Annotated in this window: 131 protein-coding genes and 1 riboswitch (2 of these 132 only partly in view); of the genes, 18 read left to right on the top strand and 113 right to left on the bottom strand. The window is 37.3% G+C overall.

The features are described 5' to 3' along the window. A protein-coding gene (locus AC106S_RS17850; RefSeq protein WP_482441048.1) for an NAD(P)H-binding protein crosses the window boundary here: on the bottom strand, positions 1–205 show its beginning. 674 nt of this gene lie to the left of the window's left edge; only the first 205 of its 879 coding nucleotides appear in the window; the start codon lies at positions 203–205; the stop codon falls past the left edge of the window. 171 nt (positions 206–376) lie between these two features. On the opposite strand from AC106S_RS17850, the gene AC106S_RS17845 reads away from it, so the two are divergent. Beyond that, positions 377–739, top strand: coding sequence for a winged helix-turn-helix transcriptional regulator (locus AC106S_RS17845; RefSeq protein WP_482441047.1), 363 nt, complete (start codon positions 377–379; stop codon positions 737–739). 244 nt (positions 740–983) lie between these two features. On the opposite strand, the gene AC106S_RS17840 is transcribed toward AC106S_RS17845, so the two are convergent. Next, the gene (locus AC106S_RS17840) at positions 984–2,039 is read right to left on the bottom strand and encodes an NAD(P)-dependent alcohol dehydrogenase (protein WP_482441046.1); all 1,056 of its coding nucleotides are present in this window, start codon (positions 2,037–2,039) and stop codon (positions 984–986) included. A gap of 32 nt (positions 2,040–2,071) precedes the next feature. After that, complete coding sequence (locus tag AC106S_RS17835) at positions 2,072–2,476, bottom strand: cupin domain-containing protein (protein ID WP_482441045.1); 405 nt, start codon at positions 2,474–2,476, stop codon at positions 2,072–2,074. 131 nt (positions 2,477–2,607) lie between these two features. Here AC106S_RS17835 and AC106S_RS17830 point away from each other — a divergent pair, with 131 nt between their 5' ends. The 3 genes from AC106S_RS17830 to AC106S_RS17820 all read left to right on the top strand — a co-directional run bounded on the left by AC106S_RS17830 (position 2,608) and on the right by AC106S_RS17820 (position 5,331). Continuing rightward, positions 2,608–3,510, top strand: coding sequence for a helix-turn-helix domain-containing protein (locus AC106S_RS17830; protein ID WP_482441044.1), 903 nt, complete (start codon positions 2,608–2,610; stop codon positions 3,508–3,510). 203 nt (positions 3,511–3,713) lie between these two features. Beyond that, complete coding sequence (locus AC106S_RS17825) at positions 3,714–5,054, top strand: carboxylesterase family protein (RefSeq protein ID WP_482441043.1); 1,341 nt, start codon at positions 3,714–3,716, stop codon at positions 5,052–5,054. 109 nt (positions 5,055–5,163) lie between these two features. Further along, positions 5,164–5,331, top strand: a complete 168-nt coding sequence (locus AC106S_RS17820) for a hypothetical protein (protein WP_482441042.1) — start codon at positions 5,164–5,166, stop codon at positions 5,329–5,331. A gap of 93 nt (positions 5,332–5,424) precedes the next feature. Here AC106S_RS17820 and AC106S_RS17815 read toward each other — a convergent pair whose 3' ends face one another. The 6 genes from AC106S_RS17815 to lpxK form a co-directional block, all read right to left on the bottom strand. Continuing rightward, complete coding sequence (locus AC106S_RS17815; RefSeq protein WP_482441041.1) at positions 5,425–6,897, bottom strand: alpha-amylase; 1,473 nt, start codon at positions 6,895–6,897, stop codon at positions 5,425–5,427. Positions 6,898–6,940: 43 nt separating this feature from the next. Then, entirely contained in the window at positions 6,941–8,032 is a 1,092-nt protein-coding gene (gene dinB / locus AC106S_RS17810) for a DNA polymerase IV (RefSeq protein ID WP_482441040.1), read from the bottom strand. 202 nt (positions 8,033–8,234) lie between these two features. After that, the gene (locus AC106S_RS17805) at positions 8,235–8,693 is read right to left on the bottom strand and encodes a GNAT family N-acetyltransferase (RefSeq protein ID WP_482441039.1); all 459 of its coding nucleotides are present in this window, start codon (positions 8,691–8,693) and stop codon (positions 8,235–8,237) included. 17 nt (positions 8,694–8,710) lie between these two features. After that, positions 8,711–9,226, bottom strand: a complete 516-nt coding sequence (locus AC106S_RS17800; RefSeq protein WP_482441038.1) for a TlpA family protein disulfide reductase — start codon at positions 9,224–9,226, stop codon at positions 8,711–8,713. A gap of 298 nt (positions 9,227–9,524) precedes the next feature. Next, complete coding sequence (locus AC106S_RS17795) at positions 9,525–10,340, bottom strand: purine-nucleoside phosphorylase (RefSeq protein WP_482441037.1); 816 nt, start codon at positions 10,338–10,340, stop codon at positions 9,525–9,527. Then, complete coding sequence (gene lpxK / locus AC106S_RS17790; RefSeq protein WP_482441036.1) at positions 10,324–11,349, bottom strand: tetraacyldisaccharide 4'-kinase; 1,026 nt, start codon at positions 11,347–11,349, stop codon at positions 10,324–10,326. The genes AC106S_RS17795 and lpxK overlap by 17 nt, the downstream gene beginning before the upstream one ends. Positions 11,350–11,458: 109 nt before the next feature. Between lpxK and truA the strand changes: the two genes are divergently transcribed. The 3 genes from truA (at position 11,459) to AC106S_RS17775 (ending at position 14,476) form a co-directional block, all read left to right on the top strand. Beyond that, positions 11,459–12,190 carry a tRNA pseudouridine(38-40) synthase TruA gene (gene truA / locus AC106S_RS17785; protein WP_482441035.1) on the top strand — a complete coding sequence of 244 codons (732 nt, stop codon included), beginning with the start codon at positions 11,459–11,461 and terminating at the stop codon, positions 12,188–12,190. Between the two features lie 11 nt (positions 12,191–12,201). After that, positions 12,202–12,495 carry a hypothetical protein gene (locus AC106S_RS17780; protein WP_482441034.1) on the top strand — a complete coding sequence of 98 codons (294 nt, stop codon included), beginning with the start codon at positions 12,202–12,204 and terminating at the stop codon, positions 12,493–12,495. A gap of 223 nt (positions 12,496–12,718) precedes the next feature. Beyond that, positions 12,719–14,476, top strand: a complete 1,758-nt coding sequence (locus AC106S_RS17775) for an ABC transporter ATP-binding protein (RefSeq protein WP_482441033.1) — start codon at positions 12,719–12,721, stop codon at positions 14,474–14,476. Between the two features lie 82 nt (positions 14,477–14,558). On the opposite strand, the gene AC106S_RS17770 is transcribed toward AC106S_RS17775, so the two are convergent. The 5 genes from AC106S_RS17770 to AC106S_RS17750 form a co-directional block, all read right to left on the bottom strand. Continuing rightward, a complete protein-coding gene (locus tag AC106S_RS17770) occupies positions 14,559–16,343 on the bottom strand; it encodes a M43 family zinc metalloprotease (protein WP_482441032.1) in 1,785 nt (594 codons plus the stop codon). A gap of 68 nt (positions 16,344–16,411) precedes the next feature. Then, on the bottom strand, positions 16,412–17,005 hold the full coding sequence (locus AC106S_RS17765; protein WP_482441031.1) for a hypothetical protein: 594 nt from the start codon (positions 17,003–17,005) through the stop codon (positions 16,412–16,414). Next, complete coding sequence (locus AC106S_RS17760; RefSeq protein ID WP_482441030.1) at positions 16,995–17,465, bottom strand: RNA polymerase sigma factor; 471 nt, start codon at positions 17,463–17,465, stop codon at positions 16,995–16,997. Before AC106S_RS17760 ends, AC106S_RS17765 begins: the two co-directional genes overlap by 11 nt. Next, positions 17,465–18,316 (bottom strand): alpha/beta fold hydrolase, encoded by an 852-nt coding sequence (locus tag AC106S_RS17755; RefSeq protein ID WP_482441029.1) that lies wholly within the window; start codon positions 18,314–18,316, stop codon positions 17,465–17,467. Before AC106S_RS17755 ends, AC106S_RS17760 begins: the two co-directional genes overlap by 1 nt. Positions 18,317–18,500: 184 nt before the next feature. Next, a complete protein-coding gene (locus AC106S_RS17750; RefSeq protein WP_482441028.1) occupies positions 18,501–19,205 on the bottom strand; it encodes a DUF4919 domain-containing protein in 705 nt (234 codons plus the stop codon). A gap of 195 nt (positions 19,206–19,400) precedes the next feature. On the opposite strand from AC106S_RS17750, the gene AC106S_RS17745 reads away from it, so the two are divergent. Then, on the top strand, positions 19,401–19,616 hold the full coding sequence (locus AC106S_RS17745) for a hypothetical protein (protein ID WP_482441027.1): 216 nt from the start codon (positions 19,401–19,403) through the stop codon (positions 19,614–19,616). A 263-nt stretch (positions 19,617–19,879) separates the two neighbouring features. Here the strand turns inward: AC106S_RS17745 and AC106S_RS17740 are convergent, their stop codons facing one another. From AC106S_RS17740 to AC106S_RS17725, 4 genes are all read right to left on the bottom strand, one after another. After that, a complete protein-coding gene (locus AC106S_RS17740; RefSeq protein ID WP_482441026.1) occupies positions 19,880–20,776 on the bottom strand; it encodes a hypothetical protein in 897 nt (298 codons plus the stop codon). A 79-nt stretch (positions 20,777–20,855) separates the two neighbouring features. Continuing rightward, complete coding sequence (locus AC106S_RS17735; protein ID WP_482441025.1) at positions 20,856–21,608, bottom strand: DUF3575 domain-containing protein; 753 nt, start codon at positions 21,606–21,608, stop codon at positions 20,856–20,858. Between the two features lie 120 nt (positions 21,609–21,728). Beyond that, the gene (locus AC106S_RS17730) at positions 21,729–22,040 is read right to left on the bottom strand and encodes a hypothetical protein (protein ID WP_482441024.1); all 312 of its coding nucleotides are present in this window, start codon (positions 22,038–22,040) and stop codon (positions 21,729–21,731) included. Then, positions 22,037–22,432 carry a hypothetical protein gene (locus AC106S_RS17725; RefSeq protein ID WP_482441023.1) on the bottom strand — a complete coding sequence of 132 codons (396 nt, stop codon included), beginning with the start codon at positions 22,430–22,432 and terminating at the stop codon, positions 22,037–22,039. Before AC106S_RS17725 ends, AC106S_RS17730 begins: the two co-directional genes overlap by 4 nt. 167 nt (positions 22,433–22,599) lie before the next feature. Between AC106S_RS17725 and AC106S_RS17720 the strand changes: the two genes are divergently transcribed. Then, the gene (locus tag AC106S_RS17720; RefSeq protein WP_482441022.1) at positions 22,600–24,684 is read left to right on the top strand and encodes a TonB-dependent receptor plug domain-containing protein; all 2,085 of its coding nucleotides are present in this window, start codon (positions 22,600–22,602) and stop codon (positions 24,682–24,684) included. A gap of 79 nt (positions 24,685–24,763) precedes the next feature. Here AC106S_RS17720 and AC106S_RS17715 read toward each other — a convergent pair whose 3' ends face one another. The 37 genes from AC106S_RS17715 to AC106S_RS17535 form a co-directional block, all read right to left on the bottom strand. After that, positions 24,764–25,747: a T9SS type A sorting domain-containing protein gene (locus AC106S_RS17715; protein ID WP_482441021.1), complete on the bottom strand. Its 984-nt coding sequence runs from the start codon at positions 25,745–25,747 to the stop codon at positions 24,764–24,766. A gap of 145 nt (positions 25,748–25,892) precedes the next feature. Beyond that, positions 25,893–26,537 carry a 3,4-dihydroxy-2-butanone-4-phosphate synthase gene (gene ribB, locus AC106S_RS17710; RefSeq protein WP_482441020.1) on the bottom strand — a complete coding sequence of 215 codons (645 nt, stop codon included), beginning with the start codon at positions 26,535–26,537 and terminating at the stop codon, positions 25,893–25,895. A gap of 91 nt (positions 26,538–26,628) precedes the next feature. Then, a riboswitch (FMN riboswitch) is annotated at positions 26,629–26,754 on the bottom strand. Between the two features lie 108 nt (positions 26,755–26,862). Then, on the bottom strand, positions 26,863–27,405 hold the full coding sequence (locus AC106S_RS17705) for a hypothetical protein (protein WP_482441019.1): 543 nt from the start codon (positions 27,403–27,405) through the stop codon (positions 26,863–26,865). Continuing rightward, positions 27,406–27,891 (bottom strand): GDYXXLXY domain-containing protein, encoded by a 486-nt coding sequence (locus tag AC106S_RS17700; RefSeq protein WP_482441018.1) that lies wholly within the window; start codon positions 27,889–27,891, stop codon positions 27,406–27,408. Continuing rightward, positions 27,878–28,948 carry a DUF4401 domain-containing protein gene (locus AC106S_RS17695; RefSeq protein ID WP_482441017.1) on the bottom strand — a complete coding sequence of 357 codons (1,071 nt, stop codon included), beginning with the start codon at positions 28,946–28,948 and terminating at the stop codon, positions 27,878–27,880. Before AC106S_RS17695 ends, AC106S_RS17700 begins: the two co-directional genes overlap by 14 nt. Further along, positions 28,938–29,894, bottom strand: a complete 957-nt coding sequence (locus tag AC106S_RS17690) for a DUF2157 domain-containing protein (protein ID WP_482441016.1) — start codon at positions 29,892–29,894, stop codon at positions 28,938–28,940. The genes AC106S_RS17695 and AC106S_RS17690 overlap by 11 nt, the downstream gene beginning before the upstream one ends. Before the next feature lie 114 nt (positions 29,895–30,008). Next, positions 30,009–30,746 carry a phytanoyl-CoA dioxygenase family protein gene (locus AC106S_RS17685; protein ID WP_482441251.1) on the bottom strand — a complete coding sequence of 246 codons (738 nt, stop codon included), beginning with the start codon at positions 30,744–30,746 and terminating at the stop codon, positions 30,009–30,011. Next, positions 30,746–31,519, bottom strand: a complete 774-nt coding sequence (locus AC106S_RS17680; protein WP_482441015.1) for an ATP-grasp domain-containing protein — start codon at positions 31,517–31,519, stop codon at positions 30,746–30,748. The genes AC106S_RS17685 and AC106S_RS17680 overlap by 1 nt, the downstream gene beginning before the upstream one ends. Positions 31,520–31,537: 18 nt before the next feature. Then, a complete protein-coding gene (locus AC106S_RS17675; RefSeq protein ID WP_482441014.1) occupies positions 31,538–31,891 on the bottom strand; it encodes a DUF2200 domain-containing protein in 354 nt (117 codons plus the stop codon). An 8-nt stretch (positions 31,892–31,899) separates the two neighbouring features. Further along, a complete protein-coding gene (locus tag AC106S_RS17670) occupies positions 31,900–32,679 on the bottom strand; it encodes an alpha/beta fold hydrolase (protein WP_482441013.1) in 780 nt (259 codons plus the stop codon). 438 nt (positions 32,680–33,117) lie between these two features. Continuing rightward, a complete protein-coding gene (locus tag AC106S_RS17665; protein WP_482441012.1) occupies positions 33,118–34,362 on the bottom strand; it encodes a YncE family protein in 1,245 nt (414 codons plus the stop codon). A gap of 49 nt (positions 34,363–34,411) precedes the next feature. Beyond that, positions 34,412–35,149 (bottom strand): hypothetical protein, encoded by a 738-nt coding sequence (locus AC106S_RS17660; protein ID WP_482441011.1) that lies wholly within the window; start codon positions 35,147–35,149, stop codon positions 34,412–34,414. An 18-nt stretch (positions 35,150–35,167) separates the two neighbouring features. Next, on the bottom strand, positions 35,168–35,911 hold the full coding sequence (locus AC106S_RS17655; RefSeq protein ID WP_482441010.1) for a hypothetical protein: 744 nt from the start codon (positions 35,909–35,911) through the stop codon (positions 35,168–35,170). Between the two features lie 241 nt (positions 35,912–36,152). Continuing rightward, entirely contained in the window at positions 36,153–37,157 is a 1,005-nt protein-coding gene (locus AC106S_RS17650; protein ID WP_482441009.1) for a gliding motility protein GldB-related protein, read from the bottom strand. 83 nt (positions 37,158–37,240) lie between these two features. Beyond that, a complete protein-coding gene (locus tag AC106S_RS17645; protein ID WP_482441008.1) occupies positions 37,241–37,810 on the bottom strand; it encodes a hypothetical protein in 570 nt (189 codons plus the stop codon). Between the two features lie 24 nt (positions 37,811–37,834). After that, positions 37,835–38,251 carry an NAD(+)--rifampin ADP-ribosyltransferase gene (gene arr / locus AC106S_RS17640; protein ID WP_482441007.1) on the bottom strand — a complete coding sequence of 139 codons (417 nt, stop codon included), beginning with the start codon at positions 38,249–38,251 and terminating at the stop codon, positions 37,835–37,837. A 7-nt stretch (positions 38,252–38,258) separates the two neighbouring features. Next, complete coding sequence (locus AC106S_RS17635) at positions 38,259–38,768, bottom strand: DinB family protein (RefSeq protein ID WP_482441006.1); 510 nt, start codon at positions 38,766–38,768, stop codon at positions 38,259–38,261. Positions 38,769–38,810: 42 nt separating this feature from the next. After that, positions 38,811–39,194, bottom strand: coding sequence for a 5-carboxymethyl-2-hydroxymuconate Delta-isomerase (locus AC106S_RS17630; RefSeq protein WP_482441005.1), 384 nt, complete (start codon positions 39,192–39,194; stop codon positions 38,811–38,813). Between the two features lie 112 nt (positions 39,195–39,306). Further along, positions 39,307–40,029, bottom strand: coding sequence for a phosphodiester glycosidase family protein (locus tag AC106S_RS17625; protein WP_482441004.1), 723 nt, complete (start codon positions 40,027–40,029; stop codon positions 39,307–39,309). Positions 40,030–40,450: 421 nt separating this feature from the next. Then, a complete protein-coding gene (locus tag AC106S_RS17620; RefSeq protein ID WP_482441003.1) occupies positions 40,451–41,224 on the bottom strand; it encodes a hypothetical protein in 774 nt (257 codons plus the stop codon). Between the two features lie 44 nt (positions 41,225–41,268). After that, positions 41,269–41,910: a DUF4272 domain-containing protein gene (locus tag AC106S_RS17615; RefSeq protein ID WP_482441002.1), complete on the bottom strand. Its 642-nt coding sequence runs from the start codon at positions 41,908–41,910 to the stop codon at positions 41,269–41,271. Between the two features lie 93 nt (positions 41,911–42,003). After that, on the bottom strand, positions 42,004–42,381 hold the full coding sequence (locus AC106S_RS17610; RefSeq protein ID WP_482441001.1) for a VOC family protein: 378 nt from the start codon (positions 42,379–42,381) through the stop codon (positions 42,004–42,006). Positions 42,382–42,400: 19 nt separating this feature from the next. After that, a complete protein-coding gene (locus AC106S_RS17605; protein ID WP_482441000.1) occupies positions 42,401–42,949 on the bottom strand; it encodes an XAC2610-related protein in 549 nt (182 codons plus the stop codon). 139 nt (positions 42,950–43,088) lie between these two features. Beyond that, positions 43,089–43,769 (bottom strand): hypothetical protein, encoded by a 681-nt coding sequence (locus AC106S_RS17600; RefSeq protein WP_482440999.1) that lies wholly within the window; start codon positions 43,767–43,769, stop codon positions 43,089–43,091. A 6-nt stretch (positions 43,770–43,775) separates the two neighbouring features. Next, positions 43,776–44,879, bottom strand: a complete 1,104-nt coding sequence (locus AC106S_RS17595; RefSeq protein WP_482440998.1) for a ParA family protein — start codon at positions 44,877–44,879, stop codon at positions 43,776–43,778. Between the two features lie 75 nt (positions 44,880–44,954). Beyond that, positions 44,955–45,518 (bottom strand): hypothetical protein, encoded by a 564-nt coding sequence (locus AC106S_RS17590; RefSeq protein WP_482440997.1) that lies wholly within the window; start codon positions 45,516–45,518, stop codon positions 44,955–44,957. Further along, positions 45,515–46,402, bottom strand: a complete 888-nt coding sequence (locus AC106S_RS17585) for a hypothetical protein (RefSeq protein ID WP_482440996.1) — start codon at positions 46,400–46,402, stop codon at positions 45,515–45,517. The genes AC106S_RS17590 and AC106S_RS17585 overlap by 4 nt, the downstream gene beginning before the upstream one ends. A 384-nt stretch (positions 46,403–46,786) precedes the next feature. Next, complete coding sequence (locus AC106S_RS17580) at positions 46,787–47,245, bottom strand: hypothetical protein (protein WP_482440995.1); 459 nt, start codon at positions 47,243–47,245, stop codon at positions 46,787–46,789. 9 nt (positions 47,246–47,254) lie between these two features. Then, positions 47,255–47,764: a hypothetical protein gene (locus AC106S_RS17575; RefSeq protein WP_482440994.1), complete on the bottom strand. Its 510-nt coding sequence runs from the start codon at positions 47,762–47,764 to the stop codon at positions 47,255–47,257. Between the two features lie 86 nt (positions 47,765–47,850). Then, positions 47,851–48,261, bottom strand: coding sequence for a hypothetical protein (locus AC106S_RS17570; RefSeq protein ID WP_482440993.1), 411 nt, complete (start codon positions 48,259–48,261; stop codon positions 47,851–47,853). 84 nt (positions 48,262–48,345) lie between these two features. Further along, a complete protein-coding gene (blaCHM, locus tag AC106S_RS17565; protein ID WP_482440992.1) occupies positions 48,346–49,104 on the bottom strand; it encodes a CHM family subclass B1 metallo-beta-lactamase in 759 nt (252 codons plus the stop codon). A 91-nt stretch (positions 49,105–49,195) separates the two neighbouring features. Continuing rightward, entirely contained in the window at positions 49,196–49,783 is a 588-nt protein-coding gene (locus tag AC106S_RS17560; RefSeq protein ID WP_482440991.1) for a hypothetical protein, read from the bottom strand. Positions 49,784–49,842: 59 nt separating this feature from the next. Then, the gene (locus AC106S_RS17555) at positions 49,843–50,364 is read right to left on the bottom strand and encodes a L,D-transpeptidase family protein (RefSeq protein WP_482440990.1); all 522 of its coding nucleotides are present in this window, start codon (positions 50,362–50,364) and stop codon (positions 49,843–49,845) included. An 18-nt stretch (positions 50,365–50,382) separates the two neighbouring features. Beyond that, a complete protein-coding gene (locus AC106S_RS17550; protein WP_482440989.1) occupies positions 50,383–50,652 on the bottom strand; it encodes a hypothetical protein in 270 nt (89 codons plus the stop codon). A gap of 28 nt (positions 50,653–50,680) precedes the next feature. Then, positions 50,681–51,241 carry a hypothetical protein gene (locus AC106S_RS17545; protein ID WP_482440988.1) on the bottom strand — a complete coding sequence of 187 codons (561 nt, stop codon included), beginning with the start codon at positions 51,239–51,241 and terminating at the stop codon, positions 50,681–50,683. 74 nt (positions 51,242–51,315) lie between these two features. Next, positions 51,316–52,020 (bottom strand): hypothetical protein, encoded by a 705-nt coding sequence (locus AC106S_RS17540; RefSeq protein WP_482440987.1) that lies wholly within the window; start codon positions 52,018–52,020, stop codon positions 51,316–51,318. A 63-nt stretch (positions 52,021–52,083) separates the two neighbouring features. Continuing rightward, positions 52,084–53,424: a TPR end-of-group domain-containing protein gene (locus tag AC106S_RS17535; protein ID WP_482440986.1), complete on the bottom strand. Its 1,341-nt coding sequence runs from the start codon at positions 53,422–53,424 to the stop codon at positions 52,084–52,086. A gap of 189 nt (positions 53,425–53,613) precedes the next feature. On the opposite strand from AC106S_RS17535, the gene AC106S_RS17530 reads away from it, so the two are divergent. Both AC106S_RS17530 and AC106S_RS17525 read left to right on the top strand, forming a co-directional pair. After that, on the top strand, positions 53,614–54,117 hold the full coding sequence (locus tag AC106S_RS17530; RefSeq protein ID WP_482440985.1) for a DUF6932 family protein: 504 nt from the start codon (positions 53,614–53,616) through the stop codon (positions 54,115–54,117). 4 nt (positions 54,118–54,121) lie between these two features. Then, the gene (locus tag AC106S_RS17525) at positions 54,122–54,424 is read left to right on the top strand and encodes a hypothetical protein (protein WP_482440984.1); all 303 of its coding nucleotides are present in this window, start codon (positions 54,122–54,124) and stop codon (positions 54,422–54,424) included. A 94-nt stretch (positions 54,425–54,518) separates the two neighbouring features. On the opposite strand, the gene AC106S_RS17520 is transcribed toward AC106S_RS17525, so the two are convergent. The 34 genes from AC106S_RS17520 to AC106S_RS17355 all read right to left on the bottom strand — a co-directional run bounded on the left by AC106S_RS17520 (position 54,519) and on the right by AC106S_RS17355 (position 81,824). After that, entirely contained in the window at positions 54,519–55,367 is an 849-nt protein-coding gene (locus tag AC106S_RS17520; RefSeq protein WP_482440983.1) for a hypothetical protein, read from the bottom strand. 678 nt (positions 55,368–56,045) lie between these two features. Further along, entirely contained in the window at positions 56,046–57,080 is a 1,035-nt protein-coding gene (locus tag AC106S_RS17515) for an RNA ligase family protein (protein WP_482440982.1), read from the bottom strand. Positions 57,081–57,136: 56 nt separating this feature from the next. Beyond that, on the bottom strand, positions 57,137–57,799 hold the full coding sequence (locus tag AC106S_RS17510) for an immunity protein Imm33 domain-containing protein (protein ID WP_482440981.1): 663 nt from the start codon (positions 57,797–57,799) through the stop codon (positions 57,137–57,139). Positions 57,800–57,810: 11 nt separating this feature from the next. After that, complete coding sequence (locus tag AC106S_RS17505; protein WP_482440980.1) at positions 57,811–58,512, bottom strand: hypothetical protein; 702 nt, start codon at positions 58,510–58,512, stop codon at positions 57,811–57,813. A gap of 15 nt (positions 58,513–58,527) precedes the next feature. Beyond that, positions 58,528–59,079, bottom strand: coding sequence for a bifunctional (p)ppGpp synthetase/guanosine-3',5'-bis(diphosphate) 3'-pyrophosphohydrolase (locus tag AC106S_RS17500; protein ID WP_482440979.1), 552 nt, complete (start codon positions 59,077–59,079; stop codon positions 58,528–58,530). Positions 59,080–59,109: 30 nt separating this feature from the next. Then, positions 59,110–59,796, bottom strand: a complete 687-nt coding sequence (locus AC106S_RS17495) for a hypothetical protein (RefSeq protein WP_482440978.1) — start codon at positions 59,794–59,796, stop codon at positions 59,110–59,112. A 65-nt stretch (positions 59,797–59,861) separates the two neighbouring features. Continuing rightward, the gene (locus AC106S_RS17490; RefSeq protein WP_482440977.1) at positions 59,862–60,374 is read right to left on the bottom strand and encodes a transposase; all 513 of its coding nucleotides are present in this window, start codon (positions 60,372–60,374) and stop codon (positions 59,862–59,864) included. 15 nt (positions 60,375–60,389) lie between these two features. Continuing rightward, entirely contained in the window at positions 60,390–60,974 is a 585-nt protein-coding gene (locus AC106S_RS17485; RefSeq protein WP_482440976.1) for a hypothetical protein, read from the bottom strand. A 54-nt stretch (positions 60,975–61,028) separates the two neighbouring features. Then, the gene (locus AC106S_RS17480; RefSeq protein WP_482440975.1) at positions 61,029–61,538 is read right to left on the bottom strand and encodes a hypothetical protein; all 510 of its coding nucleotides are present in this window, start codon (positions 61,536–61,538) and stop codon (positions 61,029–61,031) included. 69 nt (positions 61,539–61,607) lie between these two features. Then, positions 61,608–62,504, bottom strand: a complete 897-nt coding sequence (locus AC106S_RS17475; RefSeq protein WP_482440974.1) for a DUF4274 domain-containing protein — start codon at positions 62,502–62,504, stop codon at positions 61,608–61,610. Between the two features lie 10 nt (positions 62,505–62,514). Next, positions 62,515–63,282, bottom strand: coding sequence for a hypothetical protein (locus tag AC106S_RS17470; RefSeq protein ID WP_482440973.1), 768 nt, complete (start codon positions 63,280–63,282; stop codon positions 62,515–62,517). A gap of 35 nt (positions 63,283–63,317) precedes the next feature. Further along, positions 63,318–63,833: a hypothetical protein gene (locus AC106S_RS17465; protein WP_482440972.1), complete on the bottom strand. Its 516-nt coding sequence runs from the start codon at positions 63,831–63,833 to the stop codon at positions 63,318–63,320. Positions 63,834–63,890: 57 nt separating this feature from the next. Further along, positions 63,891–64,739, bottom strand: coding sequence for a metallophosphoesterase family protein (locus tag AC106S_RS17460; RefSeq protein WP_482440971.1), 849 nt, complete (start codon positions 64,737–64,739; stop codon positions 63,891–63,893). Positions 64,740–64,808: 69 nt separating this feature from the next. Next, positions 64,809–65,039 carry a hypothetical protein gene (locus AC106S_RS17455; protein WP_482440970.1) on the bottom strand — a complete coding sequence of 77 codons (231 nt, stop codon included), beginning with the start codon at positions 65,037–65,039 and terminating at the stop codon, positions 64,809–64,811. Positions 65,040–65,043: 4 nt separating this feature from the next. Further along, positions 65,044–65,610 (bottom strand): hypothetical protein, encoded by a 567-nt coding sequence (locus tag AC106S_RS17450; RefSeq protein ID WP_482440969.1) that lies wholly within the window; start codon positions 65,608–65,610, stop codon positions 65,044–65,046. A 490-nt stretch (positions 65,611–66,100) separates the two neighbouring features. Further along, complete coding sequence (locus AC106S_RS17445) at positions 66,101–66,595, bottom strand: hypothetical protein (RefSeq protein ID WP_482440968.1); 495 nt, start codon at positions 66,593–66,595, stop codon at positions 66,101–66,103. 63 nt (positions 66,596–66,658) lie between these two features. Continuing rightward, positions 66,659–67,447, bottom strand: a complete 789-nt coding sequence (locus AC106S_RS17440; protein ID WP_482440967.1) for a hypothetical protein — start codon at positions 67,445–67,447, stop codon at positions 66,659–66,661. A 15-nt stretch (positions 67,448–67,462) separates the two neighbouring features. Further along, positions 67,463–68,077: a hypothetical protein gene (locus AC106S_RS17435; protein WP_482440966.1), complete on the bottom strand. Its 615-nt coding sequence runs from the start codon at positions 68,075–68,077 to the stop codon at positions 67,463–67,465. Positions 68,078–68,093: 16 nt separating this feature from the next. Then, complete coding sequence (locus AC106S_RS17430; RefSeq protein WP_482440965.1) at positions 68,094–69,425, bottom strand: WG repeat-containing protein; 1,332 nt, start codon at positions 69,423–69,425, stop codon at positions 68,094–68,096. Continuing rightward, positions 69,422–70,438: a hypothetical protein gene (locus AC106S_RS17425; RefSeq protein WP_482440964.1), complete on the bottom strand. Its 1,017-nt coding sequence runs from the start codon at positions 70,436–70,438 to the stop codon at positions 69,422–69,424. The genes AC106S_RS17430 and AC106S_RS17425 overlap by 4 nt, the downstream gene beginning before the upstream one ends. 19 nt (positions 70,439–70,457) lie before the next feature. Continuing rightward, positions 70,458–71,255 (bottom strand): hypothetical protein, encoded by a 798-nt coding sequence (locus AC106S_RS17420; RefSeq protein WP_482440963.1) that lies wholly within the window; start codon positions 71,253–71,255, stop codon positions 70,458–70,460. A 117-nt stretch (positions 71,256–71,372) separates the two neighbouring features. Continuing rightward, a complete protein-coding gene (locus AC106S_RS17415; RefSeq protein ID WP_482440962.1) occupies positions 71,373–72,161 on the bottom strand; it encodes a hypothetical protein in 789 nt (262 codons plus the stop codon). Positions 72,162–72,286: 125 nt separating this feature from the next. After that, positions 72,287–72,856 (bottom strand): hypothetical protein, encoded by a 570-nt coding sequence (locus AC106S_RS17410; protein WP_482440961.1) that lies wholly within the window; start codon positions 72,854–72,856, stop codon positions 72,287–72,289. Positions 72,857–72,932: 76 nt separating this feature from the next. Further along, on the bottom strand, positions 72,933–73,904 hold the full coding sequence (locus AC106S_RS17405) for an ankyrin repeat domain-containing protein (RefSeq protein ID WP_482440960.1): 972 nt from the start codon (positions 73,902–73,904) through the stop codon (positions 72,933–72,935). A gap of 196 nt (positions 73,905–74,100) precedes the next feature. Beyond that, a complete protein-coding gene (locus AC106S_RS17400; protein ID WP_482440959.1) occupies positions 74,101–74,490 on the bottom strand; it encodes a hypothetical protein in 390 nt (129 codons plus the stop codon). A 487-nt stretch (positions 74,491–74,977) separates the two neighbouring features. After that, positions 74,978–75,538, bottom strand: coding sequence for a DUF7822 domain-containing protein (locus tag AC106S_RS17395; protein WP_482440958.1), 561 nt, complete (start codon positions 75,536–75,538; stop codon positions 74,978–74,980). Between the two features lie 185 nt (positions 75,539–75,723). Beyond that, the gene (locus AC106S_RS17390; RefSeq protein WP_482440957.1) at positions 75,724–76,221 is read right to left on the bottom strand and encodes a hypothetical protein; all 498 of its coding nucleotides are present in this window, start codon (positions 76,219–76,221) and stop codon (positions 75,724–75,726) included. A 228-nt stretch (positions 76,222–76,449) separates the two neighbouring features. Then, the gene (locus AC106S_RS17385; RefSeq protein ID WP_482440956.1) at positions 76,450–77,184 is read right to left on the bottom strand and encodes a hypothetical protein; all 735 of its coding nucleotides are present in this window, start codon (positions 77,182–77,184) and stop codon (positions 76,450–76,452) included. A gap of 22 nt (positions 77,185–77,206) precedes the next feature. After that, positions 77,207–77,656 (bottom strand): hypothetical protein, encoded by a 450-nt coding sequence (locus tag AC106S_RS17380; protein WP_482440955.1) that lies wholly within the window; start codon positions 77,654–77,656, stop codon positions 77,207–77,209. 28 nt (positions 77,657–77,684) lie between these two features. Then, entirely contained in the window at positions 77,685–78,092 is a 408-nt protein-coding gene (locus AC106S_RS17375; RefSeq protein ID WP_482440954.1) for an XRE family transcriptional regulator, read from the bottom strand. A 204-nt stretch (positions 78,093–78,296) separates the two neighbouring features. Further along, entirely contained in the window at positions 78,297–79,382 is a 1,086-nt protein-coding gene (locus tag AC106S_RS17370) for a TlpA family protein disulfide reductase (protein ID WP_482440953.1), read from the bottom strand. Between the two features lie 103 nt (positions 79,383–79,485). Then, positions 79,486–80,235, bottom strand: a complete 750-nt coding sequence (locus tag AC106S_RS17365) for an ankyrin repeat domain-containing protein (RefSeq protein ID WP_482440952.1) — start codon at positions 80,233–80,235, stop codon at positions 79,486–79,488. A gap of 231 nt (positions 80,236–80,466) precedes the next feature. After that, the gene (locus AC106S_RS17360) at positions 80,467–80,913 is read right to left on the bottom strand and encodes a DUF695 domain-containing protein (RefSeq protein ID WP_482440951.1); all 447 of its coding nucleotides are present in this window, start codon (positions 80,911–80,913) and stop codon (positions 80,467–80,469) included. 254 nt (positions 80,914–81,167) lie between these two features. Beyond that, positions 81,168–81,824, bottom strand: a complete 657-nt coding sequence (locus AC106S_RS17355) for a lipoprotein (RefSeq protein ID WP_482440950.1) — start codon at positions 81,822–81,824, stop codon at positions 81,168–81,170. A gap of 358 nt (positions 81,825–82,182) precedes the next feature. On the opposite strand from AC106S_RS17355, the gene AC106S_RS17350 reads away from it, so the two are divergent. Continuing rightward, complete coding sequence (locus tag AC106S_RS17350; RefSeq protein WP_482440949.1) at positions 82,183–82,434, top strand: hypothetical protein; 252 nt, start codon at positions 82,183–82,185, stop codon at positions 82,432–82,434. 22 nt (positions 82,435–82,456) lie between these two features. After that, positions 82,457–83,098, top strand: a complete 642-nt coding sequence (locus tag AC106S_RS17345; RefSeq protein WP_482440948.1) for a hypothetical protein — start codon at positions 82,457–82,459, stop codon at positions 83,096–83,098. Between the two features lie 102 nt (positions 83,099–83,200). Here the strand turns inward: AC106S_RS17345 and AC106S_RS17340 are convergent, their stop codons facing one another. The 7 genes from AC106S_RS17340 to AC106S_RS17310 form a co-directional block, all read right to left on the bottom strand. Continuing rightward, entirely contained in the window at positions 83,201–84,721 is a 1,521-nt protein-coding gene (locus AC106S_RS17340; RefSeq protein WP_482440947.1) for a T9SS type A sorting domain-containing protein, read from the bottom strand. Between the two features lie 392 nt (positions 84,722–85,113). After that, a complete protein-coding gene (locus tag AC106S_RS17335) occupies positions 85,114–85,488 on the bottom strand; it encodes a hypothetical protein (RefSeq protein WP_482440946.1) in 375 nt (124 codons plus the stop codon). A 62-nt stretch (positions 85,489–85,550) separates the two neighbouring features. Beyond that, positions 85,551–86,165 carry a hypothetical protein gene (locus AC106S_RS17330; RefSeq protein WP_482440945.1) on the bottom strand — a complete coding sequence of 205 codons (615 nt, stop codon included), beginning with the start codon at positions 86,163–86,165 and terminating at the stop codon, positions 85,551–85,553. Positions 86,166–86,473: 308 nt separating this feature from the next. Continuing rightward, a complete protein-coding gene (locus AC106S_RS17325) occupies positions 86,474–88,465 on the bottom strand; it encodes an ATP-binding protein (RefSeq protein ID WP_482440944.1) in 1,992 nt (663 codons plus the stop codon). A gap of 529 nt (positions 88,466–88,994) precedes the next feature. Further along, positions 88,995–89,846, bottom strand: a complete 852-nt coding sequence (locus tag AC106S_RS17320; RefSeq protein ID WP_482440943.1) for a Kelch repeat-containing protein — start codon at positions 89,844–89,846, stop codon at positions 88,995–88,997. 90 nt (positions 89,847–89,936) lie between these two features. Further along, positions 89,937–90,494 (bottom strand): hypothetical protein, encoded by a 558-nt coding sequence (locus tag AC106S_RS17315; protein WP_482440942.1) that lies wholly within the window; start codon positions 90,492–90,494, stop codon positions 89,937–89,939. Positions 90,495–91,375: 881 nt separating this feature from the next. Then, on the bottom strand, positions 91,376–91,900 hold the full coding sequence (locus AC106S_RS17310; RefSeq protein WP_482440941.1) for a hypothetical protein: 525 nt from the start codon (positions 91,898–91,900) through the stop codon (positions 91,376–91,378). Between the two features lie 464 nt (positions 91,901–92,364). Between AC106S_RS17310 and AC106S_RS17305 the strand changes: the two genes are divergently transcribed. Both AC106S_RS17305 and AC106S_RS17300 read left to right on the top strand, forming a co-directional pair. Beyond that, positions 92,365–92,673 (top strand): helix-turn-helix domain-containing protein, encoded by a 309-nt coding sequence (locus AC106S_RS17305; protein ID WP_482440940.1) that lies wholly within the window; start codon positions 92,365–92,367, stop codon positions 92,671–92,673. Positions 92,674–93,159: 486 nt separating this feature from the next. After that, entirely contained in the window at positions 93,160–93,687 is a 528-nt protein-coding gene (locus AC106S_RS17300; RefSeq protein WP_482440939.1) for a hypothetical protein, read from the top strand. Between the two features lie 643 nt (positions 93,688–94,330). Here AC106S_RS17300 and AC106S_RS17295 read toward each other — a convergent pair. The 10 genes from AC106S_RS17295 to AC106S_RS17250 form a co-directional block, all read right to left on the bottom strand. Continuing rightward, complete coding sequence (locus AC106S_RS17295) at positions 94,331–94,939, bottom strand: HEPN domain-containing protein (RefSeq protein WP_482440938.1); 609 nt, start codon at positions 94,937–94,939, stop codon at positions 94,331–94,333. Continuing rightward, positions 94,923–95,966: a ParA family protein gene (locus AC106S_RS17290; protein WP_482440937.1), complete on the bottom strand. Its 1,044-nt coding sequence runs from the start codon at positions 95,964–95,966 to the stop codon at positions 94,923–94,925. The genes AC106S_RS17295 and AC106S_RS17290 overlap by 17 nt, the downstream gene beginning before the upstream one ends. 311 nt (positions 95,967–96,277) lie before the next feature. Further along, entirely contained in the window at positions 96,278–96,898 is a 621-nt protein-coding gene (locus tag AC106S_RS17285) for a hypothetical protein (RefSeq protein ID WP_482440936.1), read from the bottom strand. 511 nt (positions 96,899–97,409) lie between these two features. Then, entirely contained in the window at positions 97,410–98,240 is an 831-nt protein-coding gene (locus AC106S_RS17280; RefSeq protein ID WP_482440935.1) for a GLPGLI family protein, read from the bottom strand. A gap of 278 nt (positions 98,241–98,518) precedes the next feature. Then, a complete protein-coding gene (locus tag AC106S_RS17275; RefSeq protein WP_482440934.1) occupies positions 98,519–98,944 on the bottom strand; it encodes a hypothetical protein in 426 nt (141 codons plus the stop codon). Positions 98,945–99,110: 166 nt separating this feature from the next. Continuing rightward, positions 99,111–100,736, bottom strand: coding sequence for a chaperonin GroEL (groL, locus tag AC106S_RS17270; protein WP_482440933.1), 1,626 nt, complete (start codon positions 100,734–100,736; stop codon positions 99,111–99,113). A 68-nt stretch (positions 100,737–100,804) separates the two neighbouring features. After that, complete coding sequence (locus AC106S_RS17265; RefSeq protein WP_482441250.1) at positions 100,805–100,978, bottom strand: four helix bundle protein; 174 nt, start codon at positions 100,976–100,978, stop codon at positions 100,805–100,807. A 98-nt stretch (positions 100,979–101,076) separates the two neighbouring features. Continuing rightward, complete coding sequence (locus AC106S_RS17260) at positions 101,077–101,355, bottom strand: co-chaperone GroES (protein WP_482440932.1); 279 nt, start codon at positions 101,353–101,355, stop codon at positions 101,077–101,079. Between the two features lie 272 nt (positions 101,356–101,627). Beyond that, positions 101,628–104,012, bottom strand: coding sequence for a M1 family metallopeptidase (locus AC106S_RS17255; protein ID WP_482440931.1), 2,385 nt, complete (start codon positions 104,010–104,012; stop codon positions 101,628–101,630). 58 nt (positions 104,013–104,070) lie between these two features. Continuing rightward, entirely contained in the window at positions 104,071–104,649 is a 579-nt protein-coding gene (locus AC106S_RS17250) for a HupE/UreJ family protein (protein ID WP_482441249.1), read from the bottom strand. A gap of 70 nt (positions 104,650–104,719) precedes the next feature. On the opposite strand from AC106S_RS17250, the gene AC106S_RS17245 reads away from it, so the two are divergent. Then, positions 104,720–105,220, top strand: coding sequence for a DUF6702 family protein (locus AC106S_RS17245; RefSeq protein WP_482440930.1), 501 nt, complete (start codon positions 104,720–104,722; stop codon positions 105,218–105,220). Positions 105,221–105,818: 598 nt separating this feature from the next. On the opposite strand, the gene AC106S_RS17240 is transcribed toward AC106S_RS17245, so the two are convergent. The 5 genes from AC106S_RS17240 to radA form a co-directional block, all read right to left on the bottom strand. Beyond that, a complete protein-coding gene (locus tag AC106S_RS17240; protein ID WP_482440929.1) occupies positions 105,819–106,415 on the bottom strand; it encodes an acyl carrier protein phosphodiesterase in 597 nt (198 codons plus the stop codon). Further along, entirely contained in the window at positions 106,412–107,119 is a 708-nt protein-coding gene (locus tag AC106S_RS17235) for a VanW family protein (protein ID WP_482440928.1), read from the bottom strand. Before AC106S_RS17235 ends, AC106S_RS17240 begins: the two co-directional genes overlap by 4 nt. Continuing rightward, a complete protein-coding gene (locus AC106S_RS17230) occupies positions 107,116–107,784 on the bottom strand; it encodes a class I SAM-dependent methyltransferase (RefSeq protein WP_482440927.1) in 669 nt (222 codons plus the stop codon). Before AC106S_RS17230 ends, AC106S_RS17235 begins: the two co-directional genes overlap by 4 nt. A gap of 72 nt (positions 107,785–107,856) precedes the next feature. Further along, positions 107,857–108,978, bottom strand: coding sequence for an AraC family transcriptional regulator (locus AC106S_RS17225; protein WP_482440926.1), 1,122 nt, complete (start codon positions 108,976–108,978; stop codon positions 107,857–107,859). Positions 108,979–108,990: 12 nt separating this feature from the next. Further along, entirely contained in the window at positions 108,991–110,340 is a 1,350-nt protein-coding gene (gene radA / locus AC106S_RS17220) for a DNA repair protein RadA (RefSeq protein WP_482440925.1), read from the bottom strand. A gap of 56 nt (positions 110,341–110,396) precedes the next feature. Here radA and AC106S_RS17215 point away from each other — a divergent pair, with 56 nt between their 5' ends. After that, the gene (locus tag AC106S_RS17215; protein WP_482440924.1) at positions 110,397–110,807 is read left to right on the top strand and encodes a hypothetical protein; all 411 of its coding nucleotides are present in this window, start codon (positions 110,397–110,399) and stop codon (positions 110,805–110,807) included. A 72-nt stretch (positions 110,808–110,879) separates the two neighbouring features. Next, entirely contained in the window at positions 110,880–111,446 is a 567-nt protein-coding gene (locus AC106S_RS17210) for a YceI family protein (RefSeq protein WP_482440923.1), read from the top strand. 203 nt (positions 111,447–111,649) lie between these two features. Here AC106S_RS17210 and AC106S_RS17205 read toward each other — a convergent pair whose 3' ends face one another. Further along, the gene (locus AC106S_RS17205; RefSeq protein ID WP_482440922.1) at positions 111,650–113,344 is read right to left on the bottom strand and encodes a bifunctional alpha/beta hydrolase/class I SAM-dependent methyltransferase; all 1,695 of its coding nucleotides are present in this window, start codon (positions 113,342–113,344) and stop codon (positions 111,650–111,652) included. Positions 113,345–113,347: 3 nt separating this feature from the next. Then, positions 113,348–113,459 carry the final stretch of a phosphatase PAP2 family protein gene (locus AC106S_RS17200; protein ID WP_482440921.1) on the bottom strand. Its footprint extends 1,175 nt past the window's final position, so the window shows 112 of its 1,287 coding nt (coding positions 1,176–1,287); its start codon lies beyond the right edge, outside the window — the gene reads right to left on this strand; the stop codon is at positions 113,348–113,350.

Below are 113,459 nucleotides of genomic sequence, written 5' to 3'. Positions count from 1 at the left end.
AAACAGAATCAGCACCTGCAAACGTCTCAGCCAGAAAATCAGGATCTTCTATTGATCCGATTGCCGGAACTGCACCAAGAGTTTCAATCTCTGTCTTTCTGCTTTCGCTGCTGCTGATTACCGTAATATCATGTCCTTCCGACACTAACTGTTGTGCCAAAGGTTTGCCTGTATTTCCCAATGATCCTGTGATAACAATTTTCATATGTAAATTTTTTATTGTTTTTAATGTCATATATAATCGCTGAATATGGGCCGCTCTTGATGAATCGACCGGATGCCTGCGATTTCATAACAAATATTTTTTTATTTCCGGTGACAAAGTTATATTTGTACTTACTTTTTTACAAGTACTTACCCTAAAGTATGTATTGTTATGACAGCCATTAAAGAAAACTCAACCATTCAGGAAAACAGAAAAGTATTGCAGGACTGCCCTGTAATGTACGTCATGGAAAGAATCGGAGGATTCTGGAAACCGATTATCCTTTTCAATCTCTCCACCGGGGAGAAAAGATACAGTGAACTGAAAAAAGCAATCCCGGCCGTCACAGAAAAAATGCTGATTCAGCATCTTAAACAACTGGAAGCAGACGGACTGATCATCAGGACCGCAAGGCCGGTAGTTCCGCCTCATGTAACCTATAAATTAAGTGATGCAGGAAATGGCCTGGGAACCGTTATTGATGCTATGGCAGAATGGGCATTTCAGGATATGCAGGGGAAATACAAAAAATAAATTGATAGCTTTAGATCAAAAGTACCCTATTCAATACAAATACCATTCATCATTATTGAATTTAAAAATCTGAATAGAGACTAAAATACATAAGCGAGCCTTATTCAATAGAAATAGGGTGAAGCCCATTTAAAAAAAATACATTCCAACAAAAACCGGAATATTCCAACAGTCTCGGACAAAAACCAAAAATAAAAGACCCTTCCGGTTGTGAAAGGGTCTTTTATAATACTAATAACAGATTCTATAAAGACTTCATATCAATAACAAAACGGTATTTCACGTCACTCTTCAGCATTCTTTCATAAGCATGATTGATATCCTGCATTTTGATCAGTTCAATTTCTGAAACAATATTGTGCTTTCCGCAGAAATCCAGTAATTCCTGAGTTTCAGCAATGCCGCCGATCAGTGATCCTGCTACGGAACGGCGCTGGAAGATCATGGGTCTGGTACTTACCGCTTCATTTTCAAATTCCCCGACAAAACCTACCAGTACTATGGTTCCGTTCAGTCTGAGCGTCTGCATATAAGGATTGATATCATGCTCATAAGGAACAGTGTCAATAATCAGGTCGAATTTCCCTTTTACAGCATCCATCTGAGTATCATCTGTTGAAATAACAACATGATCAGCACCGAGCTGTCTGGCATCTTCAGTTTTTCCCGGTGTTCTTGAAAATAAGGTTACTTCAGCACCCAGTCCTTTTGCTAGTTTGATAGCCATATGTCCTAATCCTCCAAGTCCTACAACAGCTACTTTAGAACCCGGGCCTGCATTCCAGTGTCTTAGAGGCGACCAGGTAGTAATTCCTGCACACAGAAGCGGAGCTACGGCAGCCAGGTCCAGATTTTCAGGAACACTTAATACAAAATGTTCATCAACCACCACTTTCTGCGAATATCCACCAAAAGTATGACCTCCCAGGTGTTGGTCTTTACCGTTATAAGTGCCTGTAAATCCGTTCAGGCAGTACTGTTCCAGATCGTGCTGACAGCTGTCACAGTGTCCGCAGGAATCCACCATACAGCCCACAGCAGCAAGGTCTCCGACTTTAAATTTAGAAACTCCGCTTCCAACCTGGGTAATCCTTCCTACAATTTCATGCCCCGGAACCACCGGATACAGAGATCCTCCCCAGTCGTTTCTGGCCGTGTGAAGGTCAGAGTGACATACCCCGCAATATAGAATTTCAATTTCTACATCTTTGGCGGTAACTTCCCTTCTTTCAATATTCATTTCTTTCAGATCTGCCGTTTTAGATTCGGCACCGTAAGCTTTTACTGTAATTGTACTCATTGTATATTTTGCTTAAATTAATTAATAACGATTTATAAATGCGGGTATTCCTCATCGCTTACAGGTTCCAGCCATTCCACAATGCCGTTCCGGGTATTGGGATTAACAGCGATGTGGGTAAATTCACCTTCCGGACCTGCGCCATGCCAGTGTATAACTTCCGGAAGAATATTTACCGTGTCGCCCGGGCAGAGAATCTGTACAGGTTTACCTTTTTCCCGGTAAAAACCGGTTCCTGAAGTTACAATTAAAATCTGTCCGCCGCCATGAGAGTGCCGGTTATTTCTGCAGCCGGGCTCAAAAGTGACATGAGCAATCTGGCAGTTCAGTTCATCCGCGTTAGGCTTTAAAATATGTATCCATGCTGTACCGCCGGAAAAATAATAAGCGGAAGCCTTTTCTCCTTTCGGAAAAATAGAGGTATTGAGTATTTCCATCACTATGCAAAAATCGAAACTTTTAGAAAAACAGAACTTATACAGATTACCGGATTACTTACCAATTTTACAGTCTGCATGACAGGATATGCAGGAAAGTAGTAATTTTGAATCAGATTAAAACATATGCTATGGACAATCAGGCCGTTGAAAAGATCAGCAGTATTTCAGAATATAATAAAATGACCAATCATGAAACGCTTCACCCGCTGGTAAGCGTGGTTGATTTTTCAAAATCGGATCCTATATGCCAGTACAGGAGAACCTATTCCTTTTATACCGTTTTTCTGAAAGATGTGATCTGCGGTGACATGCATTATGGCAAGCACAGTTATGATTACCAGGAAGGAACACTGGTCTTTATTGCTCCGGGGCAGGTGAGTGGGGTTACCAATGACGGGAGATCTGTTCAGCCGGGAGGTTATGCCCTGCTTTTTCATCCGGATCTGATCAAGGGAACTAACCTGGGGAAAAATATCAACGACTATACTTTCTTTTCCTACGATGTACATGAAGCACTTCACCTTTCCGAAAAAGAAAGAGAAATTGTTCTCGAATGTTTTAAAAATATTAAACTGGAGCTGGAACAGTCTATTGATAAACACAGCAAATCACTGATTGTTAATAATATTGAATTATTCCTGAACTACTGTATGCGTTTCTACGATCGGCAGTTTATTACCAGAGATCATATCAATCAGGGGGTAATCGGGAAATTTGAAAAACTTGTTGACGATTACTTTAAATCTGATAATCCTAAAACAATAGGTTTTCCGATGGTGCATTATTTTGCAGATCAGCTTCATCTTTCGGCCAATTATTTCGGGGACCTGATTAAAAAAGAATTAGGCATTTCCGCACAGGAATTTATTCATAACAAACTCATCGAAACAGCCAAAGAACAGATCTTGGATCCTTCAAAATCAATCAGTGAGATCTCCTACGATCTGGGATTTAAATATCCGCAGCATTTTACAAGATTATTCAAAACCAAAGTAGGGGTTTCCCCAAGTGAGTATAAAAATCTGAACTGATTGGGATTAAAAGATCTAAAAATCTATACCGGTTTTTAATGCTATAAAAGAATAATAAGATATCAATGCGATAAGTACTGATGCCTCTCCTCATTTCCTTCTTTCAGATCCGGCTTCATAAAAGCAATATAAAAAAACAGGTTAAATTTTTTATTCTCAAAAAACAGGATTATCTTTAATAGTAAAAGTTTTGAACATTTAAAATGAGATCACAGCAGAAAGAAATCCATGTTTTCAATACCGGATTCGGGAAAGTTACAGCATTGAAGGAAGATGGGGTGATTAGGGCGAAAAGCATTCGTTATGCCCGTTCAGAAAGATTCGGGAAACCTGTTCCTGAACAGCCTGTTCCGGAAATAGCACTCCCCGTTAAAACTCCTGTCTGCCCTCAGAAGATCAGCCCGCTGGTAGAAAAGATGATCGGGCCGACCCGGATTGATGATTTTAATCCTGATGAATCTACACAGTATCTTTCGGTGATCCGTCCGGAACACTTTTCAGAAAATGAGAATCTTCCGGTTATCGTCTGGATTCATGGCGGCTCGCACGAGATCGGCTGCGGAGACCTTACCACTGCCGATGCCGCAGAATGGGTGAAAGAGCAGAATATTATTGTGGTGAATGTTTCTTACAGGCTCGGACTTTTCGGCTTTTTAGGAGGTGACAGATCAAGACCTCCCAATCTTGGGCTTTTTGATATGATAGAAGCTTTAAAATGGATTAAAAAATACATTTCCGGTTTTGGAGGCAATGCTGAAAATATTACCCTTCTGGGACAGTCTTCAGGAGGTGATGCCATTGCCCACCTGATGATCTCTGAAGGAGTGGAACATCTGTTTCAGAGAGTTATTATCCAGAGTGCACCTTTAGGTCTGCGTCATAAAAGACAGAAAATGTCTGCTGAATTTCTGAAAAAAACAGAAGGGCTGAAGGATGAAACTGATATTTTCAAAATGATGGATGAGTACGGAAAATATGTACCGTCTGTAATGAAATACGGTCTGAAGGCAGCCATGCCTTTCGGAACACAGTATGGCTTTCCTCCTTTATGTCATGAAATTGAAGCCGAAGAAAAGTGGAAAGAAAGCGCACGGAAATATGATGTTCTGATTGGCCTGAATAATGATGAAACGGCCTTTTATCTTAAAACTTCCGAAGCTTTAAACAAATATTTCGGGAAAGGTTTTGGGCTGAAAGTTATGGATAAGACAGTCAGAAAGACAACCGAATTTATTTATGGCAAGCCCGCTGAAGATTTTGCTGAAGATCTTGCCGGAGCCGGAGGAAATGTTTACCTGTTCAGGATTCATTCAAAACTGCGGAATAATTTGATAGGGGCGGCCCATTGTGTTGATCTTCCTCTTATTTTTGGAAATGAGGAGGCCTGGAAGCCTGCGGAACTGCTGAAGAATGTTTCCTGGGAATATATTCATGAAAACGGTAAAAAACTCCGTGCACTCTGGGCAGAATTTGCCGGAACGGGGCATATCTCCGCAGAATCTGAAAGACCTGAAATTCTGAGTCTCCGTAAACTTACCCGCTGAGAATGGTTCCCTGTGATATTGGTAGACCAAATAATGCAGTTGATTGTATTTATTCAACAATGAGTGATTTTTTTGTATATTTAATCAATCAAACATAAAACAGATCATTATGAAAACCAAAACTCTTTTACAGGTAAGAAAAATCAGCAGGGAAGAACTGAAGAACGTGAAAGCAGGAGACCGTTGGGGCAACAGGGTATGCTGCACCTACAACGAAGAAAATTTCTGCTGCGAGTGGGCCGGCGACTTTATGAACTGCCGGGGCATTCAATGTTAAAAACAATAAAATACAGTGTTTAAAAAAAATCGGCTAAGCATACCTGATCTCTGCCTTTTGATCAGGTATGCTTTTTATATAGCCTGTTTTGTCTTATTCCGGAACCCAGACACTTACATTCCCGGCAGGAACAGGAAAGTTTCCCCACCCGTTTTCATCAATAACCACCTTATCTTTAAATCTCTTCAGCAGATCTTTATATTTTTTTCCGGCATGGATTTTTCCTATTTCCATAGGTTTGCTGTAAGCATCTTTATTGCTCAGAACCACTGCACATCCTGAATGTTCTTCATCTCCTTCCCGTACCCATCCAAGACAGTTGGCATCTTCAAAATAATCCCGCTGTTCACCGTAAGCATGATCTTTTCTGGCTTTCAGCAGCTCTTCAATTCCGTCTGTTTTAGGTAAAAATATTTCCTGATCATTGCCGTCTCTGTCCTTATCAATATAATGGGCGCCATACAGATCCGGATAAAAAATACAGGGATATCCGTCCTTACGGAGTAAAATAAGAGCGTAGGCAATAGGTTTGAACCATGCTTCTACCGGAGCTTCAAGATCCTGTAATGGCTGGGTGTCATGATTGTCAACAAGGCTTACCGAGTGCATCGGATCAGCCTCTGTGAGGGAGCCCTCAAAAATTCTCCGGAGATCATAAGAGCCTCCTTCTTTTGATGCATTGTGAAAATTATTCTGAAGGGAGCTGTCAAAAAGACTCATACAGCCTTCCGTTACTTCGATGTACTTCTGGAGAAGATGAAGATGGCCCGGAGCCCAGTATTCGCCCACGGCAAAAATATTTTTTCCGGAATTGGAGCGGAGCATGGTAAGCCACTCTTTATAAAAATCAAAAGAAATATGTTTTAAGGCATCCAGCCTTACCCCGTCAAAATCAGTCTCGTTAAAATACCATTCTGCCCATTTATTCAGTTCTTCGCGTACAAAGGGATTGCGGTGCTCAATATCGTTGTACATCAGGTAGTCGTAATTCCCTTTTTCATCATCAATCATTTCTTCCCAGTCATTTCCGTACTCAGACTGTATTTTGAAAATGTGGGAATCCATGCCTTCCGCATAATCCACACCGCTGAAACAGGTAAAGTTCCACTCAAAATCGGAATATTTTTTACCCCGGCCGGGAAACGTAAAATGAGTATAGGATTCAATGTCAATCACATCGGAAATAACTTTTTCCCTGTTGTTTTCATCTACTTTTACCGCTTTGAACTTTTCCAGTTCATCACCTCCGGCTTTATGCCCCAGTACAATATCTACAATAATTTCAATGTGATGTTTCTTTAAGGCTTTAATGGCTTTGATATAATCTTTTTTCGTTCCATATCGGGTAGAAACGGTTCCCTTCTGGTCGAATTCCCCAAGATCGTAAAGATCATAAGCATCATATCCGATAGAATAACCTCCGTTGGCCCCTTTATAAGCGGGAGGAAACCATACAGACGTGATTCCCAGCCCGGCGAGACGGGCTGCCTGTTTTTCAGCTTCTTTCCACAGTTTACCGCTTCCTTCAGAGTACCAGTGGAAAAACTGGATCATTGTTGGGTTCATATATAATGCATTTGGTCAATACAAGATAGTGAAAATTTTTCATCTACTGATTTTCAAATTCTTCAAACGGGATTTTTAGTTGAATAGAGACCTGTTTTTTTTCTTCCGTATTAAGATGAGACAGAGATAGTCCCAGTAATCTTACAGGTTTATTGTAAGGACGGAGTTCCCACAGCTTTTTCCCGGTATTGAAATACTGTTCCGGTGAAGAAAAAAAATCCTCTTTGGTGATACTCCTCGTGAACATAGAGAAATCTTTATATTTTATTTTTAAAGTAAGGGTCCTCCCCAGAATATTATTTTTCTGTAACCGCTGATGCAGTTCCTGTCCTAGATTTTCAAGCTTTTCATCGATTTGCTGCTCATCAAAAAGATCTTCAAAAAAAGTTCTTTCAACAGCTACACTTTTCTGAATGCGGTGCGGTTTTACTTCCGAAGTGTGGATACCTCTTACCACATTGTAATAATGTCTGCCGGACTTTCCGAAAAGACGTTCCAGCTCTTCCAGAGATCTTTTCTTTAAATCTTTTCCTTTGTAAATCCCTAAACTAAACATTTTGTTAGCTGTAACCTTTCCTACGCCGTAAAATTTTTCAACAGGAAGTTCTTCCAGGAATCCCTCAACTTTATCGGGATGAATGGTTTTCTGGCCGTTGGGCTTATTGATATCTGAAGCTACTTTTGCCAGAAATTTATTGACTGAAATTCCTGCTGAAGCTGTTAAACCGGTTTGATCAAATATTTTCTGCCGGATCTCACGGGCAATGAGATTAGCCGATTCCATCCCTTTTTTGTTCTCTGTAACATCAAGGTAAGCTTCATCCAGGGATAACGGCTCCACAAGATCCGTATATTCATGAAAAATCTCTCTGATCGTTCTTGAAATTTCTTTGTACCGGGCGAAGCGGGGAGGAACAAAAATAAGATGAGGGCATCTCTCACGGGCAGTTTTACTGGGCATGGCAGAACGTACCCCATATTTCCGGGCTTCATAGCTTGCGGCAGCAACCACTCCACGGTGCTGGCCTCCCACCGCAATAGGTTTGCCTTTAAGCTCCGGATTGTCGTGCTGCTCCACGGAAGCATAAAATGCATCCATATCCACATGAATAATCTTACGAAGCGGCAGGTCCATAATACAAAGATAGGGTTTTAGAGGAAAGGATGATGGAAGTTGGAGGTGAGGAGATGGAAAGTGTTTATAAGATCTGTTTAAAGATCGCAGGTTCATTTTATACCTTTAAAGTCCCGTAAAAAGTTTAAACAGGTTTATAATATACAGACAGTTATCAACAAATATTTTTAAATTAAAACGTTATGAAAATTATTCCTGCAGTTTACCTATTTTTTAGTCTCATCGTAAGAAGAAGCGGTTCAAACCCTGCTTTTTCATAAGCTTTTATAGCCGCTTCATTCTGTGCATAAACATCCAGTCTGATCTCTGAAATATTCCTTGATTTCGACCAGCTGATCAGCTCATCGGTAATCAGTTTGTTGATTCCTTTTCCCCGGTATTCCGGTTTTACGTACATAAATCCCAGATAAGCATAGGTCTTAAACTTATAATAATCCTTCTCCGTATCTTTAATAAGTCCGTAACCGGAGGCAACAATCTCATTATTCTCTTCAGCAACAATTAAAACGGCATCCGGGGACTTTATGAAATGGCCCAGATCATAATAATGGATTTCACCTTCAATAAGGGTAGAGTTAAATGGTCTTTCTGCAGAAACAATTCCCTGCTCGAATGTTAAAAGAATTTCCAGGTCCTGTTCCGTTGCTTCTCTTATAATCATGGCGTCAAAGTGTAGAATTATTTTAAAAGATTATCTATGGTCTGCTGAATTTCGGGGTCTTCCGGAGAAATAGCATAATATTTGGCAATACCGGATTTCTGGTCGATAACCATATATCTCGGAATCCAGTTGAGGTCAACATAATTATTGAAATTATTTTTCCATCCGGAAGCAAACCAGTAATTATCCTTATCCTTCATATTGAATCTGGCAAGACTTTTATCAAAGCTCTCTTTTGATTTTTCAAGAGAAAGAAATACAAAATCTACATCAGGATTGTTTTTTTCCAGTTCTTCAGCTTTAGGAAGTGCCTTCAGACAGTCTCTGCACCATCCGGCCCAGAAGTCGATCACTAAAACTTTCCCTTTATGCTGATCCAGAATCTGTTGAATACTGACTGTTTTTCCATCCTCATCTTCCAGTTTCTGCTTCAGAGCTTCTTTAGAAAAGCCTTTCTTAAGAACGGCAGGAGCCTCTTGGGAAAAACCTAATCCGAAAATACCCGTCACAAATATTAATAATAACTTTCTCATTTCTTACAATTTCTCAGTACAAATCTAAACAATGAATCGCAACCGGAAATCGATTTTCAATGAATTAAGAAAAATTTATGAGATCGAAAATTTCTATGAATGCGTATCGGTTCGGATTTATCATGAATAGAAGAACATAATTTATAGATAAAAGATGAAGATGAATTATTTAATGTACGGGTTTCCTTAGAAATAAACTGTACGTTGAAAAGTGCACTTAAATTTTTAAAAATCTGTGTCCTCTGCAAAATCAGCGAGAATAAAAAATTCCAGGTAAACCTTTACAGGTATTTTTAAATTACGGATAATTTCTGATCAGCCCTTTCACAACGGCAATTACATTCGGCATGGCTTTATTGGCAGCATTCAGGACTTCTTCATGGGATACGGAATAGGCAATATCCGGGCCTCCCAGGTCTGTAATAATGGAAATACAGAAAACGTCCATACTCATATGTCTGGCAACGATCACTTCCGGAACGGTGCTCATTCCTACCATATCTCCACCGATAGCTTTGATCATACCGTATTCTGCCGGAGTTTCAAAGGTTGGCCCCTGCAATCCTACATACACGCCCTGATGGATTTTAATATTATTTTCTACGGCAGCTTTTTCAGCCGTCTCAATCATTTTCCTGTTGTAAGGTTCACTCATATCCACAAAACGGGGTCCGAATGAATCAATATTTCTGCCGCGAAGCGGGTGTTCAGGCATCATATTGATGTGGTCCTTTAAAATCACAATATCAGCTACGTTGTAGGCAGGATTCACTCCGCCCGAAGCATTGGAAAGGATCAGGTTTTTAATGCCCAGCATGTGAAAAATGCGTACCGGGAAGGTTACTGTTTCCATAGAATGGCCTTCATAGTAGTGAAAACGGCCGCTCATCATCAGCACTTTTTTGTCCTCTAAGATTCCGTAGATCAGTTTTCCTCCATGTCCGGCAACCGTAGTCTGCGGGAAATTGGGAATTTCAGCATATTCCAGTGTATGGATCGCCTGTACTTCATCCTGCAGTTTTCCTAATCCGGAACCTAATACAATGGCAAAATCCGGAACATCCTGAATAATTCCTCTGATAAAATCTGATGTCTGCTTAATTTTTTCTAACATAATCTAAGATGATTTGATTGAATTCTTCCTTTTTATCAATAATTACATTGATAGGCCAGTAGTAAACAATTTCTCTAAGATAGTCAAAAGTTTTCAGACGGACATAATCTTTCTCGGTAGTCAGGATCAGTTTGTATTCTCCCAATTTCTTGTATTCAGCAGTGATTTTCTTAATATCATCATCCGTGAAACTGTGATGATCCCTGAATTTAAGGTGTTTAACTCTCTGCGAAAATTTTGCCAGATGCTCAAGAAGAGGTTTGGGGTTGGCAATACCGGTGATCAGCAGGATGTCATAATAATTCAGGTTATTATCCGGAAGCATTTTATCTTTTCCGTACACATTTTCGTCATAACCGATGGACGAAAAGAATACTTTCTGGTGATGGGAAGGTCTGATCCTTGAAATATAGTACCGTTTGGTCTCTTCAGTCAGTTCATCCGGGCATTTGCTTACCATAATGATATCTGCCCTTTTGGAGCCGGCCCTTGATTCTCTCAGATCTCCTGCCGGGAGAAGATGGTCTTTAAAAAACGGATCATTAAAGTCGGTCATCAGAATATTGAAGCCGGGTTTAATGGCTCTGTGCTGAAAGGCATCATCCAGAACCAGAACATCCAGATCCATATCCTCAATCACTTTTCTGGCACCGGGAACTCTTTTCTCTGAAACGGCAATCACAAAGCGGTTTTTAAAACGTTCAAAAAGCTGCATCGCTTCATCGCCCACCATTTTATAATTACTGTCGTAATTCGTTACCTCGTAGCCTTTCGTCAGTCTTCCGTAACCACGCGAAAGTACACCGGTCCGGTAATGCTTGGACAGGTATTGGGCAAGATACATCACCATAGGCGATTTTCCACTTCCGCCTACGGAAAGGTTGCCGACATTGATAATCGGTGTTTTGAACTTTGTTGACTTAAAAATTCCCAGATCATACATTGTGTTTCGGATACCCGTTACCAAATGATAACCCAGGGAAAAAGGATAAAGGTACCATCTTTTCATACGATTGCAAAAATAGGAATTTTCGCAGGGATTTGATGCAATATTCTCAAAGACTTTTCAACAATTATTTCGTTAAATTAAAGTATTTTTGTGGAGTTATTGAAATACCTTGAGATACTTTATAGAATTTTCTTACAACGGAAAAAATTATTTCGGCTATCAGATACAGCCGGACGCTGTTTCTGTACAGGAAGAGCTGGAAAAAGCACTTTCCACAATTTTGAGAGAAGAAATCAAAACCACAGGAGCCGGGCGAACAGATACCGGTGTGCATGCAAAAAAAATATTTGCTCATTTTGATACGGAAAAAGTGCCGGATGAAAATCTTCCGCACAAACTGAACAGTTTTCTGCCCCCGGATATTGCTGTGAAAAGAATATTTCCCGTAAAGGATGATTTCCATGCCCGCTTTGATGCTACGTACAGAACCTACGAATACTATATTTCCCTTGCCAAAAATCCTTTCACCCGGGAATCTGCATGGCAGCACTGGAAAAGACCTCTTGATATTGATAAAATGAACGAGGCCTGCAAGATACTCTTTGAATATGAGGATTTTACAAGTTTTGCCAAGCTGAAAACCGATAATAAAACCAATATCTGCAGGATTTACAAGGCCGAATGGGAACAGGACGGAACAGAACTGAAATTTACGGTTTCTGCCAACCGTTTCCTCAGAAATATGGTCCGCGCCATTGTTGGAACTATGGTGGAGATCGGAACCGGGAAAATAAAACCGGAAGACCTGCGTAAGGTGATTGAAGATAAAAACCGGAATGCTGCGGGAACTTCTGCTCCCGGGCACGGCCTGTACCTTGTGGATGTAGGATACGAATTTTAAACCTGAAGCTTATGATTTCCGTACTTATTGCAGCAGCCGTATTTTTATATTATGAAAAACTGGCAGCCCGTTCCGGAAAAAAGAAATGGCTGTACGGTTTTTTAGGAATTGTCCTGTGTTTCGGATTACAGTTTATATTTGGCCTTATGTACGGAATGGCGGGAATCATCCTCGATCCCAATCATTATTCGCAGGATATGGATTTTCATTCATTTACCCTGGTGAATATTCTGGGCTGGATTCTTTCTGCTATTGTTGCTTTACTGGTTGGATGGTATCTTGGAAGACGCCGGAACAAAAAATAACTGAACATACGGGAATTCTGAAAACATACATTTACGGAACAGATTCCGGATCAGGACCGGTTTGTTTCTGAAGTGTGATAGGCAGAAAAAGCACAAACTATTCATTCTGTAAATGATACCTATCTGACATTTTCTATGATGAATTGATGAAGTTGTAAAGGCAGACAAATTATAAAGTCTTATTTTTGTACGGAATTTTTAATTCTTTTCTTCAATTCGTACAATGAAAAAACAAGATACCTGGGGGATTATCAAGAGGCTGTTCTTTATCGGGATGAAATTCCGTTCCTGGTTTATCATTACCCTGATAATTTCCGTTATACTGTCTATGGTTTCTACTTACCGGCCTTACCTTACGATGGAAGTAGTGGATAATGACATCACCAAGCTTAAAGATAAAGCTTTGATGATGAAACATATCTACATATTGGTAGGACTGGTATTTGCAGAAACCGTTCTGAACTTTTTCCTGGTTTATTTTTCCAACTATATTTCTCAGAACGTTATCCGTGATATAAGACAGAGGCTTTACGCAAAGCTCATCTATTTCAGGACCTCTTTTTTTGATAAAACTCCGATCGGGCAGCTGGTAACGCGTGCCGTAGGAGATGTGGAGACTATTGCTACGGTATATACGGACGGGTTCCTGATGGTTTTCGGGGATATCCTGAGAATTATTTTTGTGCTGGTCATGATGTTCAGCACCAATGTGCATCTGAGCTATATTACGCTGGCTATTCTGCCTTTAATGGTAGTGATTACCCGGTTTTTCCAGAAAAGACTTAAAAAAGCTTTCGGAGATGAAAGAAACTGGACGGCAACCCAGAACTCCTTTGTTCAGGAAAGGCTGGCCGGAATGCCTATCATCCAGGTTTTCAACAGGCAGGAATCAGAGTTTAAAAAATTCGATGAGATCAATATTACACTGAAAGGGGCCCTTTTGAGAACGGTATTCATCTTTTCACTGTTCTTTCCCGTTGTAGAACTTATATCATCTCTTTTCATCGGATTTATCCTGTTTTATGGAGGGTATATCACGATCAGTGCCGGGGTGGTGATCGCTTTTATTCAGTATATTTCCATGCTGATCCGTCCTTTAAGGCAGATTGCAGACCGTTTTAATAATATCCAGAGGGGTATTGTAGGAGCAGAAAGAGTGCTGGGACTGATGGATGAAGACAATTCAATGCCGAATACAGGAACCGTGAAAAAAGACCATTTCGACGGTAAAATAGAATTTGAGAATGTGCGCTTTGCCTACGATGAAAAGCAGGAAGTACTGAAAGGAATTGATTTCAAAGTCAATCCGGGAGAAACGGTGGCCATTGTAGGTGCTACCGGAGCAGGAAAATCAACGATTATCAGCCTGATTACAAGGCTTTATGATATTAATTCAGGAAAAATTCTGATCGATAATGTAGACCTGAAAGATTATGAACTGTATAACCTCAGAAGTCATATAGGAGTGGTACTGCAGGATGTTTTCCTGTTTCACGGAAGTATTTTTGAAAATCTTGCTTTCGGAGACGACAGTATTACGCTGGAAAAAATAAAAGCGGGAGCGAGAGAAATAGAAGTAGATCAGTTTATTGAGCAGCTTCCCGGAGGATATGATTATGTGGTGAGCGAAAGGGGATCTTCCATTTCTTTAGGCCAGAGACAGCTGCTGTCTTTCCTCAGAGCCTATCTGTCTGATCCTAAAATCTTAATTCTGGATGAGGCAACATCCTCTATTGACCACGAAAGCGAGAAACTAATCCAGAGAGCCACTGAAAAGATCACAAAAAACAGGACTTCCATTATTATTGCGCACAGGCTTTCAACCATCGAAAAGGCAGATAAGATCATTGTGATGGAACACGGAAAGATCGTAGAAGAAGGAAAACATCTTGAACTGCTGGATAAGAACGGATATTATGCCACACTGTATAAAGCACAGCTCAGACATGAAGTGGAAATGGAGAAAGATGAAGAAGTCTGATTCAGGCTAAAACTGACAATACAAAAAAGAGTTCTGTACAATACGGAACTCTTTTTTATTCTGCAAATTTATCACAAGGCTCTTAGAATTTTAATTTTTTGGAAATCACTCTTCCGTCTTCCAGAACAACCGTTGCTGTTACAATAATGTTCTTTTGACTGACCGGGAATCTGTATTCTGTGGCTTTAATACTGTTTTGGCTGGTAAGAAGCCTTCCCGAAGCGTCATAAATGTGCAGAGAATGTATTTTTAAATTGCTTTTTACATACACATCATTTTCATCTCTGCTGATTTCTGCTGCATTTTTTGTCTCTGTATCCTTTACTGATAATGAATTGTTCTGTCCGATCATTACCGAATAATCCTCTACCTGTCCGTATGTTGGGGTATAACATGCAGTAACTGCTATACCATTGAAGTCACCAATAACTCTCATTCTCAGCGGAGTGTTGAGCACAGCCCCGGCCGGAGGTGTTACAGAGGCAGTAGCAAATGATCCGTTGCTTATTCCGCTCTGACTGAGGACCAGTTCGGTTGTTTCATTGAACTGCCCGTCATTGTTATAATCAATATAAGCCCTGATGGTATGTGGATTATTCAGACCCGGCCCTACGGTAAGTGTTGTAGCTGTTCCGGACGGAATGGTCGTTTTTGATTTCCCCAGGCAATAAGCCCCGGTAAAGTTTTCATAAAAATTATTGGAAGCCTGCTTATAATTGGATGAATAATTATTGATATCTCCGAATTTTACAGAAGTAATCCCGATATTGAAGGTTCCCGGAGTGGTAATGGAAGCGGGAACACAGGCTGCGGTCAATACAGAACTGTTATTAGGAACCGTAGCAGATGTTACCGGAGAATTAACCAGGGACTGTCTGAACCGCAGAAGCTGGGCAACGGCACGGTCTGTCTGTCCCTGTGTGAATAAATTCCGGAAACAGAACGTATAAGCCATAACATTTTTCTCCCCTCCGGCATACACCTGGCTGGTACACGGATTGATCTGTCCGGTCTGGCAGGTACCGGGAACGGAAGAATGATAAAGACTCTTCATTGGTTCGGTATCACATACAAAATCTCCCTGAAGGGTACAGTCTGTATTGGCAGGGCAGGCTCCGGTAGATTCATTATAGCCTTCGTGGGTATGGCGCAGGCCCAGCGCATGTCCGAATTCATGGGCCATCGTCTGAGCATTGACTGCAGAGGCGGAAGCAGACATGAAAGAAAAATCATTGAGCCCTCCCGGATAATAGGCAAAGCCATTCAGTAAGCCTGAATTGGAGGCCAGCCTTTTTACGACATACACATTATAATATTTGCTGGTATCCCACATTCCCAGGGCTGTGATCTCAGAATCGGTTACGGCATTTGCTGTATTGTCATTGTTTACACCGCCGCTTACGTATTTGGGAAGATGGGAAGCATTAATTCTGTTGATTCCGTTGGTCGCGTTACAGTTGGGATCTATCCGGGCAAAAACAAATTTTACAGGCAGTACCGCACTGGTTCCGGCCATTCCGCTGGATGAGCTTCCTGCAAATACGCCGTTGGTGTAATTGATCCATGCAATGATATCTGCATCAGACTTGTTGTTCGGAGTTCCTATTGCACTGCCATCTCCTACAACATGTACTACAAGCGGAATTTCATACACCTGATTTTTATTCAGCCTGGAGGCCAGCTTTCCGCTTTTGATCAGCCGGGAGAGTTCCAGATTGAAAGCATCATCGCGGGCTTTATCCTCAGGGAACTTTGCATAATGCTTTTTCATCAGTTCTTCAGTTCCGCATTCCTGAAATTCCAGCTTCTGTGAATAAAAAGTTGTGCATAATCCCCCTGAAATAAGAAGAAATAGTAATTTTTTCATAGTATTTTTATATGAATGGTTTGAAATTTAAAAATAATCAAAAAATACTATAATAAATTAAGTCTGATCTACAATTCCTTAAACTGATTATTGAGTTCCTCGAATTTACGGATGAGCCCGTTCAGTTTTTCCTGCTGTTTTTTAACGGTTTTGGGTCTTATATAAAACCAGTTGATGACCATCCATACCAAAACAGCTCCATAAGCCAGAACAGCAGAAGAAATCTTCATCATTGAAGCATATTCATACATATACAGAAAGATTCCCAGGATCAGCATGATAAAATACAGATTCAGCATGGTGGTCTGCATCAATTTCTGCTTATTCTTTACCATATAGAGGTTCTGCAGATATTCACTGTTGGATTGCGCAGTGTCGGTTGTATAAAAAAGCATGAACATCCGGTTGTAGGCTAGAAGGAAAATGACCATGGCCAGGATAACGAGTATAATTCCGATTTTTGTAGATATCATTTGAGGCTGGTAACGGAACCAGATAAAACCAATCCCCAGAGAGGTTGCAATCAGGGCTATATTGGTAAGAACCAGCCTGCGCAGGTTTTCGTTTCTGAACTTTTTCAGCCTGCCGAGCAGTTCCTCCCTATTGGGTCTGTCGGAAGACTGCTGTTGCCATATATTTTTAAAGTCGATATCAGTAGCCATTTTCTTTAAACTTTTGCGTTAATTTTTCTTTGATCCTGTGAATTTTTACCCTTACATTGGATTCTGAAAGTCCGGTAATCTGTGCAATTTCTGCCTGTTTTATATCTTCAAGCTCCAGCGAAATAATGATCCTGTCCGTTTCGGGTAACTCTGAAATAAACCGGTAGAGCAGCAGGATCTGAGGTTCCAGGGATTCCTGCTTTTTCTCTTCCAGGTTGATCGGCAGATCTGTTCTGGAGAACCTTTTTTCCTTTTCAATCTGCCGGAGACAGGTATTGGAAGCAATTCTGAAGATCCATGTACCTACACTGGATTCATTCCGGAATTTCGGAAGCTGCTGCCAGACAATGATAAATGTTTCCTGAGCCAGGTCCCGGGCGGATTCCGCGTCATTTACATATCCCATACACAACCGGAATATTTTCTGCCAGTACACTTCGTATATATCCTCGAATATCATTATTTCGCAGATAAGAAATTATCAAGCTGGTTCAGATACCAGTCTCTATCATCATACATAATGAAATGTAGCCCTTTGGATGCGTATTGGAAATCAGCATTTTTCAAATTTTTATACTGTCCTTCAATAGCCGGTTTGAAGTTGATAAAGTAGGATTCCAGTAAAATAAGGGAAGGGCATTGTATGGTTTTGATTTTTTCCCTGAGATCCGTATTGGAAAAATCACAGTACATTTTGGCAAAAGTTTTCCGGTCTGATTTCATGCTCCAGCCGATAACCGTTTCCTGCATGGAAGTATCTGCCAGGAGGCTTGGGATAGCCTGAGCCTGCATACTGCGGAACTGTTCATCCGGCATAGCGGTGAGTGTATTGATCATCACTGAACAGTCGTTGTTTTCTTTAGAGATAAAGTTGGGGTTGGATAAGGCGGCCAGGCAGGGAAGAGCATCCACTACCACAATTTTGCCGGGCAAATCCGGATAATCGGCAGCGATGGCCAGAGCAAGACCTCCTCCCATACTGTGCCCTACAATTACGGGTTTTTCTATCTTATTACTTTTGATGTAGGCTGCAATCCCGTTTTCCCAATCTTTAAAACTTACCTCCGGCTGTGGTTTTGTTCCTGCAAATCCTGACATGGTTAAAGTATAGCAGGTGTAATTTTTTTCAAATTTCGAAGCGGTATCTTTCCATACTTCTCCGGAAGAAGCAAAACCGGGAATAAAAATAAGAGCCTGCTTTCCGGTTCCGGTTTTCTTTACCTCAAACGGATATGATTTTTCCTGCCCAAATATATTGCATGCTGCAGCGAAGAATAACATAACGATCAGAAGGAATGTGAATTTTTTCATGATTTCTAAAGTTGTAAGGTTTATTTGTCTTTTAGAGACGGACCTTTTTAAAATGTTACAAAACTTTTTCAGTTTTTTTGAAAAAATATTTTTTCCTTCCCGGAGTCCCTTTTATAAGGGATTTAATCATAGAAAAGTATTAAAAGATGGCTTTTATTTCAATATACCGGATCATTGAAGTGTGCTAATCAAACATTTTTCCCTGGAACCTGTTGATGTTAAAATACAGTCCGGGAACTTTGTACTGATCTTTTTCAAATTCCATATAATCGCATTCTCCCGTATAGGCCTGTGATTTGAGTTCCATCTGGAATATATTGAGAACTACATACTCATCAGAAACACAGATAACATGAAAGCCTGTCTCACATTTCAGTCCATCCCCGGAACTCAGAATGGCATCTAATAGCCCATGTACGTTTCTTGAGATTTTTTTGGCGGTACTGTCATCATGGGTAAGATGATACATATAGGCCAGGTAATTCATGGCTCGGAGGTTCAGCGGATTTTCTTCCAGGGCTTCATGGAAAAGCCTGATCCCTTTAATCATGTCTTTTTCGGAAATATCTTCTGCACGGTAATATTTTCCCATTTCCTCCATTTTCTTAGAGATTTTGTAGGGTTTATATTCTTTCCGGAAGGTATAACCAAAATAAAGATGCCGGTATTGGCTGTCTGTGAGAAGGGTATCGTTCTGTTTTAATCTTTTCAGCAGGGCAGGATAATAGAATTCTGAGTTTTTATCCTCAATATTCTTCTGAATTAAAGCATAATCCGGTGCTTTGAATTCCGGTGTCTGAGCCTTTACAAGACAGATCAGTACTAAACAGAATGAAGTGAAGAATGCTCTGATAATCATGGTTTCTAATAGTTTTGTTATTATTTTCATCAGGATCAAAAATACGGAATATGTAGCAAAAAAAATAAAAAAGCCTTCTATTGATAAAAAAAACAATAAAATATTGTGAAAGTGCTGTGTTGTATTGATAAATTTGTTAACTTTAATTAAAATTTGAGAAACAGCCCTGACTTTAAAAGGGGTATAAACATAAATAGTTTTTTTAACTTAAATCCAAATATATAAATGAGCACCAGTATCCAGGACGAATTTAAAGTCTTCAAAGATGAATTGAGAAAGTTGAATATCGAAGTACAGAAAGTCGTAAAGGTAGGAAACGGAAGTATGGATTTTCATGAGGTTTTCTACAAATCGCCACGGTATGAAGAGGTAAAAAGTGTGTATGTCCAGCGACATAATCTGGACAGTATGATTGAAAAATTCAAGCAAGCCTATCATTAACAAATATACCGGTCGCCGCAGATTTTCTGCGGCGACCGGTGTTTATATACTTTTCTCACGTATCAGGATGATGTACGTTAAGTAAAAAATCTGCTTAATCTGTGAATGTAAAAACCGCTGACAGATGGTGCAGGTTTATTTTCAATTTTGATAAAAGAAGGCAGATATTTTTTAAATGCAGTTGAATTTATCCGGTGTACAGTATTAAGGTTAAAACAGCCGTAAGTGCTCAGTTTTTATTTGTGCATGAGTGGCAGCTGTAATTAGCTTTTACCAAAGAACTTTTTTATTTTATTCAGCAGTCCGGGTTGGGCAGGAGAGGGGGAGCGATCCGGTTCAGGAGAAGTTGTCTGATCTTGTGACGGAGAGGTTTCAGCGGTTGATGCTGCTGAATTTTCAGCTTCTCTTCTTTCGGTCACATGAATTCTGTTCGGTTCCTCTACTTTTTGTCCGGTTAATCTTTCAAAATGAGCTTTAGCCTTATTGAAAACCTCAATTTCTGCTTCAGGGCGGTCATCTACATGATTCATTTCAGGTATTATTCCGGAACTTAATTTTACGGATTCACATTCAAAATCGTTCATAATTCCCTGGTGAATTCTTATGGCTGTCCCGGTTTCTCCCACCTTTTCAAAATTTTCTGCAAACTGCAGCATATCTTCTCCTATCTCATACTTTTCAAGAGTATTACCGATGGAGTTGCTTATTTTTGCTTTTGCGACGGCAAGATTGGCGATGGATTTTTCTTCCCCGGTCTTTATTTCAAGAAGCTGTATCAGCTCCTGAATACTTCCTCTGATTTCAGGTAAAACTCTGAAATTGTCAATATGCTCGAGATCTGAAAGATAAAAATTCTGATTCATGGCTTCAGTGGCAAGATACTGAATATGGGCACTTGTGATGAATGCAAGATGAACCAAAAGAGCAGTATATTGTTTCAAATGATCTTCATTGATCTCAGATTTTTCAAGGGCTTTGTAAAGCTGAAGACCTTCTAAAAATTCAACCTGATATCGGTCACAGGGAAAACTATCCTCATTGATCTCCACAAAGTTATTATTTAATATTTCGTAAAGATATCTGTGGATCTGAAATTCTTCAGAATTTCTCAAAGCTTCTTTCAATTCTTTAAGCTTATTTTGCTGTATTAATTCTATCATTTTCATGGTATATTGAGCGCCAATATACAAATTTCATCCAGAAATAAAAGAACAGCTGCAATTGTTTCCGGACGGATGATTAAAATCTGTATCCCAGGGAAAGTCCGCTTCTGAAACCTGCCCAGGGTCCGTCAACTTTTATTTTTGCCCCGTTTGGATTTGTTTCTACGGTATAATCCACGAAGGGAAGATCCAGATTTTCGATTTCTTTTTTCAGCTGTGCCTGCATATCGGGGGTAAGGACATAATCGCTGGTCATGGTAAAGTCTCCTGTTCCGCTGCCGTAATGGGCCCCTGCGATCCAGAAGTCAAGAACGAGGTTCTGGCTTTTCGTGAGGAAAAACTGTACACCCACCATCAGTCCTCCGCTGTTTCCTCTGGTGCTTCCCTGACCTTTGAGCGGAATTTGGTAGCTAGTACCACCCGGAGCATTATAATCGTAATAAAAATCAAAAGTGTTGGACGAAACATCAGAGAACCGGTAATAAGGTGCAAAATAAAAGCCTTTGCCGTAGCCTTTTCCTATATAAAATCTGGGTTCTATGGTGAAATTGGTCGCTTTTACCCTTAGATTCTGAAATCGTTTTTCATCTTCATCTTTCAAAAAGGAATTGATAAAAGGAACTTTTCCCTGAAGCATGGTTCCGAATCCTATGTTGAGAGAGAACCACTGAGTAATGGCTCTTTCATAGGAAAGATTGATGTTTCTGAACGCATAGGCAGTCACATTGGTCTTAATGATATTCATTCTGTCTGCGGGAATGATTTCAGATTCCTGAGCACTGGTTTTCAAAAACAGAAAACAAGGGATCAGAATAATAAGCTTTTTCATGACTTTATATTTTGTGGTGTAAAAAAATACCAGCAAAAAACGGGCAGAAAAATAAAAATATTTTAATATGATTTCATTTTTAACTTTAAAATAACAATATGGATGCTAAATTAATGCGTGTTATAACCGGGTCTGGGTAAAAAGATAAAAACTGGAAGCAATGACGGAATAATAAAGGACAAGATTGATGATGAGGTATTTCAACTCGGTTTCCACAATGGTTTTCCGGTTTAAAGTGATAATGCTCTCAACAATGAATGGAATCACGGAAACCAGGATGATGATCACCGAAGCGATGAAAAAAACAGATACTACTGTCTCATAAAAGATATAATTGAAGCTGTAACCGCTGAACAGAAAGTGCTGGATCACAAAAATGATAATCAGCAGGTAAGCAGCGGACTGAAACCGGTAAACTGTCAGAACTTTCATCGCATCGAAGTTTTATAGAGTACAGAATCACCGTAAGATACGATCACGGAATCAAAATATTTCCGGTGAACAAATTCTTTTCTGAAATCATGAACAAATAAACGGACAGCTTCCGGGGAACAGCGTTCTTTATCAAATGAAAAGAGACTGAAGTTTTCCAGCTTCTGAATTTTCTTTGTTTTCAGATCTCTGAAATACCACAATGTATCAGGAACTTCCATAATCTCAAGATCAGTATTGTATTTTTTATTGAGATTTTCCATCAGTATTTCGGTTTTCCGGTTGGGAGAATATTGCTTTTTTCTTCCCATTCCCCAGGAAAAAGGATTCAGGTAAACAAGCATCGGAAGAAGGATCAGAATAATGATAATAAAAGTTGAAAATTTCTTCATTCATAGGTTTTCAGGTTGATCTAAAGATATAAAAAATTGGGACTTCAAAATGATAGTAATGAGAGTTTTACTCCTTAAACCTCCCTCCCAATTTATTTATTTAAAAAAAACTGATGTAGCAAATACCGTACGTCAGTTGTTCTAAAGGTATAAAACTAATTTCTGATATGAAAAAAACGATCTATACTCTTTGTTTTCTCAGCAGTATTTTCATGTTCTCGCAGGAAGCAAAAAAGGATACCGTAGATACCTCAAAAACAAAAGAGATTCAGGAGGTTATTCTGAAATCCCAGCGAAAAAAGCAATTTGCGGATAAGGCGGTCTATACTTTTGATAAGGAAGCACTGGAGAAAGCCCGTTATGCCAAAGATCTGCTTCGTACCCTTCCGGAACTGCAGCTGGACCCGATTTCTAACTCCATCACAAGTATAAAAGGAGGAACAACGCTGTTTCTTATCAACGGAATTGAAGCCACAGACCTGCAGATCCGCAGTATAGCCCCTAATGAGGTGGTAAAAGTGGAATATTACGACATTCCTCCTGCACGCTGGGCATCAAGAGCCGATATCGTAGTGAATATTATAACGAGATCTACGGAAACAGGGTATCTTTTGGGAGCCGATGTTACTTCTGCACTGAACACCGGGTTTGTAGATGCTTCAGCCTATGCCAGCTATACAAAAGGGAAAAATGATTTCGGACTGGAATACTCCCTGAGCCTGAGAGATTATGATAACAGACAGGTGCAGAGTATTTATGATTATAATCTGAACAGTCAGCATTACCGTTCGGAAGAAGAAAGAAAGGACCATTTTGGATATACCACACAGAATATTGCGTTACGTTACACCCGTATGGTTCCGGATAACTATACCTTTCAGGTTAAACTGAATATGGATCTGGTAAGCAGTTTTTCAAAAACAAAAGGCATGAGTTTATTTACTAAAGACAATACGGAAGAAACACATGAGATGTTTAAGAATTACGGTTCAGACTATATCAATCCTAAGCTGGATCTTTATTATTCAAAAAAGATTGGCAGTAAGGATGAGGTGAGCATCAATGCGGTAGGATCCCATTACAATACGGATATTACGGAATTTGCGAAAGAGTGGGTAGTTTCATCAGGAAATTCTGTGTATGATAATGATATGGTTTTAAAAACGGAGCAGACCAATTTTGTAGGAGAGCTGGCTCATACCCATGATTTTAAAGCCGGGAAACTATCATCAGGCTATCGTATTTCCTCTTCGTCCATTTCCAATGACCTGAATAATCTTGCAGGATACTCCCAGTATGACGTTAATTACATGGAACAGTATTTTTATACGGAATTTTCAGGAAAGAAGGGTAAATTTACTTACAGACTTGGTGCCGGTCTTACTAATATCCATAATAAGAGTGCTGAAAATACCTTTAATGAATGGTCTTTTACACCCAGACTTATTTTAGGGTATCAGCTGAAGAATAATCAGAGCCTCAGATTTACGGGAAGCTATACTCCGGTAAGCCCCGGGAGTAATGCACTCAGCAGCAATGTCGTACAGCAGGCTCCTAATATTGTACGGAGAGGAAATCCTTTTTTAAAGTCGCAGCAGGTACTTTCCAATAATTTGATTTATTCCCTGAATAATAAATATTTTGATTTCAATGCTTCCCTGTTTTACACTTATACAGATAGAATAATCAACCAGTATTATGTTCAGGATGATACTTTCGGAGGATATGCACTCACGTATGAAAATGCCAGAAACGGGCAGAAATACGGTCTGCAGCTTACGGGATCTTACAAGCCTTTCGGAAATAGTCTTCTGGTGCTGAAAGCAATGATCGCTCCGGTATCGGAAATGATCAGAACAACATCCGGAGAGCTGATCAAAAATAACTACCTCTCCAATTATTTGGTAGCATCTTCGGAATATAAGTCTTTCAGTGTACAGTATATGTTTAATATTCCGGTGTATACCTTAAGCGGGGCTTTCCTTAATACCAATGAGAATAAAAATCACATTTTTGCCAGTTACAAACTGAAAAGCTGGACCTTTACCACGGGAATGTACTGGATAGGAATGCCTTCTCATTATAGAACAAAAAGTCTTCCTCAAAGCTTAGTCAACTATAATGTTGATACAAAGATCATGAATAATAAATCGATGTTTGTTTTAGGGGTTAGCTTTGACCTCTCCAAAGGAAAGAAAACCGAAGTTCAGAGAAAGCTGAATAATGATACGGCTCCTGCCGCTACGTTCTGATGCCTTTTCAGTAACTGATTCATTAAAAAAAATCCGTTCTGAAAAACTCTGAACGGATTTTTTTAGTTGAAAACAAATTTTATTTTTTGATGAATTTTGTGCTTTCTTTTTTGGCAGAATCCTTTCCTGAAAACTCTATGAAGTAAGAAGAAGCCGGAAGATCAGAAACCTGAACTTTCCCGGACTGTATATCTGAGGTCTTGATCAGTTTTCCGTCTAAACTGTAAATTTTAGCAGTTGAATAATCTCCTGTTTGTCCTGTAAATCCGATAAAGTCCTGTGCCGGATTCGGATAAACTCTGAAACGGTCTTTTTTTACGGTTTCTCCGGTGCCGAGGAAGGCCACGCTCAATGCCTGAGCCGCCGTAGTGGTCTGGTTCATGTTAAGAGCAGGAACGTTGATGTTGGCGCTTGTGTATGACAATAATGGGGCCTTGTAGGTTCCGCTGTAATACAGGTAAGAGGTATTGGTAATGGTTCCGGCAGGAAAAGGACCTACTGTCAGGTTAAAGACCTGAACTGATTTTATTCTTAAAACATTGGTATAGGTATTAGGCCCGATGATCAGGGTTCCGGCAGCATCCGCTGAAATATTGATATTACCGCTGAAATTTCCGGAAGCTGCCGATGAGGAGAAAGTTCCCTGTGCTGTATCGGTCTCTGTATAACCAAAAGCAGCAGGGTAAGATATATAAGTTCCGTTGTTTGCTGCAAAATTCAGGGTAGCATCAGGGGTGATAAGTCCGGTGATTTCCAGTTTTGAGGCCGTCTGTTTAAACAGGATGGTATTGCCGCCTCCTGTCATTTTTATAGTAGAACCGGGATAGGTTGTGATTTCTCCGGCATCAGGAGCGGAGTATACGGTGGGAGATGCCGCACCTTGTGTAAGAGAAGCGTTGTTGAACACCACATTGTTACCGGTTGCAGAATTATCTACTGTTCCGTTGATGATCAGATTATTGACTGTTTCGCCAATAACAGGGTCGTTAAATGCTTTGGTAATGGTAGTTTGAGCAGAGCAAAGCCCGAAAGCTGCAAGTGCCAGAAGTAGAGTTTTTTTCATGTCCCAATTTTTTATTAAAGTTAAATAAAAACAGGGTTTGATTGTTAACATAATTAATTTTTGATGAAAATTTTTCAATAAAAAAGCCACCCGGTAATCCGGATGGCTCTTCTGTACGTTAAATATATGGTATTGTTAATCGATATTAATTACTGATCATTGTACGGTAAGCGTGGATATCCTCAATGGTTACAACGCTCATTTCTCTTTTGATGGCAAAATCCACGATTTCCGGAAGTCTGGCCATAGAACCGTCCTCATTGGTCAGCTCGCAGAGTACGGCATCATCACCCAGGTTAGCCAGTTTTACCAGATCTACACTGCCTTCGGTATGCCCGCGTCTTTCGAAAACACCGTCTTTTTTAGCAATCAGAGGGAAAACATGTCCCGGGCTTGCAATATGAGCGGCCTGTGCATCCGCTGCCACGGCTGTTCTGATGGTTGTTACACGGTCTTTAGCCGAAACCCCGGATTCCACGCCTTCTCTGGCTTCAATAGAAATGGTAAAAGCGGTCTGGTTTTTAGAGTTGTTGTTTTCTACCATCGGACGGAGGTTCAGGTGCCTGCTTTTTTCTTCCGAAATACATAAGCAGACAATACCGCTGCATTCGCGGATCAGAAGCGCCATGTCCTGTTCTGTAATGGTGGATGCGGGAAAGATGATGTCGCCTTCGTTTTCACGGTTTTCATCATCTACTAAAAGAATTCCTTTTCCCTGCTGTAATTTAAGAAGCGCATTTTCTACACGCTCTGTGGAGGTTGCTCCAAACTGTTCTAATAATTTTTCCATGTTATTTTACTTTTAAAAAGGTAAAACAGTCTTCGGTACATGGAAATGAAATACGGCACAATAAGCCCGTAAGGTATCTTACTGACCGTTTCATTTTCTTCTCCCATCCAGACTTTAACTGTCGGTTCCGGAATTTCACCAGATCAGTCCTTTCAGAAGAAAGGAGTCGCGGACTGTAACCGCCGGTAGGGAATTTCACCCCGCCCCGAAGAAAACTTATTCTAAGTTTTGCTGTATGTTTACTTTAAATTTTTTTTATTTCACTATATTGTATTTAACGTACAGGCTGCAAATTTCGGGAAGTTTTTTGAACTGGAGAAGTATTTTAGCGGATAATCTGTTCAACAGGATATTTAAAGTCCGGATATTGACGGTCAAAATCCTCGGCATCATCATTTTTTCTTTCACACCAGCCGGTTGACAGCTCAATATCACCTAATCCGAAAAAGAAATGTTCATTTTCATAAAAACGGATGTTATATTCTTTAAAATGATCCATTGTTTCCTGGATCCCTGTTTTGTATTTTTCCAGCTTTTTCTTATTCATCCAGAAAAATGAATATTCTGAATAAACGGTTCCTGCTCTTATCTGTGCATATTCAAAATCCAGGTGGTTTAAAATATCTTCAAATTCCCGGATGAAGTGATGAAGCTTATATTCATCCTGCAGAAACCATTTGGCTGTTCTTCCGAAAGAAATCAGAGCGTTTTCATAGCAGTAAGGGATTTCCAGGGTAGACTTGGAAAATATGTCGGGATGAAAATAATAATAGTCCTTAGCTTTCATCCTGTTTTGGAGAAAATCGAGAAAACCTTTATAATCGGAATCCAGCATAATGGCTCCGAAAAAATAATTCCACTGAATCATTTAGTTGATCTTTTTGAGATTTTTATCATAAAGCCCTATCAGTAAGCTGTTGCCGTTTTTGTCCGTTTTTATCCCGCCATATACTGCTGCTTCATATTTCCGGGCATGTCCTTCCTGAAAAAAGAAAGATTCTGCACCGATATTGATGCTCCATTCACCTGAAGTATAGCTGATAAGATGTTCCCCGGTTTTCAGCGGGGTTTTGTTTTCCTGAAACCGTACTTTATGAGCTACTCCGTTTTTATCAAGGGTTACCACACAGTAGCCCCGCTTAGGAATACCTTCTTCACCTAAAGTCCCGGCAATAGCATATCTTAAAGTCATATAATCACCCTGCATCAGTGAGCGGGGATCTACCGGGGCGAGCTGCAGTAAAATCAGCTGGCCGTCCTTCAGCAAATTTTCTTTTCTGATGACGGAATAATTGAAATATCCCAATAGCAGAACGAGATTGAAAAGAATAATAAGCCATTTATATTTTTTCATGGGAAATCAGTTTTTTGTGGATGAATGCATAAATGACCAGGAACATGATGCCGGACGAAAATAAAAGAACGGATTTGATGAGCAAGGTCAGCTGAAGGTCGTAATACAGTTTCCCGATGAAAGCAATCAGGGCTGTGCAGGCCAGTGCAAATCCTGTTTTATAATTGACCAGAAAGCTTAATAAAATAACGAGAATAGCACCTGATATGGCCGGAGATAATGCTGTTGGCAGTAAAATTAAAAAAGTCAGTATATAAACGGTGATCTTATATCCGGTATGGGTAACCTGTAATTTTTTTAATAAAACAGAAACCACATAAAGGACGGCCGGAATAATAACGGCCGATGACAGTCCGTTGTAGAATGCAGGAGTGGGGTCGGACATTTCATCTTCAAATCCAATATAAGCCAGCCCGGCAATGAATGATAATGCCATTCCTGTGCAAACGGGATCGTATAACCCTGAAAGGATTCTGCCGGCGGTAATGATCTTTGCTTCTTTGAGGAAGATAAAGGTAACTATGAGGGCCTGAACGGCAATGAAGATATAAGTAAGACCGTATACCTCGTTGGTTATAATAAGTGACAGGATACTGCCATTGAGAATGAGTACGGAAATGAAGGAAAGAATATAATTATGTACCAGAAACAGGATGCATAATGCAATAGCTATAAAGGTAAGCTGCATGGTATTGTCGTGACTGGAAAGGCCAAGCCCGAGCAGTGTAAGACCTGTAATATAAAATGAAACGGAGAGCGTATCGGTTATTACTTTCTTTGAAAATCTGCTGAGAAGGGCTGAACCCACAATGCAGATTCCTCCGAATAAGGTAATGCCTTCTTCTGAACTGAATATCTGGGCCAGGAAAAGAAACCCTATAAATGCCAGACACGCGAGTATTCCTCCGAAAACAGAAAGGATTTTAATCGCTAATGACTGGTCTGTTTCCTTTTTCTGGTAGACTGAAACAATGGCTTCTTCATCAAAATGGATTTCTCTTTCAGCTGAGGTCCGAAGCATATCCATCAGCTCTTTTATGTTTTCTTTATTTCTCATTTTTCCATTTTTTTTGAAGGTTGAGCAGGTTTTTAATAACCAGTGTGATGCTTCCTAAAATAAACAGGGACACGAATAGAAAGGAAGCTATGCCTTCTCCTGTAATCCGGAAAATAAAGGCTGCTATGATCATAACCACACTGAGAGGAATGATAGCAAGATAAAAGAGGCTTTTTACATTCAGCGCATGCAGGATTCCCAATTTATAGACAATGATTACAGGTACAGCCAGAATAGCTGTTGCTGCGGTCTGTTCCCCAAAGATTCCCGTAATGATTCCACAGGTGGCAAAGCTGGCTGCACCTAATGAAAGGATGGTGGTAAACCAACCGGGTATCGCTGTTTTTTTGTATTTGGAAATCAGAATGCCTGCTACCAGTAATACTGCATTGATCAGAAACAGAATGGTGAAAACATAGGTAGAACCCTGATCATTGCCCACCTGCCGGGTATACAGGATGAAAGTGGTGTTGACCAGAATGATATAGATCAGCCACAGTGGGGCAAAATCAGAGATAATGACCCACAGGGTAATAAAAAGAGTCCATGCCAGGAAAAAATCATAAGCATTGGCTCCGGTCTGATAAATCTGCCCGAATACCGCAAATAAAACCCCCACCAAAACCGCTGCTCCGGTGAGAATGATTTTCCGGATACTGGAATTGATTTTGGGAAGGAAAGTAAGTGCAGTTGTAGCGATCACCAAACCTTCTGTCAGCCCTATTTTCGCAAACTTAGGTACGTCTGCCCAGTTATAGGCAAAGAAAAAAATAATCCCGGAGACGGTAAAGCCAATTCCAAGAGTCATTAAAAAAAGCTGAAGGAATTTCTGCCAGGAATTTTTGTCGTTGTAAATATATTTTTCCAGAATCTCTGCGACTTCTCTTTCCGTGAGATCGCTGTGCGTGCTGAGAATCTGAATGTCTTCTCTCTGTATGTCTTTCATTGGAGTCTTGTGTCGTAATGTGTTTTTCGGATCTGTTAAAAAAATAAAATGAATTGAGTTTTCACCATTGAACAATCCCGGTCCGAATATTAAATTTCCGAATAGAAATGCCGGCTAAAATAAATCTGCATTTAACAAATATAATTCTTCTTTTGCAGGATAGTTTTTAAAATCGATAAAATCCCTGAATTCCGGGATATCATCACAGAAGATAATATCGAAGGTAAAACGGTTGTTCCCGTAAAGTCCCCTGTGGATCATATTGGCGGAAAAAATAAGAAGATCTCCTCTGTTTAACGGGATTTTTCTTCCCCGTTCAAGAGGGTCTCCAGGCTTTCTCCCATTCATTGAAAGCCGCGTTTCCAGTTCCTCTTTCAGATCCCATTCACGGTGGGTTCCCGGGATCAGTTCAATACCGGATTCTGCTTTGAGAGGGATTCTGAAATGAAGAACATTCCGGGTCTGAATATTTTTCTTCTGCTCTTCAATGGACATCCCCGTATACTGAATGTCACGGTGCCAGTAATTGGTCTGCTGTACATTGAACGGGTCAAAAAACAGCTGGGTATTGAGAAATATAGCTTTTCCGGGAAAAAGAGTGTGGATAAGTTGTGAAATCTTTTCCTGAGAAATAAACCTGAATAGATCCAGCCTTTCCTGTCTGGTAATTTGTTGAGCTGAGGTAATGCTGTGGCTGTTGATCGCTCCGGCTTTATAATCTGCGTCATTATCTTTCAGCCATGCCTGATGGAAGGTATGGAGAATTTTCTCCAGAGGCTGCAACTCTTCTTCAGAGAAAAACTGCTCTAAGTGCATATACCCTTTATTGTGATAACTCTCCTGTATATTCATCATAATTTTTTATTCTGAATCCCGGATTTCGATAGGCTGTCTGCGATTTCAGACCATCTTTCCAGTAATAAATCGGTGTATATTTCCTTATCAAGGCCGTAAGATCCAAGTGCATAGCCATCGTTCCATTCTACCAAAGCTGTGCGGCCGTCGGATAAAACACCAAAGTCGATGCCGTAACCTCCGGTTTTTTCCTCCGAATTTTCCAGATCCTGTACTGCATTCCGGATGACTTCCATATCCGGCTGATATTGTTCATCACCGTCATATAGCCGTATACCGACAATCTTTGATTGATTGACGAAAACCCTGTATTCTGCTTTCCAGTCTACTGATTGTGAGCAGTAGAGTTCCGTATTTTTTGGGAAATCAGCTAAAAGATAAAGATCAGAAGCGGATTCCATCCTGAATCCGGTGAAAAGCTTTGTATCGGATTTGGGTTTAACAAAAACAGGCTGCAGTTCTCCGTCCATATTTCTCAGGAGATCACGTATGGTAGTGGTCCAGACATTTCGCAGCAGATACGGACGAAGACATTGAGGATAACAGTCAGTTGGCGGATTGATTTTATATTTTCTGAAAATTGAAGAAAAGACAAAGTGATTTCCAGCAACAAACGTTGTTCCGTCAATGTTCAGCTGATTTCTGAAGATCTTTTTATCGGTAAAAAGTTCGTATCCGATATTTCTTTTTTCTAATACATCGATCACGTCCTGATGTTCAGGTTCCAGTTTTTTATTGCCGTATTCATGGATATAAGCTTTTTCAATCATCGTTTTTTTAATATTTTCTCAGGGAGTTCTTAATATCTTTTCCATCTTTTTTCCTTTGGCGAGTTCGTCAATAAGTTTATCCAGATACCGGATATTTCTCATCAGTTCATCTTCAATGTCCTCGATACGGTATCCGCAGATTACTCCTTTTATAAGAGATGCATTGGCATTGATCTGAGGAGCCTGCTCAAAAAAAGTTTTAAAATTGGTTTTATTGTCTAAAATATCCTGTAAACTCTTTTCATCATATCCGGTGAGCCAGAATATGATTTCATGAACTTCAGCTTTTGTACGTCCCTTTTTCTCTGCTTTTTGGATGTAATGAGGATACACTCCGGAAAAAGCCATTTCATAAACCCTTGTATTCTGCATTTTTATATTTATTGTAATTCCTGAATAACCCTGTCCAGTATACGGTTGAATTCTTCCGGTTTCTCCAGCATCGGATAATGACCGGTTTCAGTAATATCTACACAGTCATAGTCTTTTAAATATTTCCTGTTATTTTCTATATGGGTAGGCGAATTATCAGAATTAATAGCTCTTACCGGGACCTGAACCTGTTTCGCGATGTCCCGGAAATCCGTTTTATACAAAGGTATCAGAAGGTTGACCGCCATTTCCGGTTCGTTCTGTAAAAACTCAGACTGTACCCTTTCTTTTACTGCAGCAGGTGTTTTTTCGGCAAACAGGTATTGAGGAAGTATGTTTTCCACAGCATTTTTAAAATCGCTCCTGTAATGGGTAAATAAAAACTGTTCTGCCTGATCTTCTGAAAAATATTCATCAAGGTTCTTTAAAGTATCTACCAGGATCAGGGATTTTACTTCTGGAATTTGTAAGGCCGCTTCAAGAACATAAGCTCCGGACATGGAATGCCCGACAAGGATCATCTCCGAAGAGCCGATGCTGTCGGCCACTGCCTTGATATCGTCAGCATAACGGGTACTGGTCCAGTGCTGTCTTGAAGCGTCTGATTTTCCGTGTCCGGCAAGATCCAGAGTTACCATATGATACTGGTCCCTGAAATATTCCAGCTGATCATTCCACCATTCTCCGCTGCCCAGCCATCCGTGGATAAAGATGACGGTAGGATTTCCTTTTCCTGATTCCCGGTAGTAGATTTTCTGTCCGTCTGATGATACTGCATATTTTTCCATGGAAATTATTTTGTCTGAGGTTTATTTTTTTTCTTAAAAAACTAAATTACAAAAAATCAGTATGTATAGCCCGTTGGACTGTAAAAATCTGTGTGATCAGCGAGATTTGTGGGAAACTGATATGAATGTTGGTAGGCACAATAGTGTAAGGTTTATTCTGCTGTGTGTTTTTAGGACACAAGAAAACCAGAGATTTTCAGTTATTAAAATTGAATTTCCCGTAGATTTCACAGATTTTACAGATGTTTGTGGATATTTTTTTCTCAAGATCCGTAGATGTTTGCGTTAAAAAATAAACGTTATAGGTTTCCAAAACCTATAACGTTTTAAAATGTTTTTTCTAATCAAATAATATGCAGCAGATAAAAGAATCTGCTTTATCTGCGGGCGTATAAAAATTTCCACAGATCCGCAGATGTTTTGTTGTATTTCAGAAGGTTACCATTTCCAGACCTGCGGTTCGTTATTCCAGATCAGCAGCCTGAAATCTTCATAATGCTTCCCGTTGCCAATGGTGTGGGTATCGCGGTGTCCTTTTCCGAGTTTGAGCTTGTGGAGCATTCCGGAGCTGGAACCTACCCATAGGGTTTCTTCGTCATCAGAAAGGGTCATTCCGCTGATGGTGGAGCCTAAAAAGTGTCTCCACAGCTGGTTCCCGTTTTTGTCGAAAGCTTTGATATAGCCATAAGCATCACCAAGTATATAATAATCTTTTGTGGAAGCTCCTGCATATACTCTCATTCCTTCATCAATGTAGATAAGACCTTCATTTTCCGTATAAGCTTCAATAGCTGCGTCCTTATACTGATCTGAATTGATGGCAATCGTAATTCCGTTGTAGAAATGGCAGGAGTTGGTAATCAGCTGGCTGTCGTCTTTAGAAAACAGGCAGAAATGGGGATAGGAAGACTGAGGTCCTACTGATCCTACGCTGTTGCCATCAGCATCCAGTATTCTGTGGTCATAATCCTGATCTCCCACAACAATGTAGGCGTTATCATGGGAAAGGGCGGCATTTTCCATATCGATATCCGGAGACCAGTCTTCTTCGTCATCTTCATTGATAGGATGAATGAGTTTCTCGCTGTCTTTTGATGCCAGATAAATTCCGTTTGAAGAAACGATCAGGACTTTGCTTCCGTCATTGAACGGAACCATTTCTGTAATCCCTGAATTGACAGTTTTGTCAAATGAGAATTCCTGAATCAGCTCTCCGTCCCAGTTTTTGTACACTGAAATAGTCTCTCCGCGGGCTATGGCGAAAATATTTCCCTGTTTGGATTTTCCTATGGCTTGGATGTTCCCGTCAAGCGGGGTAATCTGATCATGATCAAGAAGATAGGCCTGTCTTTTTTCATAATGAGCTCCGGTTACGAAAGCAATTTTTTCATCCTCAATAAAAAGGATCTGTTCAATACTTTGAGATTTTTCTTTCATGAACTGAATCATGGGGGTGTGGGCAGGAGGGAACAGTTCTCTGAAACGTTCTGTATCGTTATTCAGGTTAGCTGTTTTCAGCAGTTCGAAAACTTCGGCTCCCAAACGGTCTCTTTTATCCTGGGGCTCTTCGCCTTTCCAGTTTTCCCAGCCGTTTTTTTCGCCGAATTCCACCATTTCATTGATTGCTGTTGCATAGTGTTCTCCTTCTGAGAACCATTCTTTTTGGATTGTAGTGTCTTGCATTGAGTCGTGTTTTTGCCCTGTTCAGGGATATGTGGGTAAGATAATTATTTTATTTGAAAAATACCGGATTATCGTGGTTGCCTTTGATCTTTATATAACTTCCTTTTAAGAGAAGGGGATTGATGGTTCCGGTTTTCCGGGCGGTGAATTCCAGGCTGATGATGCTCAGTTTTTCGCCGGATTTGAGAAGCTTTTCTCTGGGAATTGAATAGCTGCCGTCTTTCCCAATATTCAGGGTGTCGGTTTTTCCCGGGGTGGCGATGGTTACATTGGGGTTGTCTTTATCTTTTTTATCAAAAGTTTTTGAGATATAGAGTTTATTTACGTCATGAAGATCAGCCCAGTGTACGGTGAAATCCCGGGTGGTGGTGCTTTCTGTGGTGGTGATACGGGAAGGATCGCTTAATTTAAGGGCATTAATGGATCCCAAAGCAAATTTTTTACCGTTGGACAGCTGGATTTCCACCTGATACTGATCATTTTCAGGAGGAATGTTTTCAAGCCTGTACTGATAGCTTTTGGTGTAGTACAACTGTTCGATGACAGTATATTCCGCTTTTTTCCGGTTGACCCATATGGTAATTGAATCACTGCCGATTTTCTTATCTTTTTTATCGTATAAAGCCACCGACATGATATTGTCTGCCTGATCCGTTAAGCTTTGGTAGATATCAATTTCCGCTTTTACATCGGAAATATCTGTGATTTTTGAGGCGGGAACAGGTCCGGAACAGGAGATGAACAGAAGAAGGCCGAGAAACGGGATTAAATATTTGGTGAAATGCATGGCGGATTGGTTATTAAGTTAGTTTTTTAAATAATCTTCATTGATACTTCCTTCAAATTCATTGGAAACTATATTTTTTAATCTGTATCTGAATTTTGTTTTGAAGTTTCCTGTAATTTTAGGTTCAAAAACAGTGGCAATCTGGTTCGGTTTTAACATGATGTATTGAATTCCGTTTCCGCAGCCATATTTTCTTATACCGGAAATCTCCCGCCATTTGTTTTCTTTGTCCAAAGCTTCAAATATTAACGGGATATGATTGCCGAATCCTAAGATAATACTCTGATCTTCAAGGTTGTGGACGGTCACGGGGTAACCGTCATAATAGGTTGTTATTGCAGGAATTTCAACAGCAGGCTTTTGCCCTTCATTTATTCTGTCTATTTCTGCTTCCAAAGCTTCAGAAGATATTTTAGTAGTATCAGCTCTGGTTATTGTTAATGGGGTAGATTGTCGGGTATCTACCCATATCTTTACATTTTTATATTCGTTTTTGAATTGTTGGTTCAGTTCATCATCAGGCCGTTTATAGTTGTTCTTAAGCAGGGGATTCTGTGAATCATTATAGACATAATTCAGTTTGATGTGGGGTTTCAGATCTCCGATATATTGAATGTTTTTATGATAAAATAAATAAATGTCCTCAGTTGTTTCAAGCTTCTGTTCCCGGATGTTTTTATCTGAAATAACGTACTCAGGATATTTTACCTGTGCAGAACAAACTACTGAAAAGAATATAAACAGTAAGGGAAATATCTTCATCGTTTTATTGTTTTGAATTGGCCGGAACATTTATAACGCAAACTTGTATCGGAATATTAAAAAATACTTTTTTTCAGATCAATATGTATGGCAGGTCCGGCAATCGTGGTTTTATCCTGGGTATTCATAATGCCGCATAGCAGCAGGAGAGAAGCGCTTAGTGTTGTTTTCATGGGTATTGTTATATAGTTTTTGAATATTTTGGGATAATTTTTCAACCCTCAATTTATTTTTGTAAACGTTATAAGCTTTCTATGTATTTTTCATAGCCGCTTTTGTTCAACAGGTCTTTGGCTGTTAAATGATAAACATCTTTCCAGGAACCGGGGCCGTTCTTTTCCACATATTTTTCGATAATCCTGAACCCCATCCAGTAATTGATATTTCCCGGCGCATCCGGAAACAGTCTGATTTTATCGTTCTGCAACAATGGATTTTTCCCTGAGGTGTCTGCGAAATACTTTTTTAATTGGGTGAAAAGTTCTTTTTCATGCTGAATGAGCCAATCCCATTCTTTTTTGGACAGGTGTACGGTCTCATGTTTTTCAAGTTTCCCGTCAAAGAATACGTAGGTAAAATAGCAGGCAAATCCCTCATCAATGGTCTGGTTCAGGGCAGAATCATGATCAGGATCGGCATTTCTGAATTTTTCATAGACCATATGGTTCAGCTCATGGGGAAGATCCTGTTGAAGAACAGCAGGGATTTCTATTCCTTTATTATTGAGTTCTAAGGCAAACTGCTCGTTGGTGCAACCTCCGAAAGCAATTCCCGTGATGGGAGTAAAAATCAGGCTGATTCTGGCCTTAGGCTGATATGGAACGAGTTTATTGAATTTGACAAGGCTTTTTTTGAATGTTTTTTTCAGATCAATATCCAAAAGAATGTTGGTTTTCTCTTCAAACATCTGTCTGTTTTTCAGATACAGGCTGTTATTCCATTCTGTCATTCCCCGGGTGGTATTGAATTTCCGGGCGTTTTCATCCCCGAAGATCACTGCGTAGCAGCTGTCCCAAAGTTTTTGATGAGGTTTATAAACCTTGTTGATAATCCTTGTGGAATCGTACTTGCCGTTTTTGTGGGCCAGCATCTGATGCTTAAACGCATTGAGGATCACAATATCTCCCACTTTTACGCTATCTGCAACATGTTCCAGCCTCGCATAATCAAAGGACGGGTTCGTTTTTGTCTGTGTTGTGCAGGAAAAAATGATCAATAAAGATAAGGCCGAAATAATGTTTCTCATTGAGTGTTGTTTCTCTTTTAGTTTTTATGGTTACAGATTAATTAGTTTTTGTTTTTAATCATTCATCGTTCCTGTCGTTTGGCTCAGGTAAACTGAAAGGTAAAATATTTTTCACCACAGTGCCTGCATTTAAAAGAAGCGATTTCACGTAAGCTTTCAGGGCTTCCGTATTTTCTGAAATCATAATATTCACTTTTCTCCTTTAGACCTTCTTCCCAATAGATATTCTTTTCACTGATTTCATATAATTCTTCATCATCCGCCGGGTAGCCTGTAAATTCAGTAATGTCATTACAACATATAGGCTGGTCCGGACGCTGCAAAAATAAGGGAATATCAGGAGTCTGATTGTATTTCCCGATCAATATTTCTTTAAGGTTCAGTTTTTGAGTTTCGTTAAGGGGCTGTGAAGCAAGATATTTTTCAATAGTTTCTGTGTAAAAGAAACCGCCTGTGTGAACTAAAGGTTTAGTTTTCAGACAGTCACTGCATACGGCATAAATGTCATCATCTACGGTTCCGTCATCAAGGGTGGCTTTTCCCTGATATGGATATAAGTCGATTCCTGTTTTTTGACAGACGTGGCATTCTGTGTAATCCTCATCGGATTTTTCAATGGCTTCATCTGATATGAGTTCAAAAAGTTGTCCCATTTTGCTGATTATTTATTAATACTATCAATCTTCGATAGCTTCGATTCCCTGTCTTTTTAATTCTTCAAGATGATCTTTCATGGTTTTAAGCTGTTCTGCGGAGTGCCCATGCCATTCCATAACTTCTCCTGTTATTCTGAACGGATGAAGCGAGCGGTAGGATTGGGTAGGATTGCCCGGAAATTTTTTATCGGTAAGGTTGGGATCATCTTCAATGGAGCCGGTGGGTTCAACGATATAGATCCTTTCTTTACCCTCACCCTGAGCAAGTTCCGCGCCCCATACCGCGGCTTCCAGTGTAGCGGTAAGGTAAATGTATTTCGCTTTTCTTTGGGTTCCGTAGTTGGAACTGAAACCGGGTTCAATAAGATCCCCGGTTTTCAGATCTGCTTTGGTTCCGTGGTAATAAATAACCGGATCCTTAGTAGTACTGGTATTCATTATTCTGCTATTTTTGTTCCTGATCTTTATAAATATTCCAGAAGTTATAATCTGTCATAGGCGCATCTGTGATGCCGATATTTCTGCCCATAGTCACAATCTGTCCTCTGTGATAGGTCCCGTGGATGATGGCGTGCTGAATGTATTCATATTTTGAAAAATCACACTGAAACCATTGGGATTCTATTTTTACATTCCGGGCAAGATCTTCTTCGGAAAGGCCTTCAACATATTCCATCAGCTTCTTGGAATTATCTTTTATTGCCCTGAACACTTCATCTTTGGTAACGGCTGCTGCGGTTGCTTCAAAATCAAAATCGCTGCCTTCGGATATATGGCTCCACCAGTATTCCTGGGTCTGCCAGATATGATGCAGGGTCTTCAGAATGGTGGGAAAGCTTGAGGGAGTTTCCTGATTCAGCTGTTCATCGGATTTTGTAGCCAGCCAGTCGATGTATTTACCGACTACCCAATTGTTGTACTGTACGGTGTGGGTGATTAATGTTTTAAGGTTCATAATATATATTTTGTGGTTGGTTTTTTGTTCCCGGGACATTATTTACAGCTCAAAATGGCGGTTCTGATGATGATTTTCCGGATTAATCAGTGATTTGTTGCAGTAGGTTGCGGTTTCAAAATCGTTAATGCTGATGGATAAAAATGAAATGTCAGGAAATAATTCTGTGAGACGGGTGATGATCTTTCCGGAAAGATCGGCTTTCTGTTCTGTGCTCCGTCCTTCCATGATGTATCCGAAAATGTGGATGAAATTCTTTTTATGTTCTCCAAGCCGGTAATACTGATAGGGCTGTAACCGTACTTTAATGTCATTCAGGGCAAATAGTCCGGTGGATTCCGCAGTCTGGTAAACAGCATCCATGATTTCATCAGGTGTTTTCTGCTGAATAATATCCTGTGAACAGTCTATAATAAAGTGAGGCATGGTGATCTGGTTAACGGGTTGGATTTCGAAGCATTATGGCTGATAAAGCGTATCGAAATTAGTAAAAAAGATGCTACGAAAGTACAATCTTAAAAAATATTTACCGGATGTTTCACCGGGCTGGTTTTGTTACTCCGATCATTACCCCGAAATCTCCGTCTTTCTGGCTCCAGTTTTTTTCCGGGAGATAGGTTCTTGAAACAAATCCGTCAAGATACAGGGCATTCCGGCAGCCCAATTCTTTAAAAAGAGAAGCAAAATCATAAAAATTAACTTCTTTTTTAGACATGGCAAAAATGATTTCCCCGTTTTCCAGAATTCCTGCGCCGTTTCTGATATTCAGATTTTCAGAATGCTGCTGAAAAGCGGGATTGATTTTCCCTTCGATAAGAAGCATCGGCCCGGATTGTGTGGCATATTGAATGTCCGGTGACGGAATGAATTTTCCGGTTGGAATGATTGCCGGTTTTTTGTTTTTTGTGATATAAAATACCCCGTTGGGAGGAAGATAAAAATTTCCGCTGCCTTTTGAGGTATCTATGGGATGAAGGGTTTTGAAATTCTCAATATACAGCCCTTTGGGAAAATGATCAGGTTCAAACATACCTCCGTTCATTGCGAAGATTAACTGTTCATGCTGTGAAGCGGTATAATGTTCCAGATTACCGAGGCTTCTTATCATTTCATTTTTATGATCTTTCCAATACATCCGGATGTTTTGTTGTGGCGGATCCATCTGATAGATCACAAAATTTTCTTCATGTTGGATCTTCTCTTTACAGGAAAACAGAAAGAAGAACAGCAGTGATATATAAAAAGAGGTATTGAGTTTCATAGAAATATCGGAGGATTAAATAAGAGACTGTTTAAATTTTATTTGAAAAAATGTATATGTGATTATCAAATTTTTGTACCTTCTTTGTGGTTGAAAAAAATGCCACGTATGCACGAATTTCTTAATGTTTCCTACGGAATACACACAGATATTTGTGAGTGTTTTTTCTCCCGCAGATTTTGCATGACGCAGATTTTATGAAGGGACTAAACCTGATAGATTTTAAAGTTCATGCATATTAAATCTATAAGGTCTGATCTGACCATTCCACAAAGATCTCAGATTCTTATGGATGAAAAAATCTGCTCAATCTGCGGCATCTGCGAGAACAATTAAAATCTTTTTAAGATCTGAAAAAGATTTGAGTGTTATGCAAAAAAATCAAATTTAGAAATTTAAGCTGGTTCTAAAAGTTGTTGATTTATTCCGTGTCAGTTAAAATCCATTCTCCGTTATCATATTCATAGGTTTTTGAAATGGAATTTGAATTGATTATTATTGTTACCTGTACTTTATAGCCGGGCAGGTTTCTGAATTTGAAATAAAGCGTGTCATATGAATAATTTAAAACGGTATTGTAGATGAAATCTGTTTTTAACTGTAATTCCTTGTCTGTTTTCTTTTCAGTGAGATAATAGAATTTCTGATGCTGTTTATCTACTTCTTTATCATAAACGGTACCGGATTTAAATTCTTTATATGGGCTGAGTTCTTTTTCCAGATCATCGCCAAACAGTCTGTTTGAAATACTGAATCCGAAATTTTTTTCACCGGGGACAATAAATTTTTCATTGAGTACCTTTGAAAGAGAGATAATATCACGATACGTCCAGTCCCAAATGCTGTAAAAGGGATTGGCCGTGTTATATTCTTTTTCGCAGCTGTACCGTTCACTGCCCATATTACCGGATCCGGTATTGCTGTAATTGTAGTGGAATAAAATAACCTCTCCTTTAAAATCTGAGTTTTTTAAATCCTTAATAATTACCGGAGTTAGTTTTTTAAAATCAATGATTTTTGCTTCCTGAGACAGCTGGTCAAATAATTTTCTGTTTTCTTTCCTGGCTTTTTTACATTTTCTCAGTTCAGCTTTTGTAGGCTCATAGCTGTCGTAATAAGAAAGAGTGTCTCTTTTTTTCTGAGAAAAGCTGGCTATTGAGAAGATCAGGCAGAGTAAAATTAAAAAGTTTTTCATGAGCTGTTCTTAATGTTGAATAAATGAATATCAAAGTGTAAGCTTCAGGTACTCATTTCAATATCATCCCAGTCAGAATTTTTATTGATCAGCCATTCCAGCGCTTTTCTCCGCTCGTATACCAGTCCTTCATTTATTTTTGCCTGCTGCCCTTTAAGCCTTTCATCCACGCAGTACCAATGCAGACGGTAGTATAAATCCAGCATTTCGTAGATTTCATCATCTGTTTTCAGGGTAGAGAGCCTGTTTATTTTTTCATTGCTGTCGTTTTGTTCGAGGTTAGGAAGCATGGAAGCCATTTCATCGCTACACCATTGGGTTTCATCAAGATGATCCACCAGTCCGGTTGCCCACATCAGAGCCCAGATCCCTTCCAGGTACCATCTCAGGGAATTGATCTCGTAATCCGTTAATTCATCATTGTCTTTCAGCAGGATTTCATGTTCACGGTTGGAAAGGTGCTGAGTCAGCCCGTGATGATCGATCCATTTTCTGATGACGGTGACGGGAGCTTCAAATGAAATATTAATCAGCGCGTTCATTACGCCCATTCTGCCTTTTACTTCTTCCAGGGTTCTTGTATTCGGATCTTCCAGCACAGGAAGCCAGGAATTGAACCTGTATTGCCTGCTTTCTATCAGCTGATTGTTGAGTTCTCTTGTTTTAATTTTTTGTTCTTCGGTCATTGGTGATTCATTTTTAATTAAAGCTTTTGAGCGATAAAGATAAGCCACAAAAATTTTTCTTACTGAAGTTTAAGGCTCAATTTTAATTTTTTTTCAGTTCTTTTTTGCTTTCAGCTGAAATACATTTCCTTCAGGATCTGTTCCGTCACAGAGCCAGAATCCATAGTGGTCAAACGTTTTGATCTCCCTCATCCGTACATTTCTTGAAAGGAGCTCGTTTCTGGCCGATTCCATATCAATGTCAATTTCAAAAACCAGTTTTGTATTATTATCAAACCGGTGGCCTTCTTCTATTTTTTGCAGATACTGATCTCCTATTCTGTGAAAAGCTATATGGATGGTTCCTGCGTTCAGAAGAGCCCAGACTTCATCTTCTTCCACGACATTCAGATTGAAGTTTTCAACATAGAAATTTTTGATCTGTTCAACGTTTCTTACGTAGAAAAGGATCGTATCGGGTTTTACATTCATATTTATTCTGAAGATAGCCTTATTTTATCAGTTTTTTAACAGCCTTTTTATACTCCTGTTCAAAATTCACCGATTCGGTGTCGTGAATGGTGTAGTTTAAATCTTTAACTTTATTTCCAATAATTTTGTAAAAGCTCAGATAATTGGTTCCTGAAACCACATAGCTTTCAATCCATCTGTATTTCGGATTGTATTCCGGATTTTTAACAGATTCAAAATCCAGGACTTTCTTAAAGGTCTTATTCCTGTTGTCGAATATATAAAGATAATAGGTCCAGTTGCTCCTTACATCGGAGATATTCTGAATGAGAAGGTCTTTTATTCCGTCACCGTTGAAATCTTCAAACCGGATTTCGCCTACTTTGCTGTAAACCTGATCTTTTAAGATTATTTTTGTGTTTTTATACACTGTTAAAAGATAACCGGGGGCTTCATCTTTAAAATCTTTCACTCCGTTTAAAGAGATCAGAATTTTTTCTTTCGGATAAATGCTGTCCGTTTTGATCTGCTGATTATTCTGTGCCCGGAGGAATAGAGGAAAAAACGATATGAAAATGAAAGTTTTCAATTGATAAACTTAAAAATAATATTAGTAGAAATATTGTTTAAACTTCATTTATGCTAAATATGGATTTTGCTATATGATTAAGTAATAATTAATGACATTTATTGAGATAAAATTAATCGCAGTATGATTTATATGTTAATTATTGTGTGGTTTTGCTTTTATGATCATTTAATGTTCTAAATATTGAGTCAGCAAGTCTTGTTCCAGTTGATACAAGTTTTGATAATACTCTGAGTTGTTCCTTACAGGCAATACTATCTGTTTGATGTGGATAATTTATTGTATGATCAATCTCACCCCAAATTTCTTCAAAAAGAGTTCGTACTTGAATTTCACAACAAATAGAGTTTTGATTGTTGGGTTTTACTAAATAATGAATGCTTGTATAAAAAGTTTCTCTAACTTCTGTTTGGATATTAAGAGTTTGGTAAAATTGTACTGATTCAGGGTCCCATGTATATGCTTTAGGTTCTTCAACAAATTTCCAATCGCCATTTGATACTTTTTCAATTATTGCTTTGTGTATAGATTGAAATTGATCTTGATAAAGATGTAAAATACGAACCCCAATAAAATCTGTTACATTTGTGAAAAGATTATCTTTAGTAATTACTATACCTTTATCTAGTTTTCGGTGAAGTTTATCAACTAAGTGGTCAGGATCTTTCAGTCTTGATTTTATAGAATGAATTATTGGTAATGGTTTTTGATTTAAAACTGGATGCTCCTGAAAAAATACTAAAATACCAGCCAAGAATTGTTTATACTCAAATTGCTTTTGTTTATATATTTCTACCGCTTCTTCTATATCTTTGCTCATTGCTAATCAATTTAACGTTTTAATTCTTTCTATAAAGTTATTTGCAAAGACGATATATTTTTGCCTAGTTGCTTCATAAATAGCTCGATTTCCCATTATTGTAGATTTATCTCCAGGATCAAGAGTTTGTAGACTAGGAATTTGCCAAATAGGACGTTTATATTTTTGTACCATATTAGGTAGAGTATTGTGTGAGTGCATAACTGCAGTTAGCCCAATAGGTGTGTTTGCTTGTTCCTTAGTTAAATGATTTCTGACCTCTAAGCTAATAAATTCTTCGATTGTTGCTGGGATTTGTTGTGCATAATTATAATGAGCTTTTGCTAAATCCCAATCATTTAATTTTTTTGCATATTTTTTTGCATTATAAATAGTATAGCCTAAAAATCGGACAAAGTTTTGAGGGAACTTTTTTCTTTTATCTTCAGAAATTAAGCTATAAATAGTATCAAATTCTTTTTTCCATTGTTTTAATGCACTACCAATATTTCGAATACCATACATTGAAAACATATCAGGTAATGCTGGAATAACAAAACCATCAACAGTCGAAATAATAACTTTGTTTAAAGCCCCCAAACTTGGAGATGTATCAATAATAACATATTCATAATTGTGGATTGCAGAATATTCTTCAGCAATAGCCCTAATATTTGTAATTGTTCTGATAGACAAAGATTCTCCTAAATATGCTCCACTCCAGCGTTCAGAGATTTTATTTTCATATTTATGAATTGTAAGCCTTCCAGGAATTAGATCTAAGTTATTTCCAATCGTAACTGGTGGTGGAGTGGTTTGAAGTTCACCTTGACCATCTTCTGTTGGTTTTAATAGAAAATGTATTGTTCTTGGTTTTTTTAAAAGAGAATCATAATCATCTTTTGCCATTTTTTTTACGCGTGAGTCAAAATCATCGATAAACTCATCTTCCTCAGTCCACATTTCATGTAGTTGTTCTTCATCCATTCCGCATATTGTAACATTACATTGTGGATCTAGATCAATAATAAGAGTTTTGTGCCCCATTTCAGCTAATATATTAGATAAATGAAATGCAAGTGTTGATTTGCCAACTCCTCCTTTATTATTGAACAATGATATTATTTTCATTTGTTATTTATTTAATTATTGTTTTGTAATTTCCTATTGTACAAATTACAATAATTATTACATATAAAATATTTTTTATTCGATCTTTCCCCTGAAATATCCTCCGGCCTGATAAACCGACTCATTGATATTGGATTGGATCTTAAGTTCTATTTTTCCAAAAATACTGTCTCCTTTCTTATATTCCGGCTTATCGAGAATGAGTTTTTGTTTTTTAACGGAATACCGGTCCCGTTCCAGAAAATCAAACGGCTTCAGGTTATCCGTATAGGTTTTAACGGAGGCGGAAAACCAGTTTCCTATCTTCATGACATTCACATTCAAGCCGGAATATCCGTCTCCGCTGTTGAAATTCAGGCTGAGTCTGTTTTCTGAATTCTCATGGAGGGAAGGATGAAAACTAAAGCCTACGGTGTCATTTTTTGCTTCCCGGTTAAAACTGAAATCGGTACGGATTGCTGAAGAACCGGTATTTAAAAATCCGGGATCAAATACTTTTCTGTTAAGGTTTTTGATTTCAATGGTATTTGCCACGGAGCTTTGATACTCGGTTTTATCAAATTTTAAAAAGAAGAATCCGCTCAGGATAAGCCCCAGCGCTATGATAAGGATTAAAAATATTTTTAAAATGTTTTTCATTTCACGGCCATTAATTTCCCCAGCAATGCAGGAAGTTTGGTTTCAGGGTTGATCTCATCATTGTTCCAGTAGCTCATTACACAGCTCACATTTTTATTTCTTACCGTTGCAGCTACATAATAAACCGTCAGATTTTTTCCTCCTGACATTCCTGCCAAAGCTCCTGCAACTCCTGTAAAATCATAAAGTATTTTTTTAGCTTTTACAGGAACCCCTTCAAATTCAATATCCACCATTTCTTCGGACACTACTTTGCCCATTTTTTTTGATTTTGTGATATTGAGCTGATTTTCCACAGCTTCTTTTGCATCATCCAGAGTTCTGTGAACGCTCCAGTTCATTTCTCCGGCATAAGGACATTGAACAATATTGACGGAAGTCCAGTAACAGCCGTTTCCCAGTTCAATTTTTCTTCCGGCAAAATTGATGGAACTGATGCTCATCGGGGAAAAGTTTTCTTCAGGAATTTTCTTTTCGATAATAGCATTGACGAGCTTTTCTTCAGTTTCTTTATCTGTTTTTCCGATTTTGATAAACCATACCACCGTGACGGTTTTGTCCGGATTTTCTACAAAATAATAATTATTGGTCTGGGAAAAATCCGCGGAAACCTTTTGCTGTTTTGTTACCAATAAATTATTGAAACTGATGTTGCCGTCCTTCACTTTTGCATCAGAATCTGAGATCTGATGTTTCCGGAATACTTTTTTTAGGCCCTTTTCATCAAATGTATTGGAAAAGACTTCGCTGGTTATGCTGTACCCGTCAATATTGTACCATATTTTTCCATTGTTTTTCAGGGCGCTGAGTCTTTCAAAGATGTTGTTTTCCTGTGAGAAACAGACAGAAAAAACAAGAATGAACAGAAGATTTACTATTTTCATAATATTGAGTCTTGGTTATTAGAAAACTAAGTTAAGTAAAAAATAAATTGAAAAATCAATTGGTGCTTTCCGAGAAAGTTAAATTACTGATTTTGAGCTAAAATTAAGGTTGAATGATGAAGTTACTTTTGATTGGGCAGACACAGCAGATCTTTTTGATTGTTTTTGTTGGAGCTTGCGCAAAGGCGCTATTTTTTTCCAGCTTTATGGGGATAAGGCGCAATGATTTTATCTCCGAAAAAATTTCATGCCGGAAAATTTGTTGAAAATCTTTGATGGTCCCACGCTTTAAAAGTATTATCATATTACAACGGTTTTATGATTGGCTGTTCAGCGGAACGATAAAAATAAAAATATTTTATTATTGGGCGGATGCTGTGTTTGTTATTTTTCATTCAGAATGCGGTTGACTTCTTCCTCAATTTCTTTCTTTTCAATCATTTTTTCTGAGATGGATATTTCAATTTTTGTTTTTTTCCAGAATGGGTAAAACAGAAGGGAAGTTGTGCCGATATTCACATATTGCGAGTTGGGAAATTCTATTTCAACGGTTGTTTTAAAAACGGTATTTCCTTTTATATATTCGGTGGTTCTGATGGGGTTGGTCAATAGATCGAAGGCCTGAGCTATTCCGTCTTCCAGGTTCTGGTATTGGTCACTGAAATGGGTATGGCTCATACCATAACCGACTGTAAATTCGGAGTGATCAGTCATCAGCCAATAGGGTGTACCTGTTAATTCCAGAATTTTATTTCCGTGTTCTTCGGAAATTTTGATTTTGTCTCCCAGTTTAGTCCGCAGGAGTGTGGCAATTTCATTAAATTTTCTGTGGTGGCGTTCCATGAATAGATTTTAGTTTTTTGCTTTTTTTATCTGATAAATTATTCCGGCGACCATTCCCGATATTCCCCCCATATATCCGAAATTATGAATGGAGCCTACACTGATAAAGTTCCGGATGTTTTTAGTTCCTGCCGGGATATACCAGTTGGTGTTTTCTGCTGATAAAAACAGAACGGCATACCCATATCCCAGGATTCCTGCAATAAAGGTGATGCAGATATTGATCAGTACTGATTTTACAGTTACTTTCAGAGTTTTTTCAGGATCAAGAAATAAGGAGACAAAAGCATAGGCTATTCCTAAGAATAATCCGACCCACCAGGTTGCTAAAAATCCGATGATTCCTGCTTTTATCCTGATATTCAGACCGAGGTGTTCAAACCCGAACTGCTGAAACTTCAGTAAGGTATAATATTCAGGAGAAATGGAGTAGGTGATCTGATCATGCAGTATTCCGTAAACTCCTGCGGAAAGAGCTGAAATGATGATAATCAGGATAAAATTAACGAATTGTTTCATTTTGTATCAGAATTCAGGTCATGATTAAATTTCTCTTCCCATTCATATATTCCACCTTTTTCAAAGAGATTTCCCTGTGAGAATGCTTAAAGACCATCAAAGATTCCGCCTATGAAATCTCCGATTCCTTCAAATATATTTCCGAGTATTTCTCCAAAATCCAGCCATGAGGAATCGATATCCGCATTGGGAAGATCCGGAATTTCTGAACTGCCGGAAACCGATAATCCCCGGAGCATTTCTGTTTTCATTTCAGCGTAATCGCATGCTTCACCAGTCTGTTGGTGATAGTCTGTAAAATCGGAATGGGAAGAATATATACTCATGGCCCAGCAGGAAAAATCAAAGCCTTCATTCCATTTGCTTTTTTCATGGGCTTCTTTTATCTGTTCCGGCGGATAGTATTCTTGTTTGCCATACTTCTGTAACAGGATTTTCCCAATATCGGCAATGTATTCTTTTTTATTGGCCGGAGCCGTGGGACATTCTGTGCTCATTGTTTAAATATTTGTGTTTTCTGATGATGTGTTTATAGGTTCACAGTTACTCATTTGAAATAACTGGTAGTGAAGATGTTCTGTTTATTTGGTTTTGAACAGGTTAATTGTGTAATCCAATAATTTTTGATCTCCATATTCTCCATGCCCCGGAATGACAATCTTTACATCAGGGTATTCTTTTTTTACTTTCTCAACGGTATCGGACCAGGCTGAAACATTGGCATCTCCCAGATAGCCTTTACCGGCTTCAAGTTCTTTTAAAAGACAGCCCCCGAACAGGATGTTTTCTTCCGGAAAATAGCCGACTGCATTATCTTTGGTGTGGCCTTCTCCGAAAAATCCGGCAATGACTTTCCGATTGCCTGCTTTTAGCACAACAGAGTCATTAAAACTGTTTTCAGGTAGTGTAAAATGATTTTCTCCGGCCAGTTCAATGGTTTTGGAATAGGCATAAGAAGGAATATGATGGTTGTGAAAAGCCTGTAACCCGCCCATACTGTCATCATGGAAGTGAGTAGGTACAACAGCATTGATTTTAGAATGAAGCGTTCCGCTGATCCACCGGATGAGCTCTTCTGAAGTTTTATCGTTGATGGGAGTATCAAAAACAATGGTTTCATTACTGTCTTTCACTACCAGCCCGTTGCAGGGAACGTTGCCGAAATCATTAGTCTGTTTAAAAGAGGTATGAATAAATGCATTTTCCGAAATTTGGGTAATGATCAGGAGCTCAGACTGATATACCTGCTTTGCTTTAAAGTTATCGGACTTTTTAGGAGCGCAGCTTAGAATGATGAAAAAAAGCAACAGAATGCCTGTTTTTTTACTATTGATTCTCATGGATATTGTTTTGAGAAAACGGTTTTATTCATTAAAGATAGTATTTATTACCCAAGTTCTGAGCTGTGTTAATTGGTTGAAAACGAATTTTTTAATTTTCTTTTTTTAAATGAAATCCATTAGCCTGTAAATATTCATCAATACCCACTTCAAAAGGAAGCTCATAGCCGTTATCCGCATCATAAGTGCCGCCGGAACCGTCCGAAGATTCTAGGAATCCCAAAGTTTTAGATCCTGTTTTTTCTTTTGCGCTTTTCCAGCAGTGCATGAGGAAGTTTTTTTCCAGGCCGGTTTGATTTTCCCAGTAATTGGCAATCTCCAGCTCATCATCTTCATCAAGATAGGCTGAATAATCAATCCTGTTTTCATCCAGAACTTTTCTGCCCAATTCCTCAACATCCGAATGTGTGTAATCTTCAAACGAATGCTCTCCAAGATGAAGCTCTGCAATATGGGTTGTTTTGTCCTGGGAATAATATTCATAATGAGGCATGGCAAATAAAAAGCTTAATGGACTTGAAGCATAATAATATAATCCGATCACTTCAATTTTGGTATCGTCTTCCCTGAACCGGTATTTTGAATTTAAAACGTCCATAAAGAAAAGGGTAACCGCTTTTTCTCTCGGCAGGAGAAATGTATTTCTGAAGGCTTCATCAATTTTAGCTTCTATATTCATGTCTGTTTACTTTTTTGCAGTGGTAAAAATAGGAAAACAAGTATAAAAAAATGGTTTTGTTAGGGTTTAATATCAATAGGAGTTCCCACTTTTACTGAGCTGTACAGTTCATCTATTTCTTCGTTGGTAACTGCGATACAGCCTAATGTCCAGTCGGACCAGCGGTGAAGTTTTCCGATAAAGCCTCTTCCGTTTTTCAGCGCATGTATTTTAACGTCACCACCTGCCGGCTGACCGAGCTGTTTTGCTTTTTTGATATCCTCTTTATTGGGATAAGAAATTCCCAGGTTTTTATGATAGCCGCTGTTGGGATTTTTGGCATTGATGAAGTAATGCCCTTCAGGTGTTTTTTTGTCTCCTTCGGATTCTTTATGTCCCTCAGGCTGTCCTCCCAATGAAACAGTGTAGGTCTTCACCAGCTTTCCGTTTGAGTAAGCCATCAGCTTTCTTTCTGATTTGTCAACCACCAGCTGATCGACCTGTGTGCCGGGAGGAAGTTTGGCTTCAGGATAAAAATAATACAGTATCAATCCTGAAAATGCCAGCAAGGCTGTTAATCCTGTTATTTTTTTCTTTATCATGATAATTTTTCTGTGTTTTTATCCGGTATAAAATTCTGAGTTCAAGTTTTCCGGCAGAAAATCATATCCCACGAGTTTCGGAAATTCTTCAGAATGGATAAGCCTGACTCTTGCATATTGCAGTTCCATGATTTTTTCGGTTGCCCAGTCGAAAAAAGACATCCGTCTGAAATCATTTTCTGTGGTTTTCAGCTGTCCTATTTTCCATTCGACATGGCGGAAATAATTGTTGCAAAGCTGTCTGGAGCATTCCCTGTATTGTAAAATTCTTCGGGTGATATTAATCATCGCGTTCGAGTTTTGGTTTTTAATGGGCTTACCGGGAGGCTTTTATAGTATTGATGGCATTTAACAGTTCGGTCTGGCTTTCCTGTGATAAATTTTTGCCATAAAAATTAAATCTGATTTTTCCCAGTGATCCGCTTCTGATACTGTCGATATAAATCCCGGTCATACCTTTTCCTGTCTGTTTAGGTTCTAATATCTTAGCATTATATCTGTCAATCTTTTTATAGGTTATTGTATTTCTGATAAAATCTTCCGGGCTGGCTGCTTCATCATCATTGATAATAAAAAACTCCGTAGTGTCGGTTTCGGGATGTTCGCTGAGCATTTTTTTCAAATTTTTTCTGGAAATAATCACCGGATTTTCTTCCAGGGAGTTTGAATAGGGGCCATAATCATAAAAAACGGAGTCTTTGTTTTTTGTGATCATTATTCCTGCATTGCTGTCAATGGTTTCGGGTTTCAGCTCTTTCCAGCCCTCCGGAACCTGAATGGTAAAATCACCGAAATCCATTGATCTGTTTTTTTCCGGATTCCCGGAACAGCTTAATATAACGGAGAAAATAACGAATGATAAAATAATTTTTTTCATAAATGATATATTGCTCGGGATCGGGAGATTTTTGCGATGAAGGGATAAGCAGCAGAAACTATATTACGTTGTAATTATTCAAAATCTTTATCAGATATTTTCTTATTATAATACAGATCAACAATTTTCACGACCTGTTCTCCATTTTCGGAAATATAGGTTTGTTTGGTTTCATATACCAGATCACCGAATTTTTTATAATCATCAAATAAAACTGTTGAAAATGTATCTTTTTCCGGGCTGGCAATAACTTCAGACTTTATCATGTAATAAGTACTCTTATCATAATAAAAATAAGATACTTTTCCATTGGCCAGCGTTGCTTTTATTTTATAGCAGTCTTTATTATTTATTTTTTCTTCTCCCATATATTCCAGTTTATATAAGGAAGTATCCAGATAATCCAGTTCATTCATAATGTTTTTTCTGTAATTCTTATCCTTGAACTGCTCAGGATCTGCTGCTTTCTTTTCTCCATTGATGACATCATAGCCGTTTTTCCCGTCATAAAAAGATTTATATACCACCCTTCCCTGATATACAATTTCAAAACTTCCTTTATTGGGAGCCATTTCACGGGTTATCCAGTTGACATTTCTTCCGTCCATTACTGTTTCTGAGTTGGAATATAGGGTTTTTATACTTTTTAAGAGTTCTTTTCCTCCTCTTGCCTGAATTGCTTTTTCGATAATTGTATTGGCTTTATTAATGTCAGAATTCTGGGCCAATAATGAGGTTGAGCATAAAGCTAATGCAAAAACTGTTGCTGTGATTTTCATTGATTATAGATTTTTATGGTTATTATTTCCGGTTATTGATGATTGTACCTTTAGCGGGACATTTTACTTGGTCATTTCTATAAATTCAGGATGCGTCCACAAATTCCGGAGCTGTGGGAAATTTTGGGCATCTTCTTTAAGTCCTGGCTCCAGATGGAACGTTTTTTTCAGCAGTTCCAGAGATTCATCTGTTTTTCCCTGAAGGTTTTTCATGATTCCCATCTGGTAAAAACTCCATGAAAACTCCTGGATTTTATTGAGATTGTCGTACACCCGGATCGCGTCATCATATCTTCCGATTCCCTTCAGGTATAAGCCTTTGTTGTAATGCAGCTGATATCTGGCTTCCTCACTTACCTTGCTTTCAAGAATATCAAATTGCTTTAAAGCCTGTTCAGGAGACAATCTGTTGAAGGTATCAACCATCAGCTGAATGGTAATATCTTCAGAATAATACTTTGGAAATAATTTCTCAACAGATTCTACGGCATGATCAATCTGGTTATTCCTTAAATAGAACTGGATCATATAAATCAAAGCAGGGTTATCCGGATCTTTCTGTAAAACGTCTTTAATATTCGCTATAAATCCTGATTCGCTGATCTTATTTTCCATGAGTAATTCATATGCCACATCAACTTTATTGTCCAGAATCTGAGGATGGGAAGGCTCTGTCTCCAGGGCTTTGTTGATAAATTCCAAAGCCCTGAGATTGTCGTTTTTCAAGGAATATAATTTCCCCAGATTGGCATAGGCTAGGGTTGCGTTTTCATCCAGCTCAATGGCTTTTTCGAAAAGTTCGAGAGCGTTATCCAGATCTCCCCGGTCCATCTGATAGGCCCCATAGGCAATATACCTGTCTACCTGGTCCTGACCTGTGTTTTCTTTGGTATGATCGGGGTTGGGCTTAATTTTAATCTCAGTAATTTCTCCGGAATCAAGTTTCTCCTGAAATTCATTCACCATCTGCGCATTTCTTTCCTGGAGTTTATTTATGATTTCGTCTGCCTGGCTGGTATTCAGTCCGTCTTTCAGAAGGATGTCTTTTACTGTTCCGTACTGATGATGATTTTGGAAATATACATTTTGGGCATAGGTTAATATTTCGTTCTGATACGCATCACTTCGGAATTTAATGTCGTCTATTCCCGGTTCTTCAGGCTTCGGATGATTAGTATTGGTTTCCTGAGCGATAAATCTCTTTACTTTCTCAAGAATAAAGTTGGCCTGTTCATCATTCAAACCTATTTTTTTCAGTTCAGAAATGGCAATGCCCGGCTGCATATTATGATCCTTCAGCTTCCATAATGCCAGCGCACAGGCTTCATTCTGAAACTGATCCGAATTAAATTTTGCATGACCGATTCCCTGCTTCTTACTTTTGAAAAAATCAAATAGTCCCATAGTATTAGTTTTTATTTTCTGAAAATTCAAATCTACGTGTAAAGCCTGTGTTATGCAAATATTTGAAATGCAATACTGTTTTGCTTTTGAGCAAAATGGTAGTTTACTGTACAAAATCAGGAGCTGTGTGTAGAATTTTCAATTTACATTTTAATGCTGTCTTATACCCAATAGGTTGGCTGTCAGTTTTTGTATATTTACTTTCATTTAAACCATGTTAATTTTAATCAAACAGGATTATTAGTTCCTGATAATGGAATAATATCTGATTTATCTGAATTGAGAGAAGAGTTTGTTGTTAATATACCTTCAATAAGACGGAGTGATATTTTTAATAAATTTTTAAAATATAATGAGGACTTGAAAAATGTTTGCGGATTAACTGAATTAAAACAATGGGTTGATGGTTCTTTTGTAACCAAAAAGGTGAATCCAGGTGATATAGACTTAGTCACTTTTATAGATTCAGAAAAATTACAGGAAATTGGCAATATTATTGATCGTTTTAAACTTCCGAATTCTGAATCCAATTATGATGTAGATGCATATATTGTTGAAGTTTATAGGGAAGATGATCGTGCATATAGCAAGACACTCTCTGATACTGCCTATTGGCACGACAGATTCACAAAAACAAGAAGAAACAGATCAGGAAACAGCTTAAAGAAAGGATTTTTGCAGACTAAAAGTTGAAATTATGGAAGATAACAATTTATATGACATTTTAGATTTGATTGAAGAAATTCGGAATGTTGATAAAATGATTGACATTCATTCTGATTCAAAGTCTGATTTAATGCTAAGTCAATATATTAATCAAAAGCTTAAACTTACCAATATATTAATAAAAAACTTGTTGATTAACGGAAGAAATAATCCGGAGGTTATGTATCTGGTAAAACTAATGATTGATAAGTTTTATGGAAATGTTATAAAAAATCATGAAAGTATTGATTCTGATAGTAATCTGAAAAAAATTAAGGAAGCTTTTTCTATATAATCCTGGCTTTCCAAAGTCAAGGGATTTAAGATTCAGTTTCATAAAGAATTTAATTTAGTGTATCAGTCAAAGTCTGAATACTTTTAACAGGGGATTATTTAAATTTCGTTTCAAAACCTTTTTGCAATGCTTTTAGTTCCGGTTCCGTCAGGGTTCTTTCATTAATTTCCTGCCAGAGCAATTGGGCTTTGCTGAGTTCCGTTATACCGGCTTCTTTTACAGCGGCACCCCACATCAGTATGGTGAAATCTTTTTTATTATACAGGATCCCGTCAAAATTGATAAAGGCACCGTCATATTTTTCCACCGTATTTTTGAAATCTAATTTTCCACCTTTAGATTCTGCTTTAATATATTCTTCAATATCAGCATTTTCATTCCTGTGATTATTAATGATTCTTTCTTTAACAATATTTTTCACCTCGTCAATGATATCATTGTACTTTAAAATCCGGAAATCCCTGTTATTGAACTGTAAAACATTGTTGTTGATTGTAGCTTTAGCTTTTAGGACACCCGTCAGCTCTTTTGCCCTGTTTTCGGATATTTTCCCTTTCAGCTTTGAAGGCACCTGAAAATTTTCATTTTTGCCCGGGATTATTACATTATAAAAAAACGAATCATCTTCATTTTTAGGGATAAGAATCATCATTCCTCTCACCATTCCTTTATCAGTAATCATGAAATAATAAGAAGGCAGTTTTGTGGAAAACTTTTCGTAATCATTTAAATCCGGATCTTCATTTATAAAAACAGATGATTGCTTATTATCAATATTGTTTTTGATTGTGTAATAGCCTGAAATGATTTCAACATTTTCAAAACTGAAATTTTCTATTTTTTCACTGTTAAATACAGGATTTCCATTCTTGTCAAATTGTGAGTACAGGTTGGAACCTGCCAGAAAAACAAGGAGGATAAACATGAATAATTGTTTTTTCATCAGTAGTTACCGTTTTTTGCTAATCTCCAAATTTACGATTTTTTATTGTTCTAAGTCTGGAGCAGGATCAGGAGTATTGTGTTCTATTGTGCTGCAAGGTCAGGAGACTTTCTGAAGCAAGGGTATATTATGGGCGGAGGGAATTATTTCGCTGATCTGATTTTTAGTTTTATCCGTAGAATATCTTTTAAAAATGAGTCTTTGTTGGACACGTCTTTTTCCAGCATATTATACCCTTTCTGATAATAGTTAAGGGCCTTCGTAAAATCTTTTTTCTTTTAAAATATCCGAATATACGGTGTCTCTGACATCCGTCTGTGATAACAGTACCTGGTTGAAAAGTAATATTAAAAGTAAAGGGTAAAATCTCCGCATTGTTATATGATTACTGAAACATAAATTAAATAAAAACAATATGAAAGGGAGCCGTGAATATATATATTTGATAAGCTGGCCATAGCCACAAGCTGATCTGAAAGTCCGGTTAAAAATATCTTTCAGCTATTCCATCATTGTCCTTACTTTCAAAAGTAAGGGTTTTTCTTTTAATAATGCGGTTATCTTTCTTCAATATAAAACGTTACAGGTTTCCGAAACCTATAACGTTTATCCGTAGTGTAAAAGATTTATTCAGCGTATTTTTGAAACAGTCGCCTGTATTTTCGTTTGTATATGAAGTCAATTTAAAAAATCTGAAGCCATTATTTTATTAATCTCAGAATTCACTCTTGTGATGATCCATTCTTTGTCATCTGCGGATAAATCGTTTAAAAGATCCGCATTGTTTTCATTAAAATCTGTGATGACATCTTCTAAAAATTCGGTCTTAATTTCAGAAACCCGGATCTGATTGCTCATATCCAGCTTTCCTATTTTGGAGATCGCACTTTTTAATCTGTTTTGAGTTACATAATTTCTCAGTTCCTCCACAATAAAAGACAGATCTTCTGTTTTGGAGGAGATATCGGGAATAAATGACCATTTTTCCGCTTCATGAAATTTATCCTCTTCATCAAATTCAGGATTCTTCAGTTTAACGACAGGCCTTGAAAAAAGGCTGTGATCGGTCTGGTTGAAAGGCTTGATCACAACCCCTTCAATTAAATTATCCTGCAGTTCCGGCAGGTTGAATTCTTTAGGAACCGTGGAGTTCATTCGGATATTGAAATTCATGGCTTCATTGAATTTTCCGATGAATAAAGGCTGCGCATGAAATATCCCGAACTGCTTGAAATAGGCTACCGAAGTTTCATAATCCAGATAATATTTAGAGCCTGGGCCATCCGTTTCAACAGCAATGTCAAAAGCACAGAACTCAATGGAAGGAGTATAGTACACGCCGGTCTGGATGGCATGCAAATCCTTTTCCGGGCTGACTTCCGGATGAGGATATTTCCCCCCGAACAGTTCACCGTAAACCATATATTTCTCAGCAGTGATTTCGCTGCTCAGATGTTCAAAAAGACTCAGGATGTTATCTTCCAGTTTTCTGACAACCAACTGAAAACCAAAAAAATCATCGGTCCAGCTGAGGTACTCTTTTCTTTTGGCAAATCTCAGACTGCCGTTTTCATAGATGAAGCTGAAGTTGGCCCCATGTACTTTTTCTGTTACCACCCATTTCAGTTTTTCCATCTGCGAAAAATCATTTTCATTCAGACCTAATTTTTTTAAGCTGTTAGGCATTTTTTCATACCCTGAAAACTCACTCATAATTTCGTTTCTTTATTGTATTAACATCCGGTATTTTTGTCTTCCGGCACCAGGATTTAATCTTCTATCAGCTGCCTGTCGAATGCAATTTTTGCATTATTTCCTTCCCAGATTACTTTAAAACCCATTGGGAGGGCTGTAAACTGGACGATTTCCGGTCTTAAGGTCATCAGCTGTCCCACCGTCATTTCCTCAAAGGACATGGTTTCCTCATTAAAGCTGCTGCTCATGGCCACCCACCCGGAGTCCGGATGATCTCCCTTCCAGCGGAATAAATTGGCCTGTGCTCCTGTTTTTATCAACGGATCTACGGTAACAATCTGGTCAAACTGAGGAAAATCCGGTTCTGCGTTTAACTGCTGGCAAACGGTAAGCTGCCGGTTCAGTATGTGAAGGGTCCGGCTAAGGCCCTCGCCAAATCCCTGCTGTTCCGGGATTACCTCAAGAATTTCAAAAAAGCCCTGATCTTCATGAAATAAAATACACCATGAAAAGCAGGTTATCTTTTCTCCGTTCTGAATATCCGGTTTCTCATCCTGGATAAATTCTACGAGATATTCCAGAATGGGTTTTAACTGCTCTAATGTAAGGTTGTTTTTTGAGATTTTTAATTCATTTTTAATAGAAGGCTTTAATCCTTTGGAATAATGATCATTACCCTCAGAATAAAATTCTACATCTCTGATCTTAAATGTTTTTTTTCTGCTGAAGAGTCCCATGGATAGTGTTTTTATTTTTTTAATATTTTTTTGAAAAACAGTTCTATTTTAGATGCACCTTTCTGTTCGTTGAAAAAGGGCAGTGGGATATTGATTTCACCTTCGTCCTTTGTCATGCTTCTGATCCCGTTATATAAACCCTCTTCAGCTTTTGAAACCGGAGATACAGGGGTTAAGGGGTAAAACCGGCTGTGAGCATCCATTCCGACAGGGAAGTTGGTTCTTTCCAGCCAGAATGGTTCCAGCAAATCACTGATCGGCTCCAGGTGTATTTTATCATCCAGACTTTTTCTTGCTTTTTCTATGAAATCTTCATCCCAGTTTGAGTTGATGCTCTCAAAATATTTTAAACCTCTTGCAGGGATGTGCAGTAAAAAAATCTGAGTTTTACCTTCACGTTCATAAACATCAAGCACTTTGAAATAGCTGTTTACATTGATGCAGCAATGGCCGAACCTTTCATTATCCGGGTTTATTTTATAGAGTTTTGCGGCTTTTGCAGAAGCGATTAAAAATCTTGTATTGAATTTCATTCCGCCTCCCCGACAGCTTACATCAAGATAATATCCGTTTCTGATGAGTTGGCCTTTGGTGAATTTTCCGGCAAGGCCAGGAGCTAAATCACAGTCTTTATAATATAATGTTGCTCCGGGATAGGTCCAGTTGATGATTTCCTCCGAATTTTCAAAAATACCGTTTTCTATTGCTTCCATATCTTTTACCCTGTTTTATTTATCTTTATACGCCTCTATTTTTTCTGATAGTCTTTTGGCCAGATACTCATTGCCTTCTTTTAAATGCTCATAGATCATTCTGGCTTCCTCCATATATTTTTCTTTTTTCGCCTGTTTCCAGAAGTAGGGTGGGGCATATAGATTACAGATCCTGTCGGCCATTTTCACCGCCCAGACTTCTTTTGGCTGTGCTTTTATCCGGTTTAGGCTGTCTGTCATCTGATGCTCCTTTTCAAGCTGCGTATTTTTCGTTAAAGCAAGAACCCCTTCTTTCACCTGTGTACCATATTCCTTTTCCAGATCTTCTGTGCTGAAGCCGGTGTCTTCTATGGTATCGTGCAGAAATGCACATTTTACAGCAAGCTCTGTGTTAAAATCAGGGGTGTTTTTAGAAGCATTCATGATTTCAAATACAACGCTGCCGATATGGTTGATGTATTCAATTTTTTCGTCTTTATGCTGTCCGCCGTAGGTTTGTCCGTTATGGAGAATGCTTACTTTCTGCCATATATCCTGTAAATCGTCAATCGTAAAAGTATCGTTCATTTTTGTTTTATTTTTAGATTTTGTTAAATGTTACTCATTAATCTGAGTTTTCAGCCAGTCTTCCAAATTTTTGAATTCCTCCGTTGAAATGTGGTTTTTATAATCAGAAATTTTACTGAGTAAATCTTCATAGTCCTCTATTTCGTAATACAATTCTTTGGGATCATCTCCGTTTTCAATCATTTCATTATGCCGTGCTACCATGTCATGGGTTTCTTCAACATAAAAATCAGCTATGAGTTGTGGGGAAGATGCATAATTGTCCAGTACATATTCCTCAAAATTATAATTCCAGCGGGCAAAATCTCTTGTAATTCTGAGTTCCAGTGTTCCGTTTTTAATTTCATACCGGTTGATGATAAAATCCCAGATTACATAAAATATAGAGTCTTCCAGATAGGGCGACATTTCGCTGAGAAATTCATCAAAATCCTTTTCAAAGCCATACTTGGTGCCATCCTTTATGGATACGTATATCCCCGGCTCCTCAAAATCAATTATTCTTTCCGCAGCATACATTGCATAATTTTTGATCTTCCCATCACCGGAATGCGTCACTTTTATGTTGGAAAAAATGATCTGCTCTTTATGATAAAGGCCTGGATCAACAGCATATTTCTCCGAAAAAATATTCTCTCTGTCTGTGCGGACCTTTAAGACGGCCCCACAACTAATGACTTTCGGGATAAGCTGATATACTTCATGGAGTGTTCCCATTCTTTGATTATTAAAGTTTACTTATAAAACTGCCGTTCTATTTTGTCCCAATCGAATTGAAATCTCTATTGACAGTGGTTTTTAATGATTGAAACAGCCAGATCTTCTTTGTTGAAAATATTTGAATACCAAAATCCTTTTCCCCAGGTTCCCTTTCCAAAAAATTCCTCAGGGTATTTTGAGCGTAAAAGTGATGAGGTGATGCTTTTTAATCTTGAAATTTTCTGAGTTATTGATTCTGCGTGGGAAAATGCCAGTATTTCAACTTTTGACTCATTCACATTGAGCATCTTGATTTCAAGCCCGTCAATAATTCTGTCTCCGTTTTCCCGGCAAACCTTTTCAATATCAAGTTTTAATTGGGCCATCGATTTTTCATTGAGCAAAAGCCGTTCCTCCCGGGAGCTTTTGCTGATATATTTGGCCGGAAGCTCATGGGATAAATTATAATTTATATTATGATCCCGCAATACTGTATAAGCGTCTGCCAGCTTTTGCCAGTCTCCATTTTTATCCCATACAGGATATTCCTGACAGGTGGTCCAGATGATATGAAATAATTGTTTTCTGCCCATCATTTTTAGTAAATTTCTTTACCGGTATACTATTTTAGCTGTTTTAAAGACCTTTATCATTTCTTCCTTTTTCTCTTCTGTAAACGAATCGGCTCTGACAGCCATAAAACAGGAATGGAAAAAATTCTTCCCCTGAGTAAGATACCAGACCTGCGATACTTTGGAGTTGTATTCCTCATCTGCGGCGTTTTGTATCAGATACATGATCCACGGTTCTTCAGCATTTAAATCTTTTGCAATTACGCTCAATTCTGCATTTTTTGATTGGTCTTTTGCCCTTTTGTATGAATCGTTCATGGCTTTGGCTAAATCAACATTTTTCACACCTGCCATTGAAGTTAAACTGAGGTATTCGGAAGGTTTTTTTAGGGTGTCATATGTATTAGCGACTAAAACTACATACTGATTGTTTTTATAGTTTTCATAGGTTATTTTCCATTTTTCTGTGTCGGGTATTTTCACAAAGATACGTTCCTCCATCGGTTTTCTGAATCCGGAGGTTTGCAGGTGCTTCTCACTGTCTGCCGCTCCCGGCTTTCCTGTTTTTTGTGCGGAGACAGAAAAACAGCTTAATAATATGATGAATATAATTGCAGATTTCATTTTAATTTCCGGTTTTTAGTTGATATACTTAGTGAAGTGCCCCATTCTCTGAAATTATAAACAGGCAAAACTGTCCCAGTTGGGTCTGTTGATTATTTTACCTTCATGCTCTATCGGAAATAAATGATCCAGATATTTTTGATCCGACATGGTGATTTCAAGAACAGATTCAATGCTGTACTTTTCAATTTCGATTTCGTAAGCATCTTCCCATTCGTCGGAATCTATTACCAGACCTCTGGCTTCTAATGAATCCGAGACTATGGAATCTATGTTTTCTTCGTTCTGTTCACTGATGATTTCAACAGATTCAATATACTGGTGAACTACTTTCTCAAGATAATCATTGTCACAGGACTGAGAGGTGCTGATCTCAGCCAGCAGAGTTCCCTTCGGAAATTCAAAAGTCTGGTGTGAGCCCTGTAAACAGGCATCATGGATAACCTGAATGATAAATACGGGTTCTGTGGGGATGCGTCCGTTGTTACTATGTACATTTTTGATTTTTAACGTACATTTTTTACCTTCCAGTGATAATAGCTGAACCTTCCAAAGTGCTGACATATTTTATTTTTAAATTAATTAGATTATTATTTCCTGAAAAAGACTTCCGCCTGATACAAATCCCGTGTTTTATTTAAGAAATTGTTCTATTACCTTCAAAGCTGCTTCGTTGTTACTTTCTTTTGCCAAATCCACCGGGGTTTTTCCGTCTGCATTTTTTTTGTTGGGGTCGGCTCCCATCATCAGTAATGATTTTGTATATTTTGGACCACTATATTTCTTCCAAAACTCAGGGCTGATTCTGAACTGTTTATGAAGTATAGTGTCTCCTTCATAGTTTACGGCATTGATGTCTGCCCCGTATTGTATAAGCAGTTTAATTAATTCCGCGTTTTTACAGAGCGCACAATTGAAAAGAACAGAAGGATGTACATTTACATCAGCTCCTTTTTCTAATAAAAAAGTAACCAGAGGAATAATGTTTTTGTTGTCCCAATGGCTCACCGCTTTAATCAGCGGATTTTGATCACCGATGTACAGGTTCAGAAGATCGGGATTTCTTTCCAGTCTTTCTTTCACTTCTTCTAAACTTCCTTTGCTGCCACAGGCATTGATCAGATATTCTGCCTCTATATAATTTTTCACAATCAGATTGCTTTCTACTCCTTTGGTAGGTTGTAATAATTCTGCTGGAATTTTTTTTAAAACAGAGCTGTCTTTTGGAATACGGTCTTCGTCCGGTGTATAGCCGATCGTTTCGGGGAAATTATTTTCAAGCAGCCGTTTTTCTGCTTCTTTCATCAGTTTATAACCGTCAAGCTGCCATCCTTCAGGAACTTCAGCTTCAGAACTGTATCTGCTGTAATAAAACGAAGGATCAGCCCTCCAGTAAATCATTAATGCAGTTGCTTTGTCGCAGTGTTCGCTGTCCAGGGTCTGATATAGCCGTTCATGTCCGTTGTCCCAGTTATAAAGTTCGGTCCTTACAAAAAGTTTTTCTGAACGGGTAAAATGATATGAGTCCATTCCAAAGTTTTTATTTGATTAATCTTTTCTGCATAAACGGGAAAGTTTCTTTAAATTCCCAGTTTTCTATTGAAGCAGCATAATCTGTTCCTGCATAAATTGCGACGGTATGATCTTTTTTACCAAAGACGGTCTGATTCCAGAAATCGAAATAATCGAAGTAAAATACATGGATATGATCAGGGTGATGCGGAACTTTATTCCCCTCTGAGAATAATTGCAGAGCCGGCGGAATAAGTGTTTTCATTCCTAAATCATTCATTTCGACAGATTCGTTATAGAATAAAAAGTCTTTTAATCTATTGGGATCTGAAAGGCGGTTATTGAAAGGCGGTTCATCAAAATCCAATCCTATTAAAGCATGAAATTCATCTCTTACCTCTTCATATGCTTCATTTCCGATCATATCGGCATAACTCAAAGTATCCGGATCAACATCAAATTCGTCCCAGTCGGTGATTTCGTATTTATCAAATTCATTCCAGACTTTCGCAGGATTTATATACCGGAACTCAAACCCGTCAAAACAGTGATAAAATGATAATAATTCGGCATCAATCTCTGTGCTGAATAACTGTCTGTACTGATTTTCCAGCATTTGAGCATTTTCTGCGGAGCCCTGTGGAATGTATAAATGGGTGATGAACAGATCGGGATCCTGGATGATATTTTTTATTTTGTCATAGGTATGCTGTCCCAAGTTTTCCAATCTGCTGCCTGGCAGGCCCTTACAATTTTTCAGGTATTCTATTGAGTCTGTTAAGTCGTTGTTATTCATATTTTTATACTTGATTGTCTGTAATGTTTCCGGTTTTATATCCGGGCATGTTCTGAATACTGTTTTCTCATCAGTTCAATGATGGGAACAAAGAGATCGATATCTTCTGTCGAGGCTCTCCAGGTGTAATCAACGTTTTTACCGGCCAGGCTGACACCGAACTTCCATTCGGAACCGTCCAGAACGATCGCTTTTTCTTTCTGTATACTTTCAGGAAGCTGTATTTGATCTAGCCTTGACAGTTCCTCTTTCAGTATTGCCGCATCTGTATCGGCGAGCATTTTTTCATCAGTGATGATCCTCAGCCTGTCCAGGTTGTAGATTTCCAGAGTCCACCGGCTGAAGTCGTATGCGCTATCCCACTGCCTGAATGCCGAACGGATTGTTCCATCTGAATTTTCAGCTAAAATGATTTTATAGGGAAATCCGCCAAGTGACGGGATTCTGGAAAAATAAGCAATTATTTTTTCTCCGGGCTTTAAACCGAAATTCTCTATTTCGGTTTCTGCCGCCTTCATCAGGGCTGTTGTACTGTTTGAAATTTTTTCCATTCTGTTCCGTTTTTCAGTATTGTTAAGGGTTGGCTTAAACCTTTTAACGATGATTTTCTATTGGCTTTTCCAATTGAATTTTGTCATTTTATTGGTGAACTTCTGATCAACAACCTCAATGTTTAATTCCCCGTTTTCTTTGGTCAGGATCAGCATGCAGCCCTTTTCTAAAATTCCGCTTTCATTGAATTCCAGCTCCTTTATTTTGATGGACTGCGTGATGCCGTTAAGGTCTGTTTCTTCTTTAAACGGTTCTCCCGTATGTCCGTAAAAGTGGTAATGAAAAATCACATGGTCCAGCACTTCCCGGATTTCAGCCATTCCATAGCCTCTCTGGCTGCTGTCGTCTTTATCGTGAGTGATCAGGATATCAAAAATGTCTTTGGTCTTCAGGAGTTTCCTGATTTCCTTTCTTTCATAATCCTGGATAAACCGGTTTTCTGATCTTCCTTTCCGGTCTCCGATTCTGCCGATCCCCACAAAGTTCAAAACTTCATTTTCCGTTTTTAATTCCTGTTTCAGACCCGATTTACAGACAAATACCCGTTTATAAACATCAATGGGAAACAGGGGATTCTGAGAATTTTCTTTTTCCAGCCGGTCTAAAAAATCGTGGTCTTCGTGATTTCCCCGGACACAGATCATATTGATATTAAGACCGTCTAAAAATGACTGAATTTCCTGATTGATTTTTGTGAAATCATCATGAAACCCCAGTTCATCCCTGTCGTATTGGGCGTGTTTTATTGTTGCTTTATCCAGGTTTTCGAGAGCAGGATAAGCACCCATATCTCCGCACTGCAATATGAAATCGATTTTACAGCCTGTTTCTTTCTGGTATAAATCAACTAATTTGAAGGGTAATAGTATTTTACCGTGGATGTCAGAAAATAATGCGATTTTCATAATTGATGTTTCTTTTTTATCCTATGCGTTCAGATAGTGAGTTTTCGGGATTTGTTATGTGTGAGGGTTTTAATATATCTTTTCAATGATTTTTCCTAATTTATCAGCGATATTACTCTTCGTCATACCGGCTATTTCCCATTTTTCGCCATCAAATTGTGAAATGGTAACAGAATGATCTTCATCAAATTTAAACGTGTAATATATAAATCCCTCTATTTTGTCAAGATTTACGGTCACTTCAACGTTGTATTCCGTATTGTTGAAATTTAAATTAATGATTTTATCAGGTTTTTTCATTTTTTTAATACTTTTTCTTATAGACTAACCGGGGATGGACGGCTTCAAGTTTTCCTTCCTTCATCAGTTCAGTAACTTCCTGATTACTCCATTCGTACGGGTAGTCTAAACCTTGAGCAATACCAATCACATTCATTGTATTTAAAACGGTTGTGATCAGATTTTCAAAAGCAGTTTCATGAGGTTCGAATATATAATCTCTTATCGTGATGGCAATATATTCAATGGTCATATTATCTAATGACCGAAACTCAACGCCAATATCATAAGGGGAAAATCCTTCAAATTTCCCTTCAATTCCTCTGTAATTAAGCAATCCTCCGGTCCTGTGATTTCTAAGCCTTTCAATGGCATTGTCTTTTTCTTCCTTTGACTGAGGGATGATTCTTTCAGACTCAAATATATAATCTTCACCATCATCAGTATCGATATCACAAAGATAAATTACATCAAAATCTCCTTCTTCAATTTCAAAATGATTCTTTGTAAAACTATTGTGCATACTGTCAAATACATCTTTCATGTCTGAAGGAGGGACGGCAATGATGATGACTTCACTTAAATGAGACATTTTTCCTGTTTTAAATATTGAGAATTTATAAATCCCGGTTTCAGAAATCTAAGACTTCAGAACGAATTTTGACGGATTTACTTTTATTGTATAAGATTAAAGCCGGGAGACTTTGTGCAGCTGGAATTAGTGGTTGCTCATGATTTACAATTTTCGTGTTATTAGTTTTACAGGCTTAATAATTTTTTATATAACTGATAAGCCGAAAGACAAATATACAGAAAACAATCAAAGAAAAATGAAAAAAGCAGATCATAATTTAAAGTTCTGCTTACCATTGAATGTCATTTCAGTTCATAGCAACATGATGCTTTTTGAAGAAGAACATAGCGATATTAGCTAAAAATAGTCCCGGACTCATGGGCCTGGGATTTTAAATTTATTGTTTGATACCTGAGCTGAGAATCCTTAGCTGTGAGCGGGAATTATTGGCTCAAAGTCAGGAGACTTTGCGTAGCATGGGGAACATTTTTTTGAGTAAGGAAGATTTTCAGAATTCCAGTTGATCTTTTTTACAGTACCACTTGGGACTGCAGGCCGAAACATCACAGCCTGCAAAATGATATTTCTTTTTATTTTTTTTCATAAATTTCCAGGTAGTCAGTCCATAAAAAACAGGCAGAACATTTTCTTTTGAATGGCAGACCGGGCAAACTCCGCTTTTATTTTCTTTGAATCTGCAATATTTGGAGACGTAAAAATCTGCGGTTGTTTCTCCGTTGATGTGAACGTTAAATTGATTATTTTCAGAATAGCTGTCATTAACAAGGCTTAAAATGTAATTTCCGTTGCTTACATCATCAAACTGATAGGCACCATCCTGATGGGTATATGAGAAATATTCTTTACCATTCACATTATTTGTCAGTTTCAGGCGAAACAAGGTTTGTTTATCACTGATGGAATCTTTTATGATGCCTTTTAAGGACTGAGAGGAAAACAGCCCGGAAATCAGGAAAACTAGAAGAATTTGAATGTATTTCATTTCTTTTGGTTTATGGGTGATATTGTAAAATCATCGATGGCATTTGTACATTTGAAAGGCTATTTAAAAGTCCTGAAAATACAGCAACAGCAATAGTTCCTTAGGTTTATTTTGAGAATATCCGGATTGAACCCTACTTAAATTTTTCATGATTATTTTTTCAATTTCTTCATCTCTGGTTCCTACTTTTTTTATGGTAACAATATGGTCAATTTTCATCTCATCATTTAAAGTGACTTTGTAAAACCCGGTTTTGTCGGAAGGATTTCCTATTTTTAGTTTTTTAAAGTCTGATTCCAGCTTATTTGTTTTGTTATTTAACTTTAAGGTCTTATCGTAGAGATTGACAAATTTTAATGTGGAAAACTGTTCCTTATGTTTTTCAATTTCGGAGAACAGATTTGAATATGAATTAATTTTCTCTGATTCATCAATTAAGGGATTTTGTTCTGAAGATAAATAAATTATCCGGCTGCACAGGCTTGCCCAATATTCATTATTCTGGTTTTTCTTAAGAATGACGAGGTATTTTTCTCCTTTTTCAACATATAAATTGCAGCCTCCGACAAATAATGAGTTGCCGTCTGTAACATTAATCCTGCCATAAATGTTTAAAGCATCAAATTCATTTCCTTTATAAATTTTTTCAAAAGCCAAATCCGCTTTATAAGCGCTTCGCTGAAAGTCTTTGGCAACGTCTACATTTTTGTTGTCATAAGTCTTTTTGATAGAAACAATACCTACGAAATCGGCATCCATATATTCCTGGGCAATGTTTTCAAAAATACATGAGCATGCCCATGTTTTTATACTGCAAAAGACTAAAATAAATAATAATATGCTGTTTTTCATACACTGTTGTTATCGTTATCCTATCAGTTCAACCGGTTTTAAGGTAATTCTATCTGTATCTACGGTGTCTGTTTTTGTAATGAGAAACGTGATTTCCTTTTTATTTTTGATATAAATATCTATATTGTTCAATCCGGTTTCCAGGTTGATCCGGGGTGAGTTGTCGTAGAGCTTCTTTTCATCTTCATCACGGATCTGCAGTCTTTTTTCCAGCATTGAGTCCGGAGTAAAAGTTATTTCTTTGCCCTGTTTGGTCATTAATTTCTTTAGAAATTCAAAATTATCAATGTCTTCATCGGTTAAGGTATCGCTTTCGCCCCAGGCCCGGCACATTCTTGTAAACCTCCCGTGAGGAACCAGAAGAACTTGGTCTCCTTCATCCACATTCAGATAGTTATACGATTCCTTGTATTTCCACTGATCGCTATCTATTTCTGCTTTATTAAAAACAAAATTCAGGGTTTTAACGGTTTCCTGTGTGGTCATGATATGAACAATGCCTTTCATAATGACTTCGGATAGCCCTTCCGGATAGGCATAATCAAATTCCTTATCGGAATAGTATTCCTTACATTTTGTCATATTGGCGATGATTAATACGCCTTCAGTGTTGAAATCTTTTATTTTCATGGATTATCTTTTGTTTTTATATCTGTTGCACCTCTTCAAAATAATCGTCCGGAGACATAGATTCTTTACTCATTACTTTCCGGAAAGCCTTTTGGGTGTCTGCATCTATGGCTATTTTGGGAGCCTGATGTTGCCGGCTGTACATACACACGGCCTGAATTAAAACAGCAGCCATTTTCCGTTCAGAAGTTTTAGAGGATTTTGCCCATTCTATCGCTATTGGAAGGAGTTTGCCTGTTTCGATACCTAAATATTCCAGTTTGTTGGATTGTAATAAATGATGCACCGTTTCGAATAACTGCTTTCCTAAGGTCTGTTGACTTTTGAGGGGATTCTGAAATAATGCTGCTATCCGGGAGAGTTCAAAGCATTCATTTACGTTGTAAAAATGGTGAATTTTATAGGCATCATTTCCTTTATATTTTACAGGAATAATTTCTTCTCCTGTTTTATTAATACAGCCATAATTTCCGCCAACCAGTTTGTTGTTTTTTATTATTCCTCCAATGGATACAGAGGCTAAACCTCTGTTAAATGTATCTGCTCTTTCGTATTGAAGCGGTATGATTTCTTTTCCGTTTTTATCCATATATCCCCATTTGCCATTAATTTCTACTCCCAGCAATTCTTCGGTAAAATCATAAAGCATATCATCATAAATACATGGGATAAGTTCTTCGCCACTATGGCTAATATATCCCCATTTTCCATTTTTTTTTACCTTAGCCCAATTGTGGTGAAACCCGTAGGCTTTATCATAAATAGCCGGAATTACTTCAACCGCCTGTTCATTTACATAGCCATACTTTCCGTCTTTGTTTATCAGTGCAAGCCCTTCCGGTAATGAATGATGTACATAATCATATATACACGGAACCGCTTCTTTGCCTTCTTTATCCAGATATCCCCATTTTCCGTCTTTTTTTACCTTAGCCAATTTATCCATGAACGTCCAGATTTCATCATAGCAAAACGGACTTATCTCTTCACCTTTTCTACTGAAAACAGCATATTTTTTTTTTTGTTTCGCATAGGCTAAGTTATCGCCGTAAAACGATATCATCTCATAGATAAAAGGGATTATTGTTTTTTTATTGAAGTCAATCATGCCCCATTTGCCCTCCTTCTCCAATAGAATTACTTCATCTTCAATACTGGAGATATAATCATAAACAGGAGGAAGTATTTCTTTGCCCTGAAGCGTATATGCTCCCCATTTTTTATCTTTTCTTACGTATGCATACAACTCATCGGTTCTGATAAAATCATGGATAACGGGAATTATTTCCTTCCCGTGCTCATCGGTAAATCCGTGTTTACCGTCTTTCTCTGTCTGAATTAAATTCATATTCTTATGTAGTTTTTAAGGATGGCTTCCTCATTCATTTTCATTTCAGTAAGTTCTTTTATCTGGCAGGCCTTTTCCGTTTTGTTTACAGATGCTGCCAGATCAATGATATTGCCGTTTTTATCTCCGTTTTTCCATTGGAAGAGGGTGGTGTAAATCTCAGCAAATGATTCTTCCGGGCCGGCTTCAATATCATTGAATTTCCTTTCGAGTAAAGCGAAAAAAACATCTAAAGCATAATCAAGATTTTCCCCGGAAAGTGTTTTTATTTCATGGTAGAGTTCTTTGAAAGTGATCTTCAGGTTTTTCAATCCTTTATACGCGGAATGAACGGTACCTGTTGCTGTGGAATCTGCTTCCCAGTTCCTGTCAAAAAGAATTTTCCTGAAATAGGGTTTTCCCTGTTCTCCGCAAAGCGAAAAACCAAGTACAATGCCTGCATTACAGTCTGTGGACGCAAATGTGTTTCCTGATTCAAAAAGCTGTTCCAGTACTACGCCGGGATCTTTTAGTCTGCCGGCTAACGCAGGAACAAATTCGGGGAATAAATTTTTCCCGTAACATTTTTCAATTTCTGCTTCAATTTCTTTTTGATATTCAGTGCAGTTGAAATGTAATAAACCCAGAACCGCAGACCTGGAAATATAATAATCGGTTTCTTCTTTGTTTCCAAAAAGATAGTCAGCTAAAATAGGTTTTATCGGTTCATATTTTAAATGGCCCAAAACTTCTAAAATTTCCGGGTCTGTATTTTCAACCAATTTATTTTGGTGGATAGATACATTGAAAATCTGTTCTGCAGTAGAATGGTTTCCCAATGCTTTAAAAACAGGAAGTAAATAAGTATGATCAAAATCAAAAGGATGGACCAGATACTGTTTTAAAATTTCATCAGCATCCCTTTTACCACCGCATTTAACAATAGAATTTACCAGTGAACATATAATGGCGGATTCTCTTTCTGAAGAGGGAAGTTTTAAATATTCAATAAGTTCGTGGGTTGTTTTCAGCATGTTATCAGTACATTTTTTATCAGAATCCTTTGAACGCATTTTTTATGACTTCAGGCAGCCCGGCTTTGTTCTTCACCTTTTCATAATACTTTTTAGATTTTTTCATCAGTTTCTCATCAGAAGTTTTCATTCCGACCTGTTTCAGACATAATGCATAGCATCCGTTAAAAGTATCCTCTTTTTTAAAATTCGATTCCACCTTTTCAAAATAGGGAATGGCTTCTTCATATTTCTCGTTGAATGTTAATAATATTGCTTTCAGGGATTGACAGTCTTTGTTTGGATAATTGTATTTTTTTCCAGCAATATCTATATTTTCAAGCCCGTTTTTATAATCTTCTATAAATAGGGAGGTGAGTGCAATTCCGTAATATCCTTCAGGGCTTTCGGGAAAATATTCTGTGATTTCCTGGAATTTTTTTCTTGAAAAACTCATCCTTCCGACTTTCATTGCGAGGGTGGCAAGGTTTTGCTTAAATTCTATGGACCTGTTTTGGGCAAGGCTGTCTGCGGCGTGATAGAAAATCACGGCTTCTTTCTCCATATTACTTAATCTTAAGGTGTATCCGGCCCAGAAATAGGCATCACAAAAGGAATTGTCTGTTTCTATGACTTCCGAAAAGATTTTGAATGCAGCACCAAGATATAAGTTTTGCTGTACAGATTTTATTCCGAGGGGATAGATTTTATTTACTCTTTCGTTATCCGGCTTTTTACAATAAGTTCTGTTTCCTAAGAAATAATCTGTCTGATTTTGCTGGGCATTAATATTCATCAGACCTGACAGCACTAACAGGATCAATAATATTTGTTTCATGGATTTATTTTTTTATACAATTTCATACAACGAAAAAGGTATTGATTTAACACTGGTGAATGGTTAGCCTTACTCCAGGTTTTTACCACCCATTATCATTTTTTTTTATATGATATTCTAATTTGCAATATAATAGAAAAACTCCTCATTAATTTTTTTAGAAATCATTATTTCAAAAAGGTGATTATTATTCTCCATAATTTTTGTACCGGAATAATAATAGCCATATGAATTGTCTGTAAACCCGTCTGATAAAAAGAAAATCCCTTTTTCAGTTTTCACCATTGAATAAATGTTTATTTCCTTCATTTTTTCCAGAATCTGCTTTTGCAGGGAATTGAATTTATATTTTTTTTCAATTTTAGTTTGAGTTGAAATAGGAAAAGGTGATGCCGGCGGTATTAAATACGACCAATAGATATTATTTTCCTTAAAAATATGATCAACGCGTTGTAATGAAGTTTGGTTTAGAAATATAGAATTTTTACTACTTCTGACCATGGATGCCAAGGTTTTGAATTGGCTGATATTATCTTTCAGAAAAAGGATGTTGGAACTTTCGTTGATTTGTCCCTGTTCTAAAAATTGATTGGCTTTATCGCCTGCTTCCTTATCCGTAAATTCATATTGCCGGGAAAAAGCGCCCCAAAAGAAATTGGAAATTTCACTCGAAGTTCTGACTGAATCTAACGCCCAAATTTTTTCATACTGAACAGGTCTTATATCCCATTTTGAAAATGGTTTTGAAAACTTTAAGTAATCATCAGCGGAAATTTTATTTTTTACAGTTAAACTGTCTAAATATTTAAACAGTTTCAGATCGAATTTTTCGGTTTTATTCAAATATTCCTGACTGAAAATGAATGTGGAGAAAATGAGAGACAATAATGTTAAAATCTTTTTCATAGAGGATGATTGTGTTATAAAGGAAAAAGTGTTGACAAAATGGTCAGAAATCCGAGGTTATCATATTTTAGTTAATTTTGGGGATGCTTATACATCATAAAACTTCTATCAATACATTATATTGTTCAGGGCAGGGAAATTTTGCGGACCTTATTGATGAGGTATTGAAAAATGTATTTATTTATTTCTTTTTCTGTAATTCCGGGATTATTATTTTTCCATTTAAGAAATAATTTTTCATAGTCTTTTGTCGTTTTAAAATCTATGAATAGCTTTTTTTTGAATTCATTAAAATCCCCAAAATTTAATTTCCAGTGTCTGATGAGATTTCCATCTCTTATTTCAAGTAATTCATAGATTGCTTCTTCGTTACTTTCATCATTATATTTTCCCCGGAAATCGTCGATTCTGATTAATCCAGAAAACCAGCCGTATTTTTTAGCGGGAAATAAATCTCTCAATTTCTGTTTAAATTTTTCATGCTTCGCATTAAACAGGCAGCTTATTTTTCGGATGACCAATTCATTGTTTTTTATTTCAAAGAATGCCACATATCCTCTCCAGCAGGCACTGAACGCTCCGGTATTTTCCGGTTTGTGCTCCGGGAATTCGTTAAAATAATACTCTAAAATTTCATTATTCAGATAATATTCTTTGCCCTTATAAAGTAAAACATCCCGAATTTGTTGTGTCATGACTTATGGTATATTGTTTCAGGTTATCGCGTTATTCTACAATGTCAGGAGATCTTACGGAACCGTATTGTTGGGTTTAGCAGTACAATTTATCGTTCTTTTGATGTAAAATCTGTGCAGGATTTTTCAAATACCAGTCAACAATTCTATCTGCAATGCCGTCATAAATATCGTCCTTTGTGTAGGGGCTTTTTTTAACGGATAATCTGTCTAAGTCGTCATTTATTTTATCTGTTATTTCTTTGTCAAAAATATTTTCACCGGTTAATTCCTTCCTTAAAAAATCAATGAGCATACCGTGGCAGTTTTTACTGAAGTTTCCATTTCCGTTTCTCTGGGCTTCGTCTCTTAACTTTTCAATTGCTCTCAACAGTTCACCCTGAACGGTGTCTGCCTGGCCTGATTTTGGAACCAGCTTTTTCCAGATTACTTTTGTGGTTTCAAAGTAATTTTTGTTATTGACCACGTTGTGCAGGTGTTCTATATCAATGGAAGTGTCAATTTTTATTTCTTCCTGCTGAACGGTTTCTTCTACGGGAAATGGAACGCTTTCCAGGTCATAGTGAATGCTTTTTAAAAAGCCGGTGAACTTCTCCTGATTCCAGGATATTCCCATGCTGATAACCCGGTCCGTAATCTTCGCGCCTTTAGAAACCAGATAATCCGCACTGGGAAGAGGATCGGAGAAAGTATTGGTAAATATTTTAGAAAGCGGTGTCAGTCCGGATTTATCTTCCTGTTCCAGACCGGCACCTGCTTCTACCAATAGCTTAATACTTTCCAGGCGTCTTTGCCCGCAAGCTTCTAAAAGGGCGGTTTCACTTATACCTCCCTCCACTTTCCGGTCAATGTTCTGGGGCTGCTGAAGGATTATTCTTAATATTTCAGTTCTTCCCAGGTAAGCGGCAATGATCAGAGGAGTTTCACCCATCTCGTTGGTGGCATCAACCCCGATTTCATCCAGGATGGAAATGGCTTTTTCGGGATTGAATTTTTTGCCGTCATAACCAAGATGGTTTTTAAAGGTGTCAAGTTTATTTTTTGCCATAATTTTCTGTTGATGTAAATTTTTGCAGATTGTCTGTTAAAGCTGTCACTAATTTCTAAATATACACCACTTTTTCATATTGATAAACTAAAACAATATATTAAGCAGTTAAAACTGAAAGAATATAGTTCTGGATAGGTGGGGAAACTTTACGTAGCATGGGAACTTCCATGACTGGATATTCTTAATGAATTTTTTAGGTTATCCATAAATTGATTCTCTGAACTATTTCCCAGGTTCCGTTATTCTTCCTGAGTATAAATGCTGTCCCATCTCCATAAATTCCTCCTGAATGATAATTTACTTCTATATAAGCAGTCTGTGCATCACGGGAAAAATAAGCCTTTGAGAATTCTAAATATTCATAAAAAGCATTATTATTTTTTTCATCCTTTTCAATTTCCGATAATTTTCGATTTCTATATTTTTTCTGTAAATTTTTACTTATCCTGGTAACTGTATTTTTATTGTATTGGGAAACAAAACTTTTATAGTCATCTTTAAACAAGAATTTTTTTGCACAGGAGTCACGATAACCATTTGGTCCTATGGGCAAAAAGGATTTTTCAAACTCATTTTCATCCATAGTACTGAGTCTCCTAAAATTTTTATTAAAGTACTGGAGATTTTATTTTTGGCGGGCTCTGTTTTCTTTGCTTTAAAATTATAGATTTCAATAATTTTTTCAATAATGAGATCATCATCCGGGTATTTATTCTCCAGATTTTTAACGGAACAATTCAATATTATGATACAGGAAAATAGTAACAGAACAGGTTTCATATATTTTTAAAGTCTGTTTAAATTTTATTTGAAGAAATGGATATGTGATTATTAAATCTTTGGTGCCTTTTGACTTCGTCGAATCTTTGATTTGTATTTAGCAGAATTTCCCACAGAACTCAAAATCTTATAGGTGAAAAAAACTACAGTGTCTGTGAGAATAATAAAAATCTTTGATTTTTTTAAGCTTTAGTGGCCTTTTCAGAGCAAGGTTATTTTTAAATAATATGGTAAAGATTTGGGCACTATAAAAAAATCAAATTTAATAAGACTCAAGAACTGTTCTGTTTTTACGATTTGTTGAAAGAAAAATAGGTTACATATGTCCAGTATACAGATAAGGCATTGATATCTTTTTTCAGTTCCTGCAGCCACAGAGAATCTTTAAAATCAAATACATTATCCGGTTTTTTCTCTAAAATATCGTCAATGTCTTTGGATATTGAGATAATTTCATCGTAAAACAATTCGTTCTGCTGCTCAATGGGAGCAATATCTCCTCCCATGTCATAGATTTCTCCTGCTTCCAGAAAAAACAGATCCAGTACTCTTTCAGGATATTTTTCGAAGAAATCTTTTGTGTCCTGTCTGATCCCGGTTATTGCCTGTGTGTCGATACCGGCCTGTGTTTCCAGGTAATCTAGAAGATCATAAAATTTCTTTAATCCGTTTTTAAAATTGCCTTTTATGGCGATGGGATGTTCAAAGTTCCATATTTTAGAATTAGACATCTGAGTTTCGGAACCCAGAACTATTTTATGGAATAAAGGAATTTCATAATTCCATTCCGATACATCACGAAGTTTGGTCAATTCCGGATTTGCGCTGTATAGATATGATCTGTTCGCCATTAGTTATTAGTTTTTAATTATTAGTTTTTTTAGATGTTGTACACCCTCAAATCTACATATTACACAGATACCCTGCAAATAAAGTAGGGAGTGTTGAACGGAAATTATTCAGTGATTTTTTTAATCAATAAAAAATACGGGTTGCCGGCCTGACAAAAAACCACCAAAGCACTTCTATATGGCTTTTATATTTCCTGTATTTCCGTTTGGGTATTTTCATACCTTGTTTTCAGGTCTTTAATTTCCTCTTCAAAATCGTTATAGATATCCTCAATTTCTCCGGGATAAAAATGAAGCCAGCGGCTGTGATTTCTATACATTTCCTGTCCTTCAGCAAGTTTTTTATTTCTTTTGGCTGGGTTGGGAACTAAGATTTTGTTGATGATTAATTCATAGGGTCTCAAAATCTCAGAGATGATATCAAAGTCCATCGTACTTAATCCGGTCTCACAAATTAAAATAGGATCTTCCGAATTAATAATTTCTTCCGAAATGTATTCAAGCTTTTTCAGGTGGGAATCCTGTGGCGGGCGGTAATTATGTTTTTCAAGTATTTCATGAGAATTTATAATTCTAAAACCTGCAAATTCGGAAACGTTTACCTCCGGTTCAGCAATCTGTAACGTTAAAATTACGCTGATCCTGTTTTTTGATTCCGGTAATTGATTTTTTATAAAATTCATGGTTGTTTCTGGATTTTAGTAACGGTTTCAGACTTTAATTCCGGCGGCTTTTAGAGTGGGCCCCTGGTTTTATTATTCAATGTCGTCTAATTTAACCGGAATTAATTCAATAGGATTTTTTAGAATTTCAGGTAACGCAGGCATACTTTTTTTAGATCCGCAGGCTCCTCAACAGCTGATATATTTTTTGTACTGTTTTTACGTATTTTGAGGGGATGGATATATCGTTTACATTCCCCATATTAGTCCGGATAAATTCTGAAGGGTCCAGGTTCCGGGTTTTACGGTTTTATTGCCGGGTAGTGACCGGAGTATCTCTTCTCTCATATCAACTCCCATAATAAAGCCGAGTTTGTGATCGTGTGCTATTTCAAGAAGGGTAAGAAATGCTTCTGCCGGTTCATTACCATCATGTTTCAGATTCTCTTTGTCGAGATAAAGGTATTGAAGATCTTCATGAGGTATCCAGTTGGTAATTCCCATTCTGTCGAAACACAAAAAATTGTTCCAGTCATCAAGGTCTTCAAGGACTGAATAGGAAAGTGCTTTTTCAGATCGTTCAAAATTCCGGGATACTCCGCCTTTTCCAAGACCTAAATGAGGAAAAAAATCTGCGCAGGTTTTGAAGGTATAATATTCAAAAAATTTAGAAAATTCATAATATCCTTCTAAATCATTACAAAATGCCATCTCAGTGTTTGTGTTTTCTGCTTTCTGATATTCGCTGTTTATTTTGAAAGTTTCATCTAATGAATTGGATATGGAAACAATATGTTCAATAGTTTCATTCACGAGCTTTTCCAGTTCCTGTTCAGACAGATGTAAAGTGCTTCCGGTAACGTGAGATCTCAGAAACTCACGGCAATCTGCAGTAAGGTCTCCCGCTTCTCCTTTTAATGCCGGAACGGTTTCTGTATAAAATTTTCTGTCATCAAATAAATGCAGTGTGCGCCAATATCCCATGAGTAATCTTATGTAGCTGTTTTTACCGGGACTGGTTTCCGGAGGTAATAGATTCTTCCAGTGAACTTACAATTTCAGAAACAGGAATGGTGAATATCCCTGCATTTCCTTTATCGAATTCTTTTTTCCAGTGAGCATATCCGTCCATTTCAAGGGAGTCGGGCTTTTTTCCGGTTTCGTTTTTCAGGCCGGTAACGCTTTTTTTCAGAGCTTCTTCCGATATAGGAATATGGCTGAGGTTTTCAGCAAAACCAGTAGGGCTGCCGGGATTTTTAATCTTCAGACCACGGATGGAAATATGGATTATTTTTCCGGTCTTAGGATATTCTTCAATCTTTAAAATCTTAAGGGTAGAGTTTTCTTCTGCAGGACGGGTTTTGTACTGCCATTCCTGGCCGACCCTGTATTTGCTGTTTTCTGCGCAGGCAGTGGACAGGAAGAATATTCCTGCTATAAGAGAATAGAGTTTCATGGAATTCCGGTTATTAGTTTTTGTTTTTTTATTTACGGAGAAGCTGCTCCAGCCTGGCCATCATTTCGTCTTTTTCTTTCAGCATTCTTTCGTACAGGGCAATCTTTTCTTCGTGTACTTTAATTAATTGATCCAGAGGATTAATTGTAGAGTTATAGAATATAGAAGCTGGTTGCTGACAATTATCGAACGTGTTGGAGATAATATTGATAGCCTGTTCCTCATCGAAATTCTGAAAAGCTTCCACCGGAATTTTCAGGATGCTGGAAATTTTTTCTAAAATATCCTCTTCTATCGCTTCTTTCTGTTCCAGAAGTGAAATCTTCTTCTGGTTCCAGTCTTCACCAAGATCAAAAGCCAAAGCTTCCTGCTTAATGCCCAGCATCTCACGAAAACGCTTGATATTTCTTCCCTGATGTATGTTTTTGTTTTGCATATTTGTGTACGTTACAGAAACAAATATAAGTAAAAGTTGGGGGATAAAAAACGGCAGGGCGGGGTATTTTATCCCGGGATAAAAGAGCTGTATCGGAAGTCTTCCGGCTTTGGATTATTTTTTTTTTGCGCAGCGGGAAATGTGAAAGTTTCAATTCATTACCCGCCTGTATTTTGCTGATGCAATTTTGTATACCGTAATTTTTTATTTTTTATTGATTGATTTTAAATAATCGGCTATTGGCTCCAAGCCATCAAAGGTTTTAGAAATCATTCCATTTTCATTCACTAAATATAAAACCGGATATCCGGAAACCTGAAATTTCTCCTCCATATCTTTTTGATCTGCTATTATAGGAAAATTGATTTTCTTATTACTGAAAAGTTTTTGAACCGCTTCCTTTGAATCTGATGCATAAAAATGAATGAGTTTTAAATTGTTGGGAAGGTGAAAGTTTTCATTATTTAATAGTTTAAAAACTTCAATTGATGCGCCGCAATTGGTTCCGGAGAATAGAAGTAAAGTGTTTTTTCCTGTAAAATCAGTATTTGAAATTTCGTTATTTTCAAGATCATGAGCGGTAAAGCCAGGTGCCTGTATTCCTTCTTTTAATGGATTTAGCTCTCTTCTTTCAAAATATTTTAAAGAATAGCTTTCAGGAATATTCGTATTGATAACCAGTTCTTTTTTTGAGAAGCTGTAATGATCGTAGTTGTAGGTTATCGTTTGCCCGGGTTTATTATCTGTGTATACTTTTCTTTCAAATTTGGATATGGTATACTGAGAAGAAATATAGATATTAAACTCTATTTTAATTGTTTTTCCCTCGTATTGATTTGTACTTTCGATAAATGAGTAATGAGAATGCTGGGTTCCGTTCACCAAAACGTCATTTTCATATTTCCAGTCATGATGTATCAGAAAAGTTGGTCCATATTGAACCGGTCTTGAATGTTGGATCATTTCATTCTGGTTCTGTCTGTCTTCATATTTATAAATTGTTTTTTCTTTGGCTAGAATTTCCGTATAATCATTGTTTTTGAATATTTCTTCTGAATGATCTGTTTTGCTGTAAAAGTCAAAACTTTTGCTCTTGTAGTTATTGATAATGTAAAAGGTTTTAAAACTATTTATTTCTTCGGTTTCCGGATTCGGATAGAATGCAGTTGCAACGTATGACACCGATTTATAATTATTGAATTTTTGTCTCGCTTTATACAATTTATCATTTTTTGCAAATAGGAGAACAGAGTTCAGGATTAAGAAAAAGGAAATAAAATATTTATTCATTTTGTGTTTGTTTTAAAAGTGTTTGGGTACTATTGCATTACGATGGTTCGGGTGTGGTTTTAGTACAGTTCGGCCCTGTTTTGGGCAAAATATTCTTTTGGCGTTAAGCGTCTTTATTTTTCTCTTTTTCAGCTTTTTGCAGCTGTTTGCCCGATTTTGCTCCTTGTTCTTTCAAAAAGATTTTGGCTTCCGGTCTGTACTGGGACATATCAAGAATGCTCTGCCCAAGTGAATCCAAATGATTAATATCTGCCCCGGCATTTAATAAAAGCCTGATGATATCTATATTTCCGACCGCTGCGGCAGTACCTAACGGAGTTGAATTGAATTCGCCGGTTTCATCTACCTCTGTACCGGTGCTGATAAGTTGCTGTACTGTTTCCGTATCCTGTTCCAATATAGCCTGTCTTAAAGGAGAATATTTTACAGATGTTGGCACAGGAGCCATAAAAGCACTGTCATCATGTTCAGCTGATTCCGCAAGAAAGCGGTCGCTCAGTTTTTGACGGCCAGGCATTTTCAAATCCCAGTCTACAATTCTGTATAATAGCCTGTCATATACAATATCAGATGTTTCAGGGAATTCATATTCAAGTATTGAATCGATATCCCTGTTGATTTCATCCACTGTTTCCGGCGAAAAAATTCCCGAAGGGATTAAAGTATCTCTTATGAAATTTGCCTTGAATGAAAAACGTCTGCCCCAATTTTTATTTCCGTTTCTCTGGGCCTCATCCCTCAGATTTTCAACACATCTTACCAATTCACCGCTAATGGTTTCCGCATGACCATTTTTCGGGACTAAAGTTTTCCATATCATTTTGGCGTGTTCCAGGTATTCCTGTTCGGTCATATCAATTCAGATTTTAAATGTTTATTTATGCGTGGCGCTGATGATTCAGGTGTTGCCAAAAGCGAAAAAATCGGAGTTTAAACTTTTGATTCAGCACCGGGAGCGGTTCAGACGAATATAATTCATTTTTAGCAGGGACGGAAGAACGAAACGTAAACTTTAGTCCGCTTTGGGCTATGTCCTATTGTACGGCAGTGCTGTTGCTGATTTTAAATGGTTCTGGTTTTCAGTTTAATTTAAAATTTCTTCTACATTCTCCCAATTTTCATCATCGGTAATTTCACAACTAAAATTAACCAATCTCAATGCATCTTCTTCAATTTCGTTGAATTTTTTAATAGCATGATCTACATTGTCAACGTATAATTCTAAGTTTATTCCTGTGTCGGTTGTAATTCTGGCGACAAGGTGACAAACACAGACTTCTCTTAGCTTTTCCGTGAAATATTTTTCAATTTCGGCAATGTCAGGGATTTCCTTTTGAGAATTGAAGCCGTCTGTGAAATCAACTGTAACATAACAGTTAAACATACACTCAGCTTTAAACTCATAGTTTTTATAGGCTTCGTCTACCCAGTGAGTGGCTGCTTTTCCATTTTCGGTATCCATCATAAAAACAGTTATACTGTTTGCCGGATAAACTTTTTTGTGGTCTGATTTGATGTCTTCCCAATTCATAAATTTTAAGAGCTTGTTTAATTCTTATTCAAAAAAATATATATATCAGTTATTTTCTTATTGATGAATAGTTATGTTTGAAATTTTTCTTCACTAAAAAGATCATGTACATTTTATAGTTCTTCAAGTCTGCAAAAAGAAATTACGCAAAGCTGATGAATAATTCCGTCTTCAAAAAATGAAATTTAGAAATTTAAACAGGCTCTGAATAGGATTACTTTTTGTACATTCTGTCTGTTGTTCATGTGTTTTTATTACGGGTACTCAAGTCCAAATTCATAGTATTTCAATTGGTTCCGGCAAAAGGTATAGGTTGCATAGTAAACCGGCATTTTATTGATTTCCAGAATCTTTGTTTTGCTGTCTCTGGGGCTTTCTATTCTGTAATAAATTTCCATACAGTTTTTTGTGCTGTCTACAACTGTATAGCATTGGCCGAGTTTTGCTGTAACTTCTTCTTTTGTCAGGCCCAGTTTAATTCCTTTTTCTGTCTGAAATGTCTCTACCTTTAATTGTGGGTAGCCGTAATCAGCTTTATCGGAATATGAAACGCTGAAAACAGAGATCTGGTTTTTGCCGTCACCGGGGTGCTGTGTCAAAGTTAAAGTTTCAGCATCCATCAGCGAGTAAAAATGATACTGTCCTCCTTCATCAGCTTTTTTGTCTGTTCCGATAACTTTGTCTGCACTTTCAGAGTTCCTCAGTTCTATTCCGCTGAGAGAAATATCAGGATCAGAAAAGTCACACTTCATAGCTTTGAGCTTTTGAATGGCTTCACCTAATAATCTATCGTGCCGGTCCGGCTCAGGAACAAGTTCAGTTCTGTCGTTTTTATCAGCAGTTTCAGTCTTTGAGTTGTTACAGCCTGTCAGCAGTAAAACAGCTGATAAAAATGTTAAAATATTTTTCATGCCTTTTGGATGGTGTTGGTTTGTCCGGCAGCTAACGTAAAAGTGTAGATAGCCAATATTTTTGCAATGGAGTGAAGTTATTAAAAATTGTGTAACCGGAAAACAGGAGACTGAATAAATAAACTGAATTTTTCAGTTTTATCTCTTTGCTGATATAATGTTACCGCTAATTTCTTTATTTTGTGTTTTTGTAATCAGCAACTATTTTGTTTATTTCTTCTATTCTGATTTTAAACAATAAATTATTTTTTGTAATTGCGGTTTCCCTTAGCTGTGACCTGTTTTCTTTATATATTTTTGTAAAGTTATTGCAAATGGTTTGCGGATAAATCAATAACTAATAAAAAAAAAGACAATTATGAAAAAATTAATGATCATTTTAGCTGTTACGGCTGTTGTTGCTGTTGAAGCTAAAGTTTGTACGTCAGGTTGCTATGTGTCGGCCGGAGGTTATGGTGTAGGGATGGGATGGAATGTTCCCAATGGAACAGCATGTAGTGGAACCCCGCCCCGTGGGGCAACTGTTCATTATGCATATGCTACGTCGGATTATGTTTTTGAACAGGGAGTAGTGAATGGATGGGAGCCGGGAATGTCAGTAGGCTGTTAAATAAACACTAATAATAATTACTATGAAAAAGAGAATTTTGAATATTGCAGTTGTAGCTGCAATTTTTACAGGCTGTTCTAAAGATGATATGGCAACATATGAACAAAAAAGTGATAAGAATGCCAGGTCATCCGTTATAACAAAAAAACCGGCAGATATTCCTTCAGGAAAAGAATACACAGAGCAGCTGCCATATCTTGATGCCCATACAGATTTTATGGCTTTCAATGTCGAAAATGATCTTGGAAAAAAAATGAATGATCCGAAAATCGATTGGAAAACCATTAATGCGCTCTATAATTCAAATTTAAATACTGCCGAAAAACAACATATTATCTATATACTGTTTGCTAAAAAAGACCTTTTAGGAATTCAGAACAGTACACCCGATGAGGCTCAGGCCAATTTAATAGCAGACTATACTAAAGAACTCGTCAATACAAAATATATTGGTTACTGTCTTTTATACAATGCATTGGCAACCTTAAATCGTACCCCTGAGTATATGCCATTAGTGAAGGATCTGGCGAAGCAGGTCGCAACTTATTCAGCAGAAGAAAGATTTCATTCGGATTTTTTAAATAAACCGGAAGGAAGAGAGCGATGGCTGAATAAAGTGAAAGAAGATTATGCTTATCTGGATAAAATTAAAAACCGGTTTTAGTTAAAACAAAGAGGCTGTATCACCATTTGTGAAAACAGCCTTTTTTGTATTTTTTCCTGTCTTCCTTACAGACGGTTTCCCGCCGGGAGTGGGTATTCAACTTTAGTGTTTCACTATAAATTTTAAGGATTTATTTACATGTCCCATATTCAGATTTATAATATAAATACCATTGGCAATATCAGAGGTAGAAAACCTGATTTTGTTTACTCCTTTTAATTGTTTGGAAGGAGCAGATATTCTTTTTACCAGTTTTCCGTAATAATCTACAATTTCAGCAGTTATTTTCGTATCCTCTTTTAGGCTGAAACTTATAGTAGCCATATCTGAAACAGGGTTGGGAGAAAGTGCGATGTTAAAATCAGTATCAGATTCATCCATATTTTGGGTAGAGTTCTTCTGTGAATAATAATTGGCATCATCCACCTGATCCGGTAAATCCATGTAAGAATAAGAACTGAGGTTATCAAAATTATTTACCACTAAGTTGTTCAGGTCAATAGTCATCAATTTGTATGATAACGGCCCTCCGCCGGAATAAATGAATTTTGTTTTAATTACAAAATAATTTCCAAAAACATCTTTTTCTATTTTCCAGTAATTATTGAGTTCTCCACTGATGTCGTTTCTTAAAGAATTGGTAATGGGAGTTATAACACCATTATTAAGATTAATAGTACGTAAGCCATAATCTACCGATCCTATTGAACCCATAAAATTACTGATTGAAAAAACTATATTCTGACCATTATTGTAAAATTCTAATCCTCCCACCATACCGCCTTGAGGCAAAGGGTAACTTTTTATGGTACAGCTCAGATTGGAAGATTGATTAATTTGGGCGGTATATATTTTTGCGGGATTATATGAATTGATATTATTGGGAGGATCCGGACTATCCCCCCAGGCCAGTGTAATGGCGCCAGTGCTGCTTTGGTATAGTTCTAATTCATTCACAGCACTTCCAAAGTAAGAAGAATCCCGGGGCGGGTCAACATATACCGGAGAACTCTGAAAGACACCGCCGGGATTTACCCCATTAATAGTGAACCTGCGAATATATGATACGGTAGAGTTATTATTTAGATAATTAACTCCTACGGTATATAAATATCTTTCATTACTTCCATTTAATTTGGTTATGGCAATTCCCGGTTTTTGCACAGCATTCATAGGATTTGAAGGACCGGGATATCCTAAATCAGCTATTACTCCATCATTCACAACCGTTCCCACCAATTCCCGGGCTCCATTTCTTGCCTGTACTCTTATAACAGCGTGTTGCAGTTTATACAAATACCGGTTGTCTGGTTGTACATACTGTTTAATTCCTATTACATACCAGTCATTAGTAGTTCCGGGAACCTTAGTTACCGATACTTCTCCATCGGATATATTTACCGCGCCTGCATTGGTGGTGTTTATATTCCCCCCCGTTACAGTAAACAATATGGTTCCGCTTGAATTAATTGCTGCACTTCCTGCACCAACTGAAGCCGGAGTAAATTGCGGGGAAGATCCGGTAAAATCTAAATAGCCACCACCTACTAGCCATTTTGGCATTTGTGCATTAACGAGTAAAATACCCATAAAAGCAAATAGATGTAAAATTTTTGTTTTCATAGCAGTAATATTTTAGTTTGATATGATAAGTTTCAGGTTTTTCTGAAAGTTACTTTTTCTTAGCCATCAGGTAGATAATAGATTAGTAAGTGTTGATGGATATCTAATATCTGTTTTTATTTACTGAATAAATGTTGGATATAAAATAAAAAGACATGATCAGGAGCTGGCTCACGAAAAGTGAAATTCTGTACGTTACCGGTCTGTATTTTAAGGATATTCCGTCATTATCACACGCATCACTTAGTGTTTTGCCATGAAACTCTTTAGCATTATCCTTGCTATCCGAAGTCTGACTTTGGATGCTTTATTATTTGAAAACGTAAAGACGGGAGAGTTTGTGCAGCGGGAGGAGAAATTTTGTGAAGTAGTGAGACTTTAAAACTCTGAATCTAAACTGCTTTTACATTCAGTATTTTGTCTCTTATGTTCATTATGATGAATATTAAATATGTAATTATAAAAATTATTAATGGAATTTGAAATGCCAGGTAGTCAAACATTCCGATTGGAACCTGTACCAGTCTGCTTACTATTGGCGATAACATTAACAGGAAGCTTATAAGGGTTATAGGGACTCTGTATTTCCATTTTGTCACATTCAGAATAATTCCACCAATTCCGAGCAATGCAAAGAGTTGATCAATATTTCCAAAGTCAAAAAGTGTAAACATTAGCCAGCAGATAAATGGAAGTCCAATCATTTCTCCGGCCAGAATGATCAGCATATAAGAAGCTATTGATATTAGCTGGATTTTGTTTTTCATTTTTTCGATTATGCTGGATGAAGTTGTATATGATTGTGTAATTTACATATTTTTTTATTGAATTAATCCGCTTCCATCCTCACCAGAAAATACATAATGTTTTTCATTAAATTTTGCCTTTCAAAATAGCTGCTTACAAGCTTATTACCATTTTGGCAAAAAGTAACTTCATGGTAAATAAAATAAAAAATTAAATATTGATTAAGGTCCTTTAATCCAGGTGTTCCGGAGAAATTATTTTTATAGGTCAGCCGATTATTTTTTGTGCTTGCAGTCAGTATAAAAGGAGAACCATCAACAACCGAGCTTAAAAGATCTGTAAAGCTTTTTTCTGAAAGGGAACGTATAGTTTCAGCATCAATGTTGATCTCTTTTTGCCTGGTTAATTTTAAAAATGCTGATTCTGAAACTGGATACATTTTATTTCCGCTAAAATCTTTTTTATCATACAGTTCTTTTAACATTTCTAAGTCATCATCCGTAAGGTTTATTTTATAAGATTTAAGATTAATCAAACTGTCTATTTTCTTCGCCTGTATTTTTGATATTTTCACAGATTTATCTTCATACCTTATAGATGGTAAATAGGTTATTTTACAGTTTATGGTATTTCTCTTCTGACCGGAAACCCCAATAGATAAAATCGTGATGAAAATTAAGACCGGTAAGTTTTTCATGGATGGCTTTTTGCGAATATAAAAAAACGTCCTATACAATAGAGCGGTTTTTGATTGATAAGGCCATTAAGTCTATAACGGGTAAATACTGCCGTCGCACGAATGCTTTTGTGTGATCATAGCATTATAAATTAAAGATTCTAATAATATAATCAAAAGCCAAAGCCACACAATAAAATTGTATGCTAGTGAGGGAAATATTTATAATAGTGGTTATTGTTTGATCCAGAATCTAAAGTTCTGCCATTTTTCTTTTTTATCAGAGGCCTTATTAACTTTTCCGTTCATTATTTAATATTTTCTATTTATTATTCTAAAAAATTATCTGACTTTTCGATTATCCAGTTAAGTGCAGACATTGTTATTTGTAAATCATCTTTACCTAAATCTTTTGCATGGGCATCGATACGATTGGTATTGATAATATCAAGATACATTTCAAATTTGGGTTTATCAATAAATATTGTTAAAAAATCTGACCAGTATTGAATTATAAAAGTTTTTAAATCTGATAAGTAAATTTCACCTTTGTCTGAAAAAATTTCATTTAGATTAAAATTATTTAATCTTTCTCTTCTTTTGCTTTCTATTTTATTCAAGAAGATTTCTTTAGCTTTTGGTCCATGTTTTAATTTTATTGTAAGTTTTATAATTTCCTTTAGTTTTAGTTCTAATTGATTTCTTCTTTCTGTTATTGCTTCCCATTTATCTTCTATGGTAATAATTTTTCTGCGAAGTAATGATTTAGAAGTTACATATTCTTTTACTGTGTTAATTTTTACATGGTATTTGTCAGTGCCATTTTTTTCAATTAAATTATATCCGATAAGGTGTTCAATTGATTTTTCGTTTTTAAAGACTATTTCAGAGAATTGATTGTAATCTTCAAGAGCAAGAGCTTCTAAGAGTTCATATTCATTTGGATACCATTTTTTTAATACATCAACAATTACTTCTACATAGTCTATAAGGGACGTGTTTAAATTACTGATGTTCTCTTTATAATAAAATTTTGTTACTTTTTGAGGTCTAGCCTTGACAATGTTTTGATGAATTTTAGAACAAATTTGTCTAATTAGGAAAGGATGGCCACCAAAATCATCAGTTAAAAAAGTGAATATCTCTTTGTCAAAATCAAGCCCCATATAATTTCCTATATTCTTTACCATTTCTTCCACATCGTTATGGTTAAAAAGTTTTAAATATGTGGGGGAAATCATTCTATAGATTGGGTTATCATTGCCACTAATATAGCCAGTTTCAATTGTTTTAGGATTTACCCCTGCTATAATAAAGGAAAATAAATTCTGCGTTTTTTGGTAAACAGCTCTCATAGATTGCCAAAAATATAGAAAATCATTTGAGTTTTTCCAATGTTCAGTGGGTGAGATGTCAAATGTAATATTTTCAATCTCATCAAATATGAATAAGAATCTGTTGTTCCCCGTGATATCGCTTAATTTACATAAATCTTCCTCAAAAAACTTTGAAGCATCTTTTTCAGTGTAAGGAGAATTTAACTTTATATCTATTTTTTCTTCTTTAATCGTCTCAATTTCTTTTTTTAATTGAAGCACAATTACTTCTAGACATTCATACCAACGTCTTAAATGAAATGACGGCTCTTGACAGTCTATAAAAATATTTATTTCATTACGTAAGTTTAAGTATCTTCTTAATGCATAAAGAACTGAAGTTTTTCCTATTTTTCTTAGACCAAACAATCCTGAATTTTCACCAGCTTTATATTTGTCGTAAAAAAATTGTACTGTTTCAGTTCGACCATAAAAATATGCATCATTTTGTAGTGGTGATTCAAAAGCAAATAGGTCTCTACCATAAAAATACTCTTTAAGTCTTAATGAGATAAGGCTTATAGGGTTTTGGCTTTTTATGAAATCCAAATAGTTAAAAGGAATAATTATTCGACTATCAGGATTTTGAGTTATTATGTTATTTACTTTACGCTTAATATTATTATCCTTACTTATTAAAACAAGACAGAGTTTATCCAATCTATTTCTATAATCGGTCATTAATTTGTCAACAAAATCAAATGTTCTATTATCAAAATCATGAAAAGGATTAATTAATAATAAAATTTCATTTTGAAATCTATACTGTTCTTTTAATTCATCTGTTGGTTTTAAAAAAACATAATGATAGGTTGCATTTTTAAACTTATGAGTTTTAGCAAAAGTAATAGCAAATAAGTTTGCAAATTGGTCAATTATATTTCTTTCTTCTTTCTCAATAAAAGCTTTTTTTAAATCAACATTGTAGTGTATTCCTGTAGACATTTCTTATATGATGGGTGGGATTAAAATTATACATAACTCTCAAATATACGAAACCTTGTAATAAAAACAAATCAAATATGGCATAATGATTTTTGTTTGTAATCAGTGGGTTGTAGGCTTTTTTGTTTTGTTATAATGTATTTGCTAAGTTAATCTGTTGAAATAATATTTCCTTACAGAAAACCATACTCAAAATAAAAAGACACCCACAAAAGTAGAACGTTTTTAATTTAATGTTGTAGTTAAGACTACATCATTCTACCACCCATTGGCATAGCAGGCTCAGCGCTATTCATTTCAGCGATTATACATTCTAGTAGTTAAAAGCATACTCTTCACTATCCGAAGTCTCCTGACTTTGGATGCTTTATTATTTGAAGACGTAAAGACGGGAGAGTTTGTGCAGCGGGGAGCCAAAGCCACACGAGACAATCGTGCAGCAAGGGTAAACCGGGTATTCAAATTGACTGCTGATAACAAAGCTGCCTCTACCTGAATTGGCATAGACCTCCGTGTTGGTTTTGTGATCTTACTTATCGGCAGCTGAAGAAAGCACGCTTTCATTAATATCGGCTGCCTGGATACTTTTAATGGATGATTTGAGCAGAGACGTTGTACTTCCACCGATGATGTATAATGTATTGTTGTATACTTCTGCGGTAGGATATCTTCTGGGAATCATATTGGAGGATAACTGATGTAGTTTATTAGTTGTAGTGTCAAAATACGCGAGAAAACTTTGATTATTAAAACCTCCTGCAATAAAAATCTTATTACCGGATACCGCCAGTGAGTGTCCGGCTATCCCAACAGGCATCGTATACTGATTGACCCAAAGATTAGTTTTGAGGTCGTAAACATTGATCAGGCGGGATGGAGTACCGTTAAAACCGCCAATTACATAAAGTTTATCATTTACAATTTTGCCCCTTGTTTCTCTGGCTGTGGGCATATTGGGTAAAGGGTTCCATGTATTTGAAGCAATGTCATAATACTGGAATTTATTAGAGAATACAGTGGTGGCAGCTCCGTTCAGTCCGCTGCCGCCAAATACATATATTTTGCCATTATAGACTGCAGAGCCTGCATTTCCTGTGTAGGAGCGATTGGTAGCGCCCTTCGTTATTGTATTGGCTGCAAGGTCTACAATTTCAAGATGGCTGTTTCCCCAGCCGTTAAAAATATAAATTTTATTATCGCAGGTCTCCGAATTGGCAAATTTTTTGGTAAGCAGGGTAGAATTGATAACGCTCCATTTGTTATCAGTAATACTGTATTTTTCAATATAATTTGCATTACCGCTGTTTTCCTGGTACCCATTGATTACATATATATTGTCATTCACCACCACACTGCTTGTGCCGCCTCTGCCAGCAGACATACTGGCGAGATTTTTAAATTGAAGTGTCTGTGCATGGGCGAATAATGAACCCAAAAATGAAAGGAATAATAATTTTGTTTTCAAGGGGTGTTAAGATTTAGTATTTGTTTTTCCTTCGTTGATGTATTCTTTGTAATCTTCTTCTAATTTGTCAATTTCTTTGATTAAAAAATCATAAATATTTCCTTCAAAAACTTCGTAATCTTCCCCGTCATATTTGTCATATTCAATTTTGATCACTCCATTGTCGGTATAGGCGCGGTAGAGGTTGCCGCTGCGTTTGAAAAATAATTGTCCATGTGGCTTTTCTTTATATTCAAGAGCTTCGGCATGCTTTTCTTCAAACCCCATCCATGAAGGCATTTCTTCATCCTGAGAAAGCCCGTATACAAAAAAGCCGTATCCGAATTTCCAGCTTGGCAGAACATCAAATTCTTCCGGCCGCTTCCATATTTCTTCTTTAACTTCAAAAATCAGGGAGCCAAATGTTGTCAAAAAATCCCTAACATCTTCACTGAATGTGAAACCTGTACTTTCTTCATACTTTGTAATCTGTTCTTCGGTGGCAGGATTGGCCACAGAGCCCATGACGAAAAAATCATCATTTAATTTCCTTTTCCTGTCCCAGAATTCTTCTTTTGTTGTCATATTTTTTGTTTGGTTTTATGATGTCATCAATATTGATTCTATCATTATACTGACAAATATAGGAGAAAGTTGGAGGGATAAAAAATGAAAGAGGTATATTTTATATAGGCAGGACGGTAGTTTTAGAGTGGGTGAAATGGATATTTTATGCATGGAGCCGGTGGGAGAGTTAAGAATTTCAAAATTTCAGGATTGCTTTTGCCTTTACGTTCTGCATTTTATCATCAGATACGGTTACCCCCTTAGGTAAGGGGGTATAAGGGGTTGTATAAGGGGGTATACCCAGTTGATTAACGGGCTCCAGGCCGTTCCGAAGCGGGAACCACCACTTACCCAGGAGTCTTCATGGGCTTATAGGAAGAGGTAAAGGGGCTTTATGAAGTGGTTATCGGCGGTTGGGAAGCGGTTCCGGCTCCTTTATGAAGTGGCTGGAGCGGGTTGTAATACAGGTTGGAGGGAGTTTATTGCCCGAAATGTAATTTATATTATTTATTGTTTTTTGCACAAAGTCAGGAGATTTTGCGCAGCGGGAAATCAGAGGGAAGCTCCGTAGGAGCGACCTGATAATTATATTGATGAAGATGTTGTTATCATGGAACTTTAATCAATACGTATAACTAAAAGAAATTTATTGTCCGTAAATTTTCTGACGGACAGATTTTATCATCAGGCTTGTTTTTTAATAACTGAACAGGCCCCAGCTATCCGAAGTCCCGGCTACCCGGCTATCCGAAGTTTCCTGACTTCGGATGATTTATTTTATTTCCGCAAAGTCGGGAGACTTTGCGGAGCAGGGGGTACTTTATTACCCAAAATATGAGATTTTAAATAATTTATTGTATTGGAACAATGTTGATAGGCTGTATGTAGCAGGAAGTTTTTTATTCTTTCCTTCTCCTTTCAATAATAAGATACGCCGCATCCAGCATTTTGGTGAGATGTATATACGGGCTTATCATATTCCTTTCCGGGAGATGGTCATAGATGCCCAGTGAGAAATAGACCATTCCGGAAATAAAATAATCGAATTCCCTGATGCTGTATTCTATGAATGCTTTTTTAAAGACCAGCAGAGGATTTTTGTATTCTTTCTCAGAAAGTAAGCCCAGAATCAACGGAGAGATCTCTTCCAACTGGGGCTTGACGGCCCACTTCTTTTCCTTCAGCATGATGAAGTAGCCCGCACGGATGAATTGCCGCATCGCCTGGTGAAAGAGATAAACAACGGACGGATCTTCTTTTATCCGGCTGTTTCTTTTAACAGCATAATGCATAATATTGTTTAGCAGCTCTTTGGATGCCGCCAGGTCATTGAGCTGAAAAAATGTCTCCATCTGCTGTAAGCCGCAATGTTTCTTCCGGCCTTTCCCCAGCCGGGATGTAAAGTCTGTTCTGGTTTTTTTCATGAGTCTGTATTTTTTTAGTGTACGATTTTACCGGCCGTAATGGACGTACGTATGACTTTATGCCCATAAAAGCCTAATGAATAGGATAGAATTTGTGTTTTTCTAAAAGCCCTAAAGCCGCAATGGATTGTACACCCCATTGTACCGTATCATGATACTTGATGTGGTAAAGCAGGCTTAGAAAAAGATGATCGCAGAAAAACAGAACAGCATGAAAATAAAAACGGCATGAGACTCTACAATATCCGACTTGAGGTACTGGTATACCGTGCAACAGATAAGAGAGCCCACGCCTAGGTCGTGAGCTTCTAGCTTATCGTCTCGTTGCTTTTAAATTACCAGTTTTCAAGTCGAGATTCTAAGCAATAGCTTCTATATTTCTTTGAAGTATCGCAAAATTACATCTTCGGATGTAATCTATTAGCAAATATAATATATTTTCTCGTATATGGTAATATATTACCATGAAATATTTAATTGAAATTCCAAAATTGCTCTTAATTATAAAATTAATGGATAGCAAAGACGTTTTAAAATTGTATATGCAGTGTTTTTCCGAGCATCTCAAGGAGATAAGAAAGGAAAAGTATAATTCTATGGACGCTGTTGCACAAAATTCGGCTTTTGATTCCAGTAATTACAACAAATATGAAAATGGTAAAGGAAATCCAACGATTGAAACCATTCTTAAAATGGCTTCAGCATTTAAAATTCCGCCAAAAGAACTATTTGATTTTGACTTCGATATAGAAAAATATAAAATTGATGAATAAATCCAATAAGAGTTGGGATTTACATTTATTACATTATTTAGTAATTGAATAAAATAAGCTCCGAAGTCTTAGGCTTCGGAGCTTATTTTTTTAATAGATTGTTTTTTATTTTATTGGCGCAAAATCGGAAGATTTTTCGTAGCGGGGTCTATATATAGTACTTTTGCTTTTATGTTATTAAGAATAGTCCACCTCTAATATTAGCTTTTGAATTACTAATATAATTCTTTAGTAACAAAAGAAGGCGCTTGCATAATAGAAGAGGTAGGTTAATTGAATCTTTATCAGTATTGTTTCTTATTTACGGTATTTGTTTATTTTATATGGTTTTTGATTATTGTGGATAACTTTTTTTTATTTTTTATTTATTTGATTATTAGAGTTTTATGATTTATTTTTGGTTTGTTTTAATGGTTGTTTAATCGAGTAATGGTTATTTGTTTTTAGTTTTAATTTTTTATTCCTAATTTTGTTAAAAATATTGATATGAGTTCAGACAATATTAAAAGTGCCATAGATGTATTAAAGGGTAAAAAGAGAGATCTAGAAGAGCAATTAAGAGGTATTGAACTATCTATAGAAGTATTAGAAGATAATAATAGATCATTAGATATTGTTGTAACAGATAAAAAAAGTAATAATAATGTTCTACAAATTATTACTCAAGATGAAAAGAATGCCTATGATAGCAATATGACGAGTAAAATGAAGTTTGTATACTTTTTAGATAAATTAAATCGATTTGTTCATTTTAGGGAAATTGCAGAAATGATTATTGATGAAGAAGGAAAAGAATATAATGTTTCTGAATTAGCTTCAACATTATCATCTAGTACTCAGTCTTTAAAAAAGAAAGGGTTGCTTGTTAAGTTTCAAGCAGGAAGAGATAATAGAAATACATTTTGGGGTAAGAAAAACTGGCTTACTACTGATGGTAAGATCAAACCAGGATTTGAGTTTAATGACAAGTATCTTTATACAAGTACAGATTTAGATTTAGGATTATTCCAATAAAAAAAGACACTAGTCCAAAGTGTCTTAAATGAAAGTAAAGAATGTTTCTTTTTTATTTGCGCGGTTAATGGGTCCAAACCATTAATTATAATAAATACAAGATTCATTTGGAAAGATGTCCAAAGTCTTTCCACTTTCTATTTTCAAATATACGTATATTTTTACTAATTATACGTTTTTTCATGCTAGTCTTTCATTAGCATGTTTTTTTATTTGATAAGAGTCTTGTTATTAATACTACCTATTATAAATATGCAATATTGATGGTCAAAATTATATATAAATGAACGCTTAATATTTATAAAAACCGCCCTACAAAAGTAGAACGGTTTATATATTAAATTTGTCTCAACGACACGTTATTAGATCATTCCTAGTATTTCATCACGCTGGTTCAGCGTCCTTTTAAACCTTCAGTAATAAGATCCAGTTTGGATACAGAAGCAATATCCCGGCTATCCGAAGTCTCCTGACTTCGGATGATTTATTTTATTGGCGCAAAGTCTCCTGACTTTGCGCAGCTGGTACTTAGTTTTAAAAGGATTGTTTTATTTTATTAAATCAATATCGGGAAACTTTTTATAGCAGGCTATAAGACTATGATTACATTGATTCTAAAGTTATTTTGTCTATATGTGCTATTTCATTTTACTGCATTGAAAATAGCCTCAGATAATTTCTCAATATATGTAATTACGTCATTAATATCAGTTTTGTCTATATTGTTACGAATACCTGTCACTAAATCTAAGTCGGATTCGTGGACAATTTGATTTCTCCTGTTTATAATTGTTTTTAACTGTGTTGTTAAGGTTGTTTGGTCTATTCCTATGGCAATAGCTAAAGCTTGCCATTTATGTTGTTCATTCCAAATTAAACTTAGTGCATCTGCAATCTTTTCAGGAGCTTGAAAAGCTAGTGTTTTGTGTCGTTCTATAATTTCTTGCTCAAACCAATATTCAGGTGGTGGGACTGTTCCGGCTAAGCTAGATGTAAGTGTATTAGTCGTAACTCCAAAGGATGAAAATTTGTTTGTATGAATTCTTGTTCCTTGAAATGCCTCAATCATTCCAATTCTAACAAGTTCATGAACAAGCTTATCCAAAGCACTTACACAATAAACCCATTCTGCACGAAGAATATCTGTTAAATCATTTGGTAAATGAAGATTGTCTTTTAGGTGAATAAAAAGAGCATCTAATTCTTTGATGTACCTCATATTATCTTGGAATTGGTCATACGCTCTTTGCATAATCCATAACTTTAATTATTTGTTCAGATATATTATTAAATAGTGAATAAAATTGATTTCGTTTTTCAATCATTCCATCAAGAATAGGTCCCGTTTCGCCAATTTCATTATCTTTTATAGCAAATACAGGGACACCAATATCATTAGCTTTAGGTAACAATCCTTGAAAATCTGGAATTTCAGCAAGACATAAATCTATATTAATTCCTGCATCACTATAAACTTTAGCTGTAAAAACCATATTTTTAGTTTCTAATGCAGGAATTAGTTTTTGTGTTACAGATTCTTTTATTTCTGCGATGTTTTCCCGATATGGCTTAGCCGCTTTACCTTTACGAACATTAAATCTTTGAATTAATGTTCCAATAAGAATCGGGGTTGATGTAGATAATGGATAAGCAGCATCGACAAAAGCCGGTCTCATTTTCTCATTCCAATCAACCCATCTGGGTAAAATTGAAACTAGGGTGTTTAATGCCATAATTGAAAATGGATCAGGATTCGTTGGTATAATAAAGAAGTCTGAAAGTGTAAATAAATTTTGATTAATTGCACTTAAAGCAGGACTTAAGTCAATTAAAACATAGTCAATTTGATATTTATCGGCAGTTTTGTTTATTAAATCGTTAAATGCACCTGGTAGATTTTGTAATGTAGAAATAGCATTGTTTGAGGTTTGAGCAAAACTTAATGCAGCATCGTATTCAGATAAATTAGCATGTCCAGGCAATAAAAAAAGATTAGTGTTTCGTTCTACTGAAGGGCATTCGATTGCTGAAATTGGATGCGGCTTACCTTCGAAAGCAACCTTTACACCATCTTTTATATTGTTATTCTTTGTTGTATCTTCTAAATAATACTTTTCATAGTCATCATTTAAAATAAGTGCTGTTAAGTTACATTGAGGGTCAGCGTCAACAAGCAGAACTTTTTTACCTTTTTCTGCGAGCATCCAACCTAAATTATAAGTTGTTGTAGTTTTACTCACACCACCTTTATGATTAAAAAAAACTATTTTCTGTGTCATAATTATTGGATTTCTGTTAATTTATATTTCTCAGTGATGTCACTATATTCAAATTTACGCATTGAATAAATACAAAATGTATAAACTTGTGTTTATTTATAAAAATATTTCTAAATGGCAATAAAAATGATACAAGTATTATTAGATAATAATTCTAAATACATTATTAATTCTTATCCTTTAATTTGTAATATGAATAAAAAAACCGCTGCACAAAAGTAGAACGGTTTATATATTAAATTGTCTCAGCGATACGCTACTACATCATTCCCGGCATTCCACCACCCATTGGCATAGCTGGTGACGTTTTTCTATTTAATAAATGGAAATTTTTGAAGATTTTTTATTTCCAGATTTTTATTTTCAATTATTTTCATATCCTTTGTAAATAATAAATATGTCACACCTTTTTCAGCAATCATATTTTTATTTGTTATTTGATAAATATATTCAACTTCATACATACATAAATTTAAACTATCTTTTTTGACTAATATTTGTTCATAATGTTTTATTTGTTTTTTAATAATGTCAATAGAATCCCTCAGAACATTAAATTTTGCTTCTTTTTCTTTTACAGACTTATATTCTAACTTATTTACGTAGTCTTCATACATTTGCGAACCAAAATCATCAGTTCCATATTTTAATTCGTACAAATCTTTCGGCGATTTTGATTGTGATAATAAATGATTTTTATATCTATATAATTGACATATATATAGATATAATTCATCTTTATCAGACAATGTGTCAATTTTTAATATTCTCAAAGAGTCTAAGGATTTATAGTCTGCATTATTTTTTAACTCTTCGCTAAAATAAATTTTTGCAGTTTTTAGAAATTCTTTTCTTTGTAATTTTTGTTCGTATTTACATCCAAATAAAATTGGTAAAATAAACACTAAAATTAGCTTGCAAATATTTTTCATGGATGCAGTTTTTAAAAAATTGCAGATAACGTCCAAATATACGCATTGCGCAAATATCACATATATTATTGCGCTTATTTTATATGTGTATTGTACAATTGCTTGTTAAACAGCGGTTTATTTTTAGTTGTTTTTGGATAAACGCAATAGTATATAATAAATGATAAACAAAGGAGTTATCTACAAAATAAAAAACCGCCCTACAAAAGCAGAACGGTTAGTATATTAATTTGTCACTCCGCTACTCCACGAACTCTGCCTTTTTATTTTAACCTTACTTACCGGTTCCAAAATATCTTTTTTACGGTTCTAAACCCATCCGAAGCTATATAAAACTCTTTCGTTGGGTTCACGGAAATTTGGTGTTGCAAACCTATCAACAGAACCTGAAGACCCCAAAGGAGTATCTCGGAATGCCCAAATAGTATTTTAAAACCTCAGCCGCGATATCTGGAACCTCAAATGATGAGTTAGGAGACACATTTTGCCAATGCGATGTTGGCAGAATTATTTATTTGTAGTTTATTTTGTGATTTAATTCAATTGGATTATTTTCTTGTAAAATATCATTTTGCATTTCTTTATTCTTTATTGAAATATCCATAATATTACCTTTCGGATCGGTAAATGTAACTGTTTTTCCCATTAATAATTTTGCATTTACATCATATGGATCATTAAAATGTGATTTTGCAAGTGTTTCATATTTTTTCCAATCAATTTTTATTGCTTTTGTGCGTACGTCAAAAATATTCCCGCCTTTTTTTACTTCTATCAAATTAAATGAATATTCATTGTTTGAATCTTGAATAGAAACAATTAACCCAGGTAAACCATTGAAAATATATGGACCATCTGCAAAAGGTAATTCTGTAGTAAACCAAGCGATCCAGTTTCTTCCTCCATAATTTGTTTCTGCTTTTTGAGATTTATATTTTCCAATTATTTTTTGTTCGGAAGTTATTTTCCAATTTAATATTTCCTCAATTGGAAGGAGATAATCTGTTCCCAAATAAGTTATTACTTTTTCAATTCTTTTTTGAGTTAGATTCTTTTTGACATAGAATTGGTTTTCAACACCCATTTTATATCTTCCGCTTCCATTATTCAACTTTATTGAATCTGATTTTTTGTCTTGTGAATCTCTAAAAATTGAAGTATTATTTTTTATATCCAAAATCATATTTTCGGAATAAACATCATCTTGTTTTTCTGAATTCAGTTTGTATTTTGTTTCGTAAATAAAACTTATTTTTTGCGAGAAGCAAAATGTAGAAATTCCAAGAAAAAATATAATAAATTTCATTTGTAACATGTGTTTGTTTAAAATTTCTGCTAACATCCAAATTTCTGCATTGCGTCAATATACAATTGCGCTAATGTTGTTCTGATTATAATGATTAAAATTAGAATCTAATATACTATTTCCCTACGGAAAACCATAACTGGCTATCCGAAGTCTCCTGACTTCGGATGATGTATTTTATTTCTGCAAAGTCGGGAGACTTTGCGCAGCTGGGGAAGCATTCCAGATACAGAAGTTGCGTTTTGAAGGGCAACTCTTGTTACTTTAATTTGTTGAGTTAAGAATCTGTGAGATTTTGAATAATAGTACTTTACCTATTCGTTAATAAATATAATAATTTTGTTATCAGCTATTTTTGAAATAATTGTATCATTCCTTTTTTCCGTGATTTTATATTTTTGTGAATTGAATCTAATGAATTCTTCGTTTTCAGAATATTTTAATAGGATATATTTTTTTTGATCATTGCTATAATTCATTTCAAAAGGAAATTCAAATTTTTGAACTGCAAAGCCTTCGCTGGCTACAAACCAATATTCACTTAGTATTTTATACCTGTATTTATAGATTTGTTTAATAAGGTATTTTTTGTTTTCGAATTTTATGAAGCAATTTGGAGGATAAATATTTTCATAGTTTGCGTTGCATTCAGCACTTTCAACAGTTAATTTTAATTTTAAGCTTATTAAAATTCCTGAGAAAATTATAATTAACAAAAATAGAATTTTTAAAAATTTCATTTAATAGTTTGTTTTTGAAACGCTTACAGTAATTCACAAATATATAAAAACAACCTCAGTGCTAATAAATAAAACTTTTATAATTAGCGACTAAATTTCAAACAAAAAAACCGCTCTACAAAAAGTAGAGCGGTTAGTATATTAAATTTGTCTCAGCGACACGCTGTTACATCATTCCCGGCATTCCACCACCCATTGGCATAGCTGGTTCAGCGCTCTTCACTTCAGTGATAACACATTCAGTTGTTAAAAGCATACCAGATACAGAAGCTGCGTTTTCAAGGGCAACTCTTGTTACTTTGGTAGGGTCAATGATACCTGCTTCAAGCATGTTCACATACTCGTCAGTTTTTGCGTTGTATCCGAAGTCACCTTGTCCTTCAGCTACTTTGGCAACGATTACGGAACCTTCACCACCTGCGTTGGCAACAATTTGTCTTAATGGCTCTTCAATTGCTCTTTTAACGATTTTGATCCCTGTTGTTTCGTCTGCATTAGCACCTGAAAGGCTGTCTAAAGACTGGATGGCTCTTACCAAAGCAACACCACCTCCGGCAACGATACCTTCTTCAACTGCTGCTCTTGTAGCGTGTAGGGCATCATCTACTCTGTCTTTTTTCTCTTTCATTTCCACTTCGGAAGCAGCACCTACGTAAAGTACGGCAACACCACCGGCTAACTTAGCTAATCTTTCCTGAAGTTTCTCTCTGTCGTAGTCAGAAGTTGTAGTTTCCATCTGAGCTTTGATCTGAGCTACTCTTCCTTTGATTTTAGCTTCGTCACCACCACCGTTTACAACCGTAGTGTTGTCTTTGTCAATCGTTACTTTTTCAGCAGTACCCAGCATATCCAGAGTAATGTTCTCCATGGTGAATCCTTGCTCTTCAGAGATCACCTGACCACCTGTAAGGATCGCGATATCTTCAAGCATCGCTTTTCTTCTGTCTCCGAATCCCGGAGCTTTTACGGCAGCAATTTTAAGAGATCCTCTTAATTTGTTTACGACCAAAGTAGCTAAAGCTTCACCTTCAACTTCTTCAGAGATGATTAATAAAGACTTACCGCCTTGTGCAATTGGCTCAAGAACAGGAAGCAGTTCCTTCATAGAAGAGATTTTTTTCTCAACCAAAAGGATATATGGGTTTTCAAGTTCAGCTAGCATTTTTTCAGGATTAGTCACGAAATATGGCGACTGGTATCCTCTGTCAAACTGCATACCTTCTACAACATCTACCGTTGTATCGATACCTTTAGCTTCTTCTACGGTGATTACTCCTTCTTTACCTACTTTTCCGAAAGCTTCAGCGATCAGGGAGCCGATGGTTTCGTCATTGTTGGCAGAAACAGAAGCCACCTGCTTGATTTTATCAGTAGAATCTCCTACGGCCTGAGACTGTGATTTAAGGTTTTCAACAACAGCAGTTACTGCTTTATCGATTCCTCTTTTAAGATCCATCGGGTTAGCTCCGGCAGCTACGTTCTTAAGACCTTCTCTTACGATAGCCTGGGCAAGAACCGTAGCGGTAGTAGTACCGTCACCGGCAATATCATTGGTTTTGGAAGCTACTTCTTTTACCATCTGGGCTCCCATGTTTTCTACTTTATCTTCAAGTTCGATTTCTTTTGCTACGGAAACACCATCCTTCGTTACGTGCGGAGCACCGAAAGATTTTTCGATCACTACGTTTCTTCCTTTAGGACCTAAAGTTACTTTTACTGCATTAGCCAATGCATCTACACCTCTTTTTAAAGCGTCTCTTGATTCAATATCGAATTTTATTTCTTTTGCCATGTTGTTTAGCTTTTGGCGACTTGCTTTCGGCTTTTGGCTTCAGCAATTCGCAGTTTGATTTTATTTTTTTAATTTCCGTTGAGCCTTTTCCACAGGGTTACAGGCTTCTTTTTTAGTAGGGCTAACTCTTCCAGAAAATTTTGATAATCACTTTCATGAAGGTATCGCAAATCTTTCGCAAGAATTAATTGGTTTTCGGCTTCATTGGACGATCCCAGGGCAATATTGATGAAACTGGGAATTTCTTTATCAATTGCCAGACTTCAAATTTTTTAAAATCTCTCATCAATTAATTTCTATGTAGAAAAAAGCCATTTGCCGGAAGCCGGTAGCGGGAAGCTTACCCGATGATTCCCAATAAGTCAGATTCTCTTACGATTAAATAATCTTTGCCGTCCAGCTTTAATTCAGAACCTGAATATTTTCCATAAAGAACTTTGTCACCTACCTGAACAGTTGTAGGCTCATCTTTCTTACCGGGACCTACTGCCACAACAGTACCTTCCTGCGGTTTTTCTTTCGCAGTGTCCGGAATAATAATACCTGAAGCTGTTTTAGTTTCTGCAGCAATCGGCTCGATAAGAACTCTGTCTGCCAATGGTTTAAAGTTTACTGACATAATATGTTATATTTTTTAATTATTTCTGCCAAATAATTCTCTAAATGTATGCCACAGGCAGGTGGTGGATGAAATGGCAGAATTTTATTCTCCAGTGTGAAAATTTGGCAGAAAAATAAAAAACCGGAAAAATTTCCGGCTGATATTTTACGTTGAATTGAGTAGGTGGTTGGGGAAAATAAACCGGCACTGCTTATCATTAAAGGAAAAGAAAAGTTTTCATAGTAATGATAAGCAGTGCCGTGTATGGTGAAGTTACAGGGGAGCAGCGGTTAGCTTTTTCCGGCTGCCTGCATCGGATTGGTCTTGCCGTTTGATCCGCCTCTTACGGGGCCGCCCTGTTTCTGTTTGAATAGCTGGAATTTGGAAACCTGGCTGTCTGTACCGTTGCTGCTCCAGAAATTATTGGAGGTATCAATATCAGCAGTTTCTCTCATCGGATCCAGCTGGATCGATTTTACTTTTTTGTCAAAATAATAGGTCTTTGAAACCTTCTGTTCATTATGTCTCCAGATCTGGGCTGGCGTTTTGTCGTAGGCTTTTGTACCGTCTTCAAAAGTAAACTCCAGGATGATAGGCATCACGAGTCCGCCTTTATTAGCGAAGTCGATCTGGTAGCCGGTCATATTTTTAAATTTCTCTTTATCTTTTGCATCCAGGGCAGGAGTGGCTTCCGTTTTGGCAGTATATTCCTTATCCTGGTTTATTTTTTCCTGGCCTCTGTCGTACCGGTAGTAGAAATCCTGTACTTCTTTATCTTTATCTACATAAAACGCAATATTTTTATCTTCCCTGTTTCTGATCTTAGAAATATCTTCAAACTCATTCTGCAGCGGTTTATCTGCTTTGTATTTTGTTTCTCCGGCTTCTTTCGGAGGAGTATTCAGGTCAGGAGTGGCTACTGTTACCTTATCAATGGCAATATCTACGGGATCTGTTCCGTAGAACCATCCTCTCCAGAACCAGTCAAGGTCTTCGCCGCTGGCATCTTCCATAGTACGGAAGAAATCGGCAGGCTCAGGATGTTTGAAAGCCCATCTTTTGGCATATGTTTTAAAAGCTTTATCAAATAATTCCCTTCCCATGATGGTTTCACGGAGAATATTCAGCCCTGTGGCAGGTTTCGAGTAAGCATTCGGACCAAACTGAATAATGTTTTCAGAATTGCTCATGATTGGTTCCAGTTGGTTTTTCGGGAGCTTCATATAATCCACGATCGTCCAGGCCGGTCCTCTTTTGGATGGGAACTTATTGTCCCATTTTTCTTCCGTAAGATATTCTGTAAAAGTATTCAGTCCTTCATCCATCCAGCTCCACTGTCTTTCATCCGAGTTGATGATCATCGGGAAAAAGTTGTGGCCCACTTCATGGATGATTACTCCGATCATTCCATTTTTAGTTCCCTCAGAATACGTTCCGTCTTTTTCCGTTCTTCCGAAATTGAAGCAGATCATCGGATATTCCATTCCGTTGGCTGCTTCTACGGACTGTGCAACAGGGTAGGGGTAAGGAATTGTGAACTCCGAATAGGTTTTAATGGTATGGGCAACCGCTTTGGTCGAGAATTTTCTGTAAAGTCCATAAGCTTCCTTCGGATAAAAACTCATGGCCATTACTTTATTGTTGTTTTCAGGAATAGTAACTCTCATTCCGTCCCAGACGAATTTTCTTGAAGAGGTCCAGGCAAAATCCCTTACATCATTCGCCTCAAATACCCATGTTTTTCTCTGTTTCGAATGATTTTTCTCTGCTTTTTTAGCTTCATCCAGCGTTACAATTTCAATCGGTTCCGCGGCATTTTCCGCTTTACGGTATCTGGACATCTGGTCGGAGGTCAGTACCTGTTCGTAATTTTTACATTCTCCGGTTCCGCCCACAATATGATCGGCCGGAACATTCATGGAAACTTTAAAATTCCCGAAAACCAGAGCAAATTCACCCCTTCCCGTAAACTGGTGGTTCTGCCAGCCCTGGAAATCACTGTATACGCACATTCTGGGATACCATTGGGTCATGGTATAAAGATCATTGCCGTCTTCTTTGAAGTTTTCGTAACCTCCGCGGCCGCCCATCTGGATGCGGTTGGGAATATTATAGTTCCAGTCTATTTTGAAGACAATTTTTTCACCTTTCTTTAAAACCTTCGGCAGATCAATACGCATCATCGTCTTGTTAACCGTAAATTTCAGCGGATTTCCCGAAGCATCCGTTACCTTTTCAAGATTAACGCCATAGCCGTTGTCTTTTTCAGGAAGTTCGGTTACCTTCAGCTGGTTATCATTCATAGATGAAGGAAGGGTAGAGGAGGTCTGGTAGTTTGCATTTTTTACCGTAGACTGCTCGTTTTCGTCCAGCTGAAGCCAGAGATAATCAAGGTCATCCGGAGAATTGTTGTAATAAGTTACTGTTTCAGATCCTTTCAGGTTTCTTTTGTCTTCATCAAGGTAAGCAGTGATATGGTAATCTGCCCTGTTCTGCCAGTATCCGTGGCCGGGGGCTCCTGATGCGGTTCTGTAAATATTGGGCGTAGGAAGAATGGTTCCCAGCTGCTCAAATTTATTTCCATGATTACTTCCCGGGTTATTCTGGATATTCTGTGCGGTGATTCCTGTATAGGTGAATACAGCAAATGAAAGGGCGGCTGCTTTTAGCTTCATGACCGAAATGATTTAAGAATGATCAAAGATAATAATATTTAAATGAGAAAATGAAAGCTTAAAAAGGAATTCTTTCCAAAGTCATCTTCAGGGAAAGCGCAAATACTCCGGAAGATACAAAAAGAATCCAGTCTTTTTTATTGACCTTAAAGATGTTGAGGAGAATAAAAAGAACAGCAAGAATTGCCGCTACAATAACAATCTGCCCCAGTTCCAGGCCGATATTGAAACCCAGCAAAGGCACGGCAATGCTCTGGCTTTTGGCGATCATTACCCTTGCTGTATTGGCAAACCCCATCCCGTGAACGAGTCCGAAGATCAGGGCAAGATAATAATTGGCTCTCATCAGGGTCTGTTTCTGGTTTTTCATGATGATGTTATCCAGAGAGGTAAGTACAATGGTGAGCGGAATCAGGAATTCTACCCATGCGGAAGGAAATCTGAAGACATCCAGAATGCTTAACGCAAGAGTAATGGAATGTCCTGCGGTAAAAGCCGTTACAAGGATCAGGATTTTTTTCCAGTCGCTGTACGAGTATACTGCGATCAGAGCCAGAACAAACAGCTGATGGTCCAGGGCGTCCAGTGAAATAATATGTTCCCATCCGAGGTTTAAATAAAATAGAAAATCCTGCATCATAATGTAAAAATATAATGCGTACGAAAATAATGATTAATTTCGGAACAAATTTTAAATGTCCTGATAGATGAAGATTTTATGGCTGTTCCTGATTCCTGTTGTATTCCTGTTTTCTTTTACAAAAGCAAAACATCCCTATCATGTAGGTTCGGTTGAAATCAATTACAGCACAAAATCAAAATCTTTTGAAATTACCGGGCGGTTCTTTCTGGATGATCTTGAAAACGCACTCAGCAGAAAATATGGCGGTGCTTTCCACTTCAATGATGAAAAATACAGAGCAAAGCTTAATGATGCGCTGCGAACATACTGTGCCGAGTATTTCAAACTAAAAGGAGACGGAAAATTTCTGAAAATAAATTATGTAGGCTATGAGGAAGACAGCGAATCTGTAAATGTTTACCTGGAATCTGAAACACTACCCCCTCCTAAGAAAGTGGAAGCGGCTGTAAGCTTTCTCTATAATTTATTTGATGATCAGATCAACATCGTTCATATGATCGTTCAGGGAAAAAGAGAAAGCGAAAAACTGACCTATCCTAACCGTTACCTCTACCGCCGGTTTTAATCAGATGTTAATTTTTTATTTCATAAAAGCTCATTTCAACATTTTTTGCCCTGATAAACTATATTAACCAAATATTAAATCACTAAATATTGATTAATAATTTTAAACGGATTCCCTTTTAAAAAATAAATTATTGAATTATTTTCATTTTTTGATGTGTTTTGTTGTTTTATTCTATGTTATAAATTGTTTTTAATTTATTAATTTATATAATATTTGTTTTTTGTTTAAAAAAAGCTATATTTGTTTACGTTTAATTAAGGATTTCTGAATTGTGCTAACAGACACTGAAATCAGGAAACAGGTCGTTGAAGTGAAAAAACATCAGACCTTTCAGATGAGAGTAAAGAAAAAGTTTCCGTGAAAAGGGAATTCTTTACTGTGATTTTCTGAATAATTAAAATCTTTTCAGATTAAGTAGGGATAAGTACCCTGGAATAAAATAAAAACATCAGACACAAAATAAAACCACAGATTAGGAAAAATTTAGTTCGTAGGTTTAAATAAGGTAAAAAAGTTCCCGTTTTACCGGATTTAAGGTCGAAGATTCTAATAAACACAATCACTTAAAAACACTTGCTTTCAGGTAAGTGTTTTTTTATGCATGATCTGCTTGAAGCTGAGCATTGATCTCCCGGGCGTGAGCCAGCAGATCAGGAAAGAAATCATCATAACATTCCTGGAGAAAAGGTTTGTTTTCCAGAAAAGCTTCAAAAACGGGAATGTCTTTTTCCAGATATTTCGCCTTATTCAGAACATTCCGGATACTGAACCGGATTCCCCGGTCCTCCCGGTAGTTGTAAAGCCAGTCCTCTTTCTCCATTTTCTCAAGCATCTTTTTAAAATTTTCAGGAAGCCACTGCTCATGCTGGTGAAGAACCTTATATACCTTTAAAGAATGGGCTTTCCAGCCTTCCGGGGAATGCAGGGTAAGATCACGGGCAACGAAATAATCCATAGACACATCTACAAAAGCTCCTGCATACAGCCGCACAAGAGGAGCAAATACTTTTTTGGCCTCATGAATGGCAGGGTGGGAATCTGTGAATGTATCAATGGCCCGGTGCAGGGTAATCCCATCCTGTATTTCCTTCGGAAAAGAAAACCTGTCCCTGTTCCGGATAAAATCCTCAAGAAACTGTCCTACGATCTGTCCGTCTGAAAAAGTGAGAAAAGAATGTGCCAGGTAATTCATAAGCGAATATAGAAATTTTTAAACAATAACCTGCTGCCTGCAAAAGTTTCCACCCAAACTCCCTTTCCTGTTTCAGAATACTGAAAACGGATGTCATTCAGAAGAATATTTTCAGGGGAAATTAAAATAAGATGAAGCTCCTGATTGCTGACGAAGCTCCGGAACTGAACCGGAAACGGAAAACAGTTCTGTATCTGAAGGTCTTTGTATCCGTATACAACAGTGCAGTCGGAACCCAACGGGGTAAAACGCTCACCCTCCTTATAAATATCAACAGAATGTGGATATCTTTCTATAATCCTGAACCCGGCCTGAAGAGCAGCATAATAAAGAATAGAGGAAAGCTGGCAGATTCCGCCTCCGGTTCCGCTTGAAATACTGTTTCCGATAAGGTTTCTGCCTTCTTTAAAATTATTTTCCAGGGTCGGTTTTCCGATCAGCTTCCAGAAAGACAACACTTCACCAGGTTTAATCACGAGGTTATTGATTTTTCCACTGACTATTTTTAGATTATGGATCTTATTTTCAATGTATTCCCCTTTCTTTATATCCTGGCGGAATTCGTTTTTATACGGTCCTATATCTTCCTTCAGGTATTCTTCCGGATACTGAAAGCCGGTCCGCTGTTCACGGAAATACCGCTGCATCAGTTTTAACTGAAGCTTCCAGCGGGCAGGGATCACGTTTTTCAGCAGCCGTCTCATATTTTTTCCAGTACTGTTATGTGATAAGAAGCCCATCTTTTCAGAAAAGTACGGCAGAGCAGAATGTCAAAAGGAAGAAAAAATCTTCTCAGCCCTTTGGGAATCCGGTGAACAGGAAAAAGTAAAACCCCTGTGGTATTTTTTATTTTCCAGCGGTTTTTTACCAGTTCTGAAATCTCTGAAGCTGTAAACATGTTGCCTGCATGCCAGTCTTCCTGAGGGGAAACTGTTTTTCTTCTGGCTTTTGTAGGATAATCGAAGATCAGAATTCCTTTGTTCCCCAGATGGCTGTAACATTCATCAAGAAATTTACGGGTTTCCTCCTTCGTCTGATGCATAATCACATGAAAGCAGAAGATACAGTCAAATAAAGTCTCGAACGGAATTTTTGAGATTTCTCCCGCCGATATTATTTTTTCAGGATATTTTTCTCTGGCAATCGTCAGCATCTGCTCACTGAAATCGGTGCCGTGGGTTGCAAAATCAAGAAGCCTGCCGGTACCACAGCCGAGGTCCAAAACTACGGAGTATTCTTTATCCCGGAAAAATGAACTTAAAAATGTCCTTTCCTGCCGGTCGATGTATTTTCCGTAAGAATTACCAAAACGGTTTTCGTCATAAGTATCTGCCAGATGATTATAATATTCAAGGATATTGGTTTTCATGGTTTTAAATTCTGGGTGTGAAAATAATAAATCCGGAGTATCAGGTCGGTCTTATTTCAGGTGATTTGAATTTCAGGATTTAAACTGATGAGCCGAATGCTGTTTTCTGAATTCCGATGGAGTCATATCGGTCATCTTTTTAAAGATAGTATTAAAGGCTGTTTTTGAATTGAAGCCTGATTCAAAGGCAATTCCTAATATAGACAACTTCTGGGAGGAATCATCCGTAAGCATTTTCCTGGCGTGCTGTACACGGTATTTATTAACAAAATAAAAAAAGTTTTCATGAAAGCCATTATTGAGAAGATAGGAAAGCTGGTGGGCATTGATCTGCACCATATCGGAAAGCTTCAGTAAATTGAGATCACCGTCCAGATAAGGCTTTTGGGTTTCCATCAAAACAGTTAACCGTTGTTTTAGAGCCTCGAATTCATGATCGGAAATCAGTTTTTTTCTTGTGGTCTCTTCCTCTTCATTTTCCATTTCAATAGACATCAGTTCATCGCGTTGGGTCTTGTCTGCGGGATAGATCTCTTTTTGACTGAGGACATAATACAGGGTGCTGTACACAATAAATAAAAAAAGGAGATCCATCACCACATGCTGATGCATCTTATAAATGAAAGCATTGAAAAGTTCATAGCCAACCGTTATAACGATGGTGATAAAAAGAAGAAAGCTCAGTTTGATCAGCCACTGAAGATCAATAGGCTCCGTATCGGCTGAAATGGTTTCTATTCTTTTCTGATGCTTCCTGATCCTGAAATAGATAAGGGCAATATAAGGAAGATTATGAGCAATGTTCAGAAACAATATGATATGATAAATAGCCGGATGTCCTTCTGAAAAAAATAATAATATCCAGCAGATAAAAGGAACGATCAGGCACACCAGGTCGGTCTTCCTGAATCTGTAATCCGGATTGATAAAAAATACCACGCTGAAAAAAAGAAATACCGGCGTAAATACCTGTACCGAATAGATAAAAAATGAAAACCAGGTTTCCGGATTGATTCCGCAGATCTGCAAAACATCCAGCACCCAATAGCTGGACCATAATAAAAGAAACAGCCCGAAAAATAAATTCGCCTTTCTGTTGGCTTTCATTGGATTGATCAGCAAGGTAAATGAAAGCAGAGTCAGGCCGCCATAAAGCAGAACAAGGACAAATTTCTGGATATTTTCGAGCGACATAATTACAGGATATTAAAAGAGTCTTTCGTGAAAATCTTCAATCTTGCTCACTTCCTCTATTTTGATGCCGAATTTTCTTTTCGGAATCTTGTTGAGGTTGGATACAAAAATCTTTTCGTAGCCTAATTTCTCTGCTTCCGAAATTCTCTGTTCCGCCTGGGCAACAGGACGGATCTCGCCGCTTAACCCGATCTCTCCGGCAAAACAGTAATGTTCCGAAATCGCAATATCTTCATTGGACGAAAGAATGGAAGCCACCACAGCAAGATCCAGTGCAGGATCGTCTGTTTTGATTCCTCCGGTTATATTTAAAAAAACATCTTTCGCGCCCAGCTGAAAACCTGCGCGTTTTTCGAGGACTGCCAAAAGCATGTTCAGCCGTTTGGCATCAAACCCGGTAGAGCTTCTCTGCGGAGTACCATAGACTGCCGTACTTACCAGAGCCTGAATTTCCAGCAGCATCGGACGGTTTCCTTCAAGAGTGACGGCAACGGAATTTCCGGATAACTCTTCAAATTTTTTCGTGATCAGAATTTCAGAAGGATTCTTGATTTCCTTCAGACCCTGTGAGATCATTTCGTAGATCCCGATCTCGGCAGTAGATCCGAAACGGTTTTTATTGGCTCTCAGAAGTCTGAAAAGATGGTTCCTGTCTCCGTCGAAATTCAGAACCACATCCACCATATGTTCCAGAACCTTTGGCCCGGCAATCTGCCCGTCTTTGGTAATATGACCTACCAGAAAAACGGGAGTATTGTTTTCTTTGGCAAATTTGATGATCTCATTGGAGCATTCCCGGATCTGGGAAACAGTGCCCGGAGAACTTTCTATTAATTGAGACTGAAGGGTCTGGATCGAATCGATGATCATAAAATCCGGTTCCAGCTTTTTGGCTTCATGAAGGATTTTTTCCAGGGAAGTTTCCGTAAAAAGAAAACAGTTCGGGTTCTGAAGGTCCGTCAGTCGGTCTGCTCTCATCTTGATCTGCGAAGCACTTTCCTCTCCCGAAACATAAAAGATTTTTTTCTTCATTTTCAAAGCCAGCTGCAGAAGAAGGGTAGATTTCCCGATTCCCGGCTCACCTCCGATCAGCGTTACGGAGCCTAAGACAATTCCACCGCCCAGAACGCGGTTCAGTTCTTCGGATGGTGTTTTTATTCTCGGCTCTTCACTGGTCTCAACTTCAATGATATTGATGACATGTTGTTTTGATTTTGAAAAGGGTGGGGTTTTAGACGACGTTTTTTCAACGACTTCTTCCACCAGGGTATTCCACTGCCCGCAGTTTTTACATTGCCCCATCCATTGGGAATACTGGGTTCCGCAGTTTTGACAGAAATATGCTGTTTTCAGTTTTGCCATACTGCGAAGTTAAAGAAAATGAATTTTGATTTTGAATTTTTAACTAATTTTCGGGAATGAAAAATGTCTTACTAAAAAGCATTCTTATTTTAGGAATCATGACCTTTCTGAATGCAGGACTTGTAGGTGAATCTGTGAAGCTTGCAGGAATGCCCCCTTCAAGCCATACTTTACACGGTTTTGCCGTATTTATAGGAGGCTTAATTGTGAGCGGAATAAGTTTTGCCACGATCCTGATCTTTAAAAGAAGTTATGATGCAGTATGGAAAGTTGCCGCTTTATTTGAAATCCTTTATCTGGTCATGCTGCTGTGGTCCCGGGTAAATCCGTTTTCTTATTTTACCAGACCTGCCGATGACAGCCTTATCGATCTGCTGCTGTATGTAAATTCAATCGCTGTATTCCTTGTTGTCTTCCTTTTGGATTTTGTTTTTTCTAAAATAATTTCAACAAAAGATAAAAAATAACATAGATCAAGGATAAAATTTCTATTATATCTTATCTTTACTCAATAAAATTAATGTAAAATTATAATTACAATGAAAAAAATATTCTTATCCTTCGTATTTGCGCTCCTGAGCATTGTTGGTTTTGCACAGACCGGATGGGCGGTAGACCCTATGCATTCTTCCGTTAATTTCAACATCAAACATATGGGAATCAGTTTTGTGCAGGGACGTTTTGATAAATTTAACGGAAAAGTAACCACAGAGGGAGCAAATCTTGATAATGCCTCTTTCGATTTTTCGGTACAGGTAAACTCTGTTAATACCGGAGTGGACATGAGAGACAATCATCTTAAAAGTGAAGATTTTTTCGCTGCTGAAAAATATCCGGAAATGACGTTTTTCAGCTCTTCTGTCACAAAGGACAAAAACGGCTACCTGTTAAAAGGAAAACTGAAGATCAAAGAAGTGACCAAAGATATCAGTGTTCCCGTAACATTCGGTGGAATCACCAAAAACCAGAAAGGAAAGGAGGTTATGGGGATCCAGGCTAAATTTACGGTCAACCGTCTGGATTACGACATCAAGTATGATCCTACGGGTGCCGGTGTTGCCAAAGATGTAGACGTAAACTTATATTTTGAACTGGTAAAGCAGTAATTTATACAGCTTGAGCTTGTCAGCTAAAAAAGGTTTTTCAGATCTCTGGAAAACCTTTTTTGTTGAAGTTTGTTCAGTACAGGCTGAAACTTCTGTATCACTTAAAAATCTGCTCGATCTGCAAAATCTGCGGGAAAATAAAAAAATATATACCTGGCAGTTAAAATTCTTCATTCAGGGAACAATAACTGTTTTTCAAAGATTCAGAAATTAACCTTACCCGAGGAAACTGTAAAGATTCCGAAATCATCAATCATCATATTTTCTTTCTGTACGCCATTATAAGCCATTACCCTGTCGAGTTCCTTTTGTGAACGTCTTCTCATGATCCAGTCTTTATTCTGGTGATTGTTCAGTACATAGGCGATCATTTTCAGCTGCGGATGCCACGGCTGCCCGGTGTACACCACAAAAGAGTTTTTTTCCGAGATGGAAACGGCTCCCCGGATGGCTCTGGAAGCAGCCTCATTATCTCCGAAAAGTTCCAGGATTCCTGAAATAATGGTGATGTTCGGCTCAAAATCCAGCTGATGGTAGGTTTCAGGATCGAAACAGTCGAAGTGGGTAAACCGGATATTCCGGTAATTTTTTTCACGGATCACTTTTTCGCCGATTTCAATATTGCTTTTTACAAATTCATTGATGACGATTTCAACGTCGGGATATTTCTCTTTAATGTCGAATAAATAATTTCCTGTTCCGCCGGCAATGTCAAGAATTCTGATCTTCCGGCCTTCCTCTTTCAATGTCCGGATGTTCTGTTCCAGAAGCTGGATAAGATGCTGTTTCCTGATCCGGATACCTTTCCAGCCAATGGCATTAAGATAGTTCTTATCCATCATTTTGCCAAAGCCGAATTTTCCTTCCGGCTGATTCCGGTAAACATAATCCAGTGAGACTCCGGAATCAAAGCCGTATTTCAGACCGATCGCCATTCCGCTGCTTATTTTTCCGATTTTGCCCAATGAGAATTTCTGAAGTTTAAAATTCAGATTATTGCCAATATTATTTTTAAGGTCTTCATATTCTTTTACAGAAAATTGATCGGGAGAAAGCGAGGCCGGTTTGTGAGTTTTACTGAAACACTTTTCTGCAAAATCTGCGATTTTATCGTATACATTTTCTCTTCCGGTATCAAATAGAATTCCGTGAAAGAATCCGGGCAGGACTTCATAATGCTTCAGGTCTGTATCCAGCCGGTCGTGGAATGCTTTCTGATCCTTATTAAAAACCACATGGTCTTTTTCTGCTGCCAAAATCAGGGTTGGAGTGTCAATCGCTTCAGCATCTTCCACCAGGCGTTTTCCTGCTTTGGTGAGATCAATAAGAAGTTCTGCGTCTATGGATCTTGAGATCAGGGGATCTGTATCATAGGCATTCTGCTGAACGGGATCGTGGGTCAGCATGGTAGATTTTACGTAGCTTTTAATGATCAGTCCTTTTTTCAGCTTAGTGCCCAGTGTGATCATTTCATTGGCAAGAGGAACGATAAGATTGATTCTGAAAGCAGGGGCTAGAAGAGCCATTCCGGCAATACCGGGAGCAAAATCATGAGCCCAGGCCGAGGCTACCACTCCTCCGATACTGTTGGCCACTACAAATATATCGGAAATGCTGATTCTGTATTCTGATGTGATAAATCGGGAAAACGAATCCAGGTCTCTCACATAATCCATAAAAACAGATGAGGTTTTGGTTTCCGTATGACCATGCCCGCGGAGGTCGAAGGCAAAAATATTGTATTTTGAAAATTGTGGAGCCTGTGCTATATCATTCAGTCTTTCCGAATGTTCATGTCCCCGGTGGATCATGATGATGCTTTTCCGGCCGGGCTGATAATTCCATTCACGGTAGAAAATAGGGCTGTTGTCAAAACTCTTAAAATATCCGGTGTTCATAGTTTAAATTTTTTTCAGTAAATCCTGGAGATAAGGATGAATCACAGCATTCTTATTCAGGGATTTCATAGTGGTTATTGCTTCCTCTAAAGGTAAAGATAGAATATTTTTCATT

The organism is Chryseobacterium sp. FR054, assembly GCF_056844565.1.
Note: the sequence above shows the minus strand (reverse complement) of the source record. Positions and strands in the feature narration are given on the sequence as shown.

Excerpts from the sequence above, each read along its gene's own strand:
- AC106S_RS17845 (WP_482441047.1), top strand. The coding sequence starts at position 377 with ATGACAGCCATTAAAGAAAACTCAACCATTCAGGAAAACAGAAAAGTA.
- AC106S_RS17840 (WP_482441046.1), bottom strand. The coding sequence starts at position 2,039 with ATGAGTACAATTACAGTAAAAGCTTACGGTGCCGAATCTAAAACGGCA.
- AC106S_RS17835 (WP_482441045.1), bottom strand. The coding sequence starts at position 2,476 with ATGGAAATACTCAATACCTCTATTTTTCCGAAAGGAGAAAAGGCTTCC.
- AC106S_RS17830 (WP_482441044.1), top strand. The coding sequence starts at position 2,608 with ATGGACAATCAGGCCGTTGAAAAGATCAGCAGTATTTCAGAATATAAT.
- AC106S_RS17825 (WP_482441043.1), top strand. The coding sequence starts at position 3,714 with ATGAGATCACAGCAGAAAGAAATCCATGTTTTCAATACCGGATTCGGG.
- AC106S_RS17820 (WP_482441042.1), top strand. The coding sequence starts at position 5,164 with ATGAAAACCAAAACTCTTTTACAGGTAAGAAAAATCAGCAGGGAAGAA.
- AC106S_RS17815 (WP_482441041.1), bottom strand. The coding sequence starts at position 6,897 with ATGAACCCAACAATGATCCAGTTTTTCCACTGGTACTCTGAAGGAAGC.
- dinB (WP_482441040.1), bottom strand. The coding sequence starts at position 8,032 with ATGGACCTGCCGCTTCGTAAGATTATTCATGTGGATATGGATGCATTT.
- AC106S_RS17805 (WP_482441039.1), bottom strand. The coding sequence starts at position 8,693 with ATGATTATAAGAGAAGCAACGGAACAGGACCTGGAAATTCTTTTAACA.
- AC106S_RS17800 (WP_482441038.1), bottom strand. The coding sequence starts at position 9,226 with ATGAGAAAGTTATTATTAATATTTGTGACGGGTATTTTCGGATTAGGT.
- AC106S_RS17795 (WP_482441037.1), bottom strand. The coding sequence starts at position 10,340 with ATGTTAGAAAAAATTAAGCAGACATCAGATTTTATCAGAGGAATTATT.
- lpxK (WP_482441036.1), bottom strand. The coding sequence starts at position 11,349 with ATGAAAAGATGGTACCTTTATCCTTTTTCCCTGGGTTATCATTTGGTA.
- AC106S_RS17780 (WP_482441034.1), top strand. The coding sequence starts at position 12,202 with ATGATTTCCGTACTTATTGCAGCAGCCGTATTTTTATATTATGAAAAA.
- AC106S_RS17775 (WP_482441033.1), top strand. The coding sequence starts at position 12,719 with ATGAAAAAACAAGATACCTGGGGGATTATCAAGAGGCTGTTCTTTATC.
- AC106S_RS17770 (WP_482441032.1), bottom strand. The coding sequence starts at position 16,343 with ATGAAAAAATTACTATTTCTTCTTATTTCAGGGGGATTATGCACAACT.
- AC106S_RS17765 (WP_482441031.1), bottom strand. The coding sequence starts at position 17,005 with ATGGCTACTGATATCGACTTTAAAAATATATGGCAACAGCAGTCTTCC.
- AC106S_RS17760 (WP_482441030.1), bottom strand. The coding sequence starts at position 17,465 with ATGATATTCGAGGATATATACGAAGTGTACTGGCAGAAAATATTCCGG.
- AC106S_RS17755 (WP_482441029.1), bottom strand. The coding sequence starts at position 18,316 with ATGAAAAAATTCACATTCCTTCTGATCGTTATGTTATTCTTCGCTGCA.
- AC106S_RS17750 (WP_482441028.1), bottom strand. The coding sequence starts at position 19,205 with ATGAAAATAATAACAAAACTATTAGAAACCATGATTATCAGAGCATTC.
- AC106S_RS17745 (WP_482441027.1), top strand. The coding sequence starts at position 19,401 with ATGAGCACCAGTATCCAGGACGAATTTAAAGTCTTCAAAGATGAATTG.
- AC106S_RS17740 (WP_482441026.1), bottom strand. The coding sequence starts at position 20,776 with ATGATAGAATTAATACAGCAAAATAAGCTTAAAGAATTGAAAGAAGCT.
- AC106S_RS17735 (WP_482441025.1), bottom strand. The coding sequence starts at position 21,608 with ATGAAAAAGCTTATTATTCTGATCCCTTGTTTTCTGTTTTTGAAAACC.
- AC106S_RS17730 (WP_482441024.1), bottom strand. The coding sequence starts at position 22,040 with ATGAAAGTTCTGACAGTTTACCGGTTTCAGTCCGCTGCTTACCTGCTG.
- AC106S_RS17725 (WP_482441023.1), bottom strand. The coding sequence starts at position 22,432 with ATGAAGAAATTTTCAACTTTTATTATCATTATTCTGATCCTTCTTCCG.
- AC106S_RS17720 (WP_482441022.1), top strand. The coding sequence starts at position 22,600 with ATGAAAAAAACGATCTATACTCTTTGTTTTCTCAGCAGTATTTTCATG.
- AC106S_RS17715 (WP_482441021.1), bottom strand. The coding sequence starts at position 25,747 with ATGAAAAAAACTCTACTTCTGGCACTTGCAGCTTTCGGGCTTTGCTCT.
- ribB (WP_482441020.1), bottom strand. The coding sequence starts at position 26,537 with ATGGAAAAATTATTAGAACAGTTTGGAGCAACCTCCACAGAGCGTGTA.
- AC106S_RS17705 (WP_482441019.1), bottom strand. The coding sequence starts at position 27,405 with ATGATTCAGTGGAATTATTTTTTCGGAGCCATTATGCTGGATTCCGAT.
- AC106S_RS17700 (WP_482441018.1), bottom strand. The coding sequence starts at position 27,891 with ATGAAAAAATATAAATGGCTTATTATTCTTTTCAATCTCGTTCTGCTA.
- AC106S_RS17695 (WP_482441017.1), bottom strand. The coding sequence starts at position 28,948 with ATGAGAAATAAAGAAAACATAAAAGAGCTGATGGATATGCTTCGGACC.
- AC106S_RS17690 (WP_482441016.1), bottom strand. The coding sequence starts at position 29,894 with ATGAAAGACATACAGAGAGAAGACATTCAGATTCTCAGCACGCACAGC.
- AC106S_RS17685 (WP_482441251.1), bottom strand. The coding sequence starts at position 30,746 with ATGAATATACAGGAGAGTTATCACAATAAAGGGTATATGCACTTAGAG.
- AC106S_RS17680 (WP_482441015.1), bottom strand. The coding sequence starts at position 31,519 with ATGATTGAAAAAGCTTATATCCATGAATACGGCAATAAAAAACTGGAA.
- AC106S_RS17675 (WP_482441014.1), bottom strand. The coding sequence starts at position 31,891 with ATGCAGAATACAAGGGTTTATGAAATGGCTTTTTCCGGAGTGTATCCT.
- AC106S_RS17670 (WP_482441013.1), bottom strand. The coding sequence starts at position 32,679 with ATGGAAAAATATGCAGTATCATCAGACGGACAGAAAATCTACTACCGG.
- AC106S_RS17665 (WP_482441012.1), bottom strand. The coding sequence starts at position 34,362 with ATGCAAGACACTACAATCCAAAAAGAATGGTTCTCAGAAGGAGAACAC.
- AC106S_RS17660 (WP_482441011.1), bottom strand. The coding sequence starts at position 35,149 with ATGCATTTCACCAAATATTTAATCCCGTTTCTCGGCCTTCTTCTGTTC.
- AC106S_RS17655 (WP_482441010.1), bottom strand. The coding sequence starts at position 35,911 with ATGAAGATATTTCCCTTACTGTTTATATTCTTTTCAGTAGTTTGTTCT.
- AC106S_RS17650 (WP_482441009.1), bottom strand. The coding sequence starts at position 37,157 with ATGAGAAACATTATTTCGGCCTTATCTTTATTGATCATTTTTTCCTGC.
- AC106S_RS17645 (WP_482441008.1), bottom strand. The coding sequence starts at position 37,810 with ATGGGACAACTTTTTGAACTCATATCAGATGAAGCCATTGAAAAATCC.
- arr (WP_482441007.1), bottom strand. The coding sequence starts at position 38,251 with ATGAATACCAGTACTACTAAGGATCCGGTTATTTATTACCACGGAACC.
- AC106S_RS17635 (WP_482441006.1), bottom strand. The coding sequence starts at position 38,768 with ATGAACCTTAAAACATTAATCACCCACACCGTACAGTACAACAATTGG.
- AC106S_RS17630 (WP_482441005.1), bottom strand. The coding sequence starts at position 39,194 with ATGCCTCACTTTATTATAGACTGTTCACAGGATATTATTCAGCAGAAA.
- AC106S_RS17625 (WP_482441004.1), bottom strand. The coding sequence starts at position 40,029 with ATGAAACTCAATACCTCTTTTTATATATCACTGCTGTTCTTCTTTCTG.
- AC106S_RS17620 (WP_482441003.1), bottom strand. The coding sequence starts at position 41,224 with ATGAAAAACTTTTTAATTTTACTCTGCCTGATCTTCTCAATAGCCAGC.
- AC106S_RS17615 (WP_482441002.1), bottom strand. The coding sequence starts at position 41,910 with ATGACCGAAGAACAAAAAATTAAAACAAGAGAACTCAACAATCAGCTG.
- AC106S_RS17610 (WP_482441001.1), bottom strand. The coding sequence starts at position 42,381 with ATGAATGTAAAACCCGATACGATCCTTTTCTACGTAAGAAACGTTGAA.
- AC106S_RS17600 (WP_482440999.1), bottom strand. The coding sequence starts at position 43,769 with ATGAGCAAAGATATAGAAGAAGCGGTAGAAATATATAAACAAAAGCAA.
- AC106S_RS17595 (WP_482440998.1), bottom strand. The coding sequence starts at position 44,879 with ATGAAAATAATATCATTGTTCAATAATAAAGGAGGAGTTGGCAAATCA.
- AC106S_RS17590 (WP_482440997.1), bottom strand. The coding sequence starts at position 45,518 with ATGAAAAACATTTTAAAAATATTTTTAATCCTTATCATAGCGCTGGGG.
- AC106S_RS17585 (WP_482440996.1), bottom strand. The coding sequence starts at position 46,402 with ATGAAAATAGTAAATCTTCTGTTCATTCTTGTTTTTTCTGTCTGTTTC.
- AC106S_RS17580 (WP_482440995.1), bottom strand. The coding sequence starts at position 47,245 with ATGGAACGCCACCACAGAAAATTTAATGAAATTGCCACACTCCTGCGG.
- AC106S_RS17575 (WP_482440994.1), bottom strand. The coding sequence starts at position 47,764 with ATGAAACAATTCGTTAATTTTATCCTGATTATCATCATTTCAGCTCTT.
- AC106S_RS17570 (WP_482440993.1), bottom strand. The coding sequence starts at position 48,261 with ATGAGCACAGAATGTCCCACGGCTCCGGCCAATAAAAAAGAATACATT.
- blaCHM (WP_482440992.1), bottom strand. The coding sequence starts at position 49,104 with ATGAGAATCAATAGTAAAAAAACAGGCATTCTGTTGCTTTTTTTCATC.
- AC106S_RS17560 (WP_482440991.1), bottom strand. The coding sequence starts at position 49,783 with ATGAATATAGAAGCTAAAATTGATGAAGCCTTCAGAAATACATTTCTC.
- AC106S_RS17555 (WP_482440990.1), bottom strand. The coding sequence starts at position 50,364 with ATGATAAAGAAAAAAATAACAGGATTAACAGCCTTGCTGGCATTTTCA.
- AC106S_RS17550 (WP_482440989.1), bottom strand. The coding sequence starts at position 50,652 with ATGATTAATATCACCCGAAGAATTTTACAATACAGGGAATGCTCCAGA.
- AC106S_RS17545 (WP_482440988.1), bottom strand. The coding sequence starts at position 51,241 with ATGAAAAAAATTATTTTATCATTCGTTATTTTCTCCGTTATATTAAGC.
- AC106S_RS17540 (WP_482440987.1), bottom strand. The coding sequence starts at position 52,020 with ATGAAAATCACAGCAACAGTTTTTGCATTAGCTTTATGCTCAACCTCA.
- AC106S_RS17535 (WP_482440986.1), bottom strand. The coding sequence starts at position 53,424 with ATGGGACTATTTGATTTTTTCAAAAGTAAGAAGCAGGGAATCGGTCAT.
- AC106S_RS17525 (WP_482440984.1), top strand. The coding sequence starts at position 54,122 with ATGGAAGATAACAATTTATATGACATTTTAGATTTGATTGAAGAAATT.
- AC106S_RS17520 (WP_482440983.1), bottom strand. The coding sequence starts at position 55,367 with ATGAAAAAACAATTATTCATGTTTATCCTCCTTGTTTTTCTGGCAGGT.
- AC106S_RS17515 (WP_482440982.1), bottom strand. The coding sequence starts at position 57,080 with ATGAGTGAGTTTTCAGGGTATGAAAAAATGCCTAACAGCTTAAAAAAA.
- AC106S_RS17510 (WP_482440981.1), bottom strand. The coding sequence starts at position 57,799 with ATGGGACTCTTCAGCAGAAAAAAAACATTTAAGATCAGAGATGTAGAA.
- AC106S_RS17505 (WP_482440980.1), bottom strand. The coding sequence starts at position 58,512 with ATGGAAGCAATAGAAAACGGTATTTTTGAAAATTCGGAGGAAATCATC.
- AC106S_RS17500 (WP_482440979.1), bottom strand. The coding sequence starts at position 59,079 with ATGAACGATACTTTTACGATTGACGATTTACAGGATATATGGCAGAAA.
- AC106S_RS17495 (WP_482440978.1), bottom strand. The coding sequence starts at position 59,796 with ATGGGAACACTCCATGAAGTATATCAGCTTATCCCGAAAGTCATTAGT.
- AC106S_RS17490 (WP_482440977.1), bottom strand. The coding sequence starts at position 60,374 with ATGATGGGCAGAAAACAATTATTTCATATCATCTGGACCACCTGTCAG.
- AC106S_RS17485 (WP_482440976.1), bottom strand. The coding sequence starts at position 60,974 with ATGAAATCTGCAATTATATTCATCATATTATTAAGCTGTTTTTCTGTC.
- AC106S_RS17480 (WP_482440975.1), bottom strand. The coding sequence starts at position 61,538 with ATGTCAGCACTTTGGAAGGTTCAGCTATTATCACTGGAAGGTAAAAAA.
- AC106S_RS17475 (WP_482440974.1), bottom strand. The coding sequence starts at position 62,504 with ATGGACTCATATCATTTTACCCGTTCAGAAAAACTTTTTGTAAGGACC.
- AC106S_RS17470 (WP_482440973.1), bottom strand. The coding sequence starts at position 63,282 with ATGAATAACAACGACTTAACAGACTCAATAGAATACCTGAAAAATTGT.
- AC106S_RS17465 (WP_482440972.1), bottom strand. The coding sequence starts at position 63,833 with ATGGAAAAAATTTCAAACAGTACAACAGCCCTGATGAAGGCGGCAGAA.
- AC106S_RS17460 (WP_482440971.1), bottom strand. The coding sequence starts at position 64,739 with ATGAAAATCGCATTATTTTCTGACATCCACGGTAAAATACTATTACCC.
- AC106S_RS17455 (WP_482440970.1), bottom strand. The coding sequence starts at position 65,039 with ATGAAAAAACCTGATAAAATCATTAATTTAAATTTCAACAATACGGAA.
- AC106S_RS17450 (WP_482440969.1), bottom strand. The coding sequence starts at position 65,610 with ATGTCTCATTTAAGTGAAGTCATCATCATTGCCGTCCCTCCTTCAGAC.
- AC106S_RS17445 (WP_482440968.1), bottom strand. The coding sequence starts at position 66,595 with ATGAAATACATTCAAATTCTTCTAGTTTTCCTGATTTCCGGGCTGTTT.
- AC106S_RS17440 (WP_482440967.1), bottom strand. The coding sequence starts at position 67,447 with ATGAAAAACAGCATATTATTATTTATTTTAGTCTTTTGCAGTATAAAA.
- AC106S_RS17435 (WP_482440966.1), bottom strand. The coding sequence starts at position 68,077 with ATGAAAATAAAAGATTTCAACACTGAAGGCGTATTAATCATCGCCAAT.
- AC106S_RS17430 (WP_482440965.1), bottom strand. The coding sequence starts at position 69,425 with ATGAATTTAATTCAGACAGAGAAAGACGGTAAACACGGATTTACCGAT.
- AC106S_RS17425 (WP_482440964.1), bottom strand. The coding sequence starts at position 70,438 with ATGCTGAAAACAACCCACGAACTTATTGAATATTTAAAACTTCCCTCT.
- AC106S_RS17420 (WP_482440963.1), bottom strand. The coding sequence starts at position 71,255 with ATGAAACAAATATTATTGATCCTGTTAGTGCTGTCAGGTCTGATGAAT.
- AC106S_RS17415 (WP_482440962.1), bottom strand. The coding sequence starts at position 72,161 with ATGAAAAAGATTTTAACATTATTGTCTCTCATTTTCTCCACATTCATT.
- AC106S_RS17410 (WP_482440961.1), bottom strand. The coding sequence starts at position 72,856 with ATGACACAACAAATTCGGGATGTTTTACTTTATAAGGGCAAAGAATAT.
- AC106S_RS17405 (WP_482440960.1), bottom strand. The coding sequence starts at position 73,904 with ATGGCAAAAAATAAACTTGACACCTTTAAAAACCATCTTGGTTATGAC.
- AC106S_RS17400 (WP_482440959.1), bottom strand. The coding sequence starts at position 74,490 with ATGGATGAAAATGAGTTTGAAAAATCCTTTTTGCCCATAGGACCAAAT.
- AC106S_RS17395 (WP_482440958.1), bottom strand. The coding sequence starts at position 75,538 with ATGGCGAACAGATCATATCTATACAGCGCAAATCCGGAATTGACCAAA.
- AC106S_RS17390 (WP_482440957.1), bottom strand. The coding sequence starts at position 76,221 with ATGAATTTTATAAAAAATCAATTACCGGAATCAAAAAACAGGATCAGC.
- AC106S_RS17385 (WP_482440956.1), bottom strand. The coding sequence starts at position 77,184 with ATGGGATATTGGCGCACACTGCATTTATTTGATGACAGAAAATTTTAT.
- AC106S_RS17380 (WP_482440955.1), bottom strand. The coding sequence starts at position 77,656 with ATGAAACTCTATTCTCTTATAGCAGGAATATTCTTCCTGTCCACTGCC.
- AC106S_RS17375 (WP_482440954.1), bottom strand. The coding sequence starts at position 78,092 with ATGCAAAACAAAAACATACATCAGGGAAGAAATATCAAGCGTTTTCGT.
- AC106S_RS17370 (WP_482440953.1), bottom strand. The coding sequence starts at position 79,382 with ATGAATAAATATTTTATTTCCTTTTTCTTAATCCTGAACTCTGTTCTC.
- AC106S_RS17365 (WP_482440952.1), bottom strand. The coding sequence starts at position 80,235 with ATGACCGAACAGGAATACCTGGAACACGCCAAAATGATATGGAAAACT.
- AC106S_RS17360 (WP_482440951.1), bottom strand. The coding sequence starts at position 80,913 with ATGAATTGGGAAGACATCAAATCAGACCACAAAAAAGTTTATCCGGCA.
- AC106S_RS17355 (WP_482440950.1), bottom strand. The coding sequence starts at position 81,824 with ATGAAAAATATTTTAACATTTTTATCAGCTGTTTTACTGCTGACAGGC.
- AC106S_RS17350 (WP_482440949.1), top strand. The coding sequence starts at position 82,183 with ATGAAAAAATTAATGATCATTTTAGCTGTTACGGCTGTTGTTGCTGTT.
- AC106S_RS17345 (WP_482440948.1), top strand. The coding sequence starts at position 82,457 with ATGAAAAAGAGAATTTTGAATATTGCAGTTGTAGCTGCAATTTTTACA.
- AC106S_RS17340 (WP_482440947.1), bottom strand. The coding sequence starts at position 84,721 with ATGAAAACAAAAATTTTACATCTATTTGCTTTTATGGGTATTTTACTC.
- AC106S_RS17335 (WP_482440946.1), bottom strand. The coding sequence starts at position 85,488 with ATGAAAAACAAAATCCAGCTAATATCAATAGCTTCTTATATGCTGATC.
- AC106S_RS17330 (WP_482440945.1), bottom strand. The coding sequence starts at position 86,165 with ATGAAAAACTTACCGGTCTTAATTTTCATCACGATTTTATCTATTGGG.
- AC106S_RS17325 (WP_482440944.1), bottom strand. The coding sequence starts at position 88,465 with ATGTCTACAGGAATACACTACAATGTTGATTTAAAAAAAGCTTTTATT.
- AC106S_RS17320 (WP_482440943.1), bottom strand. The coding sequence starts at position 89,846 with ATGTCTGCTGGCAGAGGCGGCACAAGCAGTGTGGTGGTGAATGACAAT.
- AC106S_RS17315 (WP_482440942.1), bottom strand. The coding sequence starts at position 90,494 with ATGACAACAAAAGAAGAATTCTGGGACAGGAAAAGGAAATTAAATGAT.
- AC106S_RS17310 (WP_482440941.1), bottom strand. The coding sequence starts at position 91,900 with ATGAAAAAAACCAGAACAGACTTTACATCCCGGCTGGGGAAAGGCCGG.
- AC106S_RS17305 (WP_482440940.1), top strand. The coding sequence starts at position 92,365 with ATGAAATATTTAATTGAAATTCCAAAATTGCTCTTAATTATAAAATTA.
- AC106S_RS17300 (WP_482440939.1), top strand. The coding sequence starts at position 93,160 with ATGAGTTCAGACAATATTAAAAGTGCCATAGATGTATTAAAGGGTAAA.
- AC106S_RS17295 (WP_482440938.1), bottom strand. The coding sequence starts at position 94,939 with ATGCAAAGAGCGTATGACCAATTCCAAGATAATATGAGGTACATCAAA.
- AC106S_RS17290 (WP_482440937.1), bottom strand. The coding sequence starts at position 95,966 with ATGACACAGAAAATAGTTTTTTTTAATCATAAAGGTGGTGTGAGTAAA.
- AC106S_RS17285 (WP_482440936.1), bottom strand. The coding sequence starts at position 96,898 with ATGAAAAATATTTGCAAGCTAATTTTAGTGTTTATTTTACCAATTTTA.
- AC106S_RS17280 (WP_482440935.1), bottom strand. The coding sequence starts at position 98,240 with ATGTTAGCAGAAATTTTAAACAAACACATGTTACAAATGAAATTTATT.
- AC106S_RS17275 (WP_482440934.1), bottom strand. The coding sequence starts at position 98,944 with ATGAAATTTTTAAAAATTCTATTTTTGTTAATTATAATTTTCTCAGGA.
- groL (WP_482440933.1), bottom strand. The coding sequence starts at position 100,736 with ATGGCAAAAGAAATAAAATTCGATATTGAATCAAGAGACGCTTTAAAA.
- AC106S_RS17260 (WP_482440932.1), bottom strand. The coding sequence starts at position 101,355 with ATGTCAGTAAACTTTAAACCATTGGCAGACAGAGTTCTTATCGAGCCG.
- AC106S_RS17255 (WP_482440931.1), bottom strand. The coding sequence starts at position 104,012 with ATGAAGCTAAAAGCAGCCGCCCTTTCATTTGCTGTATTCACCTATACA.
- AC106S_RS17250 (WP_482441249.1), bottom strand. The coding sequence starts at position 104,649 with ATGCAGGATTTTCTATTTTATTTAAACCTCGGATGGGAACATATTATT.
- AC106S_RS17245 (WP_482440930.1), top strand. The coding sequence starts at position 104,720 with ATGAAGATTTTATGGCTGTTCCTGATTCCTGTTGTATTCCTGTTTTCT.
- AC106S_RS17240 (WP_482440929.1), bottom strand. The coding sequence starts at position 106,415 with ATGAATTACCTGGCACATTCTTTTCTCACTTTTTCAGACGGACAGATC.
- AC106S_RS17235 (WP_482440928.1), bottom strand. The coding sequence starts at position 107,119 with ATGAGACGGCTGCTGAAAAACGTGATCCCTGCCCGCTGGAAGCTTCAG.
- AC106S_RS17230 (WP_482440927.1), bottom strand. The coding sequence starts at position 107,784 with ATGAAAACCAATATCCTTGAATATTATAATCATCTGGCAGATACTTAT.
- AC106S_RS17225 (WP_482440926.1), bottom strand. The coding sequence starts at position 108,978 with ATGTCGCTCGAAAATATCCAGAAATTTGTCCTTGTTCTGCTTTATGGC.
- radA (WP_482440925.1), bottom strand. The coding sequence starts at position 110,340 with ATGGCAAAACTGAAAACAGCATATTTCTGTCAAAACTGCGGAACCCAG.
- AC106S_RS17215 (WP_482440924.1), top strand. The coding sequence starts at position 110,397 with ATGAAAAATGTCTTACTAAAAAGCATTCTTATTTTAGGAATCATGACC.
- AC106S_RS17210 (WP_482440923.1), top strand. The coding sequence starts at position 110,880 with ATGAAAAAAATATTCTTATCCTTCGTATTTGCGCTCCTGAGCATTGTT.
- AC106S_RS17205 (WP_482440922.1), bottom strand. The coding sequence starts at position 113,344 with ATGAACACCGGATATTTTAAGAGTTTTGACAACAGCCCTATTTTCTAC.